Origin of the sequence: Paenibacillus nitricinens (assembly GCF_052056485.1) — a bacterium.
In the GTDB taxonomy this organism is placed as follows: Bacteria; Bacillota; Bacilli; order Paenibacillales; family Paenibacillaceae; genus Paenibacillus_AQ; species Paenibacillus_AQ nitricinens.
Map to the genome: position 1 here is coordinate 2,595,220 of NZ_CP183948.1, position 115,343 is coordinate 2,710,562.

Genomic DNA, 115,343 nt, shown 5'->3' on the forward strand with positions numbered 1-115,343 from the left:
CCCATGAAGGTGAACCCTACATGACGACAATATGAACTGAATATGAACGAGCGTAAAAAGCTTCTGCACCGATCAAAGTGTCTATAAAATGAATATGAGGTGAGCAATTATGTTGAAATTTATCAAACAATATTTGCCAAGTGTTGCTATTGCAGTGGTCCTATCTTTGTTTGTAAGAACTTATGTTGCTGAAGCCATGAGGGTTCCTACTGGCTCTATGATTCCTACAATTGAAATTAATGACCGTCTAATCGTGGAAAAAATGTTATGGATGACGACACTCGATCATGGAGATATCGTCGTGTTTACGCCCCCGGTAGCGGGTGATGAGCATAAAAGATATGTAAAGCGGTTGATAGGGTTGCCAGGTGATACCATTGAAATTAAAGATGGAGCCCTTTACAGAAATGGAACGGAGATCAATGAACCCTATCTTAATGAGCGGATGGACTATACTTTTGGGCCCGTTACAGTTCCGGCGGATCATTACTTTTTTCTCGGAGATAACCGGAATATAAGCAATGATGCTCATCTCTGGGCTACTCCTTTTGTAGCGAAGGATCAGTTGATCGGAAAAGTGATAGCGGACTTTAGTATTCCTTTTTAGGTGATGTAGCGGGGGTCTTTTGAACTAATTGTGAGTGTTAATGAGACTTTAACCATATTGTGACTTTGGAATAATTTAGCTATCCTTAAGGTAAAATATACCTATTGATAGGAAGGGTGCAGAATTTTGAAAGCTCATGTCACGGATCTCAAACATGGCGATTGTCTTATGTTGGACACTTTTAATAGTGTTGGTTTACACGTGCTCCCAAAAGGGACAATTGTTTACCAAGAAGAAATCACCCTCCTGATGAGACATCGTATCGATTATGTTGATATTGAACCTCGCAGCATTGCGATGGATAATGAGGGAACGAATCTGGAACAAAGCCTAAATGGAAACTTTGATCTAGCGATCCAAAACTATGAATCTATTTTTCTAGAGGCACTCAGCAAGGGCAGTTTCACGCAGTCAGATGTAGATCTTACGTTGCAGCCCTTGCTGGAAAAAATGGATGAACATAAGGATGTAGTTTCCTTATTGCTGCTGCTTGAACGGGAAGACGTTGGTACATACAATCATTCATTACAGGTCGGACTGCTATCCTTTTACATAGCGACTTGGTTAGGTTATACCAAAGAAGAACGCTACGAGATTAGCCGGGCAGGGTATTTACACGACATAGGAAAAAGTCAGATCGACCCCTCTATCTTAAATAAGACGGGGATCTTAACCCCTGAGGAAACTGAAGAACTAAAGCGTCACACTTCGTATGGATATGATATTATTCTTAAATCTATGAATGACGAGAAGACCGCTCTGGTGGCGCTTCAGCATCATGAATTCGAGGATGGGACCGGTTATCCTAATATGCTTCGTAAGGCGGACCTGCACCCGTATACACTGATTGTGGCTGTTGCTAATGCCTATGTTGGGATGACCTCTGCAAGAGTGAATCAACCCAAACAAGGGCTGATAACCGTTCTGCGCAAGGTGCATGAGCTGGGCTTTGGAAAGCTGAATGGAAATGCGGTACAAGCTTTGATTGGACATTTACTGCCGAACTTTGTAGGTAAAAGTGTTCAGCTTAGCAACGGAGAGCAAGGTACGATTATTATGAACAATCCTTTGGATATTTTTAAACCGTTAGTGAAAGTAGATGAATCTACGTTTAGGGATTTATCCAAGGAGCGAAATTTGACCGTTGAGGAAGTATTTATTTAATAAATATTTTCGTTACGAAAATAAAGGGAAGGCTATCCACTCGATCACTAAGATCGTGGGGTAGCCTTTTTTAAATGCAGATTGTAGCCCTTTTCCTACTTCTCCTTAGGAATTAAAGCGTTTAACTAATTTTTCCTTATGTGCAGTAAATGCCTCTTCTAAAGTGATACCATACAAATCGGCTAACAAGGCTATATTTCCTAGCACATCACCAATTTCCTCAATCAAGTCGTGTTTCAGTTGCTCTGGTGGAGGGGTAGATTCATCTGGGCGATCTCTTCCGATTTCATAGGAGCGTACTGCCCGTGCAACCTCACCGGTCTCTTCCATAAGAAATCCAACCCGTATAAAAGGACCATAATCGGTCCAGCCTCTTTGTCCATAATAACTTTTAATCCATTTCTGCACTTCATTGATCTCCATATTATGTAGCACTCCTTAATCTTTTATATGATTTATTCTCCAACATATAGTATATTAGATGTCGGATATTATCAATATATAGTTTGGAGATGAGGATTTGAAATCAATTTGTGTTTTTGCAGGGTCGAATTTAGGAGTGCATGAGGAATATAAAGCTAAAGCTGTTGAACTTGGTAACAATATGGCTATGAACGATTATCGCTTAATTTACGGGGGGTCAAGAATTGGATTAATGGGTGAAGTTGCTAATGCTGTCTTGAACGGTGGAGGTGAGGTAATCGGAGTTATGCCTAGGGGATTGTTTAATGGAGAGATGGTACATAGAGAATTAACACAACTGATAGAAGTGGACGATATGCATGGACGAAAAGCAAAAATGGGGGAGCTGGCAGATGGCTTTATTGCTTTACCCGGCGGCTTTGGGACGTATGAAGAGCTGTTTGAGGTCTTGTGCTGGTCACAAATCGGTATACATAAGAAACCGGTAGGGGTTTTAAATATCAGGAATTATTTTGATCCTCTGATGAATCTGATTCAACACAGCATTAACGAGGGATTTTCTAACGCTTCACATCTTAGCTTGTTAAATATAGACCAAGAACCCTCGGAACTATTAAAAAAACTAGAAAGCTATGTCCCTCAAACGTTGGAACAAAAGTGGAAACAGCTTAACTAGAGAACAGTTACTGTAACAGATGAAAGGGCTGCCGAGAGGGAGCTCTTTTTCTGCTAATCATTTGTTGTGGTAGAATATGGGTAGGTGAATATCCCATTTGAAATATGGGATTTGCTGAATTTGAATTTCACTAGTGGATTGGCTATGATAAATATAGAGAAAAGCTACAAGAGGAGAAATGGATAATGACCCCCGAGAATCAAATCGAACAATTTAAGAAGGTTAAGCACGAGATCACCCGATTTATGTTGATTTATAAATTTGCACTTGATGAGATGGAGACGAAGATTGAGATCCTCAAACAGGAGTTTCAGTCTCTTCACGATTACAGTCCTATTGAACATACTAAATCGAGAATCAAGTCTCCCGAGAGTATTATGAACAAAATGCTCCGTAAAAATGGAGATTTATCTCTAGATTCCGTGAGAAATTGTATTAAAGACATTGCAGGTCTACGAATTACCTGCTCTTTTATCTCAGATATTTATCATGTAAGTGAAATGCTTCAGAAGCAGGACGACTTAACGGTTCTTGAAGTGAAGGATTATATTAAGAACCCCAAGCCTAACGGATATCAAAGTTTACATTTGCTGATTCAGGTACCTGTGTTTATGTCAGATCGTCAGGAGTTAGTGTGCGTTGAGGTACAAATTCGTACCATTGCTATGGATTTTTGGGCAAGTCTCGAACATAAAATTTTCTATAAATATAATAAGTCAGTACCAGAGAGTATGACGCGTGAATTGAAAAATGCAGCGGATGCCGCTCATGCACTTGATCTGCAAATGGAGCGACTGCATCGGGACATTAAAGAAATCAAAGACGACGATGAAGATGATGATCTTAGTTCCTTTGAGGAGCTTCGCCGTATAGTGATTCACAATCAGCAATTCACACTTCCGGCTAACTTTATTAAGCTGCTTGGAGACAAATAAGCTGATCACATCACCTAGAGTTACCGTTTCTGGTTAACTCTAGGTTTTTTTATTGTAGTTATCATTGCCACGTACAACTAGAATAGAGTATTCTCAACTTGAAAGAGAGACTTGTAATCATTGGCTTCATCAAATTGATATGAAGGAGAATGAAGATGAGTGAGCGTAGACTCCGAACCATCACTGTAAATCAAATCGGATATCCGGTGGGTGGAGAAAAGATTGCAGTGTTTACTGATGCAAAACATGACTTTCAGGTTGTTGATGTTGATCATGGAAATGTTGTATTTGAAGGGCAGACAGGTGCTACCAGATTTGATGAGGCAAGCGGAGTAACTGTACATACAGGTGATTTTTCTGAGGTTCATGCAGTGGGCAGATACCGGATTGAGCAAGGTGAGGGGATAGCTTCGGCATCATTTATTATTTCAGATAAACCTTATCACGAGCTTCAACAGGGCTTGCTGAAGGCCTTTTATTATTATCGTTGCGGGGTTGAGTTAACTGAAGAGTATGCTGGCGAATGGAAGCATAAGGCATGTCATACAGCAGAGGGTATTGTGTATGGTGAAACGGAGCGTAGGCTAGATTGTTCTGGGGGCTGGCATGATGCAGGTGATTATGGCAAATACAGCGGACCTGGAGCCAAGGCCATCGCTGATCTATTCCTAGCGTATGAGTTATATCCTTCTGCTTTTGTAAGCGCTATCCCGATTCCTGAAAGTGGGGGGATAACTCCAGATGTACTGCTGGAATGCAAAGTGGAGCTGGATTGGTTGTTCAAAATGCAAGACTATAGAACAGGTGGAGTGTATCATAAACTGACTACACTGAGCTTTCCCGGCTTGGATGTCATGCCAGAGGCTGATACAGCAGATCTATATTTCTCACCGGTGTCATCCACCGCCACTGGCGATTTTGCTGGAGTCATGGCCATGGCAGCACGGATATATGAGCCCTTTGACTCAGCCTATGCGAAGAAATGTCTGGATGCCGCAACATTAGCTTGGGAATGGCTTGTTCAACATCCAGATGCACCAGGGTTTATAAATCCGTCAGAAATCAGCACCGGGGAATATGGAGATGGGAACGACAAGGATGAGCGGTATTGGGCAGCTGCGGAGCTCTATCGTACGACGGGGAAAGAAGAATACCATCATGCTGTTATGCAGCTGGTGGAATTATCTTTTCCAAAATACAGTCTAGGCTGGGCGGATATGGGGGGCTATGGCACACTTGCCTATCTGTTAAATGGTGAAGATCTATCAGACCGTGCTTTATATGCTTCCTTAAGAGAAGGACTTCTAGCAGAAGCGGATCGGTTAGTGGAACAGAGTCGTGGGGATGGTTATAGGATCTCCTTAAAAGAGGACGACTATATTTGGGGAAGCAACATGCTCGTAATGAACAATGCTATGCTGCTAGTTGTGGCTGAATATTTTAGTGACGATTCGAGTTTTGCGGACTGTGCGCTAGATCATTTGCACTATCTGATGGGTCGCAATGTACTGGATATCAGTTATGTTACCGGATTTGGCGATCGTCCAGTGATGCATCCGCATCATCGTCCATCTGTTGGTGACCATGTGGCTAATCCAGTCCCGGGTCTGGTATCTGGGGGGCCGGATCGTGGGCTCCATGATGAATATGTAATAGAACATTTACAGGGAAAACCAGCTGCGCAGTGCTTCGCCGATCATGAACTTAGCTATTCTACGAATGAGGTAACGATCTACTGGAATTCCCCAGCAGTGTTCGTTACAGCTCGGTTTAATCAATAAATTAATTAATATTAGGGAAAGGCGTGTCTCATGGGGGAGATGCCTTTCTCTTTTTTTATGCAGCTAAAATGCTATAATACGAAATGGTATGATATTTTTTCGTTTGGCAATAGGAGGTATGGCATTGAACAGTATTTTTGAAATTCAAAAACTTGCAAAATTGAACTGGAAAAGCAGTGAACAAGCTTCGAAATATCTATTCTCGGACATCTCTGCTGAAATATCTGAATCGGACCGAATTGCTCTGATTGGTGCCTCGGGTCAAGGTAAAAGCACACTACTTAGAATAATGGCTCTGCTGGATGCTCCAGATGAAGGGGATATGCTTGTCAAGGGCTCTTCATTCAAAAATATGGATTTAAGGCTGTGGAGAATGAAAATCGGGTTTGTGGCACAACAAGCGGTTATGTTGCCTGGCAATGTGGAGGATAACCTTAGAACCGTCAGCAAGCTGCATGACAGACCCTATGACCTTAAATTAGTACAGCGGCTATTGGAACAACTAGGGCTGGAGCAATTGGATTTAAGTAAAAAAGCAGCAGATTGCTCTGGCGGTGAGAAGCAGCGTATATCCCTGATTCGGTCATTGCTATTGCGTCCTAATGTGCTACTGCTCGATGAAATCACTGCTTCACTAGACATTGACAGCACTCAAAGGGTTGAGGATCTGTTAGAACAATGGCATACAGAAGAAGGGACTTCAATGATTTGGGTGACCCATGACCTTAAGCAGGCTAGCCGAATAAGCACAACTACATGGTTTATGGGGAAAGGGAAGCTGGAACAACACTTGAGTGAAGCTTTTTTTGCTGAATCTGCGGAAGCTTTAGCGAAAAGGTTTATCCGACCGTTAGAAGGAGCGTCATTCATATGAGTTATACTGCGCTGAGTTTTACCCTGCTGTTTGTGTTAGGGACGATGCTGCTCTCGGTATGGCAAAAGCTCGGACTAGAAAAAGATATTATTGTAGGCACTATAAGATCGGCGATTCAACTGCTTGCGGTCGGATATGTACTGCAATTTATTTTTAAAACCGATCAGATGATCTATGTTGTTTTGATAATAATCTTTATGATATGTGTAGCCGCATGGAATGCAGCGAAAAGAGGCAAAGGACTGCATGGATTAGTCTGGAGAATTGGACTTGCGATCGCTACTATGGAGCTCCTAATGATGGGGATTCTACTCGGCTTACATATTATTGAAGCAACTCCGCAATATATCATTCCCATTAGTGGCATGACCATTGGTAGCGCTATGGTTGTCTCCGGTTTGTTCATTAACCATATCAAGCACGAAATACAGCAGAGCAAAGGGGAAATCGAGACCCTGCTGTCACTCGGTGCAACGGTTCCACAAGCGATCCATGAAGTTAGAAAAAGATCTGTGAAATTCAGCATGATCCCTACCATCGACGGAATGAAGACTGTAGGACTTGTTCAGCTTCCAGGCATGATGACGGGTATGATTATAGCAGGCGCTGATCCAGTAATCGCTGTTCGCTATCAAATTCTGATTGTGTTCTCATTCACCGCCTCTGCGGCCATAACAAGTATACTGCTAAGTGTACTGAGCTACCGACTCTTTTTCACGCCTGATCAACGGCTTAGACAATAGATGAAGCAGGAGTCAGGGGTAAATCTTATTTCTCACAAGCGATTCCGTCTTTGTCACGGTCGCTTTTTTTGTTGGCTTCATAGAGCGCCTTAGATACAAAAGGTTTATATTTCGTTTTTCCACCTTTGTTCTTGGTTGAGCTGGAAATGGCGACTCCACCTTTGTAAACTTTATTTAGCTCTGTACAGTTTTTATAAGTTTTGACCTTGGATTCAGCACTTGCTGTACTTACGGTACCGATGGCTAGAGCGAGCAGCAGACCTGCCGATAGACAGTACTTTAAGTATTTTTTCATGGGACATCTCCTCTAAAGTTTAGTTATTAAAATAACCTCTCTTTTTATATTACCAGTTTATTGCACAGGGGGGTATATTATGAAAAATCTAGACAGGTAGTCCTAACATACATAATTATCAGCGACGACGGGGAATAATTAGAATTCAATTTACATGAGGTGAAAAAGCTTTCTATGAGGTGATTCTAATTAGCACAAAGAAATTGGCAGCCACCCTAATCGCAGGGCTGTTGCTTCTGCCGGGAATCGCGATAGGTGCGCCTGATAACAACGGAACGGTGATCCAGTCTAATGGAAAGCTGCTCTCAGCCATGCCTTTGCCAGCCCCGGAGTCTAAACGAATTATATTGCCTTCTGCATTTCAAGCTGCTGAGCTCTACGGGTTCGGTTTGCAGCACCGGAATGCGTCAATTCAATATTCGATCTTTTCCAAGGAGCTCAAAAAGGTTATGTATCCGCAGTTTGTTGAACTGAATTGGGTAACGGGCGTATCCAGTCCGTGGATTACAAAGTACGAGGTTACTAAAGAAACAGTAATTAACCCAAATTCAGAGGTCATAGAAATGCGTATAGATACCGCAACCTCAAATGGTCCAGAACCATCCATGCTACTGACGATCTCACTTGTTAAAGATCATAATAGCTGGGTGATTACCGGAGTGAAGCCGAATCCTTAAATGTCATGCGGAGAATTGTAAAAAGAGCAAGCGTAGTAGGGAAGATTCCCTTACGCTTGCTCTTTTTTATAAGATTTGTAGCACTAGCGATCAACTGCACGCATGTCTCATCATAAGAAATCAGCGTACGCTGACGGCCAACTCAAAAAGTATCTCTTCACTCGAACATTGCGGACCGTATAGCTCTTATTCCCCTTCAATTCCGCATTATTGGAGCAGTTTTGGGTGAATAGCTGCATCTGAGTCCGATAGCTTCGCTAATTTGCTCACCATAATGTCTCTAATCTCTACCCGCCTTGACCATCAATTCCGCCATCATTTTTGGCTCGGTTCGGACAGTGGTCATATGATCACCTTTGCCTTCGATGAAGCGGAAAACGCCCAAATGACTGGACTGAGTCGGGTGAAACCCATATGGGCCTTGTGGGATAGCCGTGTCTTCCGTCAGATAAAGATAACTTTTAGGGATTTGGAGACTGTAGAATTTCTTGAGATCCAGCTTTTCAAATAGTGGAGTAGCTGGTTCAGGCGGAGCTTGTTTATAAAAGGCTTGTGCCTCTGCAAGACTGGCAGTGTTGACGAAGGTATCCCGGAAAAGCGGGAAAGGGAGCGTGATGGTATTATTACCGGAAGCGTCTCTTAGCTGTTCAAAGGATTTAAGTGACTCAGCAGGAAATTGATCTGCCACACTTTGCCCGTCAAGCGGCGCGAAGGCATCAAAGAACACGATCCGTTTGATCTGATCAGGTACTTGCTGGGAAACTGTTTGAATGACTGATCCACCAAAGCTATGTCCAAGCAGAATAAAATCCTTCAAGTCTTTTTGTTTGATATAGTCGACAACGGACTTTGTGATTTGCTCATGTGTTACATTATTATTCTTATCCGCGCCATGTCCCGCATATTCCGGTGTGTAGACGGTATGCCCTAACTTACGAAGCTCGGCGGCTGTTTCATCCCAAAAACCTGCTGTAGCCCAAGACCCATGAATCAGAACAAAGGTTAATGGAGTCTGTTTGGTAGAGGATTTGTGGTTAGCGGCCGCAACCGTGGAGTGCTGATTCAAAGGCTGCAACCCCATAATAGTGAAGATAGAGATACATAACGCTAATACTATTTTAGTGTGAATCGATTTCATACTTTGCCTCCTGTATAGTGTGAGAATTTAACATTATAGAGGATGCCCCGTTTAACAGGGAAAGATGAATTTTTATTGGAGTCACTGAATCTCCGGCACCTAGGCATAGGCTAACGCATATGTTGTTCTAGGAAATCAAAAATTTACGGGAACAGAAGGGTAGGAATAAACAGTGACTTCATACATGGATTATACGTCCCCTGATACACAATTTACTTTCGATGTGAACACTAATACTCTCTTTAAAAAGGATGCCAACAATTTCATTAACATGCTGTCGATTAAACAACTAAACACATTGGAGAATATTTCACTCCTTGATATTTTCCTCAGTAAATCGAATGTGGTAGAGCCTCATTATCATCAAAATGCGGCAGAGCTTGTCTATTGTATCTGTGGGTCAGCAGTAGTGTCTATACTCAATCCGTTTACAAATGAACTTCTTCATTTCCCAATATGTCCAGGTCAAGTGGCGAACGTGCCGCAAGGCTGGTGGCATTATGAGGTGGCAACCGTCGATAATACACATTTGCTAGCGATTTTTGATGCGCCTATTCCAGAGGTCATCTTAGGCTCGGATATCCTGAGCAAAACACCTGCGAATGTATTAGCTCATACTTACTGTTTGAATGAAGCCTTGGTAAAGGAAGCCTTAGCGCCTATTAAACCTGGAACCTTTATCGGCCCACCTGCCGACTGCTGTGAGGAAGATAAAGTAAAGGGAGTAAGTAATATGGCTCCAAATATGGCTCCGAATATGAAACCAAATATGGCACCAAGTATGAATATGCATGCAAATATGAAACCTAACATGCAACCGAACATGCATCCAAACATGCAACCATACGCTCAAATGCAAGCTCAACCGATCCCTATAGCTTCACAAATGCCCCAAGCTACACAAGCGTTCACGTATCAGCCTTATCCAATGCAAGGATACTACACTCAAGGCTATGAACAGCACTATCGCCAACAGCCTTATGTACAACAACAGCCGAATTATCAATATTCAAATAATCAAGAGTAACTACAAAAACCTCCCGAGATTAAATCTCCCGGGAGGTTTACTTGTTAGGGTTTAAGATAAACGGACAAGCACTCTGCCGCGTGTGTTTCCTTGCAGAATATCTTCCAATGCTTGTGGCAGTTCATTTAAGGTTACTTCACGATCTACAAGGTTCTCAAGCTGTGCAGGCTTTAAATCAGTCGCCATCCGGGCCCACACCTTTTCGCGTAGCTCAGCAGGACACTCTACGGAATCAATACCGAGCAGGTTAACCCCCCGAAGAATAAAGGGAAGGACAGTAGTTGCAACAGAAGTGCCACCGGTCAGGCCGCTTGCAGCAACAGAACCTCTGTAGGAGATTTTACTCAAAATCGACGCAAGTGAGTTTCCGCCAACGGAATCTACGGCACCTTGCCATAGTTGTTTCTCTAATGGTTTGCTAGATCCGCCTGTAACATCTTCGCGTGAAATGACTTCTTCCGCGCCAAGAGTTTTCAAATATTCGTTAGCTTCTTTATTACCAGTGCTGGCCACTACGCTATAGCCTTTTGTGCTAAGCATAGCGATAGCCGATCCACCCACACCACCGGTCGCTCCCGTTACCAGTACTTTGCCTTTGTCTGGTGCTAAGTCATTGTCTTCCAGAGCTTGAATGGACAAGGCTGCAGTTAGTCCAGCTGTACCATAAATCATAGCTTCTCTTAGTGTAAGTCCTACCGGAATTGGGGTGATCCAAGCAGCAGGAATTCGTGTATATTCGCTAAATCCTCCAAAATGAGATACACCCATACCATACCCTGTTGCAATGACTTGCTGTCCTTCATGGAACCGATCGTCTGTGGAAGAGACCACAATACCGGATAAGTCGATGCCTGGAATAAAAGGGTAGGATCTAACAATTTTCCCGTTAGGGATACTGGCTAATCCGTCTTTATAGTTCACACTGGAGTATGCAACCTTTATTAAGACTTCTCCAGCGGGTAAATCGTCTAAGGTAACTGGATTAACAGCGACGGAGAACGATGAATCTGTTTTGTCGACAACCAAGGCTTGAAATGATTCTGTCATAAGTGTAAGCTCCTTCAACTACGTTATAGGTGAGGCATTTATATAATATTTATTCTGCCCAATTAACTTGTCATTGTCTATGATATAACGCAAGTGAGACTCCGTGAAGGACTTTTTAAATGTGTATTGCAACATTATAATCAAAATCTCCATGTTATTTGTGCAGTGGACATGTTAAGTTCAGACTGCTGATACATAACTTGTTTTTGAGGGAGAATTGTTGAATGTCTATTATAAAATTAATTCGTGAACATGAGATCGAGCCGTACTTGGATCTCTTAGCAGAGGTTGAACATATCCATCTGGATAGAAACAATCGTAACCATGAGCAGTGGTTGAGACGTCGCATACAATCACATTTTCAGCGAGGGGCGTTGTTTTATGCCTATCATGAGAATGAACAATGCGATGCTTTTGGTATTGTTGCCGTTCTGCATGAGGAGGCACCGATTGGTATTCCCGCGCTTGGCGCAAGAGCTGAAGTTTTAGACATTGGAGTAAGTAAAGAACATCGTAGAAAAGGAATAGGAGGTATTTTACTTCAGCATGTAGAAAAGGTTGTTAAGAGTAGAGGAGCTTACTGTTTACTTATGCTGACCTATGCAGAAGATTTTGATGTGATTGCTTTTTACGGTAAAAATGGCTTTGTGCCCGTTGCTACGATCCCTGATGTATTTGGTCCTGGTGCCGAAGGAAATACTATATTAAGAAAAATACTAAGGTGATCTATTCAATAGGAAGAAAGTTTGTTTAAATGGTATAGTATAGTGTATTTGAAATCTTAGGGTTGAAGAAAGAGAGGCTAATTCATGGCTATTGCAACAACGATGATTGTCAGGCTCGAAATTCGGAAATCGGTTGCTTCTTTTGGTGATGTTGCTTCAGGAATTGCCACTGCAGGTGGAGATATCGTCGCTATTGACGTGATTCGTGCAGGTAAGGATGTAACAACTCGAGATATAACAATAAACGTGCAAGATGCCTCGAATGGAGAAATGATGTCTATACTATCGAAGATGCCAGGAGTCAAAGTAATTAATGTATCAGATCGAACTTTTCTTGCTCATCTTGGCGGAAAAATTGAAATCACACCAAAAATGCCTATCAAAAATCGGGAGGATTTATCGCTGGTGTATACTCCGGGAGTTGCCCGAGTGTGTACGGCGATTGCCGAAGATCCAAACAAAGCCTATTCGTTGACGATGAAGCGGAATACTGTAGCCGTTGTTACAGACGGAACGGCTGTACTTGGACTAGGAGATATCGGACCGGAGGCGGCTATGCCTGTTATGGAAGGTAAGGCTATGCTGTTTAAGCAATTGGCGAACATCGATGCTTTTCCACTCTGCTTAAATACTAAAGATTCAGATGAAATCATTAATATCGTTAAAGCAGTATCTCCTGGATTTGGGGGTATCAACTTAGAAGATATCAGTTCTCCGCGTTGTTTCGAGATTGAACGTCGGCTTGCCGAAGAGCTGGATATTCCGGTATTTCATGATGATCAGCACGGTACATCTGTTGTAGTTTTGGCAGGTCTTTTGAATGCGCTTAAAGTAGTAAATAAATCTATCGAAGATGTTAGAATTGTCGTTGTGGGTATAGGTGCGGCTGGTGTGTCCATCTGTAATATGCTTCTGGCGGCAGGTGCTCGCAAAATCTACGCGGTAGATCGTGAAGGTGTTCTTAGAAAAGATCTTCAGTATGATAATCAGGAATGGCGGAAGCTTGCTGATGCAACTAACCCGGAAGGTATTGAAGGCGGACTGACGGAGGTTATGCAGGGAGCAGATGTCTTTATTGGGGTGTCGCGTGGCGGGATTCTATCGGTCGATCATCTCAAGAGTATGGCCAGCGATAACATTGTGTTTGCAATGGCTAATCCGACACCGGAGATTGAACCAGAATTGGCCGAGCCTTTTGTTCGCGTATTAGCGACAGGTAGAAGTGACTATCCGAATCAGATCAACAATGTGCTGTGTTTTCCGGGGATCTTCCGTGGCGCACTGGATTGCAGAGCAAAAACAGTGAACCTTGAAATGAAGCTAGCCGCGGCAAAAGCGATTGCTTCAGTCGTTCATCCGGATGAGGTTAATGAGCAATACGTAATCCCAAGTATTTTTAACGAAAAAGTGGTAGAGTTAGTGCGTCTGGCAGTGATCCATGCAGCTATTGCAACGGATGTAGCCCGCCGGATCCCTAAGGATATTGATAAGGATATGGAATAAAAGCGATACTATAAATGGACTGCTTTGCTTAGTGAGAGAGCAGTCTATTTTTTATAGATTGACACATATCTGAGAGGCTGTGGCGTATCATAATTAGGGCTAAAAGTATTTATTCCCATTTTAGTAAAGTGGCTGATATAATTACAATAATGTATGAGATGTAGAAAGGGCATCCAATTGGGTGCCCTTAAATTTTGCCTCTAGAGAGGGTAGTATTTAAAAAAGGGTTAAATTAATATAGAAGTGGTGAATTCATGAAAGAGTTTTACAGTCAGGTGAATCGAAAAATCTATTACATTGTAATGTTATTAAACATTACCCTTATGATATCTGGATTAATACTGTCTACAACAGAGTTGAATGGAATTAATTTTGGATACATTGTACATTTTTTGTGCGTGATGATTCTATCCATTAGTTTATGGATCTATCCTAAGTATGAGACATATACTTTTAGAAAGATCATCATTCTTTTTGGATTTGCTTACTTCTATACGCTTTTCTTTTTATATCCACAAACTTGGACCACCTATATTTTGATTTGCCTTATTCCTGCACTTTCTATTCTATTTTTCGATTTAAAATTGTTCTACTTTTCCTTTATTATTAATGGAATATTGATGGTAATTACTTTTAGTTATGTCATTTTTATTGATAAAGGTGAATTATATACTTATTTACATCATGACATTATTGGCAACATTATAAATATAATAGCTGTTCAAGCATTATTATTTTTCATTTTCCATTTATCATTTAAACGGATGAAAAAGCAGCAACTGTATTATGAACAATTACAGCAATCCGAGCGGTTAAAGATGGTAGGACAATTAACAGCTGCTGTTGCACATGAAATTCGAAATCCAATAACCGTGGTTAGAGGTTTTTTGCAATTGTTCAAAGAGGACGATTCATTTGATGGTTCTAAAAAAAGTAAGTTCAACTTAATGATTGATGAATTAAACACAGTAGAACAGATTATCTCTCAATTTCTAACCCTATCCAAACCAAATGGAGATCAAAGACTAGAGAAAGTAGATGTGAAGGATGTCCTTCAAAGTGTTACGGGTCTGCTTCATTCCTATGCCATGTTATCTGATAACCAAATCGATATAAAGGTAGAGGAAGACTGTTATATTTCCATTAATAAAATTGAGTTTAAGCAGTTGCTCATTAATATTATAAAAAATGCGCTGGAAGCCTCGGATGTAGGGAAATCAGTCTCCGTCATAGCAAATAGAAATAATAATTTTATCGAGATCATGATCACCGATGAAGGAAGTGGGATGTCCGAGGCTGAGGTTAAGTCGCTGGGCACACCTTTTTATTCCTTAAAAAGTAATGGAACCGGTTTAGGGTTAATGATTTGCTTTAATATTGTAGAAAAATATGGCGGGGAAATTTATTATAATAGCTCTAAAGGTAAGGGGACAACCGTTACGATTCGCTTTTTATCAGAACCGGGAGGGATCTTTAATGATTAAGAAGCTATCCGCACTGATGCTGTCTGGAATAATCATAGTTCTTCTTGCTGCCTGCAATACAACTACCTATAAGCATAATTATACCTTCTCAGGTGAAGGAGACGTTTGGTCGGCAGAATATGTTCAAAAGGCGACTGAGAAGTTCATCGATAAAAAGGGCGTAAGGTCAGAGTATGAAACCTGGTTTGATTCAACCTTCGAGCTTAAGTATAAAGGTGAACTTACCGATCTTGATAAGATCAGTTCTTTTAAATATAGCTTCAAGGGAACATCAGGTGGAGGAAGTAAAACCTTAGAAGATGTTAAGGGAGTAAGAAAAAGTGAGTTGAAGTCCGAAAGAGCTGGAAGCGGGGCGTTTGAACACGAGGACTCGATTATTAGGGTTGTTGTAGAGTGGGATGGGCAGAAGGATGAATTTGAACTGAAGGTTCGTAAATAGTGGAGCATATATGAAAAATTTCTTGAATTAAAGAAAGCAGGTTGAACATTCATGGTCGTTATTAAAGAAATAGAAGTGGAGTCTCTTCATGAACTTGGTGATTTATATCAGGAGCTGATGGATCAACCATCGGATCATAACAAATTCGAAGAAGTATTTAAAGTGATTAAGGCAGATCATCGATACATATTGTTGGGCGCTTTTGTGGATGGGGAGTTGATGGGGTCTGTGATGGGGATTCTCTGTCATGACCTAATAGGGGATTGTAAACCGTTTATGGTGATTGAAAATGTGGTCGTTTCCTCGCGGGCTCGTCGTCAAGGTGTTGGTAAAAAATTGATGATCGCCATTGAAGAAATGGCCCGTGGGAAAGATTGTTTCTATATCATTTTAGTTTCTGGAGAGAAGCGTAAGGAAGCGCATATTTTTTATGAGTCGTTAGGATATAGAGATGAGAAGGTGGAAGGTTACCGGAAACATCTAAGCTCTCATTAAAAGGAGGTCTTGATTTGCAAACATTCTTTAAATATAACTGGATGGTTCGTGAACAATGGTACGAGTGGTGTGAGAGTATTTCTGAGGAAGAGCTACTTGGGGCACGTACGGGTGGCGTAGGCAGCATATTGAAGACTCTCTTTCACATTGTTGATGTAGAGTGGAGCTGGATTCAAGTATTGCAAGGTAAACCGGATTTTCAGGAGGAATTCGAGCATTACAAGTCTTTGCAGCAGGTAAGAGAACTGGATGCGAAATTTCGGGCCGATGTAGAACCCTTTGTACTTTCTTGGCATGCGGGCTTGGAGCAAAATATTTTTGAGGATCACTTGGCGGATGGCCGGGTCGTGACTGATACTTGGGGTGAAGTGATGCGTCATGTGATCGCTCATGAGATTCATCATGTCGGACAGTTGTCCGTCTGGGCAAGAGAAATCGGGAGGGAGCCAATTTCTGCTAATTTGATTGGAAAAGGGCTCCGATGATTCGGGAATTAAAGGAATATGGCGTATATCATGTAGTGCTGCAGCTGGAGAGCAGCGGCGGGAACCATACATGTCGAAGATCAACCCAGCCCTGACTATTAAAGCTTACGCCTCGGACAGAGGGGAGATAAGCAGTTTGGGTGGGTTTTTCATACAAGATGTGTAGATGATGCTCCTCAAGAAGACGGTTCTCGATAATCCTAAAGCTCTCAGATCTAGCTTCAGGATTGGGTTCTCTTGCAATGGTATAGAGCCAGCCTTCAATATCTGCACGGGTATGTGGTTCTATATGTTGAGAGAGCGTGAGGTATAAATCAAATAAACGAAGCTGTTCATCCTCATCACGAAATAAAGAGAAAACAATCAGGTCAGATTCCAGCCGAACCGGGCCTTTAAACTCTTCTGGAGACACGGAAACAACCGTACAGGGATAACCTTGATGCTCTAGTTTAGTAGCAATACAATCAGCATCGTTAGCATATTGCGGAATGGTAGTTATTTGCAAGGTGACCTCATGGTCTTCCATCGACTTATGCGATACAGACACTGAATCATCTTTTAAACAGGATACGATCTTTGCCCGAAGAAGGGGGTCGCTAAGCGGTCCTTTTTTTTGCGTGTTGCAGGTAACAAATTTACGAATGTAGGACTCTGAATGAATCCGGCTCCAAGAAGAAGAATTGGTGGATGAAGGATTCTGAATCACATGAAAAGCTGAGCTAGTATCGGAGGAACCAGACTCAGTATCCCACGGAACATACATTATTTCGACTCGATCTAAATGAGCTCGTCCTTGAAAGTAATAAGGAAAAACCTCCAGTACACAAGTGTCCTCATTCATGTCCACAACCTTAAATGGTCCTGTCCCCACCGGTCTACGGCCAAAACTAGGTTCGTCCATGCCTTCTAAATCACGCGGAACAATTGCCGCTCTACTCGTACACAAGAAAGGGAGAAATAGCTCATTGGGCTGTTTAAGCGTAATTTGAACGGTGGATGGATTTAGCGCGGTAACTTGCTGAATTTCTTTGAAAATATAACTATAGAGTGTCCGCTTTGAGGTTTGCATCAGCCGTCCCAAGGAATAGACTACATCTTTTGCAGTCAGTACTTTTCCATGATGGAATAACACTTCTTTGCGTAGAAAAAAAGTCCAAATCGTACGGCTCTCATCCACTTCCCAGGCATGAGCAAGACTTGGTACAATCTTATCCCGCTCTCCGCTGCGTCTCACTAATCCGTCGAAGACATGACTGGAAACAAAGGACTCTGCCAATAGATTCATATGAAGCGGGTCGAAGGTATGTAGCTGCTGGGTGATGGGAAGCCGCAAGGTATCAATCTGTTTGTCACTACGGATTTCGGAATGATGACCAAAATAGGTCAGCAGCCAACCTTGTAAGGTATCCTGCAGCGAAGAAGAGCTGGCATGGGTTTTGATGCCTTCAATGGCTTTGTGAACATCTTTACGGCTGATGGCCTGCATCATAGATTGAAGTGCAATTTCTTCAGAAGGGACAAGGAACTGTAACAATGAACGACTTCCGCGCCCACGCTTTGGTATCCATTGCACCCATTCGAGCTGTATCATTTTATTTACAATGTGCATGGCATTACGATGTGTACATCCGAAGGTCAATGCTAGTTCATCCATCGTAACTGAGATTTCTGTCGCTCCCCCAAACTGAGAGTGTAGTTTTAAATATTGGCTATGCAGCTTCATGGTTTAGATCCCTTCGTAAAATAGGAAATTATTAAAAAATTCTTTCTCTTTTTTTTCTTATTTTATCATTTAAAATAAGGATAAGAAAGTAAAAATATGGGGGTGTTTACCATGACCGATGAAACGGAGCTTAAGCCTAATCTTAATCGATCACTTGCCGCTTTAATTGTTGCCTTCTTTCTGGCGATTGTTCATCAGTTGTTGTTCTATGGAAATTTGCCGGGTGTTTCTTATCCTATCTTTGTGTGTCTATTTTATGCGTATATGCTTTATTACGCTAAGGCTAAGCTGCGTAAACTCACTAAAATAAGTTACTTCTGGTTCGGAGCGATTTTCCTACTCTCGTTGACCTATGTGTTATTTCATAATCTATTCTACTTTGGGCTCAACCTTTTAGTAATTCCAGTGCTCATTTTATTACATATGACTTATTTACTAAGTGATAAACGCCCCTCTTGGAGTCAGTTCAAAATACTTTGGGATACGCTCGAGCATTTGCTTCCACAGAATTTTCGTCACTGGGGTACGGTGTTCAAGGACATTAAAAGTAACAGTGATAGTAAGGTGAAGGATGAACGCAAGCAAGTGCTGGGGAAAGTGTTCACAGGACTTGCGATCTCTTTACCGATATTGCTTGTTGTGATTACCCTGCTGGCCTCGGCCGATGGTGTGTTTCATCATGTGCTCATTTGGCTGCCAAATATGCTGGATCGAATTTCATTTGGTGAAATTATTGTGCGGACGCTGTGGATACTGCTGTTGGGTATGGGTTTTTTCGGTTTAGTGTGGGGTTTTGTGGACTCGAAGATCTATGACTGGAATGTGCAGCCAAAGGAGTATGGTCCTGCGCTGGCACCTGTCGCCTTTAAGGTTGATCCAGTAATTATGACGACAATTCTTATAGCCATTAACACGGTATATGTACTGTTCGTAATCGTCCAATTTTCTTACTTGTTTGGAGCTTGGGAAGGGATGGTGCCAGAGGGGAGTTCCTATGCTGATTACGCTCGCAGTGGATTTTTCGAACTAATGATGGTGACCACGATTAATTTTGTGATTTTATTGCTGGCAGTGGGATCGGAAGGAAAGCGGGGCGGGCTGCTCCAAAAAGTCATTAATATTCTGCTGTATATCTTGGTCGGCTGTTCCACAGTCATGTTGTATTCCGCTTTTAGTAGATTAACGCTGTATGAAGAGGCGTATGGTTATACTACGATTCGATTCCTGGTTCATGCATTTATGATTTTTATGGGATTGCTGTTGATTCTTGCCGCTGTACGGATAGCCGTTCCACGTTTGCCGCTGGCTAAATGTTATATTGTGCTAGGTCTGGCCTCTTATATGGTAATGAACTATATCGGGATGGATGTCATTATTGCTAATAAGAATATGGAGCGTTATGAGGTAAGTGGTAAGCTGGACGCAGATTATTTGGTCGGTCTATCACCGGAGGTCATCCCTTCTCTGATTAAGTTCAGCCGGAAGGAAGACGGGATGCTGGATCAATTTTTGAAAAACGAATGGTGGAACGGAGCACAACGAGAGCGCAATTGGCAGTCTTTTAATTTTCCAGAATATCGGGCACAGCGCGAGCTGGAGAAATATTTTGCACAGTAAAGGTTAGAAAAAGGTGTGAGGACAATGAGGAAGAAGCCATTTAGTAAAGGTTGGTCATTTATTATCATTTTTATTGTGGTAGGTTTAAGTTATGGGATTTATCATATCTATTTATATAATGCACCAAGGCAAAGTCATTACTCTCGTGTATCCAGCAGTAATCTAGAACAGGAGCGACTGGGAGATATTCAGCTGCTTCAGAGCCTCGAATCACTCAATCAGGTGCCTAAACCACGTGATGACATTGAACGGTATCAATATTATAATTTGGATAACGAGACAACAGTAGCTACTGCGCGTGGTGATCACCAAATCATTCTAATCAGCGTCTATTCCGATCAGAAGATGAGCACTAGCAGAGGGATTCATGTGGGATCTTCTGCTGATGCTGTGATTGAAGCTTACGGCTCTTCTTATTATAAAAGAGGGGAACAAGGGGCTGATATTATCGGGTATGTGGATAAAATCAATTATCGGAGTTTAGAATTTTGGTTACAAGATCACAAAGTGAATATGATCCGATATAGTGTGGACTCTGTTGTGATGTGAGGTGTTTTAGGATATCTCTTTAAAAAGGACATATGTCCTTTTTTTGTGGGGTATTCTAAATTACACTTATTTGAGCAAACACTTGAGGGGGCACAACATGCAGACGATAAATGACCGTGAGGCAGTCCGTGCCTTGGCAGTGAAGAACGGTCTGGATGGAATATTTAGTCCGCTAGTAACTTACAAAATGGAATTGAGACGTTATACGGATGAAGAAAAGCTATGTTTGGTTGGAGATCAATTGGATGGAATGTTCATATTAGTCGAGGGCAAGCTCAAAATTCAGACGCTGCTGCCAAACGGCAAGTCTATGCTGGTGCGGTTTACAAATCCTATATCAGTCATAGGGGATGTGGAGCTGCTTCATCGCTTTCCTGTTAAGAATCAAGTGGAGTCTGTGGGTGAGAGCTTGATTCTTTTTGCGGGGAGAAGATTACTGCTGAGAGAGCTTGAGGAAAATACAGCGTTGCTCCGTTTTCTAGTAGGAGAACTTAGTCATAAATTACATACGCTCGGCCAAGCCTCCGCACTTAACCTGTTGTATCCGGTGGAGAATCGCTTTGCCAGTTATTTGATGTCTTTATTCGCTGATAAAAACGGAGACCGACGAGTGGAGGAGATTAGAACCTCCAGCCTTATAGAAACAGCAGAACTGCTTGGTACAAGCTATCGGCATTTGAATCGAATCGTACGTCGTTTTATTGATGAAGGAATTATTACAAGAAATCGAGGACGCTTAAGTGTGCTTGATGAATCCAAGCTCGCTGAGCTGGCAAATGGAAATTTATACGAATAAAAAAAGATCTCTGAAGACCATTAGTTCCTGCCTGGGCCGGAAGTAGGGGTCTTTTTGTTTTTTTTAAGCAAATATTCAGTTCAAATTCAGAGTGCCTTAAGAAAATGATAGTAGGATAAAAGTACCAAGTAGATATACATACATAGAGATGAGGAAATACGATGACGAAAAGTATTCGTGGAAAAATAGTCCTAGGCTTTGCTGCGGTAATTGTAGTCTTTTTAGTCGCTATAGCCGGAAACACTTTGTTTCAAGGTAAGGTTACCTTACTGACAGATCAGGTCAATCATAACTGGGACAAGCTGTCATTAGTTCAAGACTTAACGGATAAGATTCGTACAGCAGACGAACTGGGTGCCCGTTATGTGATGAGCAACACAGAGGAGGAACGAAAGTCCTATTTGTCTCAGTATGAAGAAATGCTTCCATTGATTGAGAATGCGATTACAGCGCTGGAGAGTGCGGAATTAAGCGAAGCTGAACTAACAGGTGTAACAGAACTAAAGACTAAATGGAATGATTATTTACTAGTATTGAAGGAAGCGTTTGCCTTAGCCAAGGAGGGTAATTTCCCTGAAGCGCAGAAGAAGTTCACGAATCTATCTCTAGATGCTATGGTCGAATCTCAGATTGTGTTTCAGAATATGCTCATGGAGGAAATTCAGAATGGGCAGAGTCAAGCAGATTCGCATCGCAACAACGCCTTGATTACTAGCCTGGGTGTGACCGGTTTGTCAGTCATTCTCGCCGTCATCCTTGCCCTCTTAATCTCTGGGAGAATTATTAAACCGCTTCGTGATGTGAACACACAGCTAAAGGAGATTGCCGATGGGGATGCCGATCTTACTCGTAAGCTGAGCGTCCGTTCTAAGGATGAGATTGGTGAGCTGGCTTCTAATTTTAATAAAATGACAGATAATCTGAGCACGATGATTGAACAGGTCAGGCTATCAGCCAATCGTTTAGCAGATTCCTCTTCTAAGCTTACTTCAGATAGTGGAGTGACGGCAGGTGCTACAGAACGAATATCGGATATTATGGGTGAAGTGGCCTCGGGAACCGCTAAACAGATGAATGATTTACAGACTAATACGATTACAATCTCGGAAATATCGCTAGGAATCGGACAAATTGCTGCCAGCGTGCAGGATATATCCGAAGCCTCCCATCGTTCCGCAGCGTTTGCCATCGCTGGAGATGAATCCATTCAGGCTGCAGGACAGCAGATGGAATCGATTAATTGTTCCATTCAGTCCTTATCCCAGCAAGTCCAAGGCTTTGTGAATCGATCTCAGCAGATCAGCACTATTGTAGGCGTCATAAAAGGAATCGCATCGCAGACGAATATGCTGGCCTTAAACGCGACCATTGAGGCGGCGCGCGCTGGTGAGCAGGGTAGAGGTTTCGCTGTAGTTGCTGACCAGGTTCGAAAGCTTGCGGAGCAATCCGCAGAATCCGCCAATCAAATTGCAGAAATGGCGAGTGGGATTCAAAGTGAAGCAGATGATGCCATGAAAGTCATGAGGAGCAGTATGAGTGAAGTAAAGGGAGGTACGGAAATTATTGAGGAAGCGGGTCGTTCCTTTAGTGAGATTCGCGTATCTATAGATTCACTAGCTGAACAGGTTCAGGACGTATCTGGTGCGGTGGAGGAGATTACGGCGGCATCGGATGAGATCGTGGAATCAATTCGCAGCGTCACGCAGATCTCAGAAACAACTGCAGCGAGTACACAGCATGTATCAGCAGCCTCGCAAGAGCAAATGGCTTCGGTCGAACAAATTGCTTCTTCAGCAAATAATTTAAGTACGATGGCGCGTGGACTGCAGGGTTTGGTAGCTAGATTTAATGTATAACACGAAGCTTCAGAGAGCTAAGGGATTTCATCCCTGCTGTTTTCTCTGAGGCTTTTGTTTTGTTGAACGTAATATCCCACATAGAAAGCATAGAAATCGCCATCGACGGATATCTACCTATAACTTATATTATTACCATTATTAGTTAGTTATGGTCAATCACTTGATACATCTCAGAGACTTGTTAAAGTGAGAGTCAAGGATACAGGAGGATGACTGGCAGCTAATAATAGAGAGTGATTGTTAAGTTTCGTCGGAACACTATCAGATCAGTTTAGGAGGCGAATGTCTATAACAATACTATTTTGAAAGCGTATTCTTAATAGCTGCATAGCTTCACAAAATCTTTGGGAGGTGGTTCTCTAATGATAGCAGCTTCTAAAAAATTTATGAGTAAGTCAGCAGTGATGTATTTTTTAATTGTCATTTTATTTGTAGGTCAATTAGCGTTATATCCCTCGGTGAGTTTAGCGGCGGGGAATTTAGCCCAAGGGAAGACGATTACTTCAAGCTCATTTGGTGATGTATACGTAGCAGCTAATGCTAATGATGGAAACCAAGGAACGTATTGGGAAAGTGCAAGCAACGCATTCCCGCAATGGATTAAAGTGGACTTAGGTGACGTAAACAGCGTCAATCAGGTCGTTCTAAAACTACCGACGAACTGGGAAGCAAGAACCCAAACCTTGTCGGTGCAAGGGAGCTCAGATGACTCAACGTACACTACCTTAGCTACCTCAGCCAATTATACATTTAATCCTGCAAGCGGATCTAATACTGTAACCATTAACTTTACGGCTGCAAGCGCCAGATATGTTAAATTGGAGTTCACCGCAAATACAGGATGGTCAGCAGCCCAGTTATCGGAATTTGAGATTTATGGCAGCACTACAACACTTCCAACGACAGGATATGAAGCAGAAAACGCCTCTTTATCCGGGGGAGCAAAAGTTAATACAGACCATACTGGTTATACCGGAACCGGTTTTGTAGATGGTTATCTAGCGCAAGGAGCGACGACTGCATTTAGTGTCAATGTAGCCTCTGCTGGAAACTATGATGCTGCATTGAAATATGCAAATGCTTCAGGCAGCACAAAAACAATTAGCATTTATGTAAATGGGACGAAAATAAAGCAAATTTCGCTTATTAATCTAGCCAACTGGAACACATGGTCCACAAAGATTGAAACGCTGGCCTTGAATGCTGGCGCTAACACAATTACTTATAAATATGATGCTGGTGATACTGGAAATGTGAATCTGGACAACCTGATCCTTACTCCATCTTCAGCACCGACAGCAGCCCCAACAACAGCACCGACACCGACACCAACACCAACACCGACACCGACACCGACACCGACACCGACATCAACACCGACGCCAACGGCAACACCAACCCTAACAGCAACCCCAACCCCAACACCGACGGCAACGCCATCAGCAACCCCAACACCTGGGTCGGGCTCTAATCTGGCGTTGAACAAAGGGATAACAGCTTCTTCCTCTGTCTTTACCTTTGTGCAGACCAATGCGAATGACGGTGATGTGACCACTTATTGGGAAGGGGCAGGGGGAAGTTATCCGAATACCTTAACGGTTAATTTGGGCAGCAATGCCGATATTACATCGGTTGTACTCAAGCTGAATCCTGCATCAGCCTGGTCGACACGTACCCAGACCATTCAAGTGCTTGGGCATAATCAGAATACAACGGCTTTTACTAGCCTTGTACCTGCGACCGTGTATACCTTTAACCCAGCAACCGGCAATACAGTGACGATTCCGGTAACGGCTACGGCTAGTGAATTGCAGCTGAAGATCACCACTAACTCTGGTTCAAGTGCTGGACAAATTGCTGAATTTCAAGTGATGGGTACACCATCTGCAAATCCAGATTTAACGGTCACAGCTCTTACATGGACACCTGCAGCTCCAGTAGAGACGGATGCCATTATTCTAAACGCAACAGTTAAGAATATCGGCACCCTTGCTTCTACCGCAACTAATGTGAATTTTTACTTGGGCACAACACTTGTAGGCACTAGCCCCGTGGGGGCGTTAGCAGCTGGTGCATCAACGAATGTGTCTCTGAATATGGGCGCAAAAGACGCAGCTACCTACTCCTTAAGTGCAAAGGTCGATGAGAATAATACAGTGATTGAATCAAATGAGGGAAATAATAGCTTCACTAGCCCGACTTCCCTTATTATTGCACCTGTATCCAGTTCTGATCTGGTGGCTTCCTCCGTCAGCTGGACACCTGGAAATCCAGCAGCCGGCAACGTTGTAAGCTTCTCAGTTGCCATTAAGAATCAAGGTACAGCAGCTTCCGCGAGCGGGGCGCATAATATAACTCTGACGGTTTTAGATGCTACAACTAATGCGGTAGTTAAGACTCTTACAGGCACCTATAGCGGTGTGATCGCAAGTGGCGTAACCACAGCGCCTGTCGCTCTTGGCAATTGGACAGCAGGAAATGGAAAATATACTGTGAAGAGTGAAATTGCAGTAGATGCTAATGAGCTGCCTGTAAAACGGGCTAATAATATTCAGACGCAGTCTCTATTCATCGGTCGAGGTGCGAACATGCCTTACGACATGTATGAGGCTGAGGATGGTGTTATTGGTGGTGGGGCCGTGAAGCTTTCAGCTAATCGGACCATTGGTGATCTGGCAGGTGAGGCTTCAGGCAGAAGAGCAGTTACTCTGAACACCACAGGTAGCTATGTTGAATTCACGACAAAAGCCAGCACGAACACGCTGGTTACTCGTTTCTCGATTCCTGATTCAGCGAGTGGTGATGGCACAAATGCTACGCTTAACATCTATGTGAATGGTGTCTTTAACAAGGCAATTAACTTAACCTCTAAATATGCATGGTTGTACGGTTCTGAGACAAGTCCTGGTAATTCGCCAAGCGCAGGTTCACCGCGGCATATTTATGATGAAGCAAACATTATGTTTGATAGCACGATTCCGGCAGGAAGTACGATCCGGTTACAAAAAGATACAGCGAACACTTCTCAATACGCCATTGACTTCATCAGTCTAGAGCAGATTTCACCGATTGCTAATCCAGATCCGGCTAAATATACTGTTCCTGCAGGTTTTACGCATCAGGATGTCCAAAATGCGCTAGATAAAGTACGCATGGATACCACAGGAAATCTCGTTGGGGTGTATTTGCCAGCCGGCAACTATCAGACCTCTAGCAAGTTTCAGGTCTACGGCAAGGCAGTGAAGGTAATCGGTGCTGGCCCTTGGTATACAAGATTTATAGCTCCAACCACCCAAGAGAATACTGATGTCGGATTCCGAGCCAGTGATACAGCAAATGGGTCTACCTTTGCAAATTTCGCTTATTTCGGGAACTATACTTCACGTATCGACGGTCCTGGTAAAGTATTTGATTTCTCCAATGTGGCGAACATTACGATCGATAACATCTGGACTGAACATCAGGTATGTATGTACTGGGGTGCCAATACGGATAACATGGTGATTAAAAACTCGCGTATCCGTAACACCTTCGCGGACGGCATTAATATGACGAATGGAAGCACGAACAACCTTGTATCTAATATTGAAGCACGGGCAACAGGTGATGATAGCTTTGCGTTGTTCTCGGCGATTGATTCCGGCGGTGCAGATATGAAAGACAATATCTATGAGAACCTCACTTCCATTTTGACTTGGCGTGCTGCTGGTGTAGCTGTCTATGGTGGATACGCAAATACCTTCCGTAACATTTATATTGCAGATACACTTTGCTACTCTGGAATTACGATCAGCTCGTTAGACTTTGGATATCCGATGAATGGGTTCGGAGCTTCACCTACTACGAATTTTGAGAATATTTCTATTGTTCGTGCAGGTGGGCATTTCTGGGGCGCGCAGACTTTCCCGGCGATCTGGGTATTCTCGGCATCCAAGGTGTTCCAAGGTATCCGAGTCAATGATGTGGATATCATTGATCCAACCTATCATGGCATCATGTTCCAGACCAACTATGTAGGTTCCACTCCACAATTCCCAGTAACAGATACCATCTTTAATAATGTTACAATTACCGGTGCGCAGAAGAGCGGCGATGCTTTTGATAGTAAATCCGGGGTGGGTATCTGGGTGAATGAAGCAGCTGAGGCAGGTCAAGGTCCAGCCAGAGGCTCAGCAACCTTCAACAATCTGAAGATTACGAACACGGTAACGAATATTAAGAATAATACATCTACTTTTACGATTAACGTGAATCCTTAATAATCATTGATACCATGCCAATAATGAACAGCCGTCTCCGCTTATAATGCGGAGGCGGCTGTTTCAGGTTAGAGGAACGGGAGGTCTGAATCGACAGGAGGTGCCGCTCAAGTTACAATAATGGAAGGAAAAGAATTGAAGGAGGCTCTAGGAATGACATCCCTTGTTGTTAACAATATCACTGAGCTGATTGGGAATACACCGGTTGTGCGACTAAATCGGTTGACCACACCCCAAGATGCAGAACTATATGTAAAGCTGGAACGCTTCAATCCCAGTGGCAGTGTAAAGGACAGAGCCGCTTATAATCTGATTCTGCAAGCAGAACTAGCTGGGCTACTGAAACCCGGAGGGACTATTATAGAGCCGACAAGTGGAAATACAGGCATTGGATTGGCTATGAATGCCGCTGCAAAAGGTTATAAAGCGATTCTTGTCATGCCTGATAATATGACGAAGGAACGAATCAATATTCTAAAGGCTTATGGTGCTGAAGTGGTCCTGACACCTGCAGCGGAGCGGATGCCGGGGGCTATAGCGAAAGCAATCGAGCTGGGGAAAGAAGTGGCGAACAGCTTTATTCCACAGCAATTCGAGAATAAAGCGAACCCTGACATTCACCGGACAACGACAGCGCTTGAAATTATGGAGCAAATGGAAGGAAAGCTGGACGTGTTCGTTGCATCGTCAGGGACAGGAGGCACGATTACAGGAACTGGAGAAGTATTGCGTGAGCAGCTTCCTGATATTCGCATTCTTGTTGTTGAGCCGCAAGGCTCGCCAGTGTTATCCGGGGGAAAGCCCGGACCGCATAAACTGGTTGGAACCAGTCCGGGCTTTGTACCCGCCATTCTGAATACGAAGATCTACGATGAAATCGTTCAAGTTTCGGATGAAGATGCATTGCAAACGTTGAGAACGCTGGCTGCACTGGAAGGGATTCTGCTCGGTCCATCAGGTGGTGCCGCAGTATGGACTGCATTGCAGGAAGCACGGCGCCTCGGACCCGGCAAGCGAGTGCTATGTATTGCGCCTGATGCAGGGGAACGTTACCTGAGCATGGGAATATTCTAACTTCGTTTGGAGGAATAAGAATGAATAAGGTCATGATAAGTTTCTTAATTGTTCTTATGTTGGTGGGTTGTTCTGGAAACAGCTCGTTGACGAGTAATGAGGATCATTTAGACTCTACACCGGAACAAAGTGCGGAAACTGTATCGCCTTCTCCAGCGCTTCCTCCTAGCGAAGAGCCAACGCCAAGCATACAGCAGACAGAAGCTTATCTAGATACCAAGAAGCTGAGAGGGAATTTTGGCTTTGCGGATGCAGAGGGGCGGAATATGCTAGTCACCGGGCACGAAAAAGGGCTGGACCAGGAGATGGCACAATTAAATGAGGCTATTGGTGATCAGGGGAATGTATTAAAGGTTAAATTTAATAAATGGCAGGATGGAACAGAGAACAGTAATGGCCGGGAGATGGCGCATAATTTTGAGAATCTGGCGGGTTATCTTTATACGGTGGAAGAGGAAAGTGCGACCCCGGATGAAACCTACTATTTGACGGATCAAATAGACTTTAAGGTTGATGCGCTTTTGCCGGTTGAAACTTTAGAGGGTCAAGAAGCTTTGTCTACTGTGGAAGTAAGTGTTCGAGAGCGTATTGTAGATACGAAAAAACGTGAAATTCAGAAAATATGGAAGCTAGCAGACCTATCTGCAAATCGGCAGCTGTATCTCGTTCAATTTGTAAGGTTGGATCAGGAGATGTTATTTAGTCTTGTCTGGAAAGAAAAAGATGAATTTACCTTCATGGACTATCCGGCGGTGATTCAAGGCGATGAATATTCAGTTTGGCGGGTGGATGATGGCGGTGAGGTCAGGCCTGAAATGTTCTCTATTCTTTTTGTAGCTGAAACCTCTGAGGGTCCGCTAGTCGGTATGAACTGGTGGGGGGCAGAGGGAGTCAATACATTTTTCTTGCACAAAGAAGGAGATTCGTTTAAGGAAATGGACATCCAATATGGACGGTATACTTCGCCGATATAGATAGGAATTCACTGTAAACGTAGAAATGGTTAGGTGCATCGTAAGATGTATCTTTTTTTTGCTACAATATAAGAAAGCTTGCTTATGATAGTATAAATGTCGGCATTCATCTTTTAAAATACTTAAATTTGTAACATTAATAGGTCAATATAGCCCGATCGAGTCATGTGGCTAAGATAAGACGGTGATAATGTTATTCATAAGATGTGCAGGAGGGGACGGCAACGTATACACGAATAAAGTACATGATCCTGTTACTGCCAACGCTAATGGTAGGGATCTGGGAAGTCGTACGCCATCAGTTTCTAATGCCTTATATTTCAATGGACTTGGGGAACTATTTGACGCCGGTTCTTGTGTTTTTGGTCAGTCTTGTATTGCTACTTCCTTTGTTTTCTCTTATGGAGCGAAATCAGCGGGAGCTGGAGCAGGAACGTGCGCTAAAAGACGCAATGAAGGCTCGGGAAGGACTAGCCAAGGAACTGCATGATGGGATGGCGCAATCTTTATTCCTCTTATCTGTCAAAATCGACCGGCTAGAAGCAAGCCGCAAGAATGGTGGAGTCAGTGAGGAAAGTGTGGATCAGATCAAAAAGACGGTCCATGAGGTGAATCGTTATGTGCGGCAGGCCATCGCTAATCTGAAGATACCGGTCTCTGAACAGAGTTCTTTTTCATTGGAACAGTCGGTAAAAGATCAGTTAGCCCAGATGGCAAATGAGATTATGATCGAAGCCTCTCTCGATTGGAGCCTGCAAGATGATGCGCTCTTCCCTTCAGAAAAATCAGAATTGTTATCCTGTATCCGCGAAGCGATCATTAATGTTCGCAAGCATACACGAGCGGGGCTGGTTTCAATTACTGGAGCTGGCGATGAGAAGCGCTGGAGAGTAGTTGTTGCAGACAATGGAGAGGGATTTGAGCATGATCCATTTGAAGTGAGTGGCAGCTATGGACTTCAGATCATGAAGGAACGTGTTGAGGGGATGGGCTGGAAGCTTAGGCTGACTTCTGGTGACACAGGCACCCAGGTTGAAATTATGAAAGGGGAAGTCAGTCTATGAGCCGATACCGGGTTTTAGTTGTGGATGATCATGCGCATGCACGTGAGGCTATGTGTGAGATTTTGTCCATGGATGACAGTTTTGAGGTCATTGGTGTAGTGGAGAGTGGCGCTGAGGCAATCGCATTTACAGCACAATGGATGCCTGATCTCATTCTAATCGACATTCAGATGCCTGTGATGGACGGTTTGGAGACTACTCGCCGGATCAAGCAGGAATATCCCTATGTCAAAATCGTTATCGTTACGGTATCGGACGAAATTTCCCATCTCCTCGAAGCGCTGAAGCAAGGTGCACAGGGGTATTTGCTAAAGAATCTGGCACCTTCCACCTGGATTCAATATTTGCAGGCCATTGTTAATGAAGAAGCGCCCCTAAGTCGGGAGCTGGCTTTTCAAATCTTGAAAGAGTTCACCGTACCTGCTGTAACGGATGAAGGGGAGTCATTGACGGCAAGGGAGAAAGAAATTTTGAGCTGTGTGTCTTCTGGATCGAAGAACAAGGAGATTGCCTTAAGCTTGGGGATTTCGGAGCATACCGTAAAAAATCATCTGAAGAACATTCTCCAAAAGCTTCAACTACAAAACCGTACACAGCTAACGCGCTATGCCTTGGAGCAAGGGCTTGCTTCACGTAAACGGGATTTTTCTAAAGATGTATAGCAAGAAGTTAAGGATGAAGTTATATAATTATGGATGAGAAGAGGCTAACCATGAACAGATTATCTCGTAAAATAATGACACTATTCGCACCAGCGGCTGCAACGCTACTATTGTTTGCAGCTGTAGCTAGCGCACACGTAACCGTGGCCCCAGCACAATCCAGTACTGGAGCTTGGGAGACTTACACACTTAAAGTCCCTTCAGAAAAAGAAGTGGCAACTGTACAAGTGGATCTACGAATTCCGGCAGGTGCCGAGTTTAAGCAATATGAAGCTACACCAGGCTGGGATGTTACTATTGACGGGAACAAAGTTAGCTGGATCGCTAACGGAGAAGGAATTAAAGCAGGACAATTCCAACGATTCTACTTCACGGCTAAGAACCCTGATGCCGCTGGCGACATCGCATGGAATGCTTATCAGCACTATGCCGATGGAAGCTTGGTTCAATGGTCCGGTGAGGCTGGAACAGAGAATCCGCATTCTATTACTACGATTGTACAAGCCTCCGGTGGTAGTGAGCATTCTCATGGTTCCAGTGACAACGGTATGAGCATGGAAGAGCATAATGCCATCATGGAAAATGAGAACAACTCAACCAGTGTCAATCCAATGGTCTATATCGCAGTTGGGATATCTTTACTTGCCTTTTTGATAGCGGCCATAAGCATTTTGCGTGGTCGGAAAGAGTAAGGTGGAATCGTTGTATTCCGTGATCAGAGTAGGATGAAAAAGAAGATTGAACTTATAACTGTGAACCGTTTCGTAGTGAAGTATGAAACGGTTCACTGTTTTTTTGTGTGGAGCTCACAAATGATATGGGATCATACAAGAAGCCTCCGCGATTAAACGACGGAGGCTTCTTGTATGAATGATTGGATAATAAGGATAACTTTACTGAACTACAGACGTTTCCGCTTATAAAAGGTTACAAAAACTGCGGTCAGCAGCAAGAGAAGGATTGCGACGCCAGTTGTGATGGCTTCACTCGTACTGCCTTTTTGCTGGACAGCACCACCGCCCATACCTCCAGGTATGCCGCCACCAAAGCCGCCACCGCCCATGCCGCCTTCAGGGAATCCAGGTCCACCCATGGCACCGGGCTCACCGCCTGCACCTCCGTTAAATTCACCTTGGACAGCTTGCCCATTGGTGTTGTCTTGTCCACCTTGGGGAGCCTGCCCGTTAGTAGCGGTTTGGTCAGCTTGATTGGTCTGCCCACCATCCGCTGCTTGTGAATTACTGCCAGGACCATTGCCGCCTTCAGGGATAGCAGGTCCGCCCATGGCACCGGGTTCGCCACCCGCGCCACCTTGTGGAGTCTGACCATTCGCAGGTGCATGCCCACTTTCGGCACTCTGTGCAGTTGCGCCAGCTCCAGCAGCAGTGCTGTCGCCGTTAGGATCAGCGGCCCCCGGTGCTGCGCCATTCCTAGCGCCGCCACCAAAGCCACCGCCGCCCATACCACCACCCATGCCGCTACCCGATCCGTCCCCGGAGGAAGGAATGGTGCCATCGAGCTGCTGTTGGATACTTTTCGCCATGTTCGACATGAAGGTCTTAACAGACGTTAGCCCACTTTCATACTGCTCGAAGGTGTAGAAGGCGGATGGATCTGCTTTGACATAGCTGGAAATCATCGTGTCCAGCTCATCCATCCGAGCTTGGAACGTATCGTCTGCTAGATAGCCATTAATCATCTCGCTGACAATCTCGTGATATTTCGCTTTGTATTCGTCGTTAGCAAGCAGCTTCGCAATCAGCGGACGTTCTGACAATGTGCCTTGAGTGGGCTCGTCAATCAGCACATCTGCACTACCCATACCCCCAAAGGCCATATTATAATCCCATGGCAGTATGGAGAAGACTCCATCATCTTCATACAGGTAATAATTTTGCTTATTACCACCTAAATAGCTGTCCATATTAGCCGTTACCGCATTTAGAGCGATATACTTCAAGGATTCCTCTACGTCGATGTATTTTTCATAATCATTGCCGTTATTAAGCTCATCCAGCATGTCGATGAGAATATCATCGTTGGATTTATCCGATTTCATTTCTAGTCCGGTATATAGCGATGGATCATCGCCAAGCCAAGTCAAATCACTGCCCTGGCCAGTCATAACGCCTTTATAAAGTGCTCCATAAGCGTTGCCAAAATTGCGTTCCAGATAAGCATCACCGATCTGTTCCACCGCGAGATAGAAGCCCTTTAGTTCATCGTTGACATATACATTGACGAAGGAATATTTCGGTGTTGGGAGTCCGACACTTTCAGCGAGCTCATAGGTTAGAAACTCACGCATATAAGAAGCATCGCTGTAATTATTATTCAGGTTGATCTTTGTAATGCCAAACAGATTCTGGTTCACATACTCATCAAAAGATATTTTGAAGCTGTAGCGATCAGAGTCTGTCATTTGTACTACACTTCTGAGACTAAGATTTCCTTTGGTCCGTACGGCCACGTTATCAAATTTAATGCCATTGTACTCCACGGATGCGGCTTTATATTCTTCCGCGCTGGCATTATCCAGCATATCCTGAAAATCATCCGGGTCCAGAGTGATTTTGACATCGACGACCTTGTCTTTTGGAAAAACCTGATCGTCTAAACTTTTCTCATCGCTTGAAATCACCTTCTCCTGCGTATCTGACGCATTGTTATTTGTTGCAGATGGACTTGTGTTCTGGCAACCAACTACGGCGATGACCAGCAGCAGGCAGCAAAAACTCAGCAGGATTGATTTACCTCTGGCTTTCATCTGTGGCACCGTCCTTCATCTTGTTGTAATAATTAAGATACATAGTCGCCGCTATAGCTGATCAGGAGTGCATTTTTGACACCTTTAAGATCGGAGACAGTGTTGACAAAGCCGCCTACTTTATCATCCAAACGAAGCTCCAGTGTCAATTCAATATTGTTTGCGGATACGGTTTTTTGCTTCACGTTGTAGCGCTTCACAGATTTGGTGATATGGCTGTGAACTTCACGTTCACTTTCATCACTATCACAGTTAATGACCAGTAAGTAGGGTGTTTCGATAGCAGAATGTTTGATGAACAGAAATAGAATTAGACCGATGATGATCGAACCAACAATAGCTAAAGTGAAGAATCCTGCGCCAGTTACGATCCCTGCGACAGCGGCCCAGAATAAGAAGATCAGATCTGTCGGATCTTTGATCGGCGTTCTGAAACGAACGATGGACAAGGCACCGACCATACCGAGGGACAGCACAAGGTTAGAGTTGATGGCAATGATAACAGTGGCTGTAATCATGGTCATGCCCATTAGGGAGACATTGAAGCTTTTGGAGTACAATACTCCGCTAAATACACGTTTGTAGAGCAGATAGATGAAGTAGCCGATCAGAAAAGCTACACCCAGCGTGATGAGCATTTTCGAGATGCTAATATCGGATACAAAGTTGTCCATCACCGAATTTTTAATAATATCTGAAAAAGTATTTGTGGTTGTATCTGAGGTTGCAGTTGCTGCTAGCGATGCAAGTGATGCATTCATAATCAATAATCCTCCCAAGTGTTGGTTTTTAGAAATTTGCGGCAGATCACATATTTTGAAGCGGACTGTCTGTTCAGCCCTTCTAACTGCAGCGCAATTTTAATATATTCCGGAATGTACTCATCGAATTTCACTTCAAAAATAATGAAGTTCTCATCAATCGCCCGAATCGGATGCAAATCCTTATCAAAAATATCCGTCGAATGCAGACCAGTACGTAAATCCTTATCGAACGTGATCCGCACATTGCCGTTGTGGCAAACATAGGGCTCGCGAACATAATCCACGATGACCTTCGGCCGAAGCAGGTTGTGGCGCATTTGATTGTATAATTCCATGAACAGTGGACTGTCCGGGACATTTAGGACCTCATAGTTGCCTGCCATGATCTCATCGTACATTTGACGGGTCAGCGGCTCTTTGATTTTAGCGATGTAATCGTCCATTTTTATTTTTTTCTCAAAGTGAATGATATGGTCCTGAATGTTGTAAATTCTAATCCGATATTTGGCGCGTTCTCTGAGACCACCAAGTTTGTCGGCAAGCGCTGTATTGTTGATGTCGTCAAAATACAAACTGCGAATATGATATTCGCCACTCTCATTGGCGTGTTGGTCTGTATCAATCAAGCTCTGTAATCGCTGGCGCAATATAAGGTATTGATGATAGTTAATAAAGAACTTTAGCTCATGCCGGAATTGCAGCTTGTTACTCATTTTCCCACCTCGTTTCTATCTCTATCTCTGTTGTTGGCTAACCTTCTTGCACAACTAATTCTAGGAGACAGACCTTATGTTTAACTTAAAATAGACTGAATGTTAGCTGAATGTTTTACACTGCGTTAACAAAAGTATGGATCTATGAATTTGACTTCTGACTTTCTGGAAGGCTATCTTAGTTAGAAGACTAGAGAGTGGACTTAAGGAGGAACCGTGATGAAAGACTATAAATTCGCCATCATCCTAGGGATCTTAGTGATTGTATTAATCTTGGTGGCTGTTGGGATGGAGTGGTCCAAATCCGGGAGTTCCGCGAAATCATCAACCCCGTTTGATCTGATCACCACCTTTAAGGGAGATGCGGGCACGAGCCGTGCGTTTACTTGGTATACTAATGATTCCAATGCCGCAGGAATTTTGGAGTTCGTAAAGGGACAGGTCGCCTCTTTTGCAAATTCGGATGTATTAAGGGTAGAAGCAGATAGCAGTTCTATAAAAACAGATAAGGGTACCAGAGGTGTTCATAAAGCTGAGGTAACCGGACTTGAGCCTGGGACGTTATATTCTTACAGGGTGGGCAGTGGTATTGAGGGGGAATGGAGTACAGTTGCAGAATTCACCACAGAAGAGACAGGACTCGATAGTGTTACGTTTATCAACGTTACAGATTCCCAAGGAGAGTCTGCGGAGGATTTTAAACGGTGGGGGAAGACAATGAATAAGGCTTTTCAGACATTTCCAGAAGCCAAGTTTATTGTACATAACGGGGATCTGACGGAGAACCCGGAGGATTCGGCGGGCTGGGATGAGTTTTTTAGCAATATTCAGGGCTGGATTTCAGGGATCCCGTTAATGCCAGTCACAGGCAATCATGATGAGGTGGATGATGACGCGAAGTATTATATTTCACATTTCAATCTGCCAGATAACGGGGTAAAAGGCTCCATTGCAGGCACCTCGTATTCGTTCGATTACGGACCTGTGCATATCACAGTATTGAATACAGAGAGTAATATTAAAAAACAAACAGAGTGGCTCAAAGAAGATTTAAAGAAAACAGATAAGAAGTGGAAGATAGTCGCTATGCACCGCCCGGCTTACGGGGGGAATTCGTATAAGAAAGTAGAAGATTGGACAGGTATTTTTGATAAATATGAGGTTGATTTGGTACTGCAGGGTCATAATCATGAGTACTCCAGATCCTACCCGTTGCGAGGCGGAACAATCGTTCCAGAAGGCGAGATTCCTAAAGGGGCTTACCGAGGGACTGTATATGTGGTGACCAATGCCTCCGGAAGGAAATTTAACGAGAAAAAAGAGGATCAGTTCTATCATGCGGTACATTTTCAAAACTACAAGCAAATGTTCGCAGGGATTAGTGTTACCAAGGATAGTTTAACTTATCAAGCTTATGATGTGGATGGAAAAATGCTGGATGAATTTGTGCTTACGCATTAAGTAGTAATAGCTTTTGCGCAACAAATCAATAAAGTAAACCATCGAGAAACAGATGTCATCTTATAAGGTGGCGTCTGTTTTTTTGTGAAATGTAAGCTATGGTGTGAAAATGGTACGATTTTTAGTGACAAACTTCATAAAGAGATAACCATTTTCTCTCGATAATGAAAAAGATTGACATTATAATGAAAGCGTTATCAGTATTTTTAGAAATTCATGTTTAGGGGGAGGGTGAAGCGGGGGATTAAGAGTAGGAGAAAAGAAAAAGCAAACCAATAAAATTGTAGGAGGCGTAAAACGTGATTCGTAACCGTATCCGAAAAACAGGACTATTAGTCCTGCTTGGCGCGATGGTAGGCTCTTTATTCTCTGCATTCCCAGCTACTACCCATGCAGCTTCAAGTGAACCGTATACCTGGAAAAGTGTTGTAACGGGAGCAGGCGGGGGCTTTGTGCCCGGTATTATTTTTAATCAGTCTGAACCCAATTTAATTTATGCCAGAACAGATATCGGGGGTGCCTATCGCTGGAATCAGGCTACCTCTAGTTGGACTTCAATTAGTGACTCCGTAGGCTGGGTGGATTGGAATAAGAATGGCGTGGATGCCCTTGCTACAGATCCTATTGATCCAAACAAAGTCTATATGGCAACAGGCACTTATACTAACTCCTGGGATAATAACGGTCAGATCATGCGCTCTAGTGACCGGGGAAACACTTGGCAAACCACTCCACTGCCTTTTAAGGTAGGTGGCAATATGCCGGGCCGCTCTGCGGGTGAACGCCTCGTCATCGACCCGAATAAGAATAATATTTTATTCTTCGGAGCCAGAAGTGGTAATGGACTATGGAAAAGTACGGACTCCGGTGTGACTTGGGCGAAGGTAACCTCTTTTACGAATGTAGGAACATATATTCAGAATCCGACACTGGATTATGGAAATGATCTCGTTGGCTTATCCTGGATCACGTTTGATAAAAGCACAGGAACACTTGGCAATGCGACTCAAACGATATATGTAGGGGTTGCCGACACAGCAAGCAGCGTTTATCGCAGTACAGATGGAGGCGTGACTTGGACAGCTCTGGCAGGACAACCTACGGGCTACTTGCCACATCATGGCGTGCTTTCATCTACAGGCGATCTATATATTACTTATAGCAATGGTGTAGGTCCTTATGACGGAAGTAAAGGTGAGGTTTGGAAATACAATAAAACAAGCGGTGCTTGGACGAATATCAGTCCTTCAACCGGAACGGATAATTGGTATGGCTTCGGTGGTTTAGCTTTGGATGCTCAAAATCCTAACACAGTTATGGTATCCAGTTTAAATGCTTGGTGGCCTGATGAAGTGATTTTCCGCAGTACGAACGGTGGTGCAACATGGAGCCAGATTTGGGACTGGGGCAATTATCCAGAACGAACTTATAAGTTCAGTATGGATATCACAGCAGCACCTTGGCTCGATCATGGAACGACTTCGACCTCTCTTGATCCTTCACCGAAGCTCGGCTGGATGATGGGCGATCTGGAGATTGACCCATTCAACTCTAACCGGATGATGTATGGTACGGGGGCTACCATTTATGGCTCGAACAATTTGACCTCATGGGATACCGGAGGCAAGGTGAATATCTCTGTTATGGCAAAGGGGGTGGAGGAAACGGCTGTGCTCGGACTGATAAGCCCGCCAACGGGAACCTCCCATTTGATCACTGCGCTTGGTGATGTATCTGGTTTCCGGCATGAGGATTTGTCGGTAGCGCCAACTAAATTCCAGACCAGTCCTTCCTGGGCCACAACGATGAGCATTGATTATGCAGAGCTGAGTCCATCCTATATCGTACGGGTAGGCAGCGCAGATAAAGAGAAGACACCAAGTATGAAATCCATTGGTATCTCTAACGATGGTGGAGTGAACTGGTATATGCCAAATTCCGAACCTTCAAATGGGACCAAAACAACAGTAGGGCATGGACAAGTTGCAGTGTCTGCAAGTGGGAACTCCATACTGTGGAGCACCTCGGATATTGGTGTGTACTACTCCAAAACTTCAGGGAATTCTTGGACAGCTAGCACAGGATTACCTGCAGGAGCAAAAGTAGCATCTGACCGAGTGAATGCTAGCAAATTTTATGGATTTTTTGCTGGGGTCTTCTATGTTAGTGTGGATGGCGGAGCTACATTTACTGCCACTTCAGCTTCAGGATTCCCAACGAATAATGTAGCTGGATTACAGCCGAATGAAGCTCAGATCAGTATGAAGGCCGTACCCGGTATTGAAGGTGACCTCTGGTTTGCTGGAGGAAATACGACTGAGAATAAGTATGGTTTGTGGCACTCCACGAACTCTGGTGCGAGCTTCACAAAGTTAAGCAACGTACAAGAAGCTGATCTCATTGGTTATGGAATGGCTGCTCCGGGTCAAACTTACATGGCACTGTACACGGTAGCGAAGATTGATGGCGTGCGGGGTGTCTTCCGTTCTGATGATGTTGGCGCAACTTGGGTTCGTATTAATGACGATGCCCACCAATACGCCAAGATTAATATGGCGATTACTGGTGACCCAAGAATTTACGGACGTGTATATCTTGGAACGAATGGCCGAGGCACTTTGTATGCTGACCCTGTCAATCCACCAGCTACAGGCTCAACCATTACTCCAACAACCGCAAGCTTTGATAAGAAAACAGTGAATCAAGCAGATGTAGCACTAACCATGACGCTGAACGGAAACACACTCAGCTCGATCAAGAACGGAACAGCCACCCTCGTAGCTGGAACGGATTACACAGTCAGCGGATCGACGGTGACGATTAAGAAATCATATCTGGCGACACAAGCGGTAGGAACAACCACGTTGACGTTTAGCTTTAGCGCGGGAGCTGCGCAATCCCTGGCAGTTACGGTGACGGATACGACAACACCAGTATCCAATTCCACAATAACGCCAACAACCGCAAGCTTCGATAAGAAAATAGCGAATCAAGCTGATGTAGCAGTAACTATGACGCTCAATGGCAATACGCTCAGCACGATCAAGAACGGAACAGCCACCCTCGTAGCTGGAACGGATTACACAGTCAGCGGATCGACGGTGACGATTAAGAAATCATATCTGGCGATACAAGCGGTAGGAACAACCACGTTGACGTTTAGCTTTAGCGCGGGAGCTGCGCAATCCCTGGCAGTTACGGTGACGGATACGACAACACCAGTATCCAATTCCACGATAACGCCAACAACAGCAAGCTTCGATAAGAAAATAGCGAATCAAGCTGATGTAGCAGTAACTATGACGCTCAATGGCAATACGCTCAGCACGATCAAGAACGGAGCAGCAACGCTCGTAGCTGGAACGGATTACACAGTCAGCGGATCGACGGTGACGATTAAAAAATCGTATCTAGCGACACAAGCGTTAGGAACGACTACACTGACGTTCAGCTTTAGCGCAGGAGCTACGCAATCCTTAGCGGTTGCGGTGACAGATACGACAACACCTATATCCAACTCCGCGATAACACCAACAACTGCAGGCTTCGATAAGAAAATAGCGAATCAAGCAGACGTAGCAGTAACTATGACGCTGAATGGAAACACACTCAGCACGATCAAGAACGGAACAGCAACGCTCGTAGCTGGAACGGATTACACAGTCAGCGGATCGACGGTGACGATTAAAAAATCGTATCTAGCGACACAAGCGTTAGGAACAACAACGTTATCTTTTGAGTTTAGTGCAGGAGCTGCGCAATCCTTGGCGATCACCATTGCAGATACGACAGTAGCTCCTACAGCAGCACTGAAGGTACAGATGTATAACGGTACATTATCTGCTTCTGGAAATACACTGAATCCAAAGTTTAAACTGGTGAATACGAGTACAAGTGCAGTTACTCTCTCTGATGTGAAATTAAGATACTATTACACGATTGATGGGGAGAAGCCGCAAAGCTTCTTCTGCGATTGGTCACAGGTGGGAAGTGCGAATGTAACTGGAGCGTTTGTGAAGCTGCCAACCGCTAAAGCGGATGCGGATTATTATTTTGAGATCGGATTCACAAGTACAGCAGGTTCACTTGCTGCGGGTGGCAGCATCGATATCCAGGTGCGTGTGTCTAAAGAGGACTGGACGAATTACACGCAAACCGGAGATTATTCCTTCAATGCGGTGGATACCAATTATGTGGACTGGACCAAAGCACCCGTGTACGTCTCAGGTAATCTGATTTGGGGTAGTGAACCTAACTAAGAATCTTCACTAAGCATTACGTTGGAAAAGCCGTCCTAAAAGTAGAGATTTCTACTTTTGGGGCGGCTTCTTTTTTATAGAATAGGCCAAACCATGGCCAGGTGTAGGCTAGAGAATAATTAGGGAAAAACTCCCTGAAAATAGCCGTTATTCGCTATAAATGAGCAAAAATAGGGAATTCCTCCCTAAAAATCGAGGAGATTTCTTAATTTTCCACCAAATCAACCAAATTACAGGGAGGTTTTCCCTAATTGTTAGTTGGATGATCGAAGATCTCAGAATTTCAGGGAGAAATTCCCTGCTATGAACGAATTCGTCAATTCCCCTGTTTTCCCCTTTAAACCAAAGGGTTTTCAATCCCTTGGGCACAGAGACAAAATGCAAGTCGTCGGCTGGCAATCTGCTATCCGTGGGTTGGTTACCACATGTTATGCCTACGTCGAAAGAGCTTCCGCAAACTAATTTCGCACGTCAGATCAGGGATCCTGTGCATAGGGAATTCACGGATTCTCCTCGTACCTTTCTCTTTGTCTCCATGCCCCAAGGATTCAAATCTCTTGGGATATTTTTTATTCTTTCTTATTCGAATTATGCCATTCTTCGTTCTGCGTCTACCGCAATCGACCAGATGAATCCAACTAACTCACGACCTACTGCAGCCATGGTTAAATTTCGGTGCTTCCCGCGTCTGACTAACTTCAGATACTTGCTGTGTAACCGTTCTTGGGCCTTCCACGACGTTTCATGCACATGAGCACTTTGCCCCTCCAATCGCACGGTTAAATCTCCTTTAATCGCTGGACGGTGACGGTAACTCCATGCAGACTCTACCAGTGCGCGCCTTACTCCAGAATTTCCGACTTTTGTAAGACTACCTCTTTTGGTGCTTGCTCCCGATGAATACTCCCGTGGGACGAGTCCCAGATAACTCATGAGCTGAGCCGGTGAACGAAAACGCTCGAAATTCCCAATCTCAACCACTAAAGTCATAGCTGTCAGCAGAGCGATTCCCCGCAGACCTTGCAATGCTTGAATGACAGGTGCGTAGGGACAGATCTGCGCTTCTTCTCGCATTGCGGCTTCAAGGCGCTTGATTCGCTCCTCCACTTCCCGGAGCTGTTGCAGGGATTCGGTGAAAACTCGTTCTTGAGCTGCATGATCAAACCTCAGCATGGACAACCATTCCCGGTACCTTTTGGTCCAGCGTTTTTTCATGCCCTCTGGCTTGTGAATTTGATGGCGCAACAAAAAATGAATGAGTCGTTGCCGAGCCCGATGTAGGTCTTGCCTAGCATCTTCTCGCGCACGAATAAGATCTCGTAAGGCTTCGAGTTCTGGAGTCGGTACATAAATCGCAGTCAATTCTCCTGCACGGTGGAGCTGAGCCAGTTTTTCAGCATCCCGTCGATCTGTTTTTATGGCATCGCCAGGGCGCTGTGGCATACGCGAAGGTGCGATCACCACGCAGGAAATCCCCATCTTCGTCAACCAGCGGTACAAGTCATATCCGGTAGGTCCAGCTTCATAGCAGACCTCTAGCGTAATCCCTGAACCTTTGAGTTTCCGAATTATTTTAGCGACTGCATCAGGGGTATGGGGAATGGCTCCATAATATCGCGCGGGTTCTCGACCCTCATCTGCAATGGCCACCGCAATTTTTTCTTTAGATACATCCAAACCAACGTATTTTATGGTATTCTTCATAGTAACAGCTCCTTTCGTATGTAGCTCTGAAATGGTTGTCCTTTTAACTTCCATTTTAACCTACGGTGTGCGAAACAGGGGCTGCTTTTCGTTCATCATAACTAATTATTCGTTGCTTCACTTTGACATACGATTAGCTGTTTTTGTTGTTACAATGTTTGTCCACTGTCTACAGTAATGATCTGCCCGGTTATGGCTTCCTGTTCCAGAGTTGCGCAGACGAATTGAGCAATATCCTCAGTGGATGAAATACGCTGGAGCAGCAGATTAGGGGCTAATTGATGCATCTGTTCTTCTCGACCAGACCACCATCGAGTAGCAACAGCACCCGGTGCGACACAGTTCACTCTAATCGTTGGAGCTAGCGCATGAGCTAGAGATTTCGTAAGGCCATGAACAGCAGCTTTGGAGACGGCATAAGGAAGGGAGGAGCCTAATCCCGTGTTTCCGGCGATACTGCCGAGATTGACGATGGCTCCTGAGGCACTTTTATGCATATACGGTGCAACTGCTCTGGCGCAAAAAAACATTCCTTTCACATTTACAGCATATAGTTCATCCCAGACTTCCTCCGTTGCTTTTTCCAGATCACCCAGCGAAATATGTTTAGTAATACTGGCGTTATTCACCAGCAGATCAACCGTCCCAAAATGCTGAATAATCGAATGAACCATACTTCGCACTTCCTGATCCTTAGAAACATCGGCTTGTACTGCTATCGCTTGCCCACCTTGATTTATAATCGTATTCACGGTTTCATTAGCTTCTGCCTCGGATCTGGAATAGTTCACTGCAACAAAGGCTCCGCGTCGGGCTAATTCCAGACTTACAGCCATGCCAATTCCAGTACCACCACCAGTTACTAAGGCTACTTTATGGTTTAAATTCATCCTCATTCACTCCTTTGGTTGGCATATGTTGTTGATAGAGAGTATTCTATAATGATTATCGGATTTCGTATAATTGAATTAATTGAAGATTTGGTTCAATTTAATTGAACTAAGTAGTGGAGGGCTCAGGAATGGATCTAAAAACAATAAAAACCTTTCAAGCCATTGTGATTTCAGGAAGCTTTAACCGTGCAGCAGAGGCATTGAATTATGCTCAATCAACGGTCACGATGCAAATGCAGAGGCTTGAATCCGACTTAGGATGTCAATTGCTTGAGCGGGGAAAACAAATCAGCTTAACAGAAGCTGGTAGATTGTTTTATGAAGAGAGCTTACATATTGTTAAGGATATGGAGCGGCTACAGAGCCGTTTGGCCAATTTGAAGATAGGCGAGGCTGGCAGCGTCCGCATAGGGGTAACGGATCCGACGGCGAGCTATCGTTTGCCGCAGTTGTTAAGTAGTTTTATGACGCAGTTTCCGAAAGTGAGGGTCTCCGTGGAGATCGCGGGAACCGCTGCACTCAGTGAACTACTTTTGCGAGGCGAAATTGATATGGCTGTTTGTTCAGCGCCAGAGCTGGGGAAAGAGCTTTATTTTGAACCCTTATTTACGGAGGAATTTGTGTTACTTATGCCAGAAGAGCATCCGTTAGCTTCCAAAGAGAATATCACACCAGAGGATTTACGGGCTCATCGGTTACTTATAACGGCAGTGAACTGTCCTTATCGCAAAAAACTAGAAAATGTGCTGCAGGAATCAGGTGGAGCACCAGTAGATACTATGGAGATTGGAAGCATGACAGCTCTAAAATATTTTGTGGAAAGTGGTTTAGGTGTCGCTCTTGTCCCTGAGATTATGCTGAATCCAGCGCCTGCAGGAACGGTATTGCGGAAGCTGGAGGGAGAAATGATTGATATGACTTGCGGAATCCTATGCAAACTTTCGGATTATCCGTTCAAGCTAGCGAGCTCCAGATTGTATCATTTTTTAAAGCAGGAACTAATCTCAACAAGGATATTTTGAATTTTAAACGAATTGTTAAGAAATAGAAAAAATAGAGAGGGCGGTGTTTGATGTTTTTTAGGAGGAAATTCAGTTTCTGGCTTTCGATTATTAGTATCATCATCTGTCTGGGTGATTATTTGGGGATTGAGATTGCAAACATCATTCTTGTGCGACTTAATCCAATTATAGATACGCTGATCTTTATGAAGCCCTTTGCAAACTGGATGGTTGATGTTAATAATACGGAATGGGCTGCAAGCAGTATACTAATCAGCGTCAAATTCCCCACGTATGTAATTCATTTTGGGACGTTCCTAATTTTAGGACTTCTTATAGATTATCTTATACATATATTTAAACAGAAGTGAAAAGCGAGCCTATTAGCCGAGATGAGGAAAGGTGAGATGAGATGAGCGGAGCAGAGGGAAAGCTTGAGTTAGAGAGGATTGTTTTTATTGGAAGGACCTTTGAAGAGTATTTGCAGATGTTCAAATTGCAAGAAGCGGATCTTGTAGGCCGGCGGATTTTAGATTGTCCTGCAGGTGCCTGCTCTTTTACAGCGATATCGAATCAGTTAGGGAGTGACGTGACTGCTTCGGATATCGCTTATTACTACTCTGCGGAAGAGCTTGGAGATAAAGGGGTTCAAGATATTGAGCATGCTATGTCTGAGTTGGATAAGGTACAGGGCAATTTTGTATGGGACTACTTCAAGTCTATAGAGGATTTAACACAAGCGAGAAGTAAGGCTTTAAACGATAACATCAAGGATCAGAGACAAACCCCGGAGCGATATGTTCCTGTGATTTTACCTAATCTGCCGTTCAATGATGAGGATTTTGATCTGACATTGTCCGCGCATTTCCTATTTACGTATAATGATCGGCTGGACTATGATTTTCATCTAAGGACTGTTAATGAACTTATGCGGGTCACTAGAGGAGAGCTTCGTATTTTCCCTTTAGTTGATTTGTCTTGCAAAAGATATGAGTATCTAGATCGCCTTATAGATGAGATGGTTCAACAAGGCTTTGCTGTGGCGGAGATGGAGGTTCCTTATGAATTTCAAAAAGGGGCAAATCAGATGCTAAGCATTAGAAGAATGAAGCCATAAGATAGCAGATAGCTATAGTTTGTAAAATAAAAACGAGGGTCTCTAAGCTATTTTTATCGCTTTGGAGACACCCTCGTTTTTTAAATATTGCCCTATAAAAAATTACGCTACTTTCTCTTTACGTTCTGCTATATAACAAGCAATCCCAAGTACCAGACCGAGTCCTACCAGAACGGCACCGACCCATGGCAGCGAAGTAATCGCAAGATGAGAAATGACCCATCCACCGATGAAGGCACCCGTTGCATTCCCTAGATTCCCTGCGGAGTGGCTAGTCGTTGAAGCGAGTGCGGGAGCGGCCTGAGCCAGACTCATGATCCGTATTTGTAGTCCTGGCATAACCGCAAAGGACACCAAACCCCAGAAGAAGATTGTAATGACCGCAGCAATTGGACTGTGCATTGTAAAGGAAAATATCGTAAGAATGACACTAACTGCAAAATAAAGTCCCACGATAGAAGGCATCAGCTTCCAATCCGCTAGCTTCCCACCAACGATATTTCCGATGGTTACACCACAGCCAAAGAGGACTAGAATCCATGTCACGCTATGCTCGGCAAATCCGGTCACCTGCTGAAGCAGGGGCGCAATATAAGTGAACACCGTGAACAAGCTGGCGTTACCAAGCGCACCGATCAGTAAGAATAGAAGCAATTTAGGATTAGCTAGCGCAGAAATTTGCTGGATTACACTAGCAGGTTTGTCTTGTTTAAGCTTTGGAATGAAAATAAGAATGCCGATTAGTGCAACGACTCCCATGACTGCTATCGCAGCAAATGAGGCGCGCCAGCCCATGCTTTGTCCAATAAATGTTCCTAAAGGAACGCCAACAATATTGGCTATCGTTAAACCCGCCATCATAATAGATACGGCTCCGGCCCTCCTATTGGGCTTGACCAGATTAGAAGCGATCACTGCGCCCACGCCAAAGAAAGTTCCGTGTGTTAAAGCTGTGATGATACGAGCTATCATAAGAACGGCATAGTTTGGAGCAAATACTGAGATTCCGTTACCTAGAATAAATAATACCATGAGCAGGCATAACAGTTTCTTTTGCGGAATTCGTTGTGTAAGGATGGTTAGGATAGGAGCGCCGACGGCTACCCCAAGGGCATACATCGTAATGAGCTGGCCTGCCGTTGAAATACTAACCTGTAAATCCTTGGCTACATTTGGTAAAATACCCATGATGACAAATTCAGTCATTCCAATGGCAAAAGCGCCTACCGTAAGCGAAAGAATAGAGATGGGGAAAGGTTCTTTGCGTGTTTTTTTCACACGGGCTGGTTCCTTGTTGAGGCTTGGAATTGCGTTCATGGTGCCGATGTTCAACCTTTCTTCTGTCTGTAATGAAGCTCCACCCTTATTGAGATGATAGATCCGACATGTAGTACTGCTTTATATTATTTAGTTTTCTGAAATTATTTTCAAGAGAAATATTTATTTCAGATATTTTCATTTTAAGTAATCATAGAAGGGATGAATTATTCATGATGGATGAAGGTGTAGTTCAAGTGCTCGAATTACCGGAGATGAAGCTAATAGGCTTGAGTATTACTTCTTCTTTTGTAGGACACGAGACGGAAAGAGTAGAAGCGATGAAGCGAGAGCAGTATGTTTATGTAAAATCCAAAGGTGATCCCTATGAGGTTCTTCATAGTTATGTAAGGGAAAACGATTTGCAAAGTAATGATCGTGCACTGGCGATTGAAGTTTATCAGTTTGCTAATCCTACATGGCCTGATGAGGTTGATGTGTACATTCCATTGCGATGAGAAATAATTATAAGCAAGCAGCTTTAATGGCGCTCCAGCACTTTGACCTCGATTGGACACAGATTCGTTTCAACCAACGATCGGACACTTGCACTTTTGTAATAGAGACCAATAAAGAGGGGACTTTTTTGCTGCGTCTTCACTCGGGGAGATCTAAAGAGGAAATTAACTCTGAAATCGCTTGGCTGGAGCTTTTGACGAGCAAAATGGATGTCCCCCTGCCGAAAGGGGTTCATGATCGAACAGGTTCTGTTACGTTCAAAGTGGAGCAAGGTAATGGGGATGGTATATATGCATCGTTAATGCGCTGGGTTGAAGGTGAATATGCGAACGAAAGACTTACCGAAGAACAAATTTACAAAGAAGGCGTTTTATTAGCCGAGTTACATAAAGCGGCACAGGAGCTTGAGTTACCTCCAGGTTTTAATCGTCCCGTGTGGGATGAACATAGCTTTAGAAAAGCAATGCTCCGATTCAAGCTGCACTACCATAGTTTTCTTTCGGATGATGAGTTCGTTCTGTATCAGTCTGCGGCTGAGAAATTATACGGCTGGTTAAGCAAGCAGCACAAAAATAAGAACAGAAGGACATATGGGGTTATCCATGGTGATTTACATCAAGGGAACATCATATTTAAAGAGGGTGAACCTCGACCGATTGATTTCGGAAGATGTGGCTGGGGATATTATCTTTATGATGTGGCACATACCATTCTAGGGCTGTATCCTTTACAAAGAGAACTGGTCATTAAGGGTTACGAAAGTGTGGCCAAGCTTGATGGGGAGTGGTTTCAGACTTTAGAGAATTTTATGGTCATGGTTATGATCGAAAATTATTGCCATCACGCACCCGACCCTAGAGAAACCGAGGGACTGAAAGCAGAACAGCCTTATGCGCAAGCGATTCTAACGAATTATCTTAGGGGAGCTTCCTTCCTTTTTAACACCATTGAGATTTAGCGTATAAAAATAGGGCCTCATTGGGGAATTTATTAAAAGTTCCCTAAGGAGGCTGTTTTGATGAAAAAAAACTGGATTGCTCCTCTTCTTATCGCAGTGATCTTCTTGCTGGGGCAACAACCTTGCTCCGCTAATAGGTTTGTTCAACCGCCAGCCGAGGCTCCGTCCAGATCTGATTCGGAACCGAAGCTTACAGATCAGGATTCCCGCGAGCTCATGTATAAAGACACAATGATGCTCTTTCTTTTACCTTATATTGAGAAAAAAATCGCTGAGATTTATGCGCCACTTCTAACGATAACTCCGACTGTCTATCCTTATTTAGTGGACGTTACTGATATGAAGCGAGTGAATGGATTTCGTGGATTTGATTTCTTAGTTACACTTAACATACATCCTACAGTGGGGCCGCATCTCTCCGTTGGAGAGGATACTATGACCTTTAGAATCACTTCTGGTCCAAAGGTGAAGTTAGAATCATTCAAGCATTTGAGAGATCCGCGAAAGTCAGACCTTACCCCAAATTATCAGAATATCTTGAGGTAGTGCGGTAATTAACTCTTACAGTCACAATTTCGAACGCTTACCCAGCTAACCACACTCCGATCTATGGGGTGTTTTTTTGTTTCTAGAGCGGTGGTGGATTATTGCCATGTATGGTATTATGAAAATAGTAGTTATATTGATTTTAGTTACTAAAATCAAAATGTGAGGTGTAAGGATTGAGTGATCATAAATTCGAAGACGAACACAGCGATGAAATTTTAAGTGAATTCAATTCTAAAATCACAAGCGATATCACAAGTAGCTCTAAGGATAAAGTTAAGGTAGGCTTAGCTACTAAAGACGGGCAGTTAGGGTTTCTTTTTACAAGGGGAGGTCTTCGGGAAGGGGCTGGCAGAAAAAGCACCGGTATAACTAAAAAGGTCTCTTTGACGCTTCCAGAAAACATTTGGCAGGAGATTGAGCAGGCTTGTGAGGAACAGAACGTATCTCGCTCACAGGTATTTCGGAACATTATTGAGGCGCATTTTGCAAAGGAATCTAAGGAGAGTTAGGTGAAATCTTTGCTAATCCATGTGTCAAAAGATTCTTTCAGCACTGCACTACAAGCAGTCTTAAAAGCTATATCCGCGAATAGTTCCTCCCGTGTTCTTACCGGAATACATATTCAGGCGCAAGCGGAGGGTCTGACTTTAACAGCCAGCAATATAAGAATGACCATTGAATATAAGCTTCCTGTGAAGATAGATTCGATGATTGTACACAAATCAGGTGAGATCGTAGTGCCCGCACGTTATTTTTATGAGATCATCCGCAAGCTTGACCCTGGATTAATTAGCCTGGAAATCGCAGAGACATTGATTCTAAATATCCAATCGGGCAATACCCAGTTTCGCTTATGCGGGATGGACACTGCAGAATTTCCAAGAATCCATTACATGGATCATCCAAACATCCAAAAGATACGCATGAAGAACACACTTTTGAAGCGAATATTTAAACATGTGGTTTTTGCGGTTTCTTCGTTGGAAACTAGACCTGTACTCACAGGTGTTTCACTTCAAATAGATAATCACAATATTCGCGTAGTCGCCACTGATGGCATCCGCCTTGCTCAGCATGTTGTTGAAAACGTAGAAGATTACGAAGCAAGTCCTTTAAATGTCATTATACCGGGCAGCACTATTCAGGATCTTTTAAAAATGATAAACGATAATGAGGGCAGCAGCACCCAAATCGAGATAGGTCAGAAACAAATCAGATTTATTTCTGATGGCTTGAGGGTTCAGTCTGCGCTATTAGAGGGCACATATCCCTTTGTCGATCATTTAATTCCGCAGGTGTACCTCTCCGAAGTGATTGTTAATACAGAGCGATTGTTGCTTGTCGTTGAACGTATTGCTATATTGGCTGGTGAAAGTGTAACGCTCGGTGTACTTCCCTCCGGTATACTTCATTTAATATCCTGGACCGCCGACGTAGGTGAGGCAAAAGAGGAGATTCCATTGGAGTATCTAGAAGGTGAATATTTTCGAGCAGCTTTTAACGGGAAATATTTCAGAGACATCCTTCGGGTGATTGATAGTGAGACGCTTATCATAAGGTTTGCTGGAAAAGAAAGACCACTGGTGATACAGCCTGTAGACATGACTTCATCCACACTTTTTTTAATTACACCAATGAGGACGCAGGATGGAGGATAGTCATATGAGCTTGCTAAGAAGAGTTCTTTTCGTTGAAAAATATTATATTAATTACTTGGAGGGATGATCTGTGAATCTGTTTCAGATGGGATCAAAGCCGCTTGGGACCGAAAGAATCACGACATTTTTAGAGGGTAATTATGTGAGTATCGGATATCCCGGAATAGGGGATTTGGAGAACATCAGTAAAGTGGAGCTCCGCGATCGGATGATTCATACATACCAATACAGTGAGTTGGAGCTTACAGAACATTTACAAGCCATTCATCTGTTCGTACATACGATGCAGGATGGTGATTATGTGCTGGTGTGTGATGGAGATTGGGTACATCTAGGTGATCTTGGCGATTATTTTTACAATGAATTATTTGACGCGCCAGACCTCGGTACATGCCATCGACGTGGTGTAACTTGGCTGAAAAGTCTTCCTATAACCGATCTAAACGTAGAGGTAAAAGAATTTCTTAGCGATAGTGGGATAGTTAAACAGTATAAGGGGCCGATGCCTAGTACTCGTGTGGATCTGTGGATTACAGGTTCTTCTGATTCAGAGCAAGCGGTGATTAATCGAGTGCATGTGGATGAAGAGACATTATCAATGGCGCTCGATATTTTGAAGGAAGCTCTTGTTAGTGAGAGCGCCGAACGACGGGAACGAGCAGCGATTGCAATTCTTCAGTATGCTAAGTAGTGGAGAAGAGGTTTAAGCTCCTCATCCTTAGTAAAAAAAGCGTTCCGTCCGAACTTCAATATCGGATGAAACGCTTTTGTTATATCTATCGATATCTTCCTGTAACCCTTAGATAAATTCAACGAATTCATTGACCGGCTTGCGATAGCCACGTGGTCTGATTTTATGTTTCTTGTCTTTGCCAATTGTAATCAGCATAACCGGTACCATATGATCGAGTAGATTTAAAGTGGATTGAATGGCTTCCGGATCAAAGCCGATCATCGGGCAGGTATCCCAGCCTTTATCTTTGGCAATCAGCATAAAGTGCATGGCAGACAGGGAGGCATTTCGTATCGCTTCATCTCTTTGAAAAGCATCCTTTCCTGCGTAAGCATTGTTAATCGTTTCAATCTCTGCATCATAATCCTCTGGGCTCATCGCCCCTAAAGCTTTAAGTCCACCGTAGATTTCTGGAGCTTTCAAATAAGCATGTTTATCTCCGAGTACTACAATTACCGCTGAGGCGGAATGTATTTTATATTGACCGTAAGCCGCCTTACGAATCTCCTCTTTTAAATTCTCATCAGAAACCACTTTGTAATTGGTATGTTGAAGATTATAAGCCGATGGTGCCAATCTAGCGTAAGAGAACATTTCCTCTAATTCATTCTGAGGGATCTTCACCCCTTCAACAAAATTCATAGCAGACCTACGGGATTCAATTAAATCTGTAAAAGTGCTCATGAGTTATTCCTCCATATGTGTATGTATTTGCTTGTTAATTATAAATAGGTGATATTTATAAATGAACTAACTATTAGTTACTAACTAAAAATAGCACAGTTAATTATATTCGTCAATGATTAAATTCATTTCATTTACATTCAGCTATCGAAGTACTTTGGAGTGTCGAAGAATAAATACTACGTTGTAAAATATTGGGATGTAAATTAGGATATTAGGATATGAAAAATTTAAATTGCTTTTATTAATGAAAGGGTGGGAATGTTGAACGATACTAGAGCGCAGTTGATAATAGACCTGCAAAGAATTGAAGAGAACGATTACGAGCTTAGAAGTGGGGAGCAATTAAGGGATTATGTGAAATTGATGCTTGAGTACATAGGAGATCCACAGCCGAAGCTAAGAGATGACTTGATCTATTCCACCTTCTACAAATGGATTAACGAGAAACAATGGTTTAGTGATGCGGAGCTTCGTGAGCTGCTCCTGATTCTTCTTGATGAGCAGCATTTGTTCTATCACATTGGCAGTAAGGACGATCCGGCTGTGTTCACCAGAACATTTTCTGTACTGGTCGTTGCGCTTATTCTTCAGCGGCATAGGGAACAGGGGTTGTTAGATAGCGCTGCGTTTACAAATGTGAAGGAATCCTTAATTAGATATTATGAGGAAGAACAGGATTTACGAGGATTTACACCTGTAGCAGGCTGGGCACACGCTGCGGCCCATGGCGCAGATGCTTTGGATGAACTGGTACTGTGCTCAGAGAGTGATGCAACGATCCGGGAAGAGGTTCTGGCAGTCATCCAAAGGATGCTTTACAACGATCAGTACATATTTAGCGACGAAGAGGATGAACGGATCGCTACGATTGTAGCTACAATGATAGATCATCATTTACTTGCAGAGCTGTCTATAGTGGATTGGATCGGAAGTTTGGAGCAATGCGGAGGGTGGCCGCGAAGTCGTAACAAGTATGTGGCTCGTGTGAATACAAAGAATTTCCTTCGTTCACTTTATTTTAGGTTGCTTCCGAAGAAGAATCCGGATTTGGTATCCGTTATATTGAAGGCGGAAATGAATTTGAATGAATTTACTGAATAAGCATTTACTCAATAAGCATTTACTCAATCAAATGTGTATAAATGATATCAAGAATTTTAACTATCCCGTTTTAATGTAATAAAAATCACAAAACTTTAGAGAAATTCAAAAACTTTGTGACATTTATAACTTGATAAGTGCTATAATAGAAATATGGCGTCACAAGTTATTATTTTTTTATTACTACTAAGCAGCAAAGCTTATTTGCAGAGGAGATTCGGATATGTCAGAAACAATCACTCAAACAACCCCTGAACAAGAATCACCAAAATTAGCTGTCACTCAAGAACAAATGAATGTTTTGGAGCAGCTATTGAAACCTGAAGTTCAGGAATCGTTAACGGTTCTAGTGGAACAGTTGCCAAAATTAACAGAGCTTGCCGGCGTGCTCACAAAGTCATATGACTTTGTTCAAACTGTCGCTGCGGATGAAGTCTTGAAAAGTGATACGGTAAGTGCAATTAAAGAACTTGCTGAACCTGTGGTGCATTCGGCGAAGAATATGGCAGCTACAGTGATCGAAGCGCAAGATCGTGCGAATGAAAGCAAAGAAGTGATCGGTGTATTTGGTCTAATGAAGATGCTTAAAGATCCACAAGCACAGAAGCTTTTCCGTTTTGTAAATGCTTATCTTCAAGTCGCCGGCGAACGCAGTCAGCAGAAATAATATTTTTTATATCTCATTCGTAAGGACGGAGGAAACATCATGTCTAAACATATTGTCATTCTAGGAGCAGGTTATGGTGGTCTACTAAGCGCCTTAACTGTACGCAAGTACCTGAAGAAAGACGAAGCTAAAATTACAGTCGTTAACCAATATCCTACACATCAAATTATTACAGAATTACATCGTCTTGCAGCGGGTAGTGTTGCAGAGGGTGCTGTTGCTATGCCACTGGCTAAGCTTTTTGCCGGCAAAGATATCGACCTGAAAATCGCAAAGGTTAACTCTTTTTCTGTTGAGAACAAACAAATTACACTATCTGATGGTGTGACATTGTCCTATGATGCTCTAGTTGTGGGTCTTGGAAGCACTACGGCTTATTTCGGCATTCCAGGTCTTGAGCAATACAGTATGGTATTGAAATCGGCAGCGGATGCTAACAGAATTCATCGTCATATTGATGAGCGTATCCGTGAATATGCGAAGTCTAAGAATCCAGCAGATGCAAGCATCCTAATCGGCGGCGGTGGCTTAACAGGTGTTGAACTTGTTGGTGAAATCGCTGATGTGTTGCCAACACTCACTAAGAAATATGGCGTAGATCCTAAAGAAATTAAACTGATGCTCGTTGAAGCAGGTCCTAAGATTCTTCCAGTATTGCCAGATGCACTGATCGAACGTGCAGTGGCTAGCTTAGAAAAACGTGGTGTTCAATTCTTGACAGGTCTACCTGTTACGAATGTAGCGGATAATGTCATTGACTTGAAAGATGGTCAAAAAATTGTTGCTAACACCTTCGTATGGACTGGCGGCGTACAAGGAAATCCACTGATTGGTGAATCCGGTCTTGAAGTGAACCGTGGTCGTGCAACGGTAAATGAATTCTTGCAATCCACATCTCACAAGGATGTATTCGTTGCTGGCGACAGCGCTGTTGTCTTTGCCGAAGATGGTCGTCCATATCCACCAACTGCACAAATCGCTTGGCAAATGGGTGAATTGATCGGGTACAATCTTTATGCATACTTGAAGGATAAATCATTTGAATCCTTTAGTCCGATCAACTCAGGTACGCTTGCCAGCTTGGGTCGTAAAGACGGTGTAGCCATCGTTGGTGCTAGCTCAACACCGCTAAAAGGCTTGCCTGCAACCTTGATGAAGGAAGCAAGTAATATTCGTTACTTGTCTCACATTAAAGGATTGTTTAGCTTAGCTTATTAATTGTATTATTGGAAAACCTGCTCTAAATAGAGCAGGTTTTTTTGTTGATCTCTAGTGGTTTCTACCATGAATTGTTAATGATTGTCCTGGTACGTAGTAATCATTTTTGATATACTATATTGGCTAATATTAACAGTGGAAATAGGGGAGGATTACGTGATGTTATTCCGACAAAACGATGTCATTCTGTTTCAAGGCGACAGTATAACGGATTGGGGTCGCAATTATGAAGATGCGTCATCGCTTGGTGTAGGCTATGCATTGATGATCGCCGCTCGTCTGGGGCATTTATATCCTGAAAAGAATCTTACGTTTTATAATCGTGGAATTAGCGGAAACCGTGCAGTAGATTTGCAGGAACGCTGGGAGAAGGATTGCCTGAATCTGAAGCCGACTTGGGTATCCTTATATATTGGGATTAACGACACTTGGCGCCGCTTTGATTCTGGTCAGGAAACAACGCCTGAACAATTTGAAGCTGCGTATCGTGACCTGATCGAACGCACGCAGCATTCGCTGGCTGCTAAATTAGTCTTAATCGAGCCATTCGTGTTGCCTGTCCCAGAAGATCGTAAAACCTGGCGCCAGGATCTGGACCCTAAAATTCACATTGTTCGTGAACTGGCACGTGAATATGGTGCACCCCTTGTACCGCTGGATGGCCTGTTTGCTGCGGCATCCGTGAAAGCAGAACCTGCTTATTGGGCTCCGGATGGAGTACATCCATCACCTGCGGGTCATGCGCTTATTGCAGAGGCTTGGCTTAAGACGGTAGGCGCAATTCAAGCTTAATCGTCTGATCGTATCACTACATATTTACTTGATTCTATAAGACTAGAACCACTCATTAAAGGAGCAGGTTATAGTCTTTTTTTTAAAATATAAGAATTTATATGTTCCATGTTATAAATTATCCTTATATTTCTCGCATAAACACTTGTCGCCCCTATAGGGATGCGAAAGCGTTTATGCTTGTAACGGTTCGGAAAGCCGATTTCTTTATATTTATGGACGCTGTTATAATTGGATTATGTTTCTTTTCTTGGAGGCGGTCCGCATTAGGCATTTACTGTGTGTTGTATCATTGGTAGTGGTTACGTTGTTAAGTGGATGTAAGAATGATGTGGGCTTCATCAATGCCAGGTGGATCACCGGAGTGTCATTAACCTCAGTAACAACCAGTGATCAGAATCAAGCTGACCAATCAGAATATTCTGAGACCCTGATGCTGAAGGACTCCACTCTGATTAAGACACTTGCGGAAGCTATGAACAAGAGCAATAAATTGTTGGGAGAGCTGGATTGGGCTCCTGAATTTAAAATGAAGCTTGTTTACGGTGATGGCTACTCGAAGGAGTATTACATAGCAATAGGTGATGAACCCGGCTATAGAGGAGTATTTACTACAGCCGAGAATGGTGGTCAGGGCTACTCTATTCCGGTGAAGAATTCGGACCAATTAAGGAAACTCATTTTTGGGGCAGCAGATAAGGCGAACATTGAACAGACGGAGTCGTTGGAGTCATCGGTCAAGGTTAAAGGGCCAGTAACAATATCACATAATGACCTCTCTTCGGTCACTACTAGAGCCGAATTCTTGGATCTGCAGCTTTTAGATGGAACCTACAGTGAGAATTGGACAACACCAGGTCCGTTGATGGGAAGAAATTGGAGTGGCCGATTTGGGCTTGCGCTTATCGATGATCAAGGAAGAACTTTGTATCGTTTTCCGCTCAGCGAACATTTTGAGGACCCCTTAATATTTAATGATTTTTTTCAAATTCAGTTTGAGGATTATAATGGCGACGGCGATCCGGATTTTACGATTGGTCAGTACGGATCCAGTAACGGTTACTTCTATAAGCTGTTTACGCTTAGGAAAAATAACAGTATAGAGGAATTAGAGACCAAACCAGACTCTGATTTGTTTATCAGCAGTCCTAAGGGATATTCGATAAAGCTTGATAAAGTGGATGATCATAGCTTCAAGAGAAGTTATTACGATAATGTAGCGGGTAAACAGATGGAAGATATTTTTCAGTGGAATGGAAGTGCATTTCAGAAGTTAGACAAGTGATTCATACCAGAAGTGAGAGGAATGTGTGATAGATGACGAGTGATACCATACAAGATTTAGAAGGGCTAAAAGCCATAGGGAAAGTAGTAGGACATACCATCGCCGAGATGAAAAAGAAAGTAACTCCAGGTATGACAACAGCGGAGCTTGATAGCATTGGAGCTAAAATTCTAGCGGAATTCGGAGCATCTTCAGCCCCGATGAAAACGTATAATTTTCCAGGCAGCACCTGCATCAGTGTGAATGAAGAGGTTGCACATGGGATTCCTGGTCCTAGAGTGATTAATGCTGGTGATTTGATCAATATAGATGTATCTGCTGAGCTAAATGGATATTATGGGGATGCCGGAGTTTCTTTTCAATTACCACCTTATAATGATGACATACTTCGTCTATGCCAGAGTGCAGAGGAAACTATGATGAGCGTGATCAATCATCTGAGAGCAGGGATGAAGGTCAATGAGATTGGCAGAATGATGGAACTCGAAGCTCGGAAACGCGGCTATAGAGTGGTACGTAATCTGTGCAGCCACGGGATTGGCAAATCACTCCATGAGAAGCCTTTTGAAATCTTACCATTCTACAATCCAAGAGTGACTACAGTATTAAAAGAGGGACAGGTGATTACGGTTGAACCCTTTCTCTCAACTGGAGCAGATTACGTGGAGCAGCAGTCGGATGGATGGACACTAAGTGTTGTAGACAATGGCCGGGTAGCACAGTTTGAACATACGATTATTGTGACTAAAGGTGAGCCTATCATCCTAACCAAACCATAAAGAGGAGAGTGCGAAATTGAAAATCGCCTTTATACTTTTTGACGGGATTACGTTCTTAGATTTTGCGGGGTTCTATGATGTGATTTATCGATTGGGGCAATTTGAAATCGGCAAAAATTTGTCTTGGGATATATGTGCAGCGTCGGAGGAAGTGACGGATGAGTTAGGTTTCACAGTTAAAGCTGGAAAAGTGCTGCCAGTGCTTTCGGAGTATGACATGGTATTTGTACCTGGAGGAATGGGGACACGTAAACTCCAGTATGATGAAGCTTTTGTATCGTGGATTGCAGGTGCTCACAATGTTCCTTATAAGGTATCCGTCTGCACCGGCTCACTGCTGCTTGGGGCTGCGGGGTTACTAGAAGGTAAAAAAGCTACTACCCATCCATCTGCCTATGAATTACTAAAGCCTTATTGTGAAGAAGTTGTGGAGACCCGTATTGTGCATGATGGTAATGTGATTACAGGTGGTGGAGTTTCCACTTCCATTGATCTGGGGTTATATCTGATTTCACACTTGGCTGGAGAAGCAGCAATGATTTCGGTAAAAAAGCAGATTGATTATCCATACGAGATGCAGGGGATTGTTCGAATCTAAAGGTAAATACCGGAGGGAAAGTATAGATGAATTTGGAATCTGATATGATCATAATCGCTCAAGGTTTAGCTGAAGTACTTCAACGCGGAAAGGTTTGTCATATAGAGCAAGGGTTAATGACAGAAGCTGAACGTGGCGAGTCGGGTGCAGAGGTACGTCGTTTAGAGATAACCTATGACAATGGTAAAAAGGAAAATGTGATATTTAAAGAAGCGGCTCTAAAAGAACGCATGACGATGAAAACGTTAACTGATCAGGGACATCGGAACACACCCGCATCTTTTTCACTGGATATAGCAACAAATGAGCCAAGATGGATGGCGATAGAAGATGTGGGAAGTGTTAAATCTCCTCCTTCTGGTACAGATTGGTCGTCAAGGGTTACGGAAGCATTAGCAAGAATCCATGCTCGTAATATGGGTAGAGGTTCTGAGATGCCGTGGCTCCCCCATGCGGATCGTCAGTATTGGGAGAATTATTTAGTTACTCAAGTGTCTGTGGATCATTTTGAAGATCTTATGGAGCAAAACCCCGAATTTCACAAGGAATTTGGCGCGTATCTGCCATCATTACGTGAAAAAGCTAATGCTTTTGCGCGTGATATGGCAGCTATGTACGATGAGAAGGAAAGCCTGACGCTTACGCATGGAGATTTGCAGACGGTAGATGGTTCCCACATTCATTATCATCATGGAAACGCTTATATTATTGATTTCGGATGGTGCTATTACGCGCCATTTTATATTGACCTCGCAAGTTATTTTAACTTTGAGGATACCAACCATTATTACAAAGAATTAATAGCAAACAGTATTTCTCTTAAGTATGATGATTTTTATGAAAGATTGAGAGCGGCGTTTCGTTACTCTGGTTTGATATATCTATGTCCGAGTATTAGACAATGGTCTCTCGGGCCAACTGAATTAACAGGTAAACGTCTGCTTCAGATGTTGAAGATTGTGCTTACAGGTGAATTTCCTGAACGTAGGATTGATTACTCAAGTAGGCTTTTCGCAAAGCTACTCAAGGAGCATAAGAACGGTACACTACATAAGCTTTAGATTGTTTTGTCCACAACAGGCCAGCAGAAAAAATACAAAACAGGAGGGGTACGATGAGCGAGCGACTGCCCTGCCAAACCGCAGATTGTAAGGCAAGTATTCTTCCTGCAACTGCTTTAAAAACAGGTGGGATTTGCATGCCATGTCATCAGAGGAAGATTGCTCTGGAGAAACAGGCGTTTATTGAACAGAATCGAAAAGATGTTGATTTGTATGCAGGCGTGAATGATCCGGTTGAAATTCTTAAAATCATGCATAAACCGCGGAAGTACAATCCGCTTGAACACGAAATCCCCTTCCACAAAACCGCGCAAGAATTGTATCATAAGCTGACTGGAAGCGAACGGGAGCGATTGGAGACTTACGCGATTGCATTGCTGGAAGAAGATGATTTTGACCAGGCTGAAACCATTCTGCTGTCGCTTGCATGTTTTTCAAGTGCGCATATTGAGCGGGGGCTGGAGGCCTTTTTTCGCAAAGGGAAGTATTATCCTGGCATTCTCTATAAGGATGCAGGTCAGGATATCCGCGATAAGCTCATTCATCAATTGGAGTTCGATTCAGCTAACCGTAATCACTTGCTGCTTGCTCTCGCCTGGATTGGCGATGAAGTGGTTGTTCGGTTATTCGAGATATGGCGGCAGCATCCGCCTAGATGGGCATCGGAGTTTAATGTGTCTCCGGAAACCTATGCCCATGAAGCAGGGTGGGAGTTAGATTTCGATGGCGGGAAACGGCTGCTTTTTTACCCCGAGAGTTATCATTTTAAAGTATGCGGTGAAGGAAAAGAAGGGATAGATCGAGCTCCTTTGACGGTAACGGCATTGCAAGCAGGTGAACAATCCTGCCCTTGGTGTGGCAGTAAATTGACAGTCCTATTTGATTACAACTTGCAGAACCCGCTTTTTCAATTTATGAAGCTGTCTGGTCAACGGTTAAGGATTGCAGCTTGTATACACTGTAATTGTTATGGCACCGTGTTTATGAATGTAGATCTTGATGGCAGGTACTCGTGGAGTGAATATAATGCCGTTCCTGATTTTTTGCCTGAAAATGAAGATATGGAGCAATTCTCATGGCATGTCATGCAGCTATCAGAACGTCAGATGGGAGCCTATGATAATGCGTATTGGATGCTAGAGGCGCCTGCGTCGAAGATAGGAGGACATCCGACCTGGATTCAGGATGCAGAATATCCTGAGTGCCCTTGCTGTTCGGTGACGATGAAGTTTATTGCGCAAATGGACATGGAACAGGCCGAGGACAGCGAGGGGATTTATTATGCATTTTTGTGTGAGGCTTGTCTGAAGGTAGCGGTGAATTACCAGCAGTCATAAGTAGTTTTACATGCATTTAACATGCCACATATGCTTAAGTGATATAACAGAAGGAACTAGGTGAAAAGGTGGCTGTTAGATGAAACTAAGTAAAGAGGAAAAATCATGGATTTTATATGACTGTGGAAATTCGGCTTATTCGATGGCGGTTACAACGGCTTTACTGCCTATTGTATTTGGGATGTTTTCGAATGTTAACAACAGCATGGATTTGGGGTATTTTAATTCCATAGCGAGTATTCTGGTGGCCATCCTTAGCCCGATTTTAGGGACGATGGCAGATTATAAGGATAAGAAAAAACGCTTCTTCATATTTTTCTCATTGATCGGCGTGATAGCTACTGCTTCGCTGGCTTTCGTTGCACCTGCGAGTGGGCAGTGGCAGTTATTGATTGTATTTTATATTTTGTCAGTCATAGGATTTGCCGGGGCCAATATTTTTTATGATTCTTTTCTGGTGGATGTAACCACGGATGAAAGGATGGATAAGGTATCCTCAAAAGGGTTTGCTTTTGGTTATATCGCCAGCGTTATTCCATTCGGTATCAGCCTACTGCTGATTCTGTTTATGGGAATGGATAAATCGATTGGCTATCAGATTGGATTTATAATCACCGCCCTTTGGTGGGGACTGCTGACCATGCCTATGATCAAGGATGTGCAGCAAAGATATTACATAGAACCTGAACCCAAACCGGTCATTAACAGCTTTAAAAGACTGGGAGACACGTTTAAAAATGTCAGACAGCATAAAGTAGTATTTGTATTCTTGATCGCCTACTTTCTCTATATTGATGGGGTAGATACGATTATTAAAATGGTAGTGCCATATGCCACATCGGTACTGGGTGCGGATGCTTTTGATACCTTTACTTTACTGGGGATCTTATTAGTTATCCAGATCATCGCATTTCCGTGTGCTATCCTGTACGGTAATCTTGCCAAAAAATACTCAGCTAGAACGATGATCATCGTGGGGATTTTTACATATATCATTTCTTGTATCGCGGCTTACTTTATTACTTCAGTGTGGCATATATTTATTCTGGGAGCGCTAATTGGATCTGCCCAGGGAGGGATTCAAGCGCTTAGCAGATCTTATTATGCTAAGATTATTCCTAAGGAAAAATCCAATGAATTCTTTGGCTTTTACAATATCTTTGGCAAGTTTGCGGCGATTGTAGGTCCTGCTGTAATGTCATTAACAACTACCCTAACAGGCAACGCTAAATTTAGTATTTTAGCGATTATCCCACTATTCATTATTGGATTCTTCGTATTTATAACTTTACCAAAAGAGAAGCTTGAACAAGATGAACCGAAGGGACTTATCCTATGAAGTCAAGCAAAGAACAAACGGCAATAGCCAAGCATCTGATTGTCATCTCTTACGATGCCTTTTCAGAAGACCAATGGGAAATGGCCAGCCGTCTTCCAAACCTATCGAAATTGATTAAGAGCGGAGCGCATAGTAATCAATTAAAAAGTGTATATCCCACGCTCACTTATGTGGTACACACTACGATAGCAACCGGTGTATATCCAGATAAGCATGGTATCCACCATAATAATCCATTTCAGCCGTTTGTGAAGGAAAAGGAGCAAAACTGGTTCTGGTTCAGAAATGCGATAAAGGTGCCCTCGATTTATGATGCTGCGCGCGAGCATAACATGAGTACCGCTGGAATCCTCTGGCCGGTATCAGGGAAATCTTCAATCCAATATAATATCCCTGAAATCAGAGCCATCAACAACGAAAATCAGGCACTGAAGGTGTTAAAAAGCGGGAGCCCGTTATATTGCATTGAGATGGAGCTGAAATATGGACGGCTTCGAAAAGGGATTGAACAGCCTTATCTGGATGACTTCACGACAAAGTGTGCGATAGAAACGATTAAGCGTAAAAAGCCTAATCTTCTTATGATGCATTTGATTGATCTGGATGACGCCAAGCATGTCTACGGCACTGACAGCGATGAAGTGAAGCGGGTAATCACACGTATGGATAAGCGGTTAGGTGATATTATACAAGCAGTGGATGAAGCCGGGATAAAGGATGACACGTTTTTTTTAGTTTTGGGTGACCATGGCCAGTTCAATGTTCGGTACAAAGTGCATTTGAACAACCTTTTGCAGGAAAAAGGGTTGATCTATGAAGAGAACGGCGAAATGAAGTGGAGAGCTTACTTTCAGTGTGGGGGCGGATCCGCTTATCTGCATATTAAAGAAGATGATGAAGAAGCTGAACAATTAGCGTTAGCTGTTATTCAGGAATATATGGATGATAACGCTTCAGGTATAGAGGAAATGTATACTAGAGAGCGGCTGAATCAACTTCATGTGGGCCCATCTACTAAATATATGCTTGAAGCTAGGAGAGGCTATTGTTTCGATGAGAGTATGGATGAACCTACGATTGTTGATTTGGACAAACAAGGGATTAAATATGCTACGCATGGCTACTCTCCCGATAAAGAGGATTATAGATGCAACTTGGTGATCTCAGGGAATAAGGTGAAAAGTGATTTTCCTATAGGGGATCTGGAAATGGTAGATATAGCTCCTACGATGGCAAAGATTTTAGGGATTGATTTTAATCCTTGTGACGGAAGACCTTTAGATGAAATTTTCTTGGTATAGATTGAATATATATAAAGTCGGAATATTTACTTGAGCCATATCCATATACAATGGAATTAAATTGAATTTAGAGGTGAATTGGATATGGATGCTGGTATTAGACAAAAAATTTTAAATAAAAATGACAGACTTATTCATATGGTTTTTGAACGTGCTAAGAGAGATTTTCCTGATGACATTGCAATCATTGGGCTTACAGGTTCTTTCAGTACCGGAGATTTCCATGAAAAAAGCGATCTTGATCTAATCATAATTAATAACACGGCCCGAGGCTGGGGGATATCTTCATGTTTTATTTTGGAGGATGTTGGATACGACATCTATTGTACGCCATGGGAAACAAGGATAGAAGATCAAGCGAATCTTGAGAGTCCGATGATTTCGTGTTTAATAGATCTAGAGCTGTTATATTGTGCGAAACCCGAATATCTGGAAAAGCTAAATTTATATAAACAGAGAGCTCTCGATGCTTTGGCAAAGCCTATAGGGAGTGAATGTATTAGTAGAGCGAAAAAGAATATAGACATAGCAAAACAAGAATATACGAATACATTACTTTCTGAAGATATCGGAGCAGTGAGGTATGCTTCGAGCGAAGTTGTATACAACTTGGTGAATGCGCTAACACATTTGAACAATACCTATTTTAAAAGGGGACTTAAGAGATATCTGGAGGAAATAGCTACGTATCTTTATGTTCCTGATGATTTTGAAAATATATATATGGCTGTGATCGATGCGAAGATAAACGTTGAAATCAGAAGTGCATCCTATAGATTTTTAGAAAGCGTCAATGATTTATATAATAAAATGTATAAGGATTTTGTGATTCAGCCTGTCCCAACCTATGATAATCTAGGTGGCACCTTTGAGGAATTATGGTGTAATTGCCGCAATAAGGTTATAGCAAGTGTGGAATTAAATGATAAATCTTATGCTTATTATGCAGCCATGGGCATACAAAATTTCCTTGATGAAATGACAGAATCAAGGGGAACAAAAAAGTTTGATATTATGCAGTATTTTGATTCAGATCATCTGCATTTATTTAAAGAGCAGTTCCTGCAGGTCATGGATGAATATCTTGAAGAATATAATAAGGTGGGAAGGAAAGTTGAACGATACGATACTTTTGAGGAATTATATAACGAATACATGAAGGTGTGATAGAGAAGATTACCAGATTACGAATTTTCGTAGTCTGGTTTTTTCATTTTTTATGGAACGATAAGATTATTTTAAGTCATATGGGTAAAATAATAGATATCATACTAGCGGCGTCTGATTTGCCAAAGTGGTGACATTTATTATAGACTGTTTTTTGTCGGCTTTTGTCCAGTGGATGTTTTTCACTTGCAGTGATATAAAAAACTAAATTGAAGTGGGGAAATGGAATGCATGGAATAAGACAGCATCAAAAATCAAATAAGCTGAAGATATTTTCAAAAGTCATATTAATTATTATAGGGGCACTTATAACTTCATATGGCCTGGAATCCGTATTAATCCCTAACAATGTTTCAGATGGTGGTGTAACAGGCCTAAGTATCGTGGGCTCACAGCTGTTTGGATTACCGTTAGGGCTGCTAATTGTTATAATTAACATCCCTTTTGTTTGGCTGGGATATAAGCAAATTGGTAAAAGCTTTGCTATTTATTCCATTATTGGTATTGCTTCACTAGCTATTGGTACAAGCCTTATGCACCATGTGCCAACGATTATTGAAGGGGATACATTATTAATTACTGTTGTAGGCGGGATTATCATCGGTTTTGGTATGGGTTTAGCGTTACGTAATGGTGGGGCGTTAGATGGGATCGACATGTTGGCTGTATTGCTTTCACGAAAAATACCTTTTGGGACAAGTGATCTAATCTTATTCCTAAACATGTTTGTATTTATTGTTGTTTCAACTGCATTTGGTCTACAAGGGGCGATTCTATCCGCACTTGCTTATTTTATTGCTTCTAAAGTGATTCATATTGTTGAAGAAGGACTGAGCGGTTCTAAAACGTTTAAAATCATCACCGTTCAGCCGGAAATCATGGTAGAAACGATTCGTGACCGATTGGGTCGCGGGGCAACCTATACAGATGCTTACGGTGGTTACTCGAATGAACAATTCAAAGAAATCACCTGTGTAATTAACCGTCTGGAAGAAAGCAAAATCAAAGAAATCATTCATGAAATTGACCCTAACGCTTTTGTCGTAGTATATGATGTTGCAGAAGTTAAGGGCGGTAATTTCAAAAAGCATAATATTCATTAATTACGATCCTGAAGTGACATCTCCTCCGTGTTTGACAAATGCATAAAATGTAACTATTATTGTTGCATCTGATTAATGCACTTGTTAATTGTACGACAGTAAGGCAGAAGGAGAGATTTATAGTGAACATTAGCACCCGATTTGCGGTAGCCATTCATATATTAACGTTAATCGACAGTAATAAAGAGGGCAAAAGTACCTCGGAGTGGATAGCTGGTAGTGTGAACACGAACCCTGTAGTTATCCGCCGGCTAACGAGTATGCTGCAAAAAGCAGGACTGGTAACAGCCCGCCCTGGAGTCGCAGGAGCCTCGCTGTCACGTAGTGCCGCTGAGATTACACTGCTTCAGATTTATAAGGCAGTAAACGCGGTGGAGGAGGATTCGTTGTTCTCAGTTCATGAGCACCCTAACCCTGAATGTCCAGTCGGCAAAAATATAGCCAGCGCCATTGTACCCGTATTCTCTCTCGCGCAAAAGGCAATGGAGAATGTCCTTCAAGAGGTTACTTTGGAGCAGATTGTGAATGAAATGCCTGAAATATAACCATCTCATATCGCAACTTAGAATGAAGACCACAACATGTGCTAACATGCTTGTGGTCTTTTTTTTTATTAGAAATATATCTTTCATGCCATTTCGGGGATTGAGAGTAGTGACTCAAAGAAGGGAAGTAGGGCGTAATCATAGAATCTGTATTTAGAAGGCAGAAAACAGATAATACTTCATATAGGGAAACTCTAAGATGGTGAAGTGGAAAAATGAACGGAGGATTTACAGTGGAACAGATCGCATTAATCTCAGATATTCATGGGAATGTCCCGGCTTTGACAGCCGTATTAGAGGATATTAAGCAGCGTGGAATTAGCAGGATATTGTGCCTAGGGGATATTGTTGGAAAAGGGCCGAATTCAGATCTAGCCGTTGATATCATTAAGAACAATTGTGAAATCAGTGTTATGGGAAACTGGGATGATCTAATGAATCAGGATGTTGATTTTGAGATGGCCCGGTGGTGCCGGGAATTGTTAGGGAAGGACCGTTTGGCTTATTTAGGCACATTACCGTTCTCGATTGAGTTTATGATGAGTGGTAAGTTTATCCGATTATTTCATGCTTCGCCAAGAAGTTACTATGAACGGATTCAGCCTTGGGATGATTACGAAAAGCGATTGTCTATGTTTGGTTATTCCGATTTCTGTCAGGAGAAACGACAAGCGGATATCGTAGGCTATGGGGATATTCACAATGCTTTTATTCAACATTTAGAAGGGAAGACTTTATTTAATGTGGGCAGTGTGGGGAATCCTCTTGATGTCACTCAGGCATCATATGTGATTTTGGAGGGGGAGTATGGGGGCCTGACAACAGCATCTTTGAATATACAATTTGTAAGAGTTCCTTATGATATTGAGTTAGCCATTCAACAAGCCATAGATGCGGTTATGCCAGCCACAGAGCCCTATATTCGAGAGCTTAGAATTGCGCAGTACAGAGGGAATGGTCGGGGATAATTTAAGGCAACCTTAATTCATGCCATCAAAAAGTAACGGAGGGAACGTATTGAAGCTTAGTCAGGTGTTTGAGCAATTCCCTATTTTAGAAACAGAGCAACTGATCCTCAAAAAAATTGAAGTTAGTAACCTTGAAGAGGTATTTGGTATTTATAGCAATGATCAAGTGTTTGAGTACTGCGGAATCATTCCGAAACATAATAAAGATACAGTAAAGAATATGATCGGACATTTCGAACGTGATTTTAATAAAGGGTTAAGAGTGAAGTGGGGAATTTTCCGTAAAAATAATCCATACATACTGCTAGGTATTATCGAAGCTATGGATTTTAATCAAAAAGTGGATATGGTCACGATTGGTTATTTTTTGGCGGAGTCTTATTGGGGAAAAGGGATTGCAACTCAGGCCGTTGAAACGGTGAAAAAATATTTATTTGAGACGGCAGAGGTCAATCGAATTCAAGCTGAAGTCATGCCTTTTAATGAGCGGTCCAAGCGGGTCCTTTTGAAAAGTGGCTTTATGAAAGAGGGGACGTTAAGACAAGCCCATGTATGGTCAGGTAAAGGGCTCATTGATTTGGAGATTTACAGTATTTTAGCAGAGGAATACGGAAAGGGAAAAAACAGATCCTAGTGAAAGTAGGGGGAATTATGGGGACTATCGTGGTAATCGGCGGGGGGGAGCTAATCGATCTAGAAACGCTTGAAATGGATCGTGAAGTTGTGAAGTTAACCCAGAAAGCTAATCCGAAAGCGTTATTCATACCAACAGCTAGCAGTGATGCACCAGGTTATTGTGATACGTTCAACAAAGTGTATGGCGAGATTCTAGGATGTGAAACAAGTCATTTATTGCTTGTGAGCCAAACCAATACCCATGAAGAAATCGCAGAGTTAATTATATCCGCTGATCTGATTTATGTTGGTGGAGGCAATACCCGAAAGATGCTTGAAATTTGGAAAAATACCGGCGTGGATGTGCTTCTAAAAGAAGCATACACCGCTGGGACCATATTAGCAGGGCTGAGTGCAGGTTCCATTTGCTGGTTTGACTATGGGCATAGTGACTCTGAAGCGTTCGACGACCAAGGGAACTGGCAGTATATTAAGCTTGAAGCGATGGGGATTCTGCCAGGTATTCATTGTCCGCATTATAATGAGGATATTCGGGTTGAGGATTTTTCGCGTATGGTAAAAGACGGAGGTTTGCTCGGAATCGCAGTGGATAATAGCTGTGCCATCATCTACAAGGATTATGAATATAAGGTGATGTCGTCCAGAGAAGAAGCTAAGGCCTACCGCGTGATGGACTCGGAGCAAGGTGTTGTCGTTACGCAAATCGAAGAACACCCAAGCTACAGACCACTTCAAGAAGTGTATGGTGGAGGTGATCAATGAAGTCTAATCAAATCTCAATGATCGTGGCGAGTCTTATTCTAGGAGTTTCATTTATTATTGGATGTTTAATAACTAATGGCGATAAAGAGTTGGAAGTTGATCAAGACCAGACGCCATCCATAGTAACGGCAGATAAGCTTTTGATCGATATTAAAGAGACGGCCTTATACTTAAATATGACTGAAGATCAAGTGATGAATATTATTAAAACGGAGCATGAGAATTTAAGCAGATCGGGCATTTTTCAAGGAACTATGTTTCCTTACATCAGAGTTGGTAATGAATATCTTTTTAACAAAGACTTATTAACAACCTGGGTTTCGGATGCCTCCTTAAATAGGAGGGTTTATCTAAACGGACAAACGAAATAAGGTTTTACTCGGATAAGGAAGGTGCTCTCAATTAAACTACTGTTTGTGTGCAGTCAGAATCGCTGGCAAGTCTAACTGCAGAGAAGATATTTCAAGGAATCGATGGTCATGATGTGAGATCTGCTGGAACAGAGAATCAAACTTTCTGAGGGGCATGTGGGCTGGGCGGATGTTATTTTTGTGATGGAGAAGAAGCATGTTCGAAGAATTCAATATAAATTCAGAGAGGGTGTAATCGGTAAAAGAATAATTTGTTTGAATATAACAGATGATTATTAGTAAATGGATGAAGTGTTCTTATGAATCATGTTTGGCTGTGAATCAGTCAGCATGATTTTTTTGTTGGTAATTGACAAACATATAGAAGGTAACTATACTAAAGATAGTTAATTTGTAACTGATTAAGTTACAGGAATAGTGGGAGGAAACATAATGACAACTAAAACAACACTTCATCCGGACGTAGAGATTGGTCTGGTGCAAATTAGAGTAAGTAATTTAGAGCGTTCGCTCACCTTTTATCAGAACGTAGTGGGGTTAAGTGTTCTGCGGCAATCTGGCCGTGAGGTGGAAATGACTGCTGATGGTCAAAATGTGTTATTGATTCTGCGGGAGATTGAGAATGCAAGGGTGCTTCGTCCAAACTCCGTAGCTGGACTGTATCATTTTGCTATTCTTGTTCCGGATCGTCCTAGCTTGGGACTCGTTGTGCGCAATTTGATCGCTTTGGGAATTGAAGTGGGCCAGGGAGATCATTTGGTGAGTGAAGCGCTGTATATTCAGGACCCGGATAACAACGGAATCGAAATTTATCGAGATCGTCCTAGGGATACATGGAAGTATGATGCGGAAGGGCATGTAATGATGACAACGGACCCAGTGGATGTAGATGGTTTGTTGGCGGCTTCTGAAGGGTTGAAATGGAACGGGCTTCCAGCTGGAACGGTGATCGGACATGTACACTTTCATGTGGGTAATTTAACTAAGGCGAAGGAGTTCTACGTTGGTTTGCTTGGTTTTGATCTAGTGGCTAATTATGGCAGTGCGGCAATGTTTATCTCTGCAGGTGGGTATCACCACCACATTGGATTGAATATATGGGCGGGGCAAGGCGCACCTGTGGCACCTGCAGATGCAGTAGGAATTGATTATTTCACCTTACTTCTTCCGAATGAAGCGGAGCGTACGTCTGTAGTGGAGCGTGTTAAGCAGGCGGGTTACACCGTTGTAGAAGAGAATGGAATCCCTACATTCAAAGATCCGTGGAATATTGGAATCAGACTTATAGTGAAAAGTCATACCAAATAACTAATCACCAATGGATAAGGGTTGTTGGAATCATTCAAAAGGGCCTATGAGAACACATTATGTGGAGATGAAATCTTCTTCCATACGATCATTTTGAATAGTGCGTTTAAGAATAATGTACGAACTGGGGAGAAAGTTAGATCTGGATATCGACCGAAGCATCGTTCAGGAGCTCCTTAATATAAATACTACAGTAAAAAAATCGTAAACATATACAGGAGGACAAGCTTATGAAGATCGCAGTTGTTGGAGCAAGTGGTAAAGCCGGAAGTCGAATCACTCAGGAAGCGTTAGATAGAGGCCATGAAGTTACAGCCTTTGTACGGGATGCATCGAAAGTTGCAACTCGTAAGGCAAAGGTCATCGAAAAGGATGTATTTGCACTTACCGCTGAAGATTTGAAGGGTTTTGATGTTGTTGTGAATGCTTTTGGAGCTCCGTTCGGACAAGAGCATCTGCATGTGGATGCCGGAAATGTGCTTATTGAAGCATTAAAGGATGCCCCTAATATAAGATTAATTGTAGTTGGAGGTGCGGGAAGTCTATATGTAGATGAGGCTAAGACGCTTAAAGTGGTAGATACTCCTGATTTCCCTGACTTTATCAAGCCAACGGCTATGAATCAAGGGAAGAACCTGGAAATCCTGCAAGGTACAGATTCGCTGTCTTGGACTTTCGTTAGTCCATCCGCTAATTTTGCAATTGGGACTAGAACGGGTTCTTATGTGAAAGGCAAAGATCATCTGCTTGTGAATTCCAAGGGTGAGAGCTATGTCAGCTATGAAGATTATGCGATTGCTATTGTAGATGAAATTGAACAGCCGCAGCATATTCGTGAACGGTTTACAGTGGTTTCGGAATCATAAGTGAGTATAACGAGTAGGGACTATGTATAAAAAGAAAGCAGAGCCAGATCAGGGCTCTGCTTTCTTGCATCAGTTTATTCTCTTGCTTCCGCAATTTCAGCAATCCGTTTGTTTGCGTTTCCGCGATAAATTCCGCCATGATAGCAAATGACCGTTTCAATTTCATACTCGGCGAACTTCGTCAGAGAGGATAAAGCTTGCTTCATGTCAGGCGTTGCCGAAGGCGTGGGGCCGTGCAGCTCACCGCCTTGTACAGTAAGAGCATCCGCTGCAATTAGCGTACGGCTATCATGATGGTATAGACTCAGATGTCCAGGGCTATGTCCTGGTGTATGGATAATCGTAATTCCACCGGCAAGAGGTAGTATTTCCCCGTCTACTATGGTTCGATCTACTTTTCCTTTAGGGGGATGTGATAACACGGATAGGAATGCGCGGCGCCATTCTTCTGGTACATGAGGGGGGATCATGGCTTCTGCCGCAGCTAAAGCTTCAGGGGTGTGTTTAAGGAGCATTCGCTCTCCTTCAATATAAGGCTTCTCGATTTCGTGAGCCAGAACTGTCAGTTCAAGACATTCTTCTGACAGTAGATCAGGTAAGCTCCCGATGTGATCTAGATCTTGATGTGTGATGATTACGGTGCGTAGTTGTTCCCAAGATACATGGTTTTTTTTTAGAGCTTCTTTGAATTTTGGGAGCAGGCCCGGAAATCCAGTGTCTACGAGTACAGCAGAATTGTGATCCCAGAGCAGTGTGGGGTAAATCGTGTCACTCCCGCCCATAACCTGTGCTGTAATCTCTAACATTTCTATTCCACTAGCAATATGCATAAGATCCCTCCGTGATTGATAATAAGAGCGATGCCGTTAGGCTAATGCATATAATACTTAAAATAGAATATAATTTCAATAGTGTAATTTATAATTACAACATAAATAAATATTTTTGTCAATATTCATCTGATGTATTTTTTGTGTAATTTCTAGGGGACATTATTATGAGAACTTCTATTTCTAAATTTTTCCCTTGCCCAAAGCTTTACGGTATAATAATCAAATAAAAATGGGAGCTGATGTGGTTTGGAGACATTTCTAGTTGTACTCGTCCTACTGGGGCTTATCGCAATATCGAACATCATAAACCGATTCATTCCCTTTGTGCCAATACCGTTAATTCAAATTGGTCTGGGAGTAATGGTTGTGTTAATGCCTTTGGGAATACATATGACCTTGGAACCAGAGCTGTTTTTCGTATTATTCATTGCTCCGCTTTTGTTCAATGATGGGAAACGGACACCAAGAAATGAATTATGGAACTTACGGGGTCCGATATTAATGCTAGCGCTGGGATTGGTTTTTGCTACGGTGCTTATTGCTGGATATTCGATAAACTGGATGATTCCAACGATACCGCTAGCAGCTGCATTTGCGCTGGCAGCGATCTTATCACCTACAGATGCGGTCGCGGTCAGCGCAATCGCTGGAAGGGTGCATCTTCCTAAGAGTATTCATCGCATTCTAGAGGGCGAATCATTAATGAATGATGCCTCCGGACTTGTTGCCTTTAACTTTGCCATTGCTGCAGCAGTTACGGGTTTGTTTTCTTTACCAAAAGCCTCCATTAGCTTTGTAGTTATAGCTGTAGGCGGGTTGATCGTTGGGGCATTATTGGCTTTTCTTCTGATTCGGCTAAGCGTAATTATTCGCAGATTGGGGATGGAGGATATCACAGTGCATGTGCTGCTGCAAATCCTAACTCCTTTTATTATTTATTTGATCAGTGAAGAGATAGGGGTATCTGGCATTTTGGCAGTGGTTGCAGGAGGGATTATTCATGCGGTTGAGAAGGACCGTGCCGTATCTCCGCAGTATAAGCTACAACTGGTATCTGCTAGTACATGGTCTGTTCTGCTCTATATATTGAATGGTCTGGTCTTCCTTATTCTTGGATTATCTATTCCAGACGTTATTGAAGTGATCTACCGTGATACGGCCGTGGATAATCTTATAGTTGTAGGTTATGTATTAGCCATTACTGTGCTGCTGTTTGTACTACGGTTTGTATGGGTGTACGTGTTCTCTTTAGTAGGATCTCGTATGCGAAAAATGGAGGAATCGTCTGTTAAGTCACTAGTAATCCTCACGATTTCAGGAGTGCGTGGAGCGGTTACCTTAGCAGGTGCATTCTCGATTCCCTTTTTTCTTGGGGATGGATCGCCATTTCCTGAGCGTGACTTAATCATCTTTATCGCCGCAGGTGTTATTCTAATGTCGCTTCTGATCGCCAGTATCTTTTTGCCAATCCTAGCAGGTAAAGAAGAGCCAGTTGCCGAATCAGGTGAGACAGGAGCCGAGCAGGCGGCCAAGTCTAAAGTTATTGCTGCCGGTTTAACCATGCTGCAAAGTATGATGACAGAAGAAAGTAAGGAATCCGCACAACCGGCTTTGAGTGAATTTAGAGAAAAGGTTTATAGTCTAAACCGTGAGGACCAAGCGAATGATCCAGTACTTGAGAACTTCCGCCGACTGGGTGTTGAAGCGAGGATTGTAGGTCTGCAAGCTGAACGTAAAGAACTGAACCGATTGCTGGAGAACAATGAGATTCCCGCCTCAGTGGCTCAGAAGCTGGGAGAATTCTTGGATCATAGTGAGGTCTTTTTAGCCAGAAGTCTAAATTCACAAATTAGAATATCGATTACCGAGATTAGACGGCTGTTTGCGGGAATGTTCTCAGGGCAGAATGAAGGGGAAGCTAGCCAACAAATGCTTGAACGGACTGAGTGTGCTAAAGAAGCGAAAATTGCCATGGCCCATGCTGCTATAGCTGCTATAGATGTCAGTAAGAACGAGAACAACCGAAGTGCAGCCGAGAAGGTTGCCAGCAGTTATGAGCAGCTAATTTCTCGTCTTGAGCAAGGGAAAGGCTGGACAAAGGATGGTCTGGTTGATGATCAAAAGCTTGAAATGAAGCTAAAAGCCATTCAAGAGCAGCGGGATAAGGTGCAGCAGATGTATCAGGATGGAACCATTAACCGCAAGCTAGCCGGTAAATTACGCAAGTTCGTAGATCATTTAGAGACATCGATTTGGGAGGATTAGCTGTGCTGAACAAAGTAGTGGGAGAAAGCTTGTTATTCACTGAAATTCGGGAAGAGCATTTGGCGGATGTCCTTGATATTTATAACTACTATGTGCTGAACACCACGGTATCGTTTCACACGGAGCCCTTAAGTTTGGACGAAATGCGTCAATCCGTAATGAATGATGATCCGCGATTCAAATCGTACGTGATTTTATCCTGGGATAATATCATTCAGGGTTATGTGCTGATTGCTAGACATAAGAGTAAACCGGCTTATGATAGCTCTGGGGAGATCAGTGTGTATTTGAAACCAGCTTGTGTGGGTAAAAGAATAGGAGGGCATGCCTTACGCTTTATTGAAAAAAAGGCTGTCGAGATGGATTTTCATGTGTTAGTGGCTACTGTATGCTCAGAGAATGAGCGCAGTTGCCAACTTTTTCTGAAAAATGGATATGAACAATGTGCTTACTTTAAGGAGATTGGCTCTAAATTTGGCCGGAGGCTGGATATCGCCAGCTATCAAAAAATTTTAGGGGGAATCCAGATATGAAACTTGCGGAAGCGTTAGTGAATCGAAGTGATCTAACCCGTAAAATCGCGCAGCTAAAGCAGCGGCTGGAGCGAGTCGTTAAAGTTCAAGAGGGTGAGGAGCCGGCTGAACAACCTGAAGTTCTTTTGCAGGAGTTAGAAAGAGCTGTGAATGAACAGACAATTCTGATCCGAGCGATCAATCGAACGAATTCATCCGTAGCCTTCAATGAGATTTGGAGTATCGCCGATGCGCTAGCGGAACGGGACAAAATGTTACAGCTACGGAAGCTGTTTAGCGATTTGCTCGAACAGGCTTCCATTACTCAGGATCGTTACAGCCGCACGGAGGTTCGTTTTCAGAGAACGGTGGATGTCGCTCAAATTCAGAAGCAGATGGATGAGCTGTCCAAAGCTTACCGCGAGTTGGATTTTAAGATTCAGGAGAAGAACTGGACGGTATCCTTGACAACACCGTAAAAAGATTTACCACAGCAGAAGGTAACTGATCTTCATAAAGGTGAACGCAGCCCGCCAACAGGGAAAGTTGGACCATCGACAGATGCCGGGCCATATCTGACCAAATTATAATTTAGCCCCGTACTGTTACAAATGTAAAGTGTACCTATTAATGTAACTACCGCGCGTTGATTTATGGAAGAACGGTGAGGGCGGGGACGGGGATATTTTTGCTGTGGTTTAGCTTTTTCATAACATGAAGTGGCGCTATTAGGATAGGTATATTCGTCATATATAATGTGAAAAAATGTCGAATAATGTTGAATTAAATGGATTAAAATTTGCATGAACGGCCTGTTTTGCCTATATTCACACTTGTTATCCTGTATAATTTACGAATACGCGGAGTCCTTAACCGCTGTTCAATTCTTAAGTTGATTATTCAGGGTGAGCGTGTGATTCAATGGTCTGAAATTTTTGGCCCTTGTCTCCTCATTCATTCTACTATTCCTTTTTATGAGAGAGAGAAGTGACAAATGACCATGAAATCAATTGCCTGGGTAACCGACAGTACAAGTATCATAGATCCGGAGTTCGCTAAGAATAATCATGTATATATTATTCCGTTACGGATTATTATCAACAACGAATGTTATAAAGAAAATATAGATATTACGATTGATGACTTCTATGAGAAAATGCGCCAGCATGAAAAGGTAGGCAGCTCACAGCCTCCAATCGGTGAGTTTATTGAGCTATATGAACGGCTGAAGGAAGAATACGATGAAATTATCGCTGTACATCTATCGTCAGAGCTTAGCGGCACCTATAATGCTTCGATGCAAGGCGCCGAAATAGCGGAGGCCAATGTGATTGGAATTGATGCCAAGGTTGGCGCTTATCCGATCCGGGAAATGATCATGCGCGGTATACATTGGCAGAAGAAGGGCTTTACTGGATTAGAAATTAAAGCGAAGATTGAAAATATTATTGAGAATATGTCCTTTTACTTAATTCCTGCAAGCTTGACACAGCTTCATCGCAGTGGACGTGTTTCTGGAACACAATTTGTACTTAGCCAATTGCTGCGCATAAACTTGCTGCTTCGTTTTGACGAAGGAAAGGTCGTTGTTGTGGAGAAAATCCGTACAATGAAGAAGACGCAACAGGCGCTTTTGGAGATATTTAAACAGGATGTAGGGCTTGTTAGTGATGTATGTATCATGCATTCTAATAATTTAGAGATGGCACTCAAGCTAGAAGAGGACATAAAAGCAATGGCACCTGACTTACGAACTGAGATTATGACCTATATTCCTGCTGTGGCTGTTCATGCGGGTGAGGGTACTGTAGGGCTGTCCTGGATCAAGAACACTAGCATCAATAGTATTCATCCGAGTGCGCCTTTAGCCTTCCCTGAAGCAGTATTTGCATAGAGATGAACAAAGAAATCGCTCCTTGGGAGATGGATGGGTGACCACCATTGTACCAACAGGCGATTTCTTTTTTTTGAAGAAGTATGCTGTTATTTGATTGCACGACGACGGAACATTTGTCCAATTACATCACTTAGTACGAGTCCAGCTGCAATGGCTCCAGAGAGCATTAATGCCCGAACAGCGATTTCTACAGCCAGGGTATAGTCCTCTTCCACAAATTTACGCATAGCATCGTAAGCGAGACCACCCGGAACAAGCGGGATAATACCACCTACACTAAAAATAATAACCGGCATTTTGAAGGATCGCGCGAAAAATTGGCTGACGATGCCCACTATTACACTAGCTGCAAACGTAGCTACGACAGGCCCGAAATCTACATTAAGAAGCACATACACCATCCAGCCCACCATTCCGGCAAAACCACACTGTAGTAGTGAGCGCTTAGGCGCATTAAATAGAATACAGAAGGTTGCCGCGGCGATAAAACTGGTTATAAGTTGCAAAATCATGAAGGGCTAACCTCTTTCACATGGATATTAAAATAGTGATAGTACAAGCCCGATACCTGTACCGATCGCAAATGCAGTTAGAAAGGCATCGGCTCCCTTAGATATGCCTGAGACCAGATGGCCGGCCATCAGATCACGAACGGCATTGGTAATGAGTAGCCCGGGTACTAGAGGCATAACGGAGCCGATAATGATTTTGTCCATCTCTTGACCTATCCCCAGCTTTACAGAACAGAAGGCTAGAAGTCCGATCAGGAAGGAAGCAGAAAACTCTGCAAAGAATTTAGTCTGCACTAAACGATGCAAATAGATGACCGCAGCGAAGCCTAGTCCGGAAATCGGCAAGGCGGGGAGAGCATCCCACAAACTGCCTTTAAACATAACGGTGAAGCAAGCACCAGTAAGAGCGGCTGCTAAGATCTGCAGCCATACGGGATAGACAGGTGAGGCTTCATCGACTTCTCCTAATTTTGCACGAGCTTCCTCAGCTGTAATCTGACGTTCGCTTAGACGCCGAGAAATGTCATTGACCTCCGATACCTTCTGCAGATCTGTTGTCCGCTCCGCAATTCTGTATAACTTAACAGGTTCTATTCTATTTGTGGTGAACATAATAACGGTTGGCGTCACATAGCTATGTGCTCCTGGGAACCCGAGAGATCCTGCCATTCGTGTCATCGTATCTTCCACTCTGGATGTTTCTGCACCATTCTGCAGCATGATCTTGCCAGCAAGAAGACAGAGATCAACGATTTCATAATACGTAGTGTTAGTGTTGCTCGTGCTATCCAACTTCTCCGGTCCTCCTCAGGAATGTGATTATCTATGTTTACATATTTCGATTGTCGCTTCATCTACGTGAAAATAACAACCCCAATATAGCATTATAAACGATATGGTGTGTATTTTAATATAGTTTTTATTTATAGTGTCCGCCAATCTTTCCAGATCTGTCCTTAAGCTGCCCGGCATCTGTAAAAGAAGCTGCTCGCCCAATAATCGTCTCCCCGTATTTATTCTTGAGGGCATCGGTCGCACGTTCGAGTTCTCGATAGCGAGGGCGGGACTCAAATAGGGTCAGCTGGTACTGGCTTTCGTCAGATAGACTGGACAGGCTTAAGTGGATTCTACGCACAGGCTGACCGTCCCAGTGGAGTTTGAAGAGAGAAAGAGCTGCCTCATTTACCAGCAGGGTGGCATTTGTAGGATCGCTCATTGTAGTCTGTCTTGAGAAGCCTGTTGGGTCATCAAAGCTGGCACCTTGGCAGCCGATAGACACGACTGCACCATGCATTAACAATTTGCGGCAACGTCTACATACAAGCTCAGATAGCTCAAGAATGATGGTCTTAATATCTTGCAGCTTATTGTAATCCCGTGGAAGCGTCATTTGGTGCCCGACACTTTTGGGTGCGACTTCATAGGTGCTTGGGCTCACGGGGCTGTCATCGATGCCATTGGCTATCCGCCAATATAGCTCGGCGTCGATATCGCATTTTTTGTGGAATTTCTCCCGCATGCGCCATTTTAGCTCGCTTAGCGGCATCTGCGCTAAATGGCCAATTGTTGAAATACCCATACTCTGGAAGTGGGCGGACATACGGCGACCTACCATGAACAGCTCGCTAATAGGGAGGGGCCAGAGCATATTCGGAAGCTCCTCGTGAGCGAGGGTGAATATACCATCCGCGTTCTTCTTGGCCCACAGGTCGCAAGCCATTTTGGCGGTAACCTTGGAATATCCTATGCCGATGCGCGCACGCACACCTGTGTTTCTACGAATTAGATCCTGAATGGCGGCAGCGATTTCCCTTGGACTGCCAAATAAGCTGAGGCTACCGCTGACATCAATAAACTGTTCATCGATAGAATAGGGCTCTACCTGGTCGCTAAACTTACGTAGAATATCTGTGATTTGAGAGGAGACATCGATATATTGCTGCATATGTGGTCTGACCACGATGACTTCGGGGCATTTTGCCAGCGCTTCCTTCAACGTCTCGGCGGTAGTAATGCCATAGGATTTGGCTATAGGGCAGGCAGCCAGCACAATACCGCTTCGTCTAGCTGGGTCTCCAGCAACGATCAGCGGCTTATTGCTGTACAGCGGATTAGAGGCTTTTTCTACGGAGGCATAGAAGCTTTGACAATCAGATAGCATAACGACACGCTCTTTATTCATAGGTTCACACGCTCCAGGTGAGGTAGAGGTACCTTATATTTTATCTCCTTATTATAATACGAACATACGATCGTGTATATTCGTGTTTATTTCCATTTATTTCGTCTCAAGTGTGCATAGACCCGTAGCCACGCCCCCAGAGATAATCGTGAGGATGGAGTGGAAGAAGGTTTCCTTGGAAATCAGGAGTCCCCCCGCACCGATAATCATAAAGTCGGTCAAAAAAATGATGAATCCAAGGTTCAGCGGGACATACCTTTTTATAAATTGAGCGAGCAGATCGGTGCCACCCGTACTTGCTTTAAACCGCAGCATAATCCCAAGTCCCGTTCCCATCAAAAAACCGCCAATAATGGCGCTAGAAATGGAACCAAACTCAAAATAATACAGAAAGTGATATTGGAAAGGACCGAGAAGCTCGATCAGAAAGGATGAAATCAATAGGCCGAGTACACTGTTGTAAAAGATATCGCGTTCCTTTAACCAAGCGAGCAGAAAGATAGGGAAGCTGCAGAGAATTATAGCTACGCCAATTTTAGCGTCGGATAAATAATTAATAATGAGGGCTATCCCTATTATTCCCCCATCCAGGATTTTATATGGTACGAGAAAAAAATTAGTTCCCGCAGCAACGAGTAAGCTTCCTAAAAGAATGATAAGGTATCTTAATGGCCGCATATTTAACATCTCCACATTAAAGGCATGTCTATAAATATGCTTGTCACTTCCAAAAAATTGCAGTTGAACAAAAAAACCTGATTATGAATCCGGCTTCCAAACCAACAAACCAAACAAACAACAACATCCTTCCTTACGTAGCGATTGTCCGTTTACGCTTAGCCAACTCATCGGACCACCGTAGTTAATTTCATTTTAATCAAGCTACTTATACATTCGGAGGATCGAGCAAAGTGATTTACATTGAGTTATAGGTAAGCGTGAGCAAGCGGAGTGTTGTCCAATCACATTAGCAAACGCATCTCATGAAACACAAGCCGCACATCTCCAATAATTTGAGACATGCGGCTGTGTTTTTAACGGGAGTAACGCTTACGGAAGCGAAGCGGAGAAATTCCAATCTGCTGAGCAAATCGACGCGAGAAGTAGGCGGCGCTCTCGAAGCCGGTACGTTCTGCGATTCCGGCTATAGAGAGCTCTGTCTTAAGAAGCAATAGCTTGGCTTGCTCCAAGCGGTAATCCGTCAAATATTCCATTGGAGTCAGCCCATATACTCGTTTCATGCAGCGGGTAAGGTAGTTATAGTGAAAATGCAGTGCGTCCGCGAGTGAGGCATTGGAGAGAGGCTCCGTATAATGATTACGGATATAAGTCTCTGTCTGCTCTGCGATTTCCACCGCATGACTTTCTGATGTATCATGCTGTGCTAGATCCATCATCCGCAGCATTTCTTCAAATATCCGTTGCTGCTGCCAAACTGCGCTGGAACGCCGACCCGTAGACAGCTGTAATAGCATCTCGGCTTGTCCGCTCCGTTCAAAAGGGTCAGGGAGGGGGCCGAACTGTGACACTCGAATGGTATACGGATGAGTAAGAAACTGCCGAAAATGTGTCTCACGGTTAATATACACGGGTTCACCCTCAGAAATGGACCAAACTGCGAGGGTATGAAAATGAATCCATATGAATGAAGTGGTCTCTTCGCATGCCTTAACGGAATAATGATAGCGATCAGGTAGCAGAAGTAGAGTATGTCCCGCGGAAACCTCCCATTGATTATGTTCTTCACCGATAAATAGACAGCCTTGTTCTACAATAAGTAGATCAAATACCCCAATATGGCTTCTACTCGGATGCTGATCTCCTGGTTGATAAACCGTGCGATTGCATTCTAGAAAATAAGGAAATGGCGGCGCAGCGAAATGTATACATGAAGGGTCCATTTTGTAATTATCCCTCCTTTCTAAAGTGTGAAATAGTACAAAAAAGGGGTTGCTTCTGATTGTATTTTTAATCTATTCTACCCCCTATAATTACAATTAGCGAGTATGAAATAAGGCTGAGGGGAAGATGATGATGAACAAAAATATACAAGATCAAGAAGTTGTAAAAGATCAAACTGTTACCATTCAAGATGATTTCTGGGGCAGATACATTAGGCTGGTCCAGGACGTTGTTATCCCCTATCAATATGAAGCATTGCATGATAGAGCACCAGGAGCTGAACCCAGTCATGCCATTGCTAATTTTGAGATTGCTGCGGGCCGGAAGACAGGCGAGTTTTACGGCTGGGTATTTCAAGATAGTGATGTGGCTAAGTGGCTGGAGGCCGTTGGTTATTCCTTAAGCATCACACGAAATCCTGAGCTAGAGTGTCAAGCGGATGAAGTGATTGACCTCATTGGCGAGGCCCAGCAGGAAGATGGATACTTAAATACTTATTTTACGATAAAAGAACCGGGTAAACGCTGGACCAATCTGAACGATTGTCATGAGCTGTACTGTGCTGGACATTTCATTGAGGCTGCCGTTTCTTACTATGAAGCTACTGGCAAAAGAAAACTGCTCGACATCATGTGCCGGATGGTCGATCATATCGATTCTATATTTGGACCGGAAGAAGGCAAATTGCGGGGATATGATGGCCATCAGGAGATTGAACTCGCGCTCGTTAAGCTGTATCAATTGACAGGTGAGGAACGATATTTGAAGCTCAGCAGCTTTTTTATTAATGAGCGGGGTCAACAACCCAATTTCTTAAAGGAACAATGGGATAATTTGGGTGGCATCAATTTTTTCACAGGTCGGAAGGAAGTTCTTGATTTAAAATATTACCAGAGTCATCTTCCAGTAAGAGAGCAGGAGGTGGCTGTAGGCCATGCTGTACGTGCGGTTTATATGTATACTGCTATGGCTGATCTTTCCGCTATTACGGGAGATGAATCACTCCGTGAAGCATGCGAGAGACTGTGGAATAACATTACGAACAAGCAAATGTACATTACAGGCGGGATCGGCTCTACACATAGAGGTGAGGCGTTCACCTTTGATTATGATCTGCCAAACGATTCGGTGTACGCAGAGACTTGTGCTTCTATTGGGCTGATCTTTTTTGCACAGCGTATGCTGAGAATGTCACCGGATGCACGTTATGCCGATGTCATGGAGCGGGCGCTTTACAACAATGTGTTGGGCTCGATGGCACAGGATGGCAAGCACTATTTTTATGTGAACCCACTGGAAGTGTGGCCTCAGGCATGCAGTTGCAACCCCGAGAAACATCATGTGAAGTCTGAGCGTCAAGGCTGGTTTGGCTGCGCCTGCTGCCCTCCGAATGTGGCACGTCTACTGACTTCGCTCAATCAATATATTTACACGGTTCATGGCGATACACTTTATACGAATTTGTATATTGGAAGTGAGCTAAACACTAAGCTGAGTGGAACGGATGTTACGATTCATCAAGAGAGCAACTATCCATGGGAAGGCACAGTGTCAATGAAGATTAATCCTGAAGTAGATGCGGAGTTCGGGATTGCTTTGCGGATTCCATCGTGGAGTCTGGGAATGGAGATCAGAGTCAATGGGGAAGCGCTGAATACTGCTGAGAACATGGAGCAGGGATACCTCGTTATTCGGAGAATGTGGAGAGCAGGAGACATAATCGAAGTGAATGACCCAATGGAGGCACATCGCATTTACGCTCATCCCAATTTGCGTGCAGATGCACAAAAAGTAACGATTCAACGCGGACCGCTTGTGTATTGCCTTGAAAGTATCGATAATGGTGAGCCTTTAAGCTCTATTTCTTTAATAGAAGACAGTAAACTCACTGCGGTTTTTGATGACACTTTGCTTGGTGGTACTGTTGTTGTCGAGGCAGATGGACTACGTGTAGATCAAGAGGGCTGGATTGGTGGACTTTACAGCAGAAAGAAAGCACCCCTTCAACCTGTTAAGGTTAAGGCTATTCCATATTACTTATGGGGAAATCGTGGCAGTGGCGAAATGAAGGTATGGATTCCGGAAGATAATCTGTAAGAGATAGGTAGGCAAAGATAGCGAGACTGGTTACTGTTTAACAGCTTTCACTGATCGGGGCGGCCGTATTTTACAGCCTGTCCCTTTTTTTGATGAAGAGGTAGGTAGACACGTTACGCCCCCTGCGCATGTTCATCCTAGAATAATGTACTTTTGCAGGTTTTTTCGCCATATCGGATGGTTTCGGATAGCTGGAATTTACGCTTTATTGTAAGCTTTATTGTATGCTATATTTGATCGGGACAAGGTAGTTGATTATTTTACAGAACATATTGGAGGCATCACAATGAGCAAACGTTATCGAATTACGAGAGCTATGCAGAATGATGGAGATTCGGCACAAACGATATCTTTAGAAGAGTGCAAGCAGTATTTCGCGTTCAAACCTGATTTCACCTATACATCCGTTTTTACAGTAGCAGGCGCCACTACGATGACCATTGAAGGAGATTTCTTTATGTGGAGCTTTGGTGATGCTACAATCCCATTTAGACATTATCAAGGGGATATTTACGTGTCTGGCAGCAATGAAGCTGTAATCCCGAGAATGCTTGAGGTTGCGAGTGAGTTAAGAGCAGATGTTGTGAAAGGGTAAAAAAAGATGACCCCTGAAGAGTTCAGGAGTCATCTAGTGTTTAGTTTAGATCCGCTTAATCGTTCAAACGAACGGTTGAGCGGATTTTTTAAATAAAAGCATTAACCCAGTTGTACAACTACTTGGTGAACAGCGCCATCTCCAACAGGAGTGATGATGTTACCTTCTACAGCTACGCCATCCAGGGTAAGACTAGCTACACCTTTGGAGACATGGTTTGGGTTCTGGATTTGAATCACGTAAGTATCTCCACGGAAGACACGTGTGATTTCAAAGCTGTCCCACTCTGTAGGAATACAAGGATCGATCTTCAGACCATTGAAATCGGCTTGAATACCAAGGATCGATTGAGTGATGGCTACATAGTTCCATGCAGCAGTACCAGTCAACCAGGAGTTTTTAGCTTCCCCGTGACGAACGGCATCTTTCCCTGCGATCATTTGGGAGTAGACATAAGGCTCTGTGCGGTGAATTTCGCTGATATCCTCCAGGTAAGCAGGAGCAATTTTTGCGTAAATTTCAAACGCTCTGTCGCCATGTCCAAGGACAGTTTCAGCGATCATGATCCAAGGGTTATTATGGCAGAATATACCGGCATTTTCTTTGTAGCCCGGAGGGTACGTAGAAATTTCACCGAGGTTCAGATAGTACTTGGAATAGGGTGGTTGTTGCAATACGATACCGTATTTAGTATCCAAATGCTCTTGAACAGAAGACAGCGCTTTTTCGGCTTGGCCATCTTCCACACCGATACCAGCCATAACACAGATCCCTTGTGGTTCGATGAAGATTTTACCTTCTTCGTTTTCTTTGGAACCAATCTTGTCGCCATAGTGATCATAAGCGCGCAGGAACCAATCGCCATCGAAGCCGTGTGTCAGTGTGATTTCACGCATGTTGTCAATCTTAGCTTCAGCATCCACAGCTACATCGTTAAGTCCGCGCATCCGGCAGATTTCAGTATAGTCCGGTCCAACGAAGACGAACAAGCCTGCGATAAATACGGATTCCGCAACGCGGCCTTCGATGTTGGCAGTAGTTTGGAAGGATTCACCCGGCTCAGTAGAGAAGCAGTTGAGGTTCAAACAGTCGTTCCAGTCTGCGCGCCCGATCAGTGGCAAGCCGTGAGGTCCGAGATTGTTAGTTACATGCTCAAAGGAACGTTTCAAGTGCTCAAACAGAGTAGCGGTGTTATCCGGATCGCTGTCAAAAGGAACCTGCTCATCAAGAATCGAAGTGTCGCCAGTTTCTTTAATGTAAGCAGCCGTTCCTAGGATCAACCAAAGCGGATCATCGTTAAAGCCGGTGCCGACTTCGTTGTTACCTTTTTTAGTGAGCGGTTGGTATTGGTGATAGGCACTGCCATCTTCAAATTGAGTAGCTGCGATATCAAGAATACGTTCTTTAGCACGTTCAGGGATTTGGTGCACAAATCCGAGCAAGTCTTGGTTGGAGTCGCGGAAGCCCATACCACGGCCAATACCAGATTCAAAGTAGGAAGCCGAACGGGACATGTTGAAGGTAACCATACATTGATATGGATTCCAGATGTTAACCATGCGATCCAGTTTCTCGTCGCCGCTTTGGATTTGATACTTAGACAGCAGATTATCCCAGTGAGCAGCAAGTGCAGCGAGTGCAGCGTCTACTTGAGCATCTGTAGCAAATTGCGCGATCATAGCTTCTGCTGGTTTTTTGTTGATTACGTTCAGGGATTCCCATTTATCTTCTTCAGGGTTCTCGATGTAGCCGAGCACAAAGATGAAGCTTTGTTCTTCGCCTGGTTCAAGCGTAATGTTCAGTGCATGTGATCCGATAGGGGACCAGCCGCTAGCTACGGAGTTAGTAGGTTCACCTGCAACTACAGCTTGCGGGCTTTCCAGACCGTTGTACATCCCTACGAAAGCTTCACGATCCGTATCGAAACCAGCGATTTCTTTATTTACGGAGTAAAAAGCATAGTGATTTCTGCGCTCACGATATTCTGTTTTGTGATAGATAACGGAATCCTTCACTTCAACCTCACCAGTGCTGAGATTGCGTTGGAAGTTGGTCATATCATCTTGTGCATTCCAGAGACAGAATTCGGCAAAAGAGAACAGTTTCACGGACTTTTTAGCGGAGCCAGTGTTCTTCACGACAAGACGATGAACTTCAGCATTATGACCCATAGGTACAAAAGCAAGCTGGTTCACAGAAATTCCGTTCCGTTCGCCAGTAATGGAAGTGTAACCAAGACCGTGACGGCATTCGTAGAAGTCGAGATCGCGTTTTACGGGCATCCAGCCTGGGGTCCAGAAATCACCATCGTCATAAAGATAGTAGTAGCGGCCGCCAGTATCCAGTGGGATATTGTTGTAACGGTAGCGGGTCAATCTTCTGAGACGAGCGTCTCTATAAAAGGTGTAACCACCAGCTGTATTAGAAATAAGTCCGAAAAATTGCTCATTACCAAGATAGTTAATCCAAGGGTAAGGGGTTTTAGGTGTGTTAATTACATACTCTTTACGAGTGTCGTCAAAGGTACCGAATTTCATGTGAGAAAGTCTCCTTTCGATTGTGAACGCGCGTTTATAAGTTTCAGAAAAAATTCCCTCGAGGGAAGGGAGTTTTTTTCATTGGCTTCAAGCAGGATAATTAAACAGTAACTTCAATCATCGGTACCGAATCATAGCAGCTTCACGAAAAAATATGTAGATTTCTTCAGTGAAGAATTGATCCTAAGCTATTTCTTCGGCGGTTGACAGGAATCTCTCTCCACTAAACGAGCTGGAAAGCTGATCGTGCTGAACGTAGGTTGCTGTGAATCACACAGCTCGATTACTTTTTCAACTGCAGCCTTAGACATTTCATAGATCGGCAAGCGTACAGAGGTCAGCTTAGGCTGGATACGGGATGCTAGCTGAATGTCATCAAATCCGGCAATGGAGATATCCTCAGGGATAATGATTCCGTGCTCGGAGAACGCTTCCATCGCTGATATAGCCATATCATCGTTGGAGGAGAAGAAGGCCGTTGGCAAAGATCCTCCAGAAGCAAGAAGCTTCTTGACCTCTTCATAAGCAGTCTCTTTCAGAAAATCACCTTTAAGAATAAATCTCTCATTTACAGGCAGGCCATGTTTCTTCAGTGTATCTTCATAAGCCGTATAACGCTCTCGTCCAGAGTACGTATTCATTTGACCACAGATGATGCCAATCTCTTGATGACCCAGAGAGATCAAATATTCAATTGCTTCTGTGGTGCCCTCGTAATCTTTGGAGTTTACAATGGCCAGATGATTGCGGTCCAGATGCTCCGACATAATCTCAGAAATATCATAATCAATTAATACGAGAGGAGAGTCGAGCCCAACCATTTCTCGGACGATATTAATATCCTTTTGAGTGCCGACAATGATACCGCCGTCAATCCGTTTTTGGAGAAAAGCTTGCTTTACCTTGATGAAATCGTCGGGAGAGTACACCGTATGAATCAGTACATAACATCCGCGGGCATTCGAGGTGTCGACTACGGCATCAACGAATGGAGCAAAGTAATTGTTTTGATAAATTCGGGTAGTATTCTCCTTCTCGTTCATACTGATGGCGAAGAGTCCGATCGTATCGGTCTTCTTACCGGCTAAAGCCCTTGCAAAGCTGTTCGGTTCGTACTGATGTTGCTCAATCACCCGCAGCACTTTGGCCCGGGTCTCTTCAGGGACGTTAGAATAATTGTTGATCACGCGGGATACCGTACTTCGGGAAACCCCGGCCAACTTAGCTATGTCTTCGCTGCGCATGTTTCCCCTCTTTTCATAAACGCGCGTTTATGAGTTTATTGTAAGCGAAAGCATGGTATAAATCAATCGTAAATAAAAAGAAATTTGTGAGGAAGGGAAGAAACTAGTTAATAGTTTGTATAAGATTTTTGCGGAGAAAGTGCATTGAAAGCTATAAAAGTCATGCTACTATTGTGATAATGATTATTGAGAATGATAATCAATGAAAATATAGCATTGGAGTGAAGGGATAATGGTAAGATGGGGTCGGAAGTTTTTATGGTCAGTAGTACTTATTATGGCATTGACCGCGCTGGCGGCATGCGGAACGAATAGCAATACTACGAAAGATAATGTTGCTAAAACAGAGAATGCAGAGGAATCAACCTCAGCTAGCAGCACACCGAGCGAAGGAAGTGCAAATGCTTCGGAAGAGGTTGCAACTCGGACGATTACAGGGGAATTCGGAGATGTTGAGATTCCAGTCAACCCTAAACGGGTGGCCGGGATTTACCTTGAAGATTATTTGAAGGCATTGGGGATTACCCCGGTGGTTCAGTGGTATCATCCAAGCTGGGGCAAACAGGATTACTTAAATCTTGATGTGCCAGAATTTGATATTACCGGAAGCTTGGAAGCGTTATTGGAGAAAGACCCTGACTTGATTATTGCGGACGGAGGCGCGGATGCGGCGAGGTATGAACAATATTCCAAGATAGCACCAACGTATCGTCTCCCTGAGGCGGCACTGCAGGACTCAAGACAAGTGCTTACAGCGATTGCAGATGCGCTCGGTATTCCGGAGAAGGCTGAGGCTGTACTCGCCGAGTATGATCAGAAAGTGGCAGATGGAAAAGCTAAACTGCAACAAGCTCTGGGGCAAGAAAAAGTAGCAGTGATCCGGCTCAACGTAGCGGATAAGACCTTTGCTTTGTTCGGTGTTAAAAACCGTTTTATCGGTGTGATTTATTCTCAATTTGGCCTGACACCCGTGCCTATGGCTGCAGAAATGACCGAATATCAATCTATTATTTCCGAAGAGCTTATTCCTCAGCTCGAAGCGGATCATATCATCGTATTCCCTGACAACGGGGGCTGGGATACTGAAGGGAATCAGGAAGCGATCCAAATTCTTGATGGGCCGCTGTGGAAGAGCCTGCCCGCAGTGAAGAACGGGAATGTTTATAGAATGGAACGTTCCCATTGGCAGACTGGTGCCATCACAGCCAATTCGATGAAGCTTGATGACCTGCTGGAAGCTATGGTGAAATAAACGGCAGCCGCCTTGAAGGAATAGCAAAAAGAAGGTCTATCAGCACCCTTGATAGACCTTCTTTTTTGTTTTACACTGAAGTGAATGAAAATGATTCTCAATTGGGGGCGGGAGAATGGCAAAAGATTTGCAAGACAGCAATAGAAGTAAGCTATTCTATAGCTTGATAAATATAGAGACCCAATCCCTGTCAGTAAGCGGACAGAGTGAAGTATTTCAGGATCATACGCTACTCATTGTATCGGAAGGACAGGGGTACGTTGAGGCTGAGTCGAGGCAGTTTCCACTGGAAAAAGGTACTGGGTTCTTGTTCGAACCTGGGTTATTAAGCAAAATCAATGCCGAGGGGCGGGGGCTTAGCTTTTATCGGCTTACTTTTGAAATCATCGAAACCGGGGAAAACAGGCAGAGTGAAATAGAAAGAAGGACTAAAGAGGACATCCTTCGATCTGGGTTGTTAAGCTGTAGACCCTTTTCACAATGTAAATTATTGCTAGAGGCTATCTACAATAGCCGTAGAAGCACAGATGAGATCGAATGGTTCGCAGGCCATACGCGCTTTCAGGAGCTGCTGCTGTTAATCATGCGTGCAAATTCCTCTGTCGTTCAGATCACAGGTGATCATGAGGCAATCCAGCGTTCCATTCACTATATGGAGGAACATTATAATCAAGCTGTAACCGTCGATCAACTGGCTGAAGTTGCAGGCATTACACGTGCGCGCTACACACAAACCTTTAAAGAAGTGACAGGGCGGATTCCCTTGGAGCATTTGAACGGGCTTCGTATCGAAAGGGCGCAGCAGCAGTTGCTGCTCACGAATGACCGCTTACATGAAATCGCGTTATCCGTCGGGTACAGCAATGAGTATTATTTTAATCGGCGTTTTAAAAGATCGGTTGGTGTTACGCCCGGCCAATACAGAAGCTTCCATCAGGATGGAATGAGGGTGTTCGCTCCTTTTTTGGAAGATTATCTGCTGGCTCTAGATATTACTCCTGTGGCGCAATATTCTCACGCTGAGTGGGGGAAGCAAGAGTACCTGGCTCTCCATGATGTGCCTGCGGTAGATATTTCGACTCGTAATTGGCAGGAGCTCTCCCGGTATACGCCCGAATTGATCTTGCTGGATAATGGCTTTCATCGCTGGCATCTGGAGGAGTGCAGCCGGATCGCTCCGTTGTTCAAGCTGCCTGTTCATCAAGAGGATTGGCGTGCCACATTATATTCTGCAGCAGCGGTCTTTGGCAGAACGGAGCGTGTCCAGGAAGTGATCGGCAATTATGAGCATCGGGCACAGCAAGCCAAGCAGCTGCTTACCCGTTCCGTCCATAGTCAGACCATCGCTTGTTTAAGAATCTCAGTCTACGGAATCACTCTCTATGGATGTGAGCATTTGGGGTATACAGGTAGCGTGCTTCATCATGATTTGGGCTTGCAGCCCCACAGCTTGGTTCGGAAGTTGACCCGTGGAAAGAATCGGGTGAACCTGACAAAAGAAGAGCTTGCCAATCTGACTGCGGATCATTTGTTCATTACCTTTGATCAGCTTGAAGGGGGAGGACGGGAACTGCTGGATACACAACTCTGGTGCAGCTTGCCTGCTGTGCGTAACGGTTGCGTATATGAGGTGGATTTTATGGCCTGGATGAATTACGGCGTATTGTCGCATCAGCGCAAGATTGAGGATGTATTAAGAGCGTTAGGATAAGTCAGAAACTAGACCAGATAAAAAAGAGGACAATAAGTGCCACTATACTGCTGACGCGGGTCATTAATAAATAAGCCTCACTCGGCTCAACGTCGCCTTTGATCATCCAACCGTATCTCATGTACCATCCGAATCGTGGGAAAAAGATGTTAAGTAGCGCTAACAGAACAAAGAGGAAAATAAAAAAGCCCATGATTTATCACTCCTTTATGTAATGTATACGCGAAACTGTGTGGAGGGTGTCCCGATTCATGTGTGAGTTTCCATATATTTATTTAATCTTATGTAATATAGACTGATAAAAAATGGAATTTCCTAAGGAGCGGATAAATCGTATGGAACACACAGGTCTTTTTTTCGGAGGGGGAGTAGGTGTTTTGTTCTTTTTAATTTGGATGATATCCATTGGCTTGGGAATCTACTTTTTCGTCCTGCTTGTAAAATTGACACGTAGAGGAATAGTGGCTTTAGATTTATATATCTACGCTAAAAATCATGAAATACGTACTCGTTATGAGTCGGTTCCAGACAGGTCTGAGGAAATTTAAGGCCATTAAATGATCAATGATACTTAGAGTATGAGATACCCTAGCACCTTATCAGGTTGTTGGGGTATTTTTGTGGAAATATTCAGGACTGTGCTATCGATGAGGTATGTTTAGCGGTGTACTGTTGTGTTTACATAACAAAGAGTTCGTTAAATAAAAATGGTTTTCTAAAAATAAAGGAGGAATTGATCGATGTCTAACCAATATACGATGCAAGATCCTACCACTCAGTACATCAAGGCAGGACCTGAATTTCAACAGCAGCAACAAGAGCCGGGGCTCCAGAAGAAGATGAATCCCGTACCTGATACAGGTGAAGATACCTATCAAGGCACCGGACGACTGACAGGTCGAAAAGCGATTGTTACAGGGGCGGACAGCGGGATAGGTCGTGCCGTTGCGATTGCTTTTGCTCGTGAAGGCGCAGATATTGTTTTATCCTACATGCCGGAGGAAGAAGAAGATGCTAAAGAGGTTCTCAAGCTGGTGCAGGAAGCAGGACGTACCGCAATCGCCATTCCAGGTGATCTAAAAGATGAGGAATACTGTGAACAGCTCGTCGATACTGCGGTTAAGCAGCTAGGAGGAATTGATATTTTAGCCAATATCGCGGGCAAGCAGCAATTCGTCCCCGATATTGCTGATCTTACTACCAAGCATTTTGACGATACCTTTAAGACGAATGTGTATGCCATGTTCTGGCTGTGCAAAGCGGCAGTGAAGCATATGCAACCAGGCAGCACCATCATCAACACTTCTTCCATCCAAGCCTATAACCCCTCGCCGATTCTATTGGACTACGCGACGACCAAGGCTGCTATCAATACATTCAGTAAATCTCTCGCCCAGCAAGTCGCTGATAAGGGGATTCGAGTTAATGTAGTGGCTCCAGGTCCTGTATGGACACCTCTTCAAGTGGTGGGTGGACAACCGGAAGAGGTACTGAAGGAGTTCGGTGCGAACACACCACTAGGTCGTCCGGGACAGCCTGCAGAGATGGCTCCGGCATATGTATTTCTTGCTAGCCAGGAATCAAGCTATATCAGTGGCGAAACGCTAAATGCCAACGGAGGAACTCCAACCCCATAAAAATACTCTGCCGAATATGGATATAGTAAAATATCAGCAAATCATACAAATACAAAGTACCCTACTAATTTTAGCTGTGGGGTGCTTTTGTTTTTATATGGAGTAAGGTGTATTATAGATTTTGAACCTATTTATTCCATTTAATGCATAGAATATTATCTACATATGATCAAGATTGTCGAATACATAGATTTCCTGCGATTACCCGAGAAATATTTGAGTTGGTATAAGGTTTAGAGTTTAGTATAGAACATAGAAAGAATTAGGAGCTGTATTATGCGTAAAAAGAAAATAGCAATACTCATCATTTCCTTTGTAATGATCATGGCGTGTTTTTCATCAGGAGCAGTTTTTGCGGATAAAGAAAACGGAGCTGTAATGGATAGTGGAACAAAGGAAAGGCTGATGGAAAAGTATGATCTTGCAGAGCCTGAACTTATAAATCCAAAATCACTTTGGAGCCAAAGTGATTTTGGAGTCAGTAACCCTATTGCTATATTTGTAAGTATCAGTAGGTTATATCTGAACCCATATGTTTTTGCTGCGCAAGAAATGATTAATTATTTGATGGAAGATAACTAATGATTTCGCGAAAGTATTAATACGGTGAAAACACAAAAGAAATACACTTATATGTGAACTCTTGTACTACAGAATAGATAGTGCTAAGAGAATTAAAATATAATCATTTACATATAGGGGGCACCGTGAAAAAAAATATCGTTGTTCTATGCCTTGCATTTGGTTTAAGTGGGCTCTTATCTTCTCATTCCCTTGCTGTTGAGAGTTCTTATGAAGGAACAATTAAAATGAAAAAACCATTTAGGGCGTGGCAAGGTGTGGGATCTAATGGAAAGACCGTGTATGTCACCTCAGACCGTTCGGAAAAGCTCACTCTTTCAAATACAATTTCTGTTTATGATCTTGATGGCAATTATATAAAGGAGATAAAAAGAGCATACACCGGAACGGACAGTCATAATCGGTTTATGTCATTTGGTGATTGTTATGTTTCTAGTGGTTTTTTATATGCCACTGTCTATAATTTTAATTCAGCACCACCAGAGAATGAGCGAATTAGTAGAATAGTCAAGTACAGCTTACCGGATTTAAAACAAGTCGATGTATTCGATATCGGTGATGGAACGGCGGAATCGTTAGCAAAGTTTAAAGGATTTTTCTGGATAGTATATCATGACAAAAATGAGATTAGAAAATTTGATGCCCAATTCAGACTGCTAAAAAGATACCCACTTTCAGGAATATTTGGAGATGAAGGTGGATATCAAGGCATTTTCTTTGATGGGGAAAATCTTTATGCAAATCTACATGGCTCAAATAAATTTGGGGAAAAGTATGCTCAGGGGTTGGATAAGTATCATTTTGAGGGTTATTCTTTCAAGCTTATAGAGAGGGTTAAACCTCCTACCTATGGAAGTGGTCAAGGTGTAGAGAAGGTCGGAAATTTAATTTTTTGGGTAGATCGTCCTGGTAATCAAATCATTGTTCAAAAATTATAAAAAATATTAGTGAAAAAGAGTTGTTACCAGCTCTCATAGTCGTTGGTTTATTCTGGTATTATCCAAACGATCTCGCAAATACCACAAAAATCTTCTGCCTCGTGTATATAAAGTTATATGGTCTGGTTAACATCAACGACACATCCGCTAATTCCACCACGTGTGGTTTCATGAACAACTTGTTTGCCATTACGCTCTTTAGAGTTTCTACGACACATGTATCAATAGAGGAGATTATAACGGATTGAGGAATTTGTTTCATTTGATACATTTGAAAATTATTCAATGGATTACCTTCTAGAATTTTATACGGTATTCTATGAACCCGCCCATTTTATGTTCTAGGCATATCATTATGTAGTCTTATACAACATTAATGACCCATGAGAGGGTCATTTTTTAATAAGAGATAAATTAATCGCTCGTTACTTGTATATCTTTCAAAATATAATCCCAGCTAGCATAATCGTTCATATCATCAGGAAATTCTAACACACAAATATGATTAATATTCCAATGGATTTCTCGTACTGATGTTAATTCACGAACGGGATAAAGGATAAGGACAGTGAATTCGTTCGGCTTTAATATATCAGACAAAATCGCTTGTAGCTCTACAGCCTGTTCGTATGTGGCGAACCATCTAATGAATAGAATTTTTTTACTGCATAGTAATTTGTCCCAAAATCTCTTAATTCGTAGATCGAGCTTTGCTTTATAAGATGGATAGGTCGTAGACCAATGCTTACCCAAGGTGATTGGAAAATCATGTACCGAGATAATGTTATAAAAGGTATCCTGAATAAAATATGATTTCACTAAAGCATTTTTGTTCCCATTAGGATAAGCAGGTACGCCATCCTCTAGAAAAAAATGTGTCTCCTCGAGCATTTGCAGATTTGTTAACTCCATGAAATTCTGAAATCTATTTTTATAAAGTCTGTTTACATCAGTTAATGAATAAGAAATCATCCAGTCGAGAGGCATGGAGAATGTTCTCAGGTTATTTCTTTGCATATTTATAGCAGGAGCACAAGACATACCTAAGCTTACAATTAAATCATAGCTCTTTTTTCCATCTTGTAAGTTCATGGACTCACCTAATTTCAATCAGATTCAGATTCTATTTAACGCTAAAAAAAGAGCAGCAACTTAACTGCCCCTTAAAAATATTAATGGCGTTGTAGCAGCAAATAGCCGCTAATCCTTGAAGTTTTTTTACGAAATACCACTTTAAAACCAACGTCATTATCTAATAAACAAGCTAAGGCGGTGTCAAGTAGCCCGTTGGGTCTTAAGCTAGGTCGACAAGGCTCAGCATTTCCAATGATGCGGACAGAAATAATCCTACGCGCAGAGCCACGAACCAAAGGATTTTTGCTCCAAGTGATCAACACTAAATCAGGTTGACGAGTTGCCATTCTGATTCACCCCTTTCTATTAAGCTTCTCTATATAAAATGCACAATAGATTGTAATGTGCTAAACAGAAGCGGAGTGAGTGTGAGGAAGTATTCTGTCAAGTGTATGGACTAAAAACAAGAGTTACTCTTGTTTAATTTAGGTTTTCAGAATACAATAAAGTAAATTTATGGTATGTTCGACTAGTATAACTTGATGACCTCAAGGGAGTATATATTTCATAATACCGTACGCGAGGAGTATTTGATCAATGATCAAATACTTTTTTATTATCGTTAATAAGAAGCTAAATAGGGGGACATGATGAATGAAGATAGGGAAACCGATTAGAAAGAAAGTATACGGTTTTATTTTGCAAGACAATGAAGTTGGAGTAAAAACCTTATTAGTTTATCTGAATGTACCAGAAGTACCCTTTAGATTAGTAGGTGGTAATGTCGATGCCGGGGAAACAGAAGAAGAAGCCTTATTCAGGGAAATTCAAGAAGAAAGTGGACTTAAACAATTTAAATTAGTAAAGAAAATAGGAACACAATATTATTATAAGGATTATATAGAAGCAAATGTTGAAAGATATGACTATCTTCTGATTCCAGAAACAAGATTACCTGAAAAGTGGAGATTCACTGGAGATGGTGAAGGAGAAGACTGTGGAACTGTTTTTAACTACCAGTGGATAAAACAAGATGAAATATACTTATTAGATAAAGAGTTTAGAGAATATATGTCGGAAAAATATATACAAGAATTGTTCGGGAATGGATAGGAGGTAACTATCATGTCCATTATATGATCCTTACTCTGAGGTGATAGATATGAATAATCGTAAAATCTTCTCTTTTCTTCCTTTGATCATATTTTTATTTATAATATGGTACCTTTTGATGGCAGGTACATCTGCTGTTGTTAATGTAGTGTCAGTAGATAAAAGAGAAATAGTAGTACAAAATATGAGCGGTGATCAAACTACAGTCACAATCCCAAAAGGAATATTTAAGTTGATTAATATAAATGAGGAGTACTTTGTTTCCTATAATAGTAGAATAGGGCAAAAACCTTTTTTAACTTCAATAGAACCAAGTGCTAAATGATTATTGGAAGCAGATTTAACAATAGAACTTATGAATGAAACGGCTGATATATAAAGCTTGAAATTGGTGGGATTACTTTGCGTGTAGTTAAGCATATTATGTTATGGTTTGTTTCGACGATTTTATTCACCTTGGCCACTTTTGGATTAGAGCTATGGGAAGGAAATAAAATCAACACGACTGAATACTATGGGGTTCAAAATATAGGGTTTGTTTTTATTTTCTTAGCATTTCTTTTTTCAGCCCTTCTTTACCCAATTATAATTTTTCCTTTCTCTTGGGTTGTTCACAAATCCTTTGGTATTGCCGGTACCATTTATGTCTTGGTGGATTATTATCTTGATCAGAGGAGTTGAATATATGAGTTATTTTGAAAGAGTTAATAAAATATCAAATATTTTATTTTGTGTTTTTGGATTGTTTTTTATTTTGATTATAATTTTCTTTTCGACTAGCAGCTTCTCAGAAATCTTGCGTTATAATTTCACAAATGACTTAAGAGGAGCACTGATTACAGTCATTTGTTTTATGATCTCTTTATTTTCACTTGTACTGGGCATTACTTTGAAATGTCTTGTAAAAGACTCTGATGAAACGATCCAGCTTATCGCCACAAGAATAAAGTAGTTGTTGAAATTTCAGCATGTATAACAAATCCCTGCAACCTGAGGGGTTGGCAGGGATTTGTTTTTATCTAAGAATTGGATAATTTATCTACCTCATCACTAAAAGCATCCTGGTACTGATTGAATATTCCTGTATCTAATTTAGTGGTAGCATCATATGCTATAGGAGGAGTATCTTGGATTTGCTTGTACATACGATCAATCTCACCAGAGAGCTTAGACCAGATGTTTTTAATTGAATCGTATTTTGCATCCAGGTTGTTGATGTAATTATCGTATTCTAATTTTGTACTCATCGCTTTTCCTAATTGTTCAATTGTAAAATCTATATCTATGGCTTCACCTGTAGAGCTAGTTCCTGAACTTGCATACCAACTGATATCAACAAATCCAACATTCCAAATATCTGAAATGACAAAATTACTAATTTCTTTAAGTGTCGCTTCAGGAGACTGTTCAGTTGTACCTGAATCAGATGTGTTATTTACAGGCTCTTTGAAGAATTTTCTCATTTCGTTAAAGGGTTCTTTATTCTTGTCATTAGACGAATATCCCCAACCAATTTTATCATCCTTAATAAAAATTATAAGTTCACTACTTGAGGACGACTTTTCACCTTGAATTAGGACGATTTTATCTTTTCCACCATCTTTGTCTGTATAATCAGCTGATTCTATTATAGGAATGGTAATCTATGTATGATGAAACCATTATATTGGATATTCGTATTCCTATAAAATGATGTTGAAAGGTCGTGTGCGTGATGGATAACGGGTATTTTGTGGGTTGGGGCACGTTAGCATTAATAAATGCCGGGTTAGCGCAAGGTAAAAATAGAAGTGGTTTAAACTGGTTTTTAATTTCTTTGCTTTGTGGCCCATTGGCTACATTTTTTCTTGTAATATCGAGTAAGCTGCAAATTCATTAGCCCATAATATTTCGGGAGGGGATTTTTTGCTGAAAGCACTAAGGCTGTTCGGTATTCTATTTAGTGCAGCAACAATCATTCTGGCAATATTTTTTTTCCGTGATCAGGATCAAGTGATTATGTCTTGGACAATGATGGGGATGTGCGGAGCTCTGATTTTTAATGGCGGAGCTACCTATTTTAAAACTAAAGATAAAATGGCTGCTCTGTCTTCGATTGTTGGGATAGTACTCTTAATATTCTCGCTTACTCAATTTCCTTTTTAATAAAATACCCCATCAACCTATAAAGGTCGGTGGGGCTTTTTTACGTTTTATTTCTTTTTCAATCAAGTTATAGTAGGTTGCTGCAGGCTAAGCTTATTTCTTTTTCTTCTTTGTGGGTCCGATCTGGCGCCTTACTTTATTGTTCTCATCAACCTCGATAATATAAATGTCTTTCACTGTACCGGAAAGAGTAAACCATTCACGTAGAGCATCAGCTTCAGTCATTGGTCCCAATATTCGTTTCCCCCTATAACATATAAAAAACACTCCTACTCCTTAGTGAGTTTGCGAAAATGCAATAGTCCTCAATACGATACTCATTAACTATTTTCAGTAAGTCTCATTATTTTATATTAATGCTAAATTATAGGGGATGCAATATTGAGAGATTGTTCCTGTTTAGTTCAAATACATTTATAAAAGAAATCACTAAACAGCGATTGACAAAATAGATGAGCTGCCTAATACTAATTGATAATCATTATCAATGTTTAAAATGTAATTAACTTAAATAGATTGTGTAACGGATCGGAGTGAAATGCAAGATGAAGTTGGAAGATCATATTGCCGCATGGAATTATGCAGCCGTTAAAGTGCTGGATATTCGACATGCTGTGATGGAGCCTGGGGACAAGCTGCAAGGCTATATATTACCTGCATGTGGATTTATCTACTGTGTACGGGGTGCGGCCAGCTTGAATCTCAACGGTATAGATTACGAAGCAGACCGTCATTTTATTGTGCATGGTGGCAAGGGTATGAGACTAAGCATAGAGGCAGGGAAGATTTTTGAATACTATTTATTATTCTATAGAGCCTCCTTACCAGGAAGAAAGGATTTAGCAAGACTTTTGGAACGAAGCAACCCATTTCGGATGCAGTATGGCTTCGAGTCTTTGGAGCCATTGCCACTGCACTATCAACTAATGGCAATGGAACAACTCTGGGCACAAGGAAGCTTATTGGAAAGAATTCAAGTTAAAGGCTTGTTCTATCAGTTTATACATGAATTATTAAAGCAGTTTACAAAGGATGGAATTAACCTCAGGCAACCGGATGTCATTGGGCAGGTTGTCCGTTATATTGAGGTGCATTATCGTCACAATTTATCACTAGAATCTATAGCGGAGCAATTTAATTATAGCCCTCGTCATTTATCAACGCGTTTTAAAGGAGAGACGGGGTTCAGCTTGATCGAATATTTGATACGATACCGGCTTGAACATGCAGAAGAGCTATTACGATGTACCGATGCTCCACTTCGCGATATTGCAGAAGAAGTTGGATATAGCGATGTGTATTATTTCAGTCGTATGTTTAGTAAATACAATGGTCAATCTCCCATCCGATTCCGCAAGGAAAGCAGGCAGGTGAGCTTATCGGAGAATCGTCCATTTACCACCGCCAGATTCTCCATTGGCGAGAACATATCCTCCCGATATAATGTTGTTGAATATGATAATCATTATCACTACTGTTATCATAATAAAATAACCGGAGGGTCTTCACCTATGCGAATAACAAAGACATCAAGTTTTATTGTAGCGATGCTGCTTAGCTTTACCTTGCTTTTAAGTGCATGCGGATCTGCAAACGTTGGTTCTAATGCCACGAATTCTAAGGGATCCAAAGCTTCTGAAGTTACATCATCATCAGCTAATAATTCAATTGCAACTGACAATAACAATAAAGAGGCTCAGACAAGAACTATCTCTACGGTAAAGGGAGATATTGTCGTTCCAGCTAATCCAGAGAGAGTTGTCGTGTTATACCTTCAAGGGGATCTTGTTGCCCTCGGCATTAAGCCAGTAGGTACTTCGAGTGTCTTTGAAGGAGCGGCCTTTGCCGAAGAGCTGGGGGGTATTGAAGATCTTGGTTCATGGTATGAACCTAATCCAGAGGCTATTATGGCAGTAAAGCCGGACTTGATCATAGCTGCTTCTGAAGAAACTTACGAAATCCTTAAGGATATTGCACCGACCATTCCAATTCCTTATGAAAAAATGGCGACAGACGAACGTATAATGAAGATTGGTGAGGTATTTGGCAAGGAGCAGGAGGCACAAGCTTTATTAGATAATTTCCACGAGAAGTTGGAGAAAAGTAAGCAGAAGCTTGATGAACTTGGAATTTTAGATAAGACAGTAACCATTATCGAGGGCGGCAAAAAAGAGATGGCGGTAATCGATAGCAAGCTTTACGGAAGAGGTTCTCAGATTATTTACGAATACTTAGGACTAAAAGCACCAGAGATTCTTCAGAAGAAGATTGATGGCAGGGAGAAGGCTACTGGAGGGTTTGTTTCCTTAGAAGTGTTACCTGAGTATATAGGAGACTTCGTGTTCCGTTCTGTATGGGATGGGGCTGATGATTTGTCGGACAACCCCATTTGGAACAGCATTCCAGCAATCAAAGAAGGTAGATTGATCGAAATTGGGTTTGATTTTTCATATTATTCAGATATCTACTCTCTTGATAAGCAGCTAGATTTTGTAGTTGAGAAGCTAGTATCAGCGTATGAAAAAAAATAGAAAGCTAGATGATAGAACAGCTGTTATTCCTAATTTAAGAGGGAAATCGTATTTCGGTCTGTTTTTACTCCTAGGGATATTGCTGCTGCTACTTTCAGTAGCGGCTTCTATCTCTTTTGGCTCTGCTTCCATGAGCCTGAAGATGGCATGGGCAGCGATTTTTAATTTTGATCCTGAACTGACCGAGCATCAGATTATCCATGCCCTTCGTATTCCACGTACGGCGGCTGATATTATTGCGGGCATGTGTCTCGCGGTAGCAGGAGCAGTTATGCAAGGCTATACGCGAAATCCCTTAGCCGATTCGGGATTAATGGGAGTAAATGCTGGAGCTGCTCTTGCAATGGCCGTTACATTAGTTTTCCTTCCAGGGCAATTGCAGACGACAACCTTGCTAGTTAGCTTTATTGGCGCAGGACTTGGTGCAGGATTAACGTATCTTGCTGCTTCAATGAATCGTTCAGGAATGACACCTCAACGATTGGTGCTAGCTGGAATATCCATTACAATGCTATTTGGAGCTGTGGGATCATTTATCTCATTAAACTATGGAATTGGTCGTGCCCTTGCTTATTGGACCTCGGGAAGTGTGGCTGGAGCAACATGGATGGAAATTAAGCTAGTTATTCCTTGGTTCTTAGGTGGGCTGGCTTTATCATTATTCATTGCACGCTCTATCACTGTTTTAAACTTGGGGGAAGAGATCGCGAAAGGATTCGGGCAACGGATCGTTCTCGTTAAGATGATAGCTACGCTTGCGGTCCTTTTACTAGCGGGTGTAGCTGTTGCACTTGTTGGGCCAATCGGCTTTGTAGGGTTGATTATACCGCATATCATGCGTTTTTTTGTAGGTGTAGATTATCGTTATATTATTCCGGCATCAGCCATTTACGGCGGCGCACTTATGGTTGTAGCGGATATCGCAGGAAGGCTGATTAATCGTCCGGCAGAGACAGCACTCGGCATTATTTTTGCAATGATTGGTGTTCCTTTCTTCTTGTTAATTGCGAGCAAAGAGAGGAGAGCCTTCAAATGAATGTTGTTAAATCGCATAAGGCTACAATATGGATTCTATCTCTCATAATACTGCTCATTGCAGGAGCTATTCTTAGTCTTAATATGGGAAAGGTGTCTCTTAATCCACTTGAAGTATTTCAAGTATTGCTTGGACAAGGTCCAGAAGAGCATAATCTCGTTGTTTATAAGTTTCGTCTTCCTCGGATCGTATTAGCGATACTTGTTGGATTTGGGATGGCACTGGCAGGTGCTGTTATGCAGGCTTTGCTGCGCAATGATCTGGCTGATCCCGGCATGCTTGGTATTAGCTCAGGTTCAGGTCTTATGGTGTTGCTGATTATCTCAACAGTAGGTATTCAAGGCACCGCTATAACATTATTACTACCAGCTATGGCATTCTTGGGTGGTTTGCTGGCAGCAGCTCTGATATATGTTCTAGCCTATAGAAAACGTCGTTTGATTTCTTCTACACGACTTGTCTTGACTGGTGTTGCGATTAATATGGGGTTAAGTGCCCTGTCGTTATTCCTGACTTTAAAGCTGGATGACCAGAAGTATGATTTTGCGCAGCGTTGGCAAGCAGGATATTTATGGGGGGACAAGTGGTCTTATATCAGCTTATTAGCACCTTGGGTATTGCTGCTATTCGCATATATTATTTCCAATTTCAGGACATTGAACGTCTTGGTGTTAGGCAATGAAATTTCGATAGGCTTAGGAGTCGCTGTAAAGAAGAAATTTTTGCGTCTGGCGATTGCGGCTGTAGGCATTGCTTCTGGTTGTGTAGCGCTCGGGGGCTCGATCTTCTTTATTGGATTGATTAGTCCGCATGTGGCTCGCAAGCTGGTAGGTCACGACTACAAAGTACTTCTGCCAGCTTCAGCACTTATTGGTGCGCTATTGCTGCTTGTAGCGGATACGATTGCTCGGACGGTCAGCTTTAAGTCGGATATTCCAGCAGGGATTATTGTAACAATGCTGAGTGTGCCTTACTTCCTATATCTATTGATGCGTTCAAAATAATATCGGTGTTCTTTCCAATGTATAAAAAAGACTTCATTTTGGGTTTTTCCGCGAACTCTTATGATGTTTCTAAATTCCTCTTCTTGGACTTATCTTCAGCTATCATGCAACCCTGATGCTTGGTGTACCAAGTAGAATTACGACTGAGTGGTTAATTGAACTATCTTGTCCCGTTAGTTCAATAAAATGAGCAACTAGCATCTGCCGGAAATAGAAAGACCGCCATTGAAGGCGGTCTAAAAAATTCATCATTTCTGCCCGACAATCCTAATTAGAGCGTCTCAACCAATTTCTGAATCTTTGAGCGGGAAATTAAATATAAAGGACCCATTATTTCTATTTTGCCGTCCTTTACACGTATAGCGCTCTCCTGTTCTGCCGCGTAAACATCAATCTCTTCAGATAAGGGGAACAGATAGCCTTGAACAAACGTGGCGTAGTCACGTTGAGAATGAGATTCATAGGCAAAATAATCAAAGCCAATACCATCATAAATAGTACTTGTTTGAGCTTCATCAGTGTTATTCAAGCTTAACCATTTTGCAGCCATGTTTAACGCACCGGCGCTGGCACCCATTATAACGGCATTGCTGTTCTTAATAACATCCGATAATTCATAATCCGCCAAAAAATCGTTCTGCAAAACAGGATACCCACCGCATAAAAAAATGACAGAAGCGTTTTGAATTAATCGCCGGGCATCTTCCTTCTGCATGCGGTAATCAATGAAATGATATTCTTCAAAAATAATATTAGCCTGATTCAACCATGTCCATTCAGAAACATCATCAAAGTTAATTTGCTCACCTGTATAACCAGACGGATCAGCGCTAATCATAACAAGCGATTTTCTGTCTTGTATATCCTCATGCAAATAATGGACCAGCTTCTCTGGAAAAAAATTATTAAACCAACTGAAATAGTAGTGAGTACTCAAACTTAATTACCTCCATATGTATTATTAACATTCATCCATTCTTAACGAGAAAACATATTATACACGCTAGAAAGAGAACAGTTCTAAATCGAACACTAGATTACTATAACATGCAATTTAAGTATGAGAATTATGTTTCCACGTTATCCTGCCCGCTAGATGATGCACAGTACGAAGGTACAGATCATTAAGGGAGTAGGCGTATCCCTTCTCTTATAAAGGTTATGACAAAGCAGACGCATGTAGCGCACCAGAAGTGACAGGACTTAACTAACGTTCCTCGTTAGTTAAGTCCAAAACAAACCATGTTGCGATAAATTACTTTATAGTGTCGTGCTCATAAATTTTGGTGGGTCGTCCCCATTCGAAATTATCTAAACCGACTTCTCTGAATCCATATTTCTCATAATAACGAATATGGTCGGTCGTTATATAAACCTTCGTATATCCTAATTGCCCCACCATTTTTCTGGCATGCTCCAACAATACTGAACCTAAACCTTGCCCTCGCTCATTCTCGTCAATGAACAAAGGTGCAATCCATGGCGATAAATCTTTACGAATTATATACTCCTGCACAATCAATTGATAAAATCCAATTATTTTGTCGTTTTTCAATAGCAGAAATGTAAATGGCAAACCATCTTTAGCCGATAAACTTTCGTCAATTTTAGGGAGGACTACCTTCTTTACATTTGGCCATTTTTCTTTAACATATTCAGCAAACTCTATATAACGCTCTGGACACTCTATTATAGATTTAATAACTTGCATTAAGCCACTCCTTTATAAATACGTTTCTTGATGAGTATCACTTTCAAAAAAGGTGCTTTCAGATTACATCTTAAGTTAACTGCGGGGAACGGAAAGTTTATTTTAAGTTAAACTATACTGCCAGTTAGCATAAAGAAGCATCTTCATCGAAAGTCATATTAATTGTTGCACTGCACGAAGATATGAACCAGTAAGACACAGATCGTGAAGGAGCAAAGAAAAGAGGATGTTGATTGATATGCAACTTGATCTATTTGAAGTAAGTTACCGAAGATACAGGGACAGAGAGGGGAATAGTCCTCCTCTTCCACAAGAAGGATATAAGAAATGAGGAAAATAACTTTCGTAAACAACAGAGGTTGGGGCGAACAGAGTAGATACACGGAAGTTCAAGAGTTTAACGATGAAGCTACAGAAAAAGACATCCAAGAGGTTTATATAGATTGAGTTTGGGAACAGATCGGAGACAATTTCACCTGGTTTGAGGGGGAGGAAGCCCAATGACACAAAGGGACTGACAAAAGGATATGGAGATGTGCGATGCGGTTACTAAACGCACCTACTTATACTAAAATTTAGGTGGAGAGCATTTTACAAGTTGGCTTTAGAGCTGAAACTCGTATAAGAAAAAGAACTCAATAAGGAGGGCAAGGATATTTGCAAGAAATAACCGAGAAACAAAATCTTAATTGGGACAGCTTACCTATGACACTCCGCCCGAACACTTAAAGATAATGAAAATGAGTCAAGCCAAGCTGTACGAATTCTTAAGAGATACACCTTTTTATGCTGCAAAAGCAGGAAGGGAATTATATATCATTAAAGCGGAATTTGGAGATTGGTTGGAGGGTAGAAGCGATATTTTCCCAGAGGATCAGATGAACTGATTCGAAAAGTAAATCGCGATTCGTATCAAATTCGTATCACAGGGGTTTTTAATAGAATATAAGTGAATAAAAACAAAAAAGCCTTGAAATTCAAGGCTTTTTTCTATAGGACGGATGGGGTTCGAACCCATGACCCCTACCCTGTCAAGATAGTGCTCTCCCGCTGAGCTACCGTCCTGCGACGAATTTCATAATACCATACGATAGAGTAGGATGGCAATTCTTTTTTTACAATCTATAGGGAGGATAGTTTACATAGTCTTTAAAATAATAAAAAAAGAGGATGACTCTAACATCCCCTTTGCACTATCTCAGATAAAGAACGGAAGTAAAAACAAATCGCTTATGCCGTAAAAAGGAATGCGTCGTGGATAGAAGCGACGTCTTGGGTAAAAACCTGGGCGGAAGCCAAATTGTCTGTACGCCGATTCTTTTGTAGGCATTCCGTTCATGTGTTCAACCATTTCATTGCTTGGAACCGCAAGGGTAACATAATTTTGATCTACATGAGCAATAAAGCCGTCAAATGATTGACCGTCAGTCATTGTAACACCAACGTATTTGTTCATACAATTCCAACAGACCTGTTGATGAAAATTTGTATTTGATTCCATGGAGAACCTCCTCAATTGTTTAAATCCTGATAACAGTCTATGGCCCTTAGCCTACAATGTTCACGGCGTTTGCCTAGAAGGTGATCATTAAAATCGAGGAGGAAAAACTTTGAAGTGCAAGCATCTTCCTCACCCCCTAATTTTGAACCGGGCGCGTTGGCCATACTTGTCCCATTCCATCTTTAAAGTTGCGTCGTATACTTAGCCAAGTGCTTTTTTATGGAAATACTCCTGCAGCGCTTATGATAAAATGGATGGTAATGTACAGAAGTTAGATAAAAATTGAAAGATAAAGGGGCTTGAGATCTTGCCGCAAAATGAGCAGAAAAAGGATTCTTCCACGCCATGGAAATGGTTGGGAGGCGGGGCGGCGATGCTCCTGTTTAAAGGAAAGGCGATTTTGTCTCTTCTGAAAATAGGTAAAATTGCCGGGCCGTTAATATCAATGATGATTTCAATAGGGGCTTATGCTTTGATTTACCCGTGGGGGTTTGCCGTGGGCTTTGTCCTGCTCTTGCTAGTCCATGAATTAGGACATGTAATAGCAGCGAAACGGATCGGGCTTCCAGTCAGCGCTCCGCTATTTATACCGTTTTTGGGAGCTTTAATTACAATGAAGAAACAGCCGTTGGATGCCCAGACAGAAGCTTATATTGCTTTTGGAGGTCCGATCTTAGGAACCATTGGGGCTACAGCCGTTTTTGGGGCGGCTTATTACATGGATAGTCCACTTCTCTATTCCTTGGCTTACATAGGTTTTTTACTTAATCTGATCAATCTGCTGCCGATTCACCCGCTTGACGGTGGCCGTATTGCAACCGCGGTGACGCGCTGGCTGTGGCTTGTGGGGCTCGTGGGTGGTTTAGCTATCATCATCTATATGCGTTCGATCTTATTCTTTATTATTTGGGCATTATTTGCTTACGATCTGTATAACAAATATGTCAAGAGACGCACTAACAAGCGCCTTTATTCTGTAACGAAGAGTTTCTTAATTCCAGTAGTGCCACTTAGAGATGCAGGCTACATGATTCCAGGACCAGAGCATAGAAGAGATTTACCTTTTACTACTTACAGTGATTTGGAAAGACAGCAGTATGTAGGGGTGAGATGGGATCAGCTGAACTACATTGGTAGAGCTACGCTTCCGCAGCAATGCATCATTGAAAAGGTACGTATCTCGCAGCTAGAGCCTGTGACCTTAGAGAATGGGCTTCATCTTAAGATGAATTGTGATATCAGCTATTCGGTCTATGAGAACGATAAGTATTACGATGTGCCGGCTAGCTTACGCTGGAAATACGGTATCGCTTATTTTGTATTAGCTGGCTTTCTGGCAGGAATGATGTACATGGTCCATGCTGTTGGAAATGTGAATTTATAAGGGATAGGATCGGGCAATGAAGTGATTCAATGGTTTATAAAACTCCTGAAACGTCAAAGCTGTAAAGAGAATAACTGCAGTTGAGCGGTGAAAGGAGTAAAACCATGTCTAAATTTATGAAATGGGGAGTCAGTGTTTGTCTGCTGTTACTGATAGTTTTGGGAGGATGTTCCGAGGCGAAGCCAACAAAAGTCATGGAAATCAAAGAAATGACTAACCTGGATGGAAAGCCGAAAGGTCAGTATCCTCCATTGTCACCAGTGATGCAAGACACATACAATCGTTCGATTCCTGAAGAAGTATATTCTGCAGATTAGTGCAGCGTAGAAGACGATTTCTCATGCTCAGGCTTTTCTTTCTAGTCGAATTTTTATATAATAGACAACTATCGTTGGATACATAGAGAGAGAGGAGTTTGGGACTAACATGGCGGCAGAAATCTTACGGGTAACTACAGAGGAACAGCTTCAGATGGGGCTGGATATTCGTACCAAAGTATTTGTAGAGGAACAAATGGTACCGGCTGAGGAAGAAATTGATGAATACGATGTTATCGGTCCGAATGTGCACCATATTCTAATTATAGATGAAGGTGTACCTGTGGCTACGGGAAGATTGATTTATTACAAAGCAGGTACAGCCAAAATGCAGCGTATCGCCGTACTGAAAGATTATCGAGTCAAAGGATACGGACGTGTTCTGTTGCTTGCGATGGAAGAGCTTGCTCGGGAACTTGGACTGGATGCTTCGATTCTTGATGCACAGTGCCAAGCTGAGAATTTCTACAAGAAGCTGGGATATGAAGTGATTTCTACGGAACCTTTTTATGACGCAGGTATTTTACATGTACGGATGCAGAAAACTCTTTAAAAATAGTGCACATAATTTACCGTTCCATGAAGCAAGCTAGGATGTGCCATATGATGGCAAATCCAAGTGCAAGGGGCGAGCTGAAGTGCCAAATAACGAACGCGAAAGTTTCGTAGCTGTACAGAAAAATGGAGACGGAGATTTAACCAGTTTCCAGACCTCTACAGGACGTGTCCTGGCGTATGACCAAGCGCTTCAAGAAGTACAAGCCGGAAATATTGCCGGAGTGAATGCTTTTAAAGGTAAAGACGGAGGAACTTATATTCGCGGCGACGCGGATGGGGACCCAACCAACAATTTGGACAATCTTCCGAGTTTCTCATAGTTCTAAAGGTAAAGACCGTACATACGTCATCGGACGTCAATGTACGGTCTTTTTTTTAATCATAATCAGAGTTTATAAATTACATGCTGCTCAATAAACTCCATCTCTCCAGTAAGCCCGACGAATTGAGGTTGTTCATCGCTGTAATGCATGAGCTTGATGATATGCCGAACATCTTCAGGTAAAGACATTAACTCCTTCAGCGTGGTGTGAACAACCCCTGATCCGCCAAGCTGACAGTCATGCAGAATCATTCGGACGCCGCGCTCTCGGACAAGGCTTATAAGTAGCTCCGGCTGAAAAGTCATATCCGCGCTATAGAAAATCTCGTTATTTATTAGAAGGGAATAGCTATCTTTGCCAGGAATATGCGGCGTATGTATGATTTCGAGCGAAAGAGAAGGAGCGAGCTTGTACGTAATTCCGGGTTTCATAGGTGTAACCTCGAAGATATCGGTCAGGGAGGCTACTGCATCTTTTTGATATAATCCACCCTTTAAGGTGTTGGTCCAAAGTGGCTCAACAAGCGTCTCAGGTAAATGTAATCTCATAGTTTTCCCGTATACGTGCTTTAGCGTAAGTGCTAGCTCTTCCAGACCTCCAACATGGTCCGCATGAATATGCGTAATTAGAGTAGCGTTTACGTCACGGAAGGATTTCCCGATGGCATGCATGGCAAGCGGAGCTGTAATCCCGCAATCAATCAGTAGGGTATAATCATCAGCTAGTAGCAGGCCATTATTGTTAAAATAGTTTTTTGCAAAAGCATTGCCAGTTCCTAGCATTTGTAGGCTCAGACTCATAAGAAAGTACCCTCCTGAAATCACTGTTAGCTAATATATCAACTTTGAACAAGTACATAATATCATTTAAAGGGAGATGAATGAAATATTTACCTACAATTAGCGCAACTTGCTGAGACAAAGTAAGTATACATTAATAGCATGAATTATTTGGAGGGTTTCAAATGAATAGATGGAAAAAAGTCACTTTATGTGTGTTTGCTTTTTCCTTGATGGGTGGCTCCTTATTGTTCGCCGATTCTGTGAGTAAGAAAATCAGGGTATGGAACAACGGGACGGAAATTGTAGACGGCGGTTATTTGATTGATGGAAAAACATATATTCCCGCTAGAGAAGCGGGCGGGGTAGTGAATTGGGACGGATCTGGAAAAGTGACGATTCTTAAGCCTAATGTTCATATTGTTCTTTTTAAAGATAATACGGTCTTTGGTAACGTAAACGTAGGCAAGCTTAAGATTAAGATATTAACCCAAGTAGATAGCTTAACAGAAGAGGTTTCAGCTGTGAAAGTAGCCATAACGGACCCTTCTGGTAATGTTAAGGATATTCAGTCGCAGGAGCTTGAAGGCTCGCAGAAGGATAATTTCTGGTTTCCGACCTCGGAGTTTACTTATGATTTTAAAGAAACCGGCAAATATCGGGTAGGCTTCTATATGAAAGCTTCCAAAAATGCGGATTACGTTCTTGTGTCAGAAAAGGTAATTACAGCTCTTAATTAAGGGTTCTAAATTGACCTGAACTAAACTAACGTGGTAGTATACCAGATGTAGGATAATACAATTCAAAGTGAGGTATTACAATGAGCGATCACAAACATGAGCATGGTGAAGCATGCGGTTGCGGGCATGATCACGACCATGAGCACGAGGAGTTTGTGCTGACCTTGACGAACGAGCAGGGCGAAGATGTTGAAATGGTATTGGTTGAAACTTTCGACATCGGTGAGAAACTATACGCGCTGCTGTTAGAAAAGGAAAATCCTGAAGCGGATGGCATTATTCTTCGTATGGAAGAAGAAGACGAAGAAATGGTATTGTACAATATCGAAGATGAAGAAGAATGGAAAGCTGTTGAAGAAGCTTACAACAATCTGCTTGCTCAGCAAGAATAGATTTTAGCGACTAAATTAAGCTGTTCTATTGTGTATATGACAGTTGATGTTTATATACAGAAACCCGATACTTATTATGGTATCGGGTTTTTGTATAAATAAATGATTTTTTTTAGGGAAATGATGGGTCTTAGGAAATAGGATCGGCTTCTACAATCACTTTTATGTTAGTGATGCTGCGGTCTTCAGGACCCTTAACCGGAAGTCCAATCTCCACATGGTCGATAATATAATCGATGTTATCCTGAGTGATAACTTCGCCAGGGAGAAGAATAGGTATTCCAGGCGGGTATACATATATAAACTCTGCAATAATGTAGCCAGCAGATTCACGGAATGGAACTAACTGCGTATCCGCATAAAAAGCGTCCCTTGGAATCAAAGCAAGCTGTGGAATTTCTGGAACCTGAACCTTAAGTTCGTAGATTTCACCCTTGCTATAATGAATGGCGGACAACACCCGAAGTGCAGCTAATAATTTATCTACTGATTCTTGGGTATCACCTGGGGTAATAAGGCAAAGAATATTATACATGTCACTTAGTTCTACTTCGATGTTGTATTTCTCGCGCAGCCAGTTTTCGGTTTCGTATCCTGTGATCCCTAAATGGCGCACATGAATGTTGAGCTTGGTTGGGTCATGATCAAATGTTGCTTCTGTCCCAAGGATCTCTTTTCCAAAGCTGTACAGGCCTTCGATCTTATTGATCGTTTCGCGTGCGTAGTTGGACAGTCTGATGGTTCTTTCCGCCATTTCATGACCGTTCAGCGCGAGATTACGTCTTGAGGTATCTAAAGACGCTAATAAAATATATGAGGTAGATGTTGTAGTCAGCATGCTCATAATGGTCTGTACCCGTTGCGGGTTAATCAGACCCGTCTTAGCATTAAGATTCAGTACCGAGCTTTGCGTCATGGAGCCGCCAAGTTTATGCACACTAGTGGCAGCTATGTCCGCTCCGGCCTGCATGGCCGATACCGGCAGATCCTCATGAAAATGAATCAGTACTCCATGTGCCTCGTCCACCAATACGGGTACACCGTAACGGTGAGCCAGGTCGACAATCGAACGCAGGTCGGCGCATACACCGAAGTACGTGGGATTGATTACTAGAACTCCTTTGGCGTCTGGATGACGCCTTAACGCTCGTTCCAGCGAACTGGTCGTTATGCCGTGATCTATCCCGAGATTCTCATCCTGAACAGGCGAGACAAACACAGGCTTGGCTCCGGAGAAGATAATGGCCGACATCACAGATTTATGAATGTTACGCGGCACAATTATTTTATCACCCGGTGAGCAGACAGAGAGGATCATCGTCATGATGGCATTGCTCGTGCCCTGTACGCTAAAATACGTATAGTCGGCGCCGAAAGCCTTCGCAGCCAGCTTCTGAGCTTCCTGGATTACTCCAGTTGGCTGATGTAGATCATCAAGCGGTGCGATGTTGATTAGATCGATGGATAGAGCGTTATCGCCGATAAACTCACGGAATTCGGCATCGGTTCCTAGCCCCTTCTTATGCCCCGGAATATGAAATTGAACGGGATTGCCGGCGGCATGCTTTTTTAAAGCTGTGAAGAGGGGAGTACGGTGTTGATTCATTTAATGCTGTCACAACCTTTCGCGAATATTAAAATTTAAGGCAAGCATCAGTATAACAAAACAATCTACAGAATACTAGGATTTGGATGTGATAGAATGTCCACAAAAGCTGCACAACGTACACATATCAGTTTGACGTCGCCATTTATCATGGAGATGTGGGTAATTATTTTTTTAGTTGAGTTTGTTAAAGGGTCGCTACTTGTCGCTCTGTTACCCGTATATATGGAGAATATTTTGGGTCTATCTGTTACGGTAGTAGGCTTTGCCTTTGCGCTCCAGTATTTGGGGGATAATCTATTCCGCAGTCCTTCTGGCTGGGTTATGGAGCGCATAGGATTTCGCTGGACCATGACAAGTGCCTTGTTGTTGATCCTAGTAGCTGTTGGAATGATAATATATGCCAAAACAGCAGTTACGCTTTCGATTGCCTGTCTTATTCTTGGGATCGGGACATCCCCGCTTTGGCCTTGTGTGATGACCGGAATAACGGAATTGGCGGGATCTACTAAAAGCGGCAGCAGTGGTGCAGCTATGGGTGCTGTAGAGATGGCATCGCTCGCAGGAACGGGAATCGGTCCGATCGTAGTGAATTTTTTGATGGATCAGGGGGGACAAAGCTATCGTGTAGCCTTTTTGGTCCTGCTAGGGTGTGCTGCTGTTGTAGTTGTGGTTGCCCTATTTCTACCTAAGAGAATCTCGACAAGTGGAACTCATGCAGTTGTAAGGGACATGCAGGGGCTCGGCGGAGCTATTGAGCGTAAAAAAATCAGTCCATTAGAAAGTATAAAAAGAACACTACATCAGGTCAGAACGACGCTTAAAGTCAGTCGCCTACTATATCCAGCCTTATTTCTTCAGGCTTTTGCCATTGGTTTGATGACGCCTGTAGTTACCTTGTTTGCACGTACGGAGCTTCATGTTAGTCCAAATCAGTTTAGTCTACTTCTGATTGCAGGTGGGGGAATTACGGTGCTTGCTCTAATTCCAGCAGGCAAGCTGGTGGACCGAATCGGAACAACTGTGTTTCTGAACATTGGCTTTTTGCTCGCCGCCTTTTCCCTTGCCCTGTTCTCACAGGTGCGCTGGCTCCCGCTTGCTTTTATCGCGGTGGCATTGGTCGGTATAAGCTACGCGCTTATTCTCCCGGCATGGAATGCCTTTCTGGCTAAGCAAGTGCCTAAGGGGGAACGAGGGACTGTGTGGGGGCTATTCTTGACCTTGCAAGGCTCAGGGATGGTGGCAGGGCCGGTGATATCAGGTAGACTATGGGACCATGTAGGTCACGGTGTACCGTTTCTGATGAGTGCAATTGTAATGTTGATGCTCTTTGGGTTGCATTTACTAATTGTACACAGAACGAAGCTGAAATTTAAACCTAGTTGACCTTAGAAGTGAAAAGCCGCTGACAATCTGAGAATTAGATTGTCAGCGGCTTTTTTTAGGAAGGATTCGGCTCAAAAAGGACTAAAAGAAATAAAAAATTCAATCAGCGTTTGGAGAAAGTCTGTTGCGGGTAAAAATAGTCAATAAACCAAGTTACCGCTACATAAACTGAAGTATAAAATAAGACTAAGACGAACGCATTAGTAACTACTACTTGAAGAGGTCCGGCAGCCATAAATACTCGGGAATTGAACAATTGTGTTGGCTTTGCAGATGTGAAGCAGTTAGGGGGGAGTGCCGTGAACAAAAACGACGAGGTGGAGTATTGTAACCTGGAGTTACGTTTCGACAGACAGCATATCCAGGACCTGATCAAGGATTTGATTCAAAAAGGTTATTCCCTATATTGGAGCGAGAACGAACAGGTCTTTGTAATTTCGGTCCGTACGGGTCGTAAACTGGTGAAATTACGGTTTCAAAGGATCAAAGATGGCTATAAACTCGTGGGAGACTATATGATTCGTGATGCTCGCTTGTCAGAATGGATGGAGAAGTTAATTGGGGACATGCGGGGCCATGCCATAGTAAAGCGCTTCCGGGACCGTCAGATTATTATTGAAAATATTTTGTTCGGCGAAGTCATCCGTCTTGTCGAAATCTCGGGTTATCAGCAGCGAGTCTTATACCAGAAGGGTCCTATGCTCACAGATGAGGAGCTGACCAAGCTCTATTATTCTGTTGAAGGAGAGGAACGAATTCGCCAGCGTAGGATTGAAGTGGATGAGCAGCTGGATCGATTATATGATGCACTTAAGGCTGAGGATATGATTCGTGCGGAGAAATGCCGAGCTCAGCTTACCTTTTTGACGAAGGAATTGTATATGTTAGAATGGTAAACAAGGTGCTGAAATAAGCTGTTTAGGGGCACCCCGAATTTCGGGGTGCCTTAGATTTGTTTGAGAACTTGCAGACAGGGGTTCACTTCTGGCACTAAAAACGTTAAAATAGTCATTGTGATCATTTTCATATTGGCAATGGTTTTGTTGATGAATTTGATCTTTATTCGCAGGGCAGGCTTTGCTGTCTCTGATAAAGGGTGGTATTCTTATACTGCGAGAAATGGATTTCCCAAAAATATAGGGTGCAAAGGGTGGAGGACCAGATGGCAAAACAACAAATCGGCGTTATTGGCTTGGCGGTAATGGGCAAGAATTTGGCTCTAAATATCGAAAGCAAAGGTTTTTCCGTATCCGTGTTTAACCGCTCACCGGAGAAGACACATGATCTTCTAGCTGAAGCGGAAGGTAAGAACCTCGTAGGCACATTTTCTGTAGAGGAATTTGTAGCTTCGCTTGAAGCACCGCGCAAAATTCTGATCATGGTTCAAGCTGGTAAAGCTACTGATGCTACCATCGAGCAACTGTTGCCGCATCTTGATCAAGGCGACATTATCATCGACGGAGGAAATGCTTATTTCCCTGATACGGTTCGTCGCAGTAAATATCTGGAAGAGAAAGGTTTCCGCTTTGTCGGAACTGGCGTTTCTGGCGGAGAAGAAGGAGCACTAAAAGGTCCTTCCATTATGCCTGGCGGTCAAGAAAGCGCATATAAGCTAGTAGAACCAATCCTAACGGCAATCTCAGCTAAAGTTGACGGTGAGCCTTGCTGTACATATATCGGACCAGACGGTGCGGGACACTATGTTAAA

General features: G+C 42.7%; 112 protein-coding genes, 1 tRNA gene and 3 pseudogenes (1 of these 116 running past the window's edge). 85 read left to right on the top strand and 31 right to left on the bottom strand.

Annotation, left to right across the window (positions count from 1 at the left end):
* Window positions 1-109 precede the first annotated feature (109 nt).
* Both lepB and ACN6KS_RS11275 read left to right on the top strand, forming a co-directional pair.
* Entirely contained in the window at window positions 110-607 is a 498-nt protein-coding gene (lepB, locus tag ACN6KS_RS11270) for a signal peptidase I (RefSeq protein ID WP_094875130.1), read from the top strand.
* A gap of 126 nt (window positions 608-733) precedes the next feature.
* Window positions 734-1,771, top strand: a complete 1,038-nt coding sequence (locus ACN6KS_RS11275; RefSeq protein WP_094870125.1) for an HD-GYP domain-containing protein — start codon at window positions 734-736, stop codon at window positions 1,769-1,771.
* A gap of 105 nt (window positions 1,772-1,876) precedes the next feature.
* Here ACN6KS_RS11275 and ACN6KS_RS11280 read toward each other — a convergent pair whose 3' ends face one another.
* Window positions 1,877-2,194 (bottom strand): MazG nucleotide pyrophosphohydrolase domain-containing protein, encoded by a 318-nt coding sequence (locus tag ACN6KS_RS11280; RefSeq protein WP_094870124.1) that lies wholly within the window; start codon window positions 2,192-2,194, stop codon window positions 1,877-1,879.
* A 97-nt stretch (window positions 2,195-2,291) separates the two neighbouring features.
* Here ACN6KS_RS11280 and ACN6KS_RS11285 point away from each other — a divergent pair, with 97 nt between their 5' ends.
* From ACN6KS_RS11285 to ACN6KS_RS11305, 5 genes are all read left to right on the top strand, one after another.
* Entirely contained in the window at window positions 2,292-2,870 is a 579-nt protein-coding gene (locus tag ACN6KS_RS11285; RefSeq protein ID WP_440962027.1) for a TIGR00730 family Rossman fold protein, read from the top strand.
* A 185-nt stretch (window positions 2,871-3,055) separates the two neighbouring features.
* Window positions 3,056-3,805 (top strand): GTP pyrophosphokinase, encoded by a 750-nt coding sequence (locus tag ACN6KS_RS11290; RefSeq protein WP_094870122.1) that lies wholly within the window; start codon window positions 3,056-3,058, stop codon window positions 3,803-3,805.
* 155 nt (window positions 3,806-3,960) lie between these two features.
* Window positions 3,961-5,586, top strand: a complete 1,626-nt coding sequence (locus ACN6KS_RS11295) for a glycoside hydrolase family 9 protein (RefSeq protein ID WP_440962028.1) — start codon at window positions 3,961-3,963, stop codon at window positions 5,584-5,586.
* Between the two features lie 124 nt (window positions 5,587-5,710).
* On the top strand, window positions 5,711-6,460 hold the full coding sequence (locus tag ACN6KS_RS11300) for an ABC transporter ATP-binding protein (RefSeq protein WP_440962029.1): 750 nt from the start codon (window positions 5,711-5,713) through the stop codon (window positions 6,458-6,460).
* Window positions 6,457-7,203 carry an ABC transporter permease gene (locus ACN6KS_RS11305; RefSeq protein WP_094870119.1) on the top strand — a complete coding sequence of 249 codons (747 nt, stop codon included), beginning with the start codon at window positions 6,457-6,459 and terminating at the stop codon, window positions 7,201-7,203. The genes ACN6KS_RS11300 and ACN6KS_RS11305 overlap by 4 nt, the downstream gene beginning before the upstream one ends.
* Before the next feature lie 25 nt (window positions 7,204-7,228).
* Here ACN6KS_RS11305 and ACN6KS_RS11310 read toward each other — a convergent pair whose 3' ends face one another.
* On the bottom strand, window positions 7,229-7,498 hold the full coding sequence (locus tag ACN6KS_RS11310) for an excalibur calcium-binding domain-containing protein (protein ID WP_440962030.1): 270 nt from the start codon (window positions 7,496-7,498) through the stop codon (window positions 7,229-7,231).
* A 179-nt stretch (window positions 7,499-7,677) separates the two neighbouring features.
* Between ACN6KS_RS11310 and ACN6KS_RS11315 the strand changes: the two genes are divergently transcribed.
* Complete coding sequence (locus ACN6KS_RS11315; RefSeq protein WP_094875136.1) at window positions 7,678-8,175, top strand: hypothetical protein; 498 nt, start codon at window positions 7,678-7,680, stop codon at window positions 8,173-8,175.
* A 280-nt stretch (window positions 8,176-8,455) separates the two neighbouring features.
* Here ACN6KS_RS11315 and ACN6KS_RS11320 read toward each other — a convergent pair whose 3' ends face one another.
* On the bottom strand, window positions 8,456-9,313 hold the full coding sequence (locus tag ACN6KS_RS11320) for an alpha/beta hydrolase (protein ID WP_440962031.1): 858 nt from the start codon (window positions 9,311-9,313) through the stop codon (window positions 8,456-8,458).
* Between the two features lie 172 nt (window positions 9,314-9,485).
* Between ACN6KS_RS11320 and ACN6KS_RS11325 the strand changes: the two are divergent.
* Window positions 9,486-10,073 (top strand): annotated as a pseudogene (locus tag ACN6KS_RS11325) (cupin domain-containing protein); the annotation flags it as partial.
* A 318-nt stretch (window positions 10,074-10,391) separates the two neighbouring features.
* On the opposite strand, the gene ACN6KS_RS11330 reads toward ACN6KS_RS11325, so the two are convergent.
* Entirely contained in the window at window positions 10,392-11,387 is a 996-nt protein-coding gene (locus ACN6KS_RS11330; RefSeq protein WP_440962032.1) for an acrylyl-CoA reductase family protein, read from the bottom strand.
* A 224-nt stretch (window positions 11,388-11,611) separates the two neighbouring features.
* Here ACN6KS_RS11330 and ACN6KS_RS11335 point away from each other — a divergent pair, with 224 nt between their 5' ends.
* The 6 genes from ACN6KS_RS11335 to ACN6KS_RS11360 all read left to right on the top strand — a co-directional run bounded on the left by ACN6KS_RS11335 (window position 11,612) and on the right by ACN6KS_RS11360 (window position 16,518).
* The gene (locus ACN6KS_RS11335; RefSeq protein ID WP_094875140.1) at window positions 11,612-12,112 is read left to right on the top strand and encodes a GNAT family N-acetyltransferase; all 501 of its coding nucleotides are present in this window, start codon (window positions 11,612-11,614) and stop codon (window positions 12,110-12,112) included.
* Between the two features lie 84 nt (window positions 12,113-12,196).
* Window positions 12,197-13,615 carry an NAD-dependent malic enzyme gene (locus tag ACN6KS_RS11340; protein WP_076298432.1) on the top strand — a complete coding sequence of 473 codons (1,419 nt, stop codon included), beginning with the start codon at window positions 12,197-12,199 and terminating at the stop codon, window positions 13,613-13,615.
* Between the two features lie 254 nt (window positions 13,616-13,869).
* Complete coding sequence (locus ACN6KS_RS11345; RefSeq protein WP_440962033.1) at window positions 13,870-15,099, top strand: ATP-binding protein; 1,230 nt, start codon at window positions 13,870-13,872, stop codon at window positions 15,097-15,099.
* A complete protein-coding gene (locus ACN6KS_RS11350; protein WP_094874565.1) occupies window positions 15,092-15,538 on the top strand; it encodes a hypothetical protein in 447 nt (148 codons plus the stop codon). The genes ACN6KS_RS11345 and ACN6KS_RS11350 overlap by 8 nt, the downstream gene beginning before the upstream one ends.
* A gap of 51 nt (window positions 15,539-15,589) precedes the next feature.
* Entirely contained in the window at window positions 15,590-16,033 is a 444-nt protein-coding gene (locus tag ACN6KS_RS11355; RefSeq protein WP_094874564.1) for a GNAT family N-acetyltransferase, read from the top strand.
* A gap of 14 nt (window positions 16,034-16,047) precedes the next feature.
* Window positions 16,048-16,518 carry a DinB family protein gene (locus ACN6KS_RS11360; protein ID WP_440962034.1) on the top strand — a complete coding sequence of 157 codons (471 nt, stop codon included), beginning with the start codon at window positions 16,048-16,050 and terminating at the stop codon, window positions 16,516-16,518.
* A 28-nt stretch (window positions 16,519-16,546) separates the two neighbouring features.
* Here the strand turns inward: ACN6KS_RS11360 and ACN6KS_RS11365 are convergent, their stop codons facing one another.
* Window positions 16,547-18,241, bottom strand: a complete 1,695-nt coding sequence (locus ACN6KS_RS11365; protein WP_094875143.1) for an ABC transporter substrate-binding protein — start codon at window positions 18,239-18,241, stop codon at window positions 16,547-16,549.
* A 111-nt stretch (window positions 18,242-18,352) separates the two neighbouring features.
* Here ACN6KS_RS11365 and ACN6KS_RS11370 point away from each other — a divergent pair, with 111 nt between their 5' ends.
* The 10 genes from ACN6KS_RS11370 (at window position 18,353) to ACN6KS_RS11415 (ending at window position 31,787) form a co-directional block, all read left to right on the top strand.
* Complete coding sequence (locus ACN6KS_RS11370) at window positions 18,353-19,858, top strand: DUF4153 domain-containing protein (protein ID WP_440962035.1); 1,506 nt, start codon at window positions 18,353-18,355, stop codon at window positions 19,856-19,858.
* A gap of 24 nt (window positions 19,859-19,882) precedes the next feature.
* Window positions 19,883-20,407, top strand: coding sequence for a hypothetical protein (locus ACN6KS_RS11375; protein ID WP_094875145.1), 525 nt, complete (start codon window positions 19,883-19,885; stop codon window positions 20,405-20,407).
* A gap of 97 nt (window positions 20,408-20,504) precedes the next feature.
* The gene (locus tag ACN6KS_RS11380) at window positions 20,505-21,203 is read left to right on the top strand and encodes a Crp/Fnr family transcriptional regulator (RefSeq protein WP_094874559.1); all 699 of its coding nucleotides are present in this window, start codon (window positions 20,505-20,507) and stop codon (window positions 21,201-21,203) included.
* Window positions 21,204-21,364: 161 nt separating this feature from the next.
* A complete protein-coding gene (locus tag ACN6KS_RS11385) occupies window positions 21,365-23,059 on the top strand; it encodes a methyl-accepting chemotaxis protein (RefSeq protein ID WP_440962036.1) in 1,695 nt (564 codons plus the stop codon).
* A 365-nt stretch (window positions 23,060-23,424) separates the two neighbouring features.
* The gene (locus ACN6KS_RS11390; protein ID WP_440962037.1) at window positions 23,425-27,321 is read left to right on the top strand and encodes a discoidin domain-containing protein; all 3,897 of its coding nucleotides are present in this window, start codon (window positions 23,425-23,427) and stop codon (window positions 27,319-27,321) included.
* A 153-nt stretch (window positions 27,322-27,474) separates the two neighbouring features.
* A complete protein-coding gene (cysK, locus tag ACN6KS_RS11395) occupies window positions 27,475-28,395 on the top strand; it encodes a cysteine synthase A (protein WP_094874556.1) in 921 nt (306 codons plus the stop codon).
* A 20-nt stretch (window positions 28,396-28,415) separates the two neighbouring features.
* Window positions 28,416-29,369 (top strand): hypothetical protein, encoded by a 954-nt coding sequence (locus tag ACN6KS_RS11400; protein ID WP_094874555.1) that lies wholly within the window; start codon window positions 28,416-28,418, stop codon window positions 29,367-29,369.
* Window positions 29,370-29,614: 245 nt separating this feature from the next.
* The gene (locus ACN6KS_RS11405; RefSeq protein WP_094874554.1) at window positions 29,615-30,433 is read left to right on the top strand and encodes a sensor histidine kinase; all 819 of its coding nucleotides are present in this window, start codon (window positions 29,615-29,617) and stop codon (window positions 30,431-30,433) included.
* Window positions 30,430-31,095: a response regulator gene (locus ACN6KS_RS11410; RefSeq protein WP_094874553.1), complete on the top strand. Its 666-nt coding sequence runs from the start codon at window positions 30,430-30,432 to the stop codon at window positions 31,093-31,095. Before ACN6KS_RS11405 ends, ACN6KS_RS11410 begins: the two co-directional genes overlap by 4 nt.
* Before the next feature lie 50 nt (window positions 31,096-31,145).
* Window positions 31,146-31,787, top strand: a complete 642-nt coding sequence (locus ACN6KS_RS11415) for a DUF1775 domain-containing protein (RefSeq protein WP_094874552.1) — start codon at window positions 31,146-31,148, stop codon at window positions 31,785-31,787.
* A gap of 209 nt (window positions 31,788-31,996) precedes the next feature.
* Here the strand turns inward: ACN6KS_RS11415 and ACN6KS_RS11420 are convergent, their stop codons facing one another.
* From ACN6KS_RS11420 to ACN6KS_RS11430, 3 genes are read right to left on the bottom strand one after another with little or no spacing between them, the layout of a single operon-like run.
* The gene (locus ACN6KS_RS11420) at window positions 31,997-33,862 is read right to left on the bottom strand and encodes a CotH kinase family protein (protein WP_440962038.1); all 1,866 of its coding nucleotides are present in this window, start codon (window positions 33,860-33,862) and stop codon (window positions 31,997-31,999) included.
* Between the two features lie 32 nt (window positions 33,863-33,894).
* A complete protein-coding gene (locus tag ACN6KS_RS11425) occupies window positions 33,895-34,623 on the bottom strand; it encodes a DUF4956 domain-containing protein (protein WP_094874550.1) in 729 nt (242 codons plus the stop codon).
* 2 nt (window positions 34,624-34,625) lie between these two features.
* Complete coding sequence (locus tag ACN6KS_RS11430) at window positions 34,626-35,339, bottom strand: polyphosphate polymerase domain-containing protein (protein ID WP_341134485.1); 714 nt, start codon at window positions 35,337-35,339, stop codon at window positions 34,626-34,628.
* A gap of 219 nt (window positions 35,340-35,558) precedes the next feature.
* Between ACN6KS_RS11430 and ACN6KS_RS11435 the strand changes: the two genes are divergently transcribed.
* The 4 genes and pseudogenes from ACN6KS_RS11435 to ACN6KS_RS11450 all read left to right on the top strand — a co-directional run bounded on the left by ACN6KS_RS11435 (window position 35,559) and on the right by ACN6KS_RS11450 (window position 41,059).
* A complete protein-coding gene (locus tag ACN6KS_RS11435; protein ID WP_440962039.1) occupies window positions 35,559-36,800 on the top strand; it encodes a purple acid phosphatase family protein in 1,242 nt (413 codons plus the stop codon).
* A 350-nt stretch (window positions 36,801-37,150) separates the two neighbouring features.
* Window positions 37,151-40,303 (top strand): annotated as a pseudogene (locus tag ACN6KS_RS11440) (X2-like carbohydrate binding domain-containing protein); the annotation flags it as partial.
* 33 nt (window positions 40,304-40,336) lie between these two features.
* Window positions 40,337-40,561 (top strand): annotated as a pseudogene (locus ACN6KS_RS11445) (X2-like carbohydrate binding domain-containing protein); the annotation flags it as partial.
* A 60-nt stretch (window positions 40,562-40,621) separates the two neighbouring features.
* Complete coding sequence (locus tag ACN6KS_RS11450) at window positions 40,622-41,059, top strand: cellulose binding domain-containing protein (protein ID WP_440962392.1); 438 nt, start codon at window positions 40,622-40,624, stop codon at window positions 41,057-41,059.
* A 588-nt stretch (window positions 41,060-41,647) separates the two neighbouring features.
* Here ACN6KS_RS11450 and ACN6KS_RS11455 read toward each other — a convergent pair.
* Window positions 41,648-42,763, bottom strand: coding sequence for an IS110 family transposase (locus ACN6KS_RS11455; protein ID WP_440960470.1), 1,116 nt, complete (start codon window positions 42,761-42,763; stop codon window positions 41,648-41,650).
* A 149-nt stretch (window positions 42,764-42,912) separates the two neighbouring features.
* Window positions 42,913-43,653 (bottom strand): SDR family NAD(P)-dependent oxidoreductase, encoded by a 741-nt coding sequence (locus ACN6KS_RS11460; protein WP_094878776.1) that lies wholly within the window; start codon window positions 43,651-43,653, stop codon window positions 42,913-42,915.
* 131 nt (window positions 43,654-43,784) lie between these two features.
* Between ACN6KS_RS11460 and ACN6KS_RS11465 the strand changes: the two genes are divergently transcribed.
* The 3 genes from ACN6KS_RS11465 to ACN6KS_RS11475 are packed head-to-tail and all read left to right on the top strand — an operon-like array spanning window position 43,785 to window position 45,774.
* Entirely contained in the window at window positions 43,785-44,678 is an 894-nt protein-coding gene (locus tag ACN6KS_RS11465; protein WP_440962040.1) for a LysR family transcriptional regulator, read from the top strand.
* A gap of 47 nt (window positions 44,679-44,725) precedes the next feature.
* Window positions 44,726-45,028 carry a hypothetical protein gene (locus ACN6KS_RS11470; RefSeq protein WP_143812473.1) on the top strand — a complete coding sequence of 101 codons (303 nt, stop codon included), beginning with the start codon at window positions 44,726-44,728 and terminating at the stop codon, window positions 45,026-45,028.
* Window positions 45,029-45,069: 41 nt separating this feature from the next.
* A complete protein-coding gene (locus tag ACN6KS_RS11475) occupies window positions 45,070-45,774 on the top strand; it encodes an SAM-dependent methyltransferase (RefSeq protein ID WP_440962041.1) in 705 nt (234 codons plus the stop codon).
* 102 nt (window positions 45,775-45,876) lie between these two features.
* Here ACN6KS_RS11475 and ACN6KS_RS11480 read toward each other — a convergent pair whose 3' ends face one another.
* Window positions 45,877-47,091 (bottom strand): MFS transporter, encoded by a 1,215-nt coding sequence (locus tag ACN6KS_RS11480; RefSeq protein ID WP_440962042.1) that lies wholly within the window; start codon window positions 47,089-47,091, stop codon window positions 45,877-45,879.
* Window positions 47,092-47,264: 173 nt separating this feature from the next.
* Here ACN6KS_RS11480 and ACN6KS_RS11485 point away from each other — a divergent pair, with 173 nt between their 5' ends.
* The 6 genes from ACN6KS_RS11485 (at window position 47,265) to ACN6KS_RS11510 (ending at window position 51,406) form a co-directional block, all read left to right on the top strand.
* Window positions 47,265-47,549 carry a hypothetical protein gene (locus ACN6KS_RS11485; protein ID WP_440962043.1) on the top strand — a complete coding sequence of 95 codons (285 nt, stop codon included), beginning with the start codon at window positions 47,265-47,267 and terminating at the stop codon, window positions 47,547-47,549.
* A complete protein-coding gene (locus ACN6KS_RS11490; RefSeq protein ID WP_440962044.1) occupies window positions 47,546-48,508 on the top strand; it encodes a phosphotransferase enzyme family protein in 963 nt (320 codons plus the stop codon). The genes ACN6KS_RS11485 and ACN6KS_RS11490 overlap by 4 nt, the downstream gene beginning before the upstream one ends.
* Window positions 48,509-48,568: 60 nt before the next feature.
* The gene (locus ACN6KS_RS11495; protein ID WP_440962045.1) at window positions 48,569-49,054 is read left to right on the top strand and encodes a DUF3888 domain-containing protein; all 486 of its coding nucleotides are present in this window, start codon (window positions 48,569-48,571) and stop codon (window positions 49,052-49,054) included.
* A gap of 176 nt (window positions 49,055-49,230) precedes the next feature.
* Window positions 49,231-49,566 carry a hypothetical protein gene (locus ACN6KS_RS11500; protein ID WP_440962046.1) on the top strand — a complete coding sequence of 112 codons (336 nt, stop codon included), beginning with the start codon at window positions 49,231-49,233 and terminating at the stop codon, window positions 49,564-49,566.
* Window positions 49,567-50,715: a DNA polymerase III subunit beta gene (gene dnaN, locus ACN6KS_RS11505; RefSeq protein ID WP_440962047.1), complete on the top strand. Its 1,149-nt coding sequence runs from the start codon at window positions 49,567-49,569 to the stop codon at window positions 50,713-50,715.
* Window positions 50,716-50,785: 70 nt separating this feature from the next.
* Entirely contained in the window at window positions 50,786-51,406 is a 621-nt protein-coding gene (locus ACN6KS_RS11510; RefSeq protein WP_440962048.1) for a hypothetical protein, read from the top strand.
* Window positions 51,407-51,514: 108 nt separating this feature from the next.
* Here ACN6KS_RS11510 and ACN6KS_RS11515 read toward each other — a convergent pair whose 3' ends face one another.
* Window positions 51,515-52,132 (bottom strand): nitroreductase family protein, encoded by a 618-nt coding sequence (locus ACN6KS_RS11515; RefSeq protein ID WP_440962049.1) that lies wholly within the window; start codon window positions 52,130-52,132, stop codon window positions 51,515-51,517.
* Between the two features lie 264 nt (window positions 52,133-52,396).
* On the opposite strand from ACN6KS_RS11515, the gene ACN6KS_RS11520 reads away from it, so the two are divergent.
* The 20 genes from ACN6KS_RS11520 to ACN6KS_RS11615 all read left to right on the top strand — a co-directional run bounded on the left by ACN6KS_RS11520 (window position 52,397) and on the right by ACN6KS_RS11615 (window position 71,339).
* A complete protein-coding gene (locus ACN6KS_RS11520; protein ID WP_440962393.1) occupies window positions 52,397-53,236 on the top strand; it encodes a DUF2785 domain-containing protein in 840 nt (279 codons plus the stop codon).
* 223 nt (window positions 53,237-53,459) lie between these two features.
* Window positions 53,460-53,903 (top strand): DUF1641 domain-containing protein, encoded by a 444-nt coding sequence (locus ACN6KS_RS11525; RefSeq protein ID WP_094871310.1) that lies wholly within the window; start codon window positions 53,460-53,462, stop codon window positions 53,901-53,903.
* 39 nt (window positions 53,904-53,942) lie between these two features.
* Window positions 53,943-55,121: an NAD(P)/FAD-dependent oxidoreductase gene (locus ACN6KS_RS11530; RefSeq protein ID WP_042126690.1), complete on the top strand. Its 1,179-nt coding sequence runs from the start codon at window positions 53,943-53,945 to the stop codon at window positions 55,119-55,121.
* Between the two features lie 159 nt (window positions 55,122-55,280).
* A complete protein-coding gene (locus tag ACN6KS_RS11535) occupies window positions 55,281-55,913 on the top strand; it encodes an SGNH/GDSL hydrolase family protein (protein ID WP_440962050.1) in 633 nt (210 codons plus the stop codon).
* Window positions 55,914-56,277: 364 nt separating this feature from the next.
* Window positions 56,278-57,198 carry a hypothetical protein gene (locus ACN6KS_RS11540; RefSeq protein WP_280788693.1) on the top strand — a complete coding sequence of 307 codons (921 nt, stop codon included), beginning with the start codon at window positions 56,278-56,280 and terminating at the stop codon, window positions 57,196-57,198.
* A 32-nt stretch (window positions 57,199-57,230) separates the two neighbouring features.
* Window positions 57,231-57,977: a type I methionyl aminopeptidase gene (gene map, locus ACN6KS_RS11545; protein ID WP_280788692.1), complete on the top strand. Its 747-nt coding sequence runs from the start codon at window positions 57,231-57,233 to the stop codon at window positions 57,975-57,977.
* Window positions 57,978-57,993: 16 nt separating this feature from the next.
* A complete protein-coding gene (locus tag ACN6KS_RS11550) occupies window positions 57,994-58,575 on the top strand; it encodes a DJ-1/PfpI family protein (RefSeq protein WP_440962051.1) in 582 nt (193 codons plus the stop codon).
* A 26-nt stretch (window positions 58,576-58,601) separates the two neighbouring features.
* Entirely contained in the window at window positions 58,602-59,636 is a 1,035-nt protein-coding gene (locus ACN6KS_RS11555; protein ID WP_440962052.1) for a phosphotransferase, read from the top strand.
* A gap of 53 nt (window positions 59,637-59,689) precedes the next feature.
* Window positions 59,690-60,973, top strand: a complete 1,284-nt coding sequence (locus ACN6KS_RS11560; RefSeq protein ID WP_440962053.1) for a DUF1963 domain-containing protein — start codon at window positions 59,690-59,692, stop codon at window positions 60,971-60,973.
* Between the two features lie 79 nt (window positions 60,974-61,052).
* The gene (locus ACN6KS_RS11565; protein ID WP_042187227.1) at window positions 61,053-62,312 is read left to right on the top strand and encodes an MFS transporter; all 1,260 of its coding nucleotides are present in this window, start codon (window positions 61,053-61,055) and stop codon (window positions 62,310-62,312) included.
* A complete protein-coding gene (locus ACN6KS_RS11570; protein WP_440962054.1) occupies window positions 62,309-63,613 on the top strand; it encodes an alkaline phosphatase family protein in 1,305 nt (434 codons plus the stop codon). Before ACN6KS_RS11565 ends, ACN6KS_RS11570 begins: the two co-directional genes overlap by 4 nt.
* Before the next feature lie 84 nt (window positions 63,614-63,697).
* Window positions 63,698-64,780 (top strand): nucleotidyltransferase domain-containing protein, encoded by a 1,083-nt coding sequence (locus ACN6KS_RS11575; protein ID WP_440962055.1) that lies wholly within the window; start codon window positions 63,698-63,700, stop codon window positions 64,778-64,780.
* Window positions 64,781-65,007: 227 nt separating this feature from the next.
* Window positions 65,008-65,883 carry a YitT family protein gene (locus ACN6KS_RS11580; protein ID WP_179085712.1) on the top strand — a complete coding sequence of 292 codons (876 nt, stop codon included), beginning with the start codon at window positions 65,008-65,010 and terminating at the stop codon, window positions 65,881-65,883.
* Between the two features lie 122 nt (window positions 65,884-66,005).
* Window positions 66,006-66,428, top strand: a complete 423-nt coding sequence (locus ACN6KS_RS11585; RefSeq protein ID WP_094871326.1) for an Rrf2 family transcriptional regulator — start codon at window positions 66,006-66,008, stop codon at window positions 66,426-66,428.
* A gap of 233 nt (window positions 66,429-66,661) precedes the next feature.
* Window positions 66,662-67,396 carry a metallophosphoesterase family protein gene (locus ACN6KS_RS11590; RefSeq protein ID WP_440962056.1) on the top strand — a complete coding sequence of 245 codons (735 nt, stop codon included), beginning with the start codon at window positions 66,662-66,664 and terminating at the stop codon, window positions 67,394-67,396.
* 49 nt (window positions 67,397-67,445) lie between these two features.
* The gene (locus tag ACN6KS_RS11595; RefSeq protein WP_094878304.1) at window positions 67,446-68,030 is read left to right on the top strand and encodes a GNAT family N-acetyltransferase; all 585 of its coding nucleotides are present in this window, start codon (window positions 67,446-67,448) and stop codon (window positions 68,028-68,030) included.
* A gap of 17 nt (window positions 68,031-68,047) precedes the next feature.
* A complete protein-coding gene (locus ACN6KS_RS11600) occupies window positions 68,048-68,794 on the top strand; it encodes a peptidase E (RefSeq protein WP_341134498.1) in 747 nt (248 codons plus the stop codon).
* On the top strand, window positions 68,791-69,165 hold the full coding sequence (locus ACN6KS_RS11605) for a hypothetical protein (protein ID WP_094871333.1): 375 nt from the start codon (window positions 68,791-68,793) through the stop codon (window positions 69,163-69,165). The genes ACN6KS_RS11600 and ACN6KS_RS11605 overlap by 4 nt, the downstream gene beginning before the upstream one ends.
* A gap of 432 nt (window positions 69,166-69,597) precedes the next feature.
* The gene (locus ACN6KS_RS11610; RefSeq protein WP_094871335.1) at window positions 69,598-70,473 is read left to right on the top strand and encodes a VOC family protein; all 876 of its coding nucleotides are present in this window, start codon (window positions 69,598-69,600) and stop codon (window positions 70,471-70,473) included.
* Between the two features lie 230 nt (window positions 70,474-70,703).
* Entirely contained in the window at window positions 70,704-71,339 is a 636-nt protein-coding gene (locus ACN6KS_RS11615) for an NAD(P)-dependent oxidoreductase (protein ID WP_094871337.1), read from the top strand.
* Between the two features lie 74 nt (window positions 71,340-71,413).
* Here ACN6KS_RS11615 and ACN6KS_RS11620 read toward each other — a convergent pair whose 3' ends face one another.
* Complete coding sequence (locus ACN6KS_RS11620; RefSeq protein WP_440962057.1) at window positions 71,414-72,169, bottom strand: MBL fold metallo-hydrolase; 756 nt, start codon at window positions 72,167-72,169, stop codon at window positions 71,414-71,416.
* Window positions 72,170-72,418: 249 nt separating this feature from the next.
* On the opposite strand from ACN6KS_RS11620, the gene ACN6KS_RS11625 reads away from it, so the two are divergent.
* From ACN6KS_RS11625 to ACN6KS_RS11640, 4 genes are all read left to right on the top strand, one after another.
* Complete coding sequence (locus tag ACN6KS_RS11625; RefSeq protein ID WP_440962058.1) at window positions 72,419-74,437, top strand: Na+/H+ antiporter; 2,019 nt, start codon at window positions 72,419-72,421, stop codon at window positions 74,435-74,437.
* 2 nt (window positions 74,438-74,439) lie between these two features.
* Window positions 74,440-74,970 (top strand): GNAT family N-acetyltransferase, encoded by a 531-nt coding sequence (locus ACN6KS_RS11630; protein ID WP_256989874.1) that lies wholly within the window; start codon window positions 74,440-74,442, stop codon window positions 74,968-74,970.
* On the top strand, window positions 74,967-75,428 hold the full coding sequence (locus ACN6KS_RS11635) for a DIP1984 family protein (RefSeq protein WP_094871342.1): 462 nt from the start codon (window positions 74,967-74,969) through the stop codon (window positions 75,426-75,428). The genes ACN6KS_RS11630 and ACN6KS_RS11635 overlap by 4 nt, the downstream gene beginning before the upstream one ends.
* A gap of 515 nt (window positions 75,429-75,943) precedes the next feature.
* Entirely contained in the window at window positions 75,944-76,843 is a 900-nt protein-coding gene (locus tag ACN6KS_RS11640) for a DegV family protein (protein ID WP_306440402.1), read from the top strand.
* An 89-nt stretch (window positions 76,844-76,932) separates the two neighbouring features.
* On the opposite strand, the gene ACN6KS_RS11645 is transcribed toward ACN6KS_RS11640, so the two are convergent.
* The 5 genes from ACN6KS_RS11645 to ACN6KS_RS11665 form a co-directional block, all read right to left on the bottom strand.
* Window positions 76,933-77,358, bottom strand: a complete 426-nt coding sequence (locus ACN6KS_RS11645; protein WP_094871344.1) for a threonine/serine exporter family protein — start codon at window positions 77,356-77,358, stop codon at window positions 76,933-76,935.
* A 27-nt stretch (window positions 77,359-77,385) separates the two neighbouring features.
* Complete coding sequence (locus ACN6KS_RS11650) at window positions 77,386-78,150, bottom strand: threonine/serine exporter family protein (RefSeq protein WP_042187254.1); 765 nt, start codon at window positions 78,148-78,150, stop codon at window positions 77,386-77,388.
* 127 nt (window positions 78,151-78,277) lie between these two features.
* Entirely contained in the window at window positions 78,278-79,540 is a 1,263-nt protein-coding gene (locus ACN6KS_RS11655; protein ID WP_094871345.1) for a DNA polymerase IV, read from the bottom strand.
* A 96-nt stretch (window positions 79,541-79,636) separates the two neighbouring features.
* Window positions 79,637-80,227, bottom strand: a complete 591-nt coding sequence (locus ACN6KS_RS11660) for a YitT family protein (protein WP_076283375.1) — start codon at window positions 80,225-80,227, stop codon at window positions 79,637-79,639.
* Window positions 80,228-80,574: 347 nt separating this feature from the next.
* Window positions 80,575-81,441, bottom strand: coding sequence for a helix-turn-helix transcriptional regulator (locus ACN6KS_RS11665; protein ID WP_280788683.1), 867 nt, complete (start codon window positions 81,439-81,441; stop codon window positions 80,575-80,577).
* 133 nt (window positions 81,442-81,574) lie between these two features.
* Between ACN6KS_RS11665 and ACN6KS_RS11670 the strand changes: the two genes are divergently transcribed.
* Both ACN6KS_RS11670 and ACN6KS_RS11675 read left to right on the top strand, forming a co-directional pair.
* On the top strand, window positions 81,575-83,539 hold the full coding sequence (locus ACN6KS_RS11670; RefSeq protein WP_440962059.1) for a glycoside hydrolase family 127 protein: 1,965 nt from the start codon (window positions 81,575-81,577) through the stop codon (window positions 83,537-83,539).
* 286 nt (window positions 83,540-83,825) lie between these two features.
* Window positions 83,826-84,134 carry a hypothetical protein gene (locus ACN6KS_RS11675; protein WP_440962060.1) on the top strand — a complete coding sequence of 103 codons (309 nt, stop codon included), beginning with the start codon at window positions 83,826-83,828 and terminating at the stop codon, window positions 84,132-84,134.
* Window positions 84,135-84,235: 101 nt separating this feature from the next.
* Here the strand turns inward: ACN6KS_RS11675 and ACN6KS_RS11680 are convergent, their stop codons facing one another.
* Window positions 84,236-86,671, bottom strand: coding sequence for a GH36-type glycosyl hydrolase domain-containing protein (locus ACN6KS_RS11680; protein WP_440962061.1), 2,436 nt, complete (start codon window positions 86,669-86,671; stop codon window positions 84,236-84,238).
* A gap of 188 nt (window positions 86,672-86,859) precedes the next feature.
* Window positions 86,860-87,915: a LacI family DNA-binding transcriptional regulator gene (locus ACN6KS_RS11685; RefSeq protein WP_094871353.1), complete on the bottom strand. Its 1,056-nt coding sequence runs from the start codon at window positions 87,913-87,915 to the stop codon at window positions 86,860-86,862.
* Between the two features lie 232 nt (window positions 87,916-88,147).
* On the opposite strand from ACN6KS_RS11685, the gene ACN6KS_RS11690 reads away from it, so the two are divergent.
* Window positions 88,148-89,167 carry an ABC transporter substrate-binding protein gene (locus tag ACN6KS_RS11690; RefSeq protein ID WP_440962062.1) on the top strand — a complete coding sequence of 340 codons (1,020 nt, stop codon included), beginning with the start codon at window positions 88,148-88,150 and terminating at the stop codon, window positions 89,165-89,167.
* Between the two features lie 115 nt (window positions 89,168-89,282).
* The gene (locus ACN6KS_RS11695; protein ID WP_440962063.1) at window positions 89,283-90,878 is read left to right on the top strand and encodes a helix-turn-helix domain-containing protein; all 1,596 of its coding nucleotides are present in this window, start codon (window positions 89,283-89,285) and stop codon (window positions 90,876-90,878) included.
* 1 nt (window position 90,879) lies between these two features.
* Here the strand turns inward: ACN6KS_RS11695 and ACN6KS_RS11700 are convergent, their stop codons facing one another.
* Entirely contained in the window at window positions 90,880-91,071 is a 192-nt protein-coding gene (locus ACN6KS_RS11700; protein WP_094871357.1) for a DUF6199 family natural product biosynthesis protein, read from the bottom strand.
* Window positions 91,072-91,618: 547 nt separating this feature from the next.
* Between ACN6KS_RS11700 and ACN6KS_RS11705 the strand changes: the two genes are divergently transcribed.
* The 3 genes from ACN6KS_RS11705 to ACN6KS_RS11715 all read left to right on the top strand — a co-directional run bounded on the left by ACN6KS_RS11705 (window position 91,619) and on the right by ACN6KS_RS11715 (window position 94,035).
* Window positions 91,619-92,515, top strand: coding sequence for an SDR family oxidoreductase (locus ACN6KS_RS11705; protein WP_094871361.1), 897 nt, complete (start codon window positions 91,619-91,621; stop codon window positions 92,513-92,515).
* A gap of 276 nt (window positions 92,516-92,791) precedes the next feature.
* Window positions 92,792-93,097 carry a hypothetical protein gene (locus ACN6KS_RS11710; RefSeq protein ID WP_440962064.1) on the top strand — a complete coding sequence of 102 codons (306 nt, stop codon included), beginning with the start codon at window positions 92,792-92,794 and terminating at the stop codon, window positions 93,095-93,097.
* Window positions 93,098-93,222: 125 nt separating this feature from the next.
* A complete protein-coding gene (locus tag ACN6KS_RS11715) occupies window positions 93,223-94,035 on the top strand; it encodes a YncE family protein (protein ID WP_440962065.1) in 813 nt (270 codons plus the stop codon).
* A 414-nt stretch (window positions 94,036-94,449) separates the two neighbouring features.
* Here the strand turns inward: ACN6KS_RS11715 and ACN6KS_RS11720 are convergent, their stop codons facing one another.
* Window positions 94,450-95,127, bottom strand: a complete 678-nt coding sequence (locus tag ACN6KS_RS11720; protein ID WP_440962066.1) for a DUF1796 family putative cysteine peptidase — start codon at window positions 95,125-95,127, stop codon at window positions 94,450-94,452.
* An 80-nt stretch (window positions 95,128-95,207) separates the two neighbouring features.
* Complete coding sequence (locus tag ACN6KS_RS11725) at window positions 95,208-95,456, bottom strand: hypothetical protein (protein ID WP_094871366.1); 249 nt, start codon at window positions 95,454-95,456, stop codon at window positions 95,208-95,210.
* Between the two features lie 307 nt (window positions 95,457-95,763).
* Between ACN6KS_RS11725 and ACN6KS_RS11730 the strand changes: the two genes are divergently transcribed.
* From ACN6KS_RS11730 to ACN6KS_RS11740, 3 genes are all read left to right on the top strand, one after another.
* Complete coding sequence (locus ACN6KS_RS11730; protein WP_440962067.1) at window positions 95,764-96,222, top strand: NUDIX domain-containing protein; 459 nt, start codon at window positions 95,764-95,766, stop codon at window positions 96,220-96,222.
* A 49-nt stretch (window positions 96,223-96,271) separates the two neighbouring features.
* Complete coding sequence (locus tag ACN6KS_RS11735; RefSeq protein WP_042187280.1) at window positions 96,272-96,547, top strand: hypothetical protein; 276 nt, start codon at window positions 96,272-96,274, stop codon at window positions 96,545-96,547.
* 77 nt (window positions 96,548-96,624) lie between these two features.
* Window positions 96,625-96,903 (top strand): hypothetical protein, encoded by a 279-nt coding sequence (locus tag ACN6KS_RS11740; protein WP_341134513.1) that lies wholly within the window; start codon window positions 96,625-96,627, stop codon window positions 96,901-96,903.
* A 338-nt stretch (window positions 96,904-97,241) separates the two neighbouring features.
* On the opposite strand, the gene ACN6KS_RS11745 is transcribed toward ACN6KS_RS11740, so the two are convergent.
* Window positions 97,242-97,685 carry a hypothetical protein gene (locus ACN6KS_RS11745; RefSeq protein ID WP_440962068.1) on the bottom strand — a complete coding sequence of 148 codons (444 nt, stop codon included), beginning with the start codon at window positions 97,683-97,685 and terminating at the stop codon, window positions 97,242-97,244.
* Window positions 97,686-98,127: 442 nt separating this feature from the next.
* Here ACN6KS_RS11745 and ACN6KS_RS11750 point away from each other — a divergent pair, with 442 nt between their 5' ends.
* Complete coding sequence (locus ACN6KS_RS11750; protein ID WP_094871378.1) at window positions 98,128-98,367, top strand: hypothetical protein; 240 nt, start codon at window positions 98,128-98,130, stop codon at window positions 98,365-98,367.
* A gap of 93 nt (window positions 98,368-98,460) precedes the next feature.
* On the opposite strand, the gene ACN6KS_RS11755 is transcribed toward ACN6KS_RS11750, so the two are convergent.
* Window positions 98,461-98,601 carry a hypothetical protein gene (locus tag ACN6KS_RS11755; RefSeq protein WP_156113100.1) on the bottom strand — a complete coding sequence of 47 codons (141 nt, stop codon included), beginning with the start codon at window positions 98,599-98,601 and terminating at the stop codon, window positions 98,461-98,463.
* 311 nt (window positions 98,602-98,912) lie between these two features.
* On the opposite strand from ACN6KS_RS11755, the gene ACN6KS_RS11760 reads away from it, so the two are divergent.
* From ACN6KS_RS11760 to ACN6KS_RS11770, 3 genes are read left to right on the top strand one after another with little or no spacing between them, the layout of a single operon-like run.
* Window positions 98,913-100,898, top strand: a complete 1,986-nt coding sequence (locus ACN6KS_RS11760; protein ID WP_094871380.1) for an AraC family transcriptional regulator — start codon at window positions 98,913-98,915, stop codon at window positions 100,896-100,898.
* Window positions 100,885-101,934 carry a FecCD family ABC transporter permease gene (locus ACN6KS_RS11765; protein WP_094878156.1) on the top strand — a complete coding sequence of 350 codons (1,050 nt, stop codon included), beginning with the start codon at window positions 100,885-100,887 and terminating at the stop codon, window positions 101,932-101,934. Before ACN6KS_RS11760 ends, ACN6KS_RS11765 begins: the two co-directional genes overlap by 14 nt.
* Window positions 101,931-102,938, top strand: coding sequence for a FecCD family ABC transporter permease (locus ACN6KS_RS11770; RefSeq protein ID WP_094878155.1), 1,008 nt, complete (start codon window positions 101,931-101,933; stop codon window positions 102,936-102,938). The genes ACN6KS_RS11765 and ACN6KS_RS11770 overlap by 4 nt, the downstream gene beginning before the upstream one ends.
* Before the next feature lie 271 nt (window positions 102,939-103,209).
* On the opposite strand, the gene ACN6KS_RS11775 is transcribed toward ACN6KS_RS11770, so the two are convergent.
* From ACN6KS_RS11775 to ACN6KS_RS11790, 4 genes are all read right to left on the bottom strand, one after another.
* A complete protein-coding gene (locus tag ACN6KS_RS11775; protein ID WP_440962069.1) occupies window positions 103,210-103,875 on the bottom strand; it encodes a cyanophycinase in 666 nt (221 codons plus the stop codon).
* A gap of 318 nt (window positions 103,876-104,193) precedes the next feature.
* Window positions 104,194-104,649, bottom strand: a complete 456-nt coding sequence (locus ACN6KS_RS11780) for a GNAT family N-acetyltransferase (RefSeq protein ID WP_094878153.1) — start codon at window positions 104,647-104,649, stop codon at window positions 104,194-104,196.
* Between the two features lie 993 nt (window positions 104,650-105,642).
* A tRNA-Val gene (locus ACN6KS_RS11785) sits at window positions 105,643-105,714 on the bottom strand.
* A gap of 133 nt (window positions 105,715-105,847) precedes the next feature.
* Window positions 105,848-106,150, bottom strand: a complete 303-nt coding sequence (locus tag ACN6KS_RS11790; protein WP_094871392.1) for a phosphatidylinositol kinase — start codon at window positions 106,148-106,150, stop codon at window positions 105,848-105,850.
* A gap of 307 nt (window positions 106,151-106,457) precedes the next feature.
* Here ACN6KS_RS11790 and ACN6KS_RS11795 point away from each other — a divergent pair, with 307 nt between their 5' ends.
* The 4 genes from ACN6KS_RS11795 to ACN6KS_RS11810 all read left to right on the top strand — a co-directional run bounded on the left by ACN6KS_RS11795 (window position 106,458) and on the right by ACN6KS_RS11810 (window position 108,729).
* Window positions 106,458-107,534 carry a site-2 protease family protein gene (locus ACN6KS_RS11795; RefSeq protein ID WP_440962070.1) on the top strand — a complete coding sequence of 359 codons (1,077 nt, stop codon included), beginning with the start codon at window positions 106,458-106,460 and terminating at the stop codon, window positions 107,532-107,534.
* Between the two features lie 104 nt (window positions 107,535-107,638).
* Complete coding sequence (locus ACN6KS_RS11800) at window positions 107,639-107,851, top strand: hypothetical protein (RefSeq protein ID WP_440962071.1); 213 nt, start codon at window positions 107,639-107,641, stop codon at window positions 107,849-107,851.
* Window positions 107,852-107,960: 109 nt separating this feature from the next.
* The gene (locus ACN6KS_RS11805; protein WP_094871397.1) at window positions 107,961-108,404 is read left to right on the top strand and encodes a GNAT family N-acetyltransferase; all 444 of its coding nucleotides are present in this window, start codon (window positions 107,961-107,963) and stop codon (window positions 108,402-108,404) included.
* Between the two features lie 85 nt (window positions 108,405-108,489).
* Window positions 108,490-108,729: a DUF3892 domain-containing protein gene (locus tag ACN6KS_RS11810; RefSeq protein WP_042187294.1), complete on the top strand. Its 240-nt coding sequence runs from the start codon at window positions 108,490-108,492 to the stop codon at window positions 108,727-108,729.
* A 65-nt stretch (window positions 108,730-108,794) separates the two neighbouring features.
* Here the strand turns inward: ACN6KS_RS11810 and ACN6KS_RS11815 are convergent, their stop codons facing one another.
* Entirely contained in the window at window positions 108,795-109,532 is a 738-nt protein-coding gene (locus ACN6KS_RS11815; RefSeq protein ID WP_094871399.1) for an MBL fold metallo-hydrolase, read from the bottom strand.
* Between the two features lie 164 nt (window positions 109,533-109,696).
* On the opposite strand from ACN6KS_RS11815, the gene ACN6KS_RS11820 reads away from it, so the two are divergent.
* Together ACN6KS_RS11820 and ACN6KS_RS11825 are read left to right on the top strand one after the other, a co-directional pair.
* Window positions 109,697-110,251 (top strand): copper amine oxidase, encoded by a 555-nt coding sequence (locus ACN6KS_RS11820; RefSeq protein ID WP_042187298.1) that lies wholly within the window; start codon window positions 109,697-109,699, stop codon window positions 110,249-110,251.
* An 80-nt stretch (window positions 110,252-110,331) separates the two neighbouring features.
* On the top strand, window positions 110,332-110,643 hold the full coding sequence (locus ACN6KS_RS11825; protein ID WP_042187300.1) for a DUF1292 domain-containing protein: 312 nt from the start codon (window positions 110,332-110,334) through the stop codon (window positions 110,641-110,643).
* Between the two features lie 130 nt (window positions 110,644-110,773).
* Here ACN6KS_RS11825 and ACN6KS_RS11830 read toward each other — a convergent pair whose 3' ends face one another.
* A complete protein-coding gene (locus ACN6KS_RS11830) occupies window positions 110,774-112,249 on the bottom strand; it encodes an aminotransferase class I/II-fold pyridoxal phosphate-dependent enzyme (RefSeq protein WP_094871400.1) in 1,476 nt (491 codons plus the stop codon).
* A gap of 96 nt (window positions 112,250-112,345) precedes the next feature.
* Here ACN6KS_RS11830 and ACN6KS_RS11835 point away from each other — a divergent pair, with 96 nt between their 5' ends.
* The 3 genes from ACN6KS_RS11835 to gndA form a co-directional block, all read left to right on the top strand.
* The gene (locus ACN6KS_RS11835; RefSeq protein WP_094871403.1) at window positions 112,346-113,635 is read left to right on the top strand and encodes an MFS transporter; all 1,290 of its coding nucleotides are present in this window, start codon (window positions 112,346-112,348) and stop codon (window positions 113,633-113,635) included.
* A gap of 299 nt (window positions 113,636-113,934) precedes the next feature.
* Window positions 113,935-114,531 (top strand): hypothetical protein, encoded by a 597-nt coding sequence (locus ACN6KS_RS11840; RefSeq protein ID WP_094871404.1) that lies wholly within the window; start codon window positions 113,935-113,937, stop codon window positions 114,529-114,531.
* A 266-nt stretch (window positions 114,532-114,797) separates the two neighbouring features.
* Window positions 114,798-115,343, top strand: the 5' portion of a protein-coding gene (gene gndA / locus ACN6KS_RS11845) for an NADP-dependent phosphogluconate dehydrogenase (RefSeq protein WP_094871406.1). 870 nt of this gene lie beyond the right edge of the window; 546 of the gene's 1,416 nt are visible here — the first part of the coding sequence; it begins with the start codon at window positions 114,798-114,800; the stop codon falls past the right edge of the window.

What these genes read in the sequence shown, in the direction of transcription:
- lepB (WP_094875130.1), top strand. Translation starts at nt 110, where the DNA reads ATGTTGAAATTTATCAAACAATATTTGCCAAGTGTTGCTATTGCAGTG.
- ACN6KS_RS11280 (WP_094870124.1), bottom strand. Translation starts at nt 2,194, where the DNA reads ATGGAGATCAATGAAGTGCAGAAATGGATTAAAAGTTATTATGGACAA.
- ACN6KS_RS11290 (WP_094870122.1), top strand. Translation starts at nt 3,056, where the DNA reads ATGACCCCCGAGAATCAAATCGAACAATTTAAGAAGGTTAAGCACGAG.
- ACN6KS_RS11295 (WP_440962028.1), top strand. Translation starts at nt 3,961, where the DNA reads ATGAGTGAGCGTAGACTCCGAACCATCACTGTAAATCAAATCGGATAT.
- ACN6KS_RS11305 (WP_094870119.1), top strand. Translation starts at nt 6,457, where the DNA reads ATGAGTTATACTGCGCTGAGTTTTACCCTGCTGTTTGTGTTAGGGACG.
- ACN6KS_RS11310 (WP_440962030.1), bottom strand. Translation starts at nt 7,498, where the DNA reads ATGAAAAAATACTTAAAGTACTGTCTATCGGCAGGTCTGCTGCTCGCT.
- ACN6KS_RS11320 (WP_440962031.1), bottom strand. Translation starts at nt 9,313, where the DNA reads ATGAAATCGATTCACACTAAAATAGTATTAGCGTTATGTATCTCTATC.
- ACN6KS_RS11330 (WP_440962032.1), bottom strand. Translation starts at nt 11,387, where the DNA reads ATGACAGAATCATTTCAAGCCTTGGTTGTCGACAAAACAGATTCATCG.
- ACN6KS_RS11335 (WP_094875140.1), top strand. Translation starts at nt 11,612, where the DNA reads ATGTCTATTATAAAATTAATTCGTGAACATGAGATCGAGCCGTACTTG.
- ACN6KS_RS11340 (WP_076298432.1), top strand. Translation starts at nt 12,197, where the DNA reads ATGGCTATTGCAACAACGATGATTGTCAGGCTCGAAATTCGGAAATCG.
- ACN6KS_RS11345 (WP_440962033.1), top strand. Translation starts at nt 13,870, where the DNA reads ATGAAAGAGTTTTACAGTCAGGTGAATCGAAAAATCTATTACATTGTA.
- ACN6KS_RS11350 (WP_094874565.1), top strand. Translation starts at nt 15,092, where the DNA reads ATGATTAAGAAGCTATCCGCACTGATGCTGTCTGGAATAATCATAGTT.
- ACN6KS_RS11355 (WP_094874564.1), top strand. Translation starts at nt 15,590, where the DNA reads ATGGTCGTTATTAAAGAAATAGAAGTGGAGTCTCTTCATGAACTTGGT.
- ACN6KS_RS11365 (WP_094875143.1), bottom strand. Translation starts at nt 18,241, where the DNA reads ATGAAGCTGCATAGCCAATATTTAAAACTACACTCTCAGTTTGGGGGA.
- ACN6KS_RS11370 (WP_440962035.1), top strand. Translation starts at nt 18,353, where the DNA reads ATGACCGATGAAACGGAGCTTAAGCCTAATCTTAATCGATCACTTGCC.
- ACN6KS_RS11375 (WP_094875145.1), top strand. Translation starts at nt 19,883, where the DNA reads ATGAGGAAGAAGCCATTTAGTAAAGGTTGGTCATTTATTATCATTTTT.
- ACN6KS_RS11380 (WP_094874559.1), top strand. Translation starts at nt 20,505, where the DNA reads ATGCAGACGATAAATGACCGTGAGGCAGTCCGTGCCTTGGCAGTGAAG.
- ACN6KS_RS11385 (WP_440962036.1), top strand. Translation starts at nt 21,365, where the DNA reads ATGACGAAAAGTATTCGTGGAAAAATAGTCCTAGGCTTTGCTGCGGTA.
- ACN6KS_RS11390 (WP_440962037.1), top strand. Translation starts at nt 23,425, where the DNA reads ATGATAGCAGCTTCTAAAAAATTTATGAGTAAGTCAGCAGTGATGTAT.
- cysK (WP_094874556.1), top strand. Translation starts at nt 27,475, where the DNA reads ATGACATCCCTTGTTGTTAACAATATCACTGAGCTGATTGGGAATACA.
- ACN6KS_RS11400 (WP_094874555.1), top strand. Translation starts at nt 28,416, where the DNA reads ATGAATAAGGTCATGATAAGTTTCTTAATTGTTCTTATGTTGGTGGGT.
- ACN6KS_RS11405 (WP_094874554.1), top strand. Translation starts at nt 29,615, where the DNA reads ATGATCCTGTTACTGCCAACGCTAATGGTAGGGATCTGGGAAGTCGTA.
- ACN6KS_RS11410 (WP_094874553.1), top strand. Translation starts at nt 30,430, where the DNA reads ATGAGCCGATACCGGGTTTTAGTTGTGGATGATCATGCGCATGCACGT.
- ACN6KS_RS11415 (WP_094874552.1), top strand. Translation starts at nt 31,146, where the DNA reads ATGAACAGATTATCTCGTAAAATAATGACACTATTCGCACCAGCGGCT.
- ACN6KS_RS11420 (WP_440962038.1), bottom strand. Translation starts at nt 33,862, where the DNA reads ATGAAAGCCAGAGGTAAATCAATCCTGCTGAGTTTTTGCTGCCTGCTG.
- ACN6KS_RS11425 (WP_094874550.1), bottom strand. Translation starts at nt 34,623, where the DNA reads ATGAATGCATCACTTGCATCGCTAGCAGCAACTGCAACCTCAGATACA.
- ACN6KS_RS11430 (WP_341134485.1), bottom strand. Translation starts at nt 35,339, where the DNA reads ATGAGTAACAAGCTGCAATTCCGGCATGAGCTAAAGTTCTTTATTAAC.
- ACN6KS_RS11435 (WP_440962039.1), top strand. Translation starts at nt 35,559, where the DNA reads ATGAAAGACTATAAATTCGCCATCATCCTAGGGATCTTAGTGATTGTA.
- ACN6KS_RS11450 (WP_440962392.1), top strand. Translation starts at nt 40,622, where the DNA reads ATGTATAACGGTACATTATCTGCTTCTGGAAATACACTGAATCCAAAG.
- ACN6KS_RS11455 (WP_440960470.1), bottom strand. Translation starts at nt 42,763, where the DNA reads ATGAAGAATACCATAAAATACGTTGGTTTGGATGTATCTAAAGAAAAA.
- ACN6KS_RS11460 (WP_094878776.1), bottom strand. Translation starts at nt 43,653, where the DNA reads ATGAATTTAAACCATAAAGTAGCCTTAGTAACTGGTGGTGGTACTGGA.
- ACN6KS_RS11465 (WP_440962040.1), top strand. Translation starts at nt 43,785, where the DNA reads ATGGATCTAAAAACAATAAAAACCTTTCAAGCCATTGTGATTTCAGGA.
- ACN6KS_RS11475 (WP_440962041.1), top strand. Translation starts at nt 45,070, where the DNA reads ATGAGCGGAGCAGAGGGAAAGCTTGAGTTAGAGAGGATTGTTTTTATT.
- ACN6KS_RS11480 (WP_440962042.1), bottom strand. Translation starts at nt 47,091, where the DNA reads ATGAACGCAATTCCAAGCCTCAACAAGGAACCAGCCCGTGTGAAAAAA.
- ACN6KS_RS11485 (WP_440962043.1), top strand. Translation starts at nt 47,265, where the DNA reads ATGATGGATGAAGGTGTAGTTCAAGTGCTCGAATTACCGGAGATGAAG.
- ACN6KS_RS11490 (WP_440962044.1), top strand. Translation starts at nt 47,546, where the DNA reads ATGAGAAATAATTATAAGCAAGCAGCTTTAATGGCGCTCCAGCACTTT.
- ACN6KS_RS11495 (WP_440962045.1), top strand. Translation starts at nt 48,569, where the DNA reads ATGAAAAAAAACTGGATTGCTCCTCTTCTTATCGCAGTGATCTTCTTG.
- ACN6KS_RS11515 (WP_440962049.1), bottom strand. Translation starts at nt 52,132, where the DNA reads ATGAGCACTTTTACAGATTTAATTGAATCCCGTAGGTCTGCTATGAAT.
- ACN6KS_RS11525 (WP_094871310.1), top strand. Translation starts at nt 53,460, where the DNA reads ATGTCAGAAACAATCACTCAAACAACCCCTGAACAAGAATCACCAAAA.
- ACN6KS_RS11530 (WP_042126690.1), top strand. Translation starts at nt 53,943, where the DNA reads ATGTCTAAACATATTGTCATTCTAGGAGCAGGTTATGGTGGTCTACTA.
- ACN6KS_RS11535 (WP_440962050.1), top strand. Translation starts at nt 55,281, where the DNA reads ATGTTATTCCGACAAAACGATGTCATTCTGTTTCAAGGCGACAGTATA.
- map (WP_280788692.1), top strand. Translation starts at nt 57,231, where the DNA reads ATGACGAGTGATACCATACAAGATTTAGAAGGGCTAAAAGCCATAGGG.
- ACN6KS_RS11555 (WP_440962052.1), top strand. Translation starts at nt 58,602, where the DNA reads ATGAATTTGGAATCTGATATGATCATAATCGCTCAAGGTTTAGCTGAA.
- ACN6KS_RS11560 (WP_440962053.1), top strand. Translation starts at nt 59,690, where the DNA reads ATGAGCGAGCGACTGCCCTGCCAAACCGCAGATTGTAAGGCAAGTATT.
- ACN6KS_RS11565 (WP_042187227.1), top strand. Translation starts at nt 61,053, where the DNA reads ATGAAACTAAGTAAAGAGGAAAAATCATGGATTTTATATGACTGTGGA.
- ACN6KS_RS11570 (WP_440962054.1), top strand. Translation starts at nt 62,309, where the DNA reads ATGAAGTCAAGCAAAGAACAAACGGCAATAGCCAAGCATCTGATTGTC.
- ACN6KS_RS11575 (WP_440962055.1), top strand. Translation starts at nt 63,698, where the DNA reads ATGGATGCTGGTATTAGACAAAAAATTTTAAATAAAAATGACAGACTT.
- ACN6KS_RS11580 (WP_179085712.1), top strand. Translation starts at nt 65,008, where the DNA reads ATGCATGGAATAAGACAGCATCAAAAATCAAATAAGCTGAAGATATTT.
- ACN6KS_RS11600 (WP_341134498.1), top strand. Translation starts at nt 68,048, where the DNA reads ATGGGGACTATCGTGGTAATCGGCGGGGGGGAGCTAATCGATCTAGAA.
- ACN6KS_RS11605 (WP_094871333.1), top strand. Translation starts at nt 68,791, where the DNA reads ATGAAGTCTAATCAAATCTCAATGATCGTGGCGAGTCTTATTCTAGGA.
- ACN6KS_RS11610 (WP_094871335.1), top strand. Translation starts at nt 69,598, where the DNA reads ATGACAACTAAAACAACACTTCATCCGGACGTAGAGATTGGTCTGGTG.
- ACN6KS_RS11615 (WP_094871337.1), top strand. Translation starts at nt 70,704, where the DNA reads ATGAAGATCGCAGTTGTTGGAGCAAGTGGTAAAGCCGGAAGTCGAATC.
- ACN6KS_RS11620 (WP_440962057.1), bottom strand. Translation starts at nt 72,169, where the DNA reads ATGCATATTGCTAGTGGAATAGAAATGTTAGAGATTACAGCACAGGTT.
- ACN6KS_RS11635 (WP_094871342.1), top strand. Translation starts at nt 74,967, where the DNA reads ATGAAACTTGCGGAAGCGTTAGTGAATCGAAGTGATCTAACCCGTAAA.
- ACN6KS_RS11640 (WP_306440402.1), top strand. Translation starts at nt 75,944, where the DNA reads ATGACCATGAAATCAATTGCCTGGGTAACCGACAGTACAAGTATCATA.
- ACN6KS_RS11645 (WP_094871344.1), bottom strand. Translation starts at nt 77,358, where the DNA reads ATGATTTTGCAACTTATAACCAGTTTTATCGCCGCGGCAACCTTCTGT.
- ACN6KS_RS11655 (WP_094871345.1), bottom strand. Translation starts at nt 79,540, where the DNA reads ATGAATAAAGAGCGTGTCGTTATGCTATCTGATTGTCAAAGCTTCTAT.
- ACN6KS_RS11660 (WP_076283375.1), bottom strand. Translation starts at nt 80,227, where the DNA reads ATGTTAAATATGCGGCCATTAAGATACCTTATCATTCTTTTAGGAAGC.
- ACN6KS_RS11665 (WP_280788683.1), bottom strand. Translation starts at nt 81,441, where the DNA reads ATGGACCCTTCATGTATACATTTCGCTGCGCCGCCATTTCCTTATTTT.
- ACN6KS_RS11670 (WP_440962059.1), top strand. Translation starts at nt 81,575, where the DNA reads ATGAACAAAAATATACAAGATCAAGAAGTTGTAAAAGATCAAACTGTT.
- ACN6KS_RS11675 (WP_440962060.1), top strand. Translation starts at nt 83,826, where the DNA reads ATGAGCAAACGTTATCGAATTACGAGAGCTATGCAGAATGATGGAGAT.
- ACN6KS_RS11680 (WP_440962061.1), bottom strand. Translation starts at nt 86,671, where the DNA reads ATGAAATTCGGTACCTTTGACGACACTCGTAAAGAGTATGTAATTAAC.
- ACN6KS_RS11685 (WP_094871353.1), bottom strand. Translation starts at nt 87,915, where the DNA reads ATGCGCAGCGAAGACATAGCTAAGTTGGCCGGGGTTTCCCGAAGTACG.
- ACN6KS_RS11690 (WP_440962062.1), top strand. Translation starts at nt 88,148, where the DNA reads ATGGTAAGATGGGGTCGGAAGTTTTTATGGTCAGTAGTACTTATTATG.
- ACN6KS_RS11695 (WP_440962063.1), top strand. Translation starts at nt 89,283, where the DNA reads ATGGCAAAAGATTTGCAAGACAGCAATAGAAGTAAGCTATTCTATAGC.
- ACN6KS_RS11700 (WP_094871357.1), bottom strand. Translation starts at nt 91,071, where the DNA reads ATGGGCTTTTTTATTTTCCTCTTTGTTCTGTTAGCGCTACTTAACATC.
- ACN6KS_RS11705 (WP_094871361.1), top strand. Translation starts at nt 91,619, where the DNA reads ATGTCTAACCAATATACGATGCAAGATCCTACCACTCAGTACATCAAG.
- ACN6KS_RS11710 (WP_440962064.1), top strand. Translation starts at nt 92,792, where the DNA reads ATGCGTAAAAAGAAAATAGCAATACTCATCATTTCCTTTGTAATGATC.
- ACN6KS_RS11720 (WP_440962066.1), bottom strand. Translation starts at nt 95,127, where the DNA reads ATGAACTTACAAGATGGAAAAAAGAGCTATGATTTAATTGTAAGCTTA.
- ACN6KS_RS11725 (WP_094871366.1), bottom strand. Translation starts at nt 95,456, where the DNA reads ATGGCAACTCGTCAACCTGATTTAGTGTTGATCACTTGGAGCAAAAAT.
- ACN6KS_RS11730 (WP_440962067.1), top strand. Translation starts at nt 95,764, where the DNA reads ATGAAGATAGGGAAACCGATTAGAAAGAAAGTATACGGTTTTATTTTG.
- ACN6KS_RS11735 (WP_042187280.1), top strand. Translation starts at nt 96,272, where the DNA reads ATGAATAATCGTAAAATCTTCTCTTTTCTTCCTTTGATCATATTTTTA.
- ACN6KS_RS11745 (WP_440962068.1), bottom strand. Translation starts at nt 97,685, where the DNA reads ATGAGAAAATTCTTCAAAGAGCCTGTAAATAACACATCTGATTCAGGT.
- ACN6KS_RS11760 (WP_094871380.1), top strand. Translation starts at nt 98,913, where the DNA reads ATGAAGTTGGAAGATCATATTGCCGCATGGAATTATGCAGCCGTTAAA.
- ACN6KS_RS11765 (WP_094878156.1), top strand. Translation starts at nt 100,885, where the DNA reads ATGAAAAAAAATAGAAAGCTAGATGATAGAACAGCTGTTATTCCTAAT.
- ACN6KS_RS11770 (WP_094878155.1), top strand. Translation starts at nt 101,931, where the DNA reads ATGAATGTTGTTAAATCGCATAAGGCTACAATATGGATTCTATCTCTC.
- ACN6KS_RS11780 (WP_094878153.1), bottom strand. Translation starts at nt 104,649, where the DNA reads ATGCAAGTTATTAAATCTATAATAGAGTGTCCAGAGCGTTATATAGAG.
- ACN6KS_RS11790 (WP_094871392.1), bottom strand. Translation starts at nt 106,150, where the DNA reads ATGGAATCAAATACAAATTTTCATCAACAGGTCTGTTGGAATTGTATG.
- ACN6KS_RS11800 (WP_440962071.1), top strand. Translation starts at nt 107,639, where the DNA reads ATGTCTAAATTTATGAAATGGGGAGTCAGTGTTTGTCTGCTGTTACTG.
- ACN6KS_RS11805 (WP_094871397.1), top strand. Translation starts at nt 107,961, where the DNA reads ATGGCGGCAGAAATCTTACGGGTAACTACAGAGGAACAGCTTCAGATG.
- ACN6KS_RS11815 (WP_094871399.1), bottom strand. Translation starts at nt 109,532, where the DNA reads ATGAGTCTGAGCCTACAAATGCTAGGAACTGGCAATGCTTTTGCAAAA.
- ACN6KS_RS11820 (WP_042187298.1), top strand. Translation starts at nt 109,697, where the DNA reads ATGAATAGATGGAAAAAAGTCACTTTATGTGTGTTTGCTTTTTCCTTG.
- ACN6KS_RS11825 (WP_042187300.1), top strand. Translation starts at nt 110,332, where the DNA reads ATGAGCGATCACAAACATGAGCATGGTGAAGCATGCGGTTGCGGGCAT.
- ACN6KS_RS11830 (WP_094871400.1), bottom strand. Translation starts at nt 112,249, where the DNA reads ATGAATCAACACCGTACTCCCCTCTTCACAGCTTTAAAAAAGCATGCC.
- ACN6KS_RS11835 (WP_094871403.1), top strand. Translation starts at nt 112,346, where the DNA reads ATGTCCACAAAAGCTGCACAACGTACACATATCAGTTTGACGTCGCCA.